This window comes from Hydrogenovibrio crunogenus (assembly GCF_004786015.1).
Classification (GTDB): domain Bacteria; phylum Pseudomonadota; class Gammaproteobacteria; order Thiomicrospirales; family Thiomicrospiraceae; genus Hydrogenovibrio; species Hydrogenovibrio crunogenus.
Genome location: NZ_CP032096.1, coordinates 2361689 through 2453259, shown reverse-complemented (window position 1 = coordinate 2453259; position 91571 = coordinate 2361689). Strand labels below are relative to the sequence as shown.

The window sequence follows — 91571 nt, the reverse complement described above, 5'->3', positions numbered from 1 at the left end:
AATGAGTACCCAGTCGTTGCGCCGATATTGTTTTAAGTTATGTGTGGCGCGTCGATTATTTAATTGAATTAAGTTACAGCTTGTTTTTGTTTGTGGCGCTTTCTTAGATGAGCGGCTGACAAACTCGTGTTATGTGTCGTCGAGATTCCAGCATTGAAATGCCTAGACAAAAGGGAAAACGACCCCTTCACATCGAATAAAAGGATTATACCTGTGAATAACTTTAAAAAACAGGTGGGGTCTGTGGATAAGTTGTTGAAAAAGGGTGTGGATAAACTGGGTTAAGATGCAGGTAAGTGGTTGAACTTGAATTTAATTTTCTGGTTTTTAAAATTAATTATTTTTTTAAAACCAAAACATTTTAATCGCCAAAATAATCAGCAAAATCGCAAAAATTCTTTTCAGGGTTTTGACCGGCAGCTTATGTGTCATTGCCGCCCCGATCGGTGCGGTAAAAAAGCTGGCGATGACAATACCTAAAAAAGCCGGCCAGTATATATAGCCAATGGCATGATCCGGTAAATTCGGAATGTTCCAACCACCGATTAAAAACCCTAAGGTTCCGGCCGCGGCGATCGGTAAGCTGCAAGCCGCTGAAGTGGCAATGGCCTGACGCATGGAAACATTATGCCACACCATATAAGGGGTATTGAGCGCGCCACCGCCAATGCCGACCAAAGCAGAGATGCTGCCGATTATGGTGCCCGCGACTGAACGTCCGGCAATCCCGGGCATTTCCCGATGGGGGTTGGGTTGCAGATCTAATAACATTTTAAGAGCAATGCCGAATTCAATCACAGCGAAAATTTTTGCCAGCATCGGTGCGCTGATATATTGTGAAATCCATCCACCTAGGATCCCACCAATAAAAATACCGGGGGTGAGGGTTTTGACGATATCCCATCGAACCGCATCATGTCTGTGATGGGCTTTGACGGACGCTAGTGATGTAATCAATATGGTCGCCATGGAGGTTCCGATGGCCAAGTGAACCAGGTGTGGGCCTTCTATAAAGTAGAGGAACACACTGGTAAGCACGGGTACAATAATCAGTCCGCCACCAATGCCGAGCAGCCCGGCAAAGAAGCCGGCGATGATACCGGTGAGGATATAAATGCTGAATTCGATAAACATGGCGGAACTATAGCACAATTGTGGCAAAACTGCGGCTATAAAGGTATGATTAAACCATGGATAAACTCTGACAAAATCCTGCTTTGGCGCGGGTGGAAGAGGTGGATGAGATGACCGCTTTATCGTTCAATGAACAATGTTATGCATTATTGGAACAGGTGCCCGCTGGTAAAGTGACCACGTATAAAGCCTTGGCGGAAGCGTTGGGTACTCGGGCTTATCAAGCCGTTGGGCGTGCCATGAATCAAAACCCTAATCCAGTGGTGGTGCCATGTCATCGAGTGGTGAATCACAATGGTGAATTAGGGGGGTATGCGTTTGGCATGGCACGTAAAATAGAATTGCTCACGCAGGAAGGCATCGAGATTGAAGAGAATAAAGTAGTGGATCTTGAAAACAAAATGATCACATGGCAGCCACCAGCGCCGCCTTAACCGATAAAGAATCGCCAGGCCTGGTAAAAAATTGAATTATAGTATTGTTATTTAAACAAGTTTCTATTACAATGCGCGATTCTTTCGAAAGAAGTAATTTTCTAATAGGATTGATATCATGAAACGTACATTTCAACCAAGTGTTATCAAGCGCGCTCGTACCCATGGTTTCCGTGCTCGCATGGCAACTAAAAATGGTCGCAAAGTATTAGCGGCTCGTCGTGCAAAAGGACGTAAGCGTTTGGCAGTGTAATCATTTTGAATGATTAACAACACGCACCAAAATTCTGATGGGGAGTTATCGAGCTTGAGTCTAGACGAGCTTGAGTTACCCCATCAAGATTTCTCCCGAAATCATTTCCCTAAATCTCTACGCCTTCTCTCTCCACAAGATTTCCAATTTGTATTTGCGCAAGCTGAAAAGTTTTCTAATCGGCATTGGACTTTTATTGTCCGCCCGAATGACAAGCCATATCCCAGATTAGGTCTTGCGATTGCTAAGAAACAATTGGCAAAATCCGTTTGGCGTAATCGAGTAAAAAGATTGGCAAGAGAGACATTTCGTCAACATAAACAAGCATTAAGCGGGTATGATATTGTGGTTTTGGGGCGACGAGGCATGCAAGACGTTGATAATGAAACCTTGATTAAAAGTTTTGAACATTTAATCCGTAAAATACAAAAAAGTGGATTAAAAGATGGGAAGCCGATGACAAACACAAAAAAGTCACCGACTAAACGATCAAAATAAGGTTTAATAGAGAGTCTTTGGCTTAATTTTTGAGTCGAAATGATTCGAGATTTGGAATACAAAATTTATCTTCGGCTTTTTGACAAGTCGGACTATTGAGAAGTTAGGAACAGTATTGATGAATATGAGATCTTTCTGGTGGTTAGCACTGGCATTTACATTACTCTGGATTTGGATGCAATGGACACAGTTTCAGCATAAAGCGTCATTGCCCCCTCAAACAGCCGCTGTGACACAAAAAACTGATAAAGGAATGGACACCTCTGAGATTAACCCGGATGTGCCAACGGCCCATCAGGCTATGGAAGATGTTCCGACCGCCAAAGCACAAATTAAACAGGCACAGCGTATTTCAGTGAAAACCGATGTGCTGGATATCGTTATTGATACGCAAGGCGGTGATATCCGAGATGTGAAGCTATTGAAGTATGCAGCAACGAATGATCGTGCTCAACCGTTCCATTTGATGGGTGACACCGGACAAATGATGTATGTGGCGCAAAACGGGATCGCGTTGCAATCCAAGGCCGTTTTGCCAGCGCCTACCCATAAATCGTTATATCAAACTCCTCAAACCCATTATGAAATGACCGGCGATACGCTGACGGTTCCACTGACGTGGGAACAAGATGGTGTGAAAGTCACGAAGACCTATGTCTTTACCAAGGGCAAATACGTTATCGGTTTAAACTATCAAATTGATAACACCACACAGAAAGAATGGGCCGGTGGTCTTTATTCTCAGTTAGTCCGCAATACTTATGATCCGGATCATAATGCCATGATGTATACCTACACAGGACCGGTTCTGTATGATGGCCACGCTGAAAGCAAATACAACAAACATTCTTTTGATGACTTGAGCAAACAGCCGATTCAAGGTGTTCAAACCACGGGTGGCTGGGCCGCGATGATTCAGCACTATTTCATGTCAGCTGTGATTCCGGATCAAGAGAGTCAGAACCGTTATTATGCGAAGCCATTAAATGATGGTGAGTATGTTGCGGGTGTGGTTGAACCAATGGAGACGGTTGCTGCGGGTCAATCACAAACCTTGTCATCGGAATTATATATTGGCCCGATTATTCAGGATAACCTGGAAAAAATTGCGCCAGGTCTTGAGTTGACTGTTGACTATGGTGTTTTAACGATTATCGCCGAACCTATCTTCTGGGTGTTGGAAAAAATTCATGCATTGGTGGGCAACTGGGGTTGGTCAATCATTTTATTAACGGTATTGATCAAACTGTTGTTCTATAAACTGTCTGAAACGTCTTACCGTTCCATGGCGCGTTTGAAGAAGTTCCAGCCAAAGCTCAAACAGTTGAAAGAAAACTATGGCGACGACAAAGTCATCTTCCAGCAAAAAATGATGAAGCTGTATAAAGAAGAAAAGATTAATCCGTTGGGCGGGTGTTTACCGATTTTGGTTCAAATGCCGGTTTTCATCGCACTTTACTGGGTACTGCTTTATTCTGCTGAAATGCGCCAAGCACCTTGGATTTTATGGATCGATGATTTATCGGTTAAAGATCCCTATTTCATCTTGCCAATCCTGATGGGGATTTCAATGTGGGTACAGCAGAAGTTGAACCCTTCAGCGATGATGGATGAAATGCAACAAAAGGTCATGAAAGCACTGCCTTTTATTTTCACAATCTTCTTCATGTTCTTCCCGGCCGGTTTGGTACTTTACTGGGTAGTGAACAACATTCTATCGGTGTCACAGCAATGGTACATCACCAGAAAAATTGAAGCCGGCGAAGAGAAATAATTGAAAGAAAAGGAAAACACATGCAATTAACTTATCAAAAACTGGGTAAAGATCATCCAATGTTCGGTAAGGTCACGTTTTTAGTTGCAGACGGTACCACACCGATTTGCTATAAAACTGAAAACGGTTATATTCCGCTGGAAGAAGGTGCGGCTTCCGCGGCCACGGCGCCTACTAAGGAATCAATAGACACGCAGCCGCTTTATGTTTTGTCATTTAAAGTGAATGATGAGGCGGAAGAAATGACATTCAAATCAAAGAAGAAGTTGGATAAAACCGTCGAAAGACTGAATCAAAAACCTTTTGTAACGGATTTGAAAACAACGACTTATAACGTGGTTTCTTAGTTGCTCTGAACAAGGGGTTGATTTGACAAAACGCCCTTTTCAGGGCGTTTTGCGTTTTCATCAGGTATTTAAATTCACCGAAAGGATTCTGGAAATTGGATTTCTCAACAAACGACACCATTGCAGCAATTGCCACCGCACCTGGCCGCGGAGGTGTGGGGATCGTCCGTGTTTCAGGAAATAAAGCCGCCAAGATTGCGGAACAGGTTTTGGGGATATGCCCCAAACCGCGTTATGCACATTATGGTTCGTTTTTGGGCGCGGAAGGCCAGGTTTTGGATCAGGGGATTGCGCTGTTTTTCCCGAATCCGCATTCCTTTACGGGTGAAGATGTGTTGGAACTGCAAGGGCATGGTGGGCCGGTTATTTTGCAATGGCTGTTAGAGCGCGTGGTACAGTTAGGCGCACGTTTAGCTGAGCCCGGTGAGTTTTCAAAACAAGCGTTTTTGAATGATAAGCTCGATTTGGCACAAGCCGAAGCCATTGCGGATTTAATTGATGCCAGCTCTCAGCAAGCCGCCAGATCAGCCCTGAAGTCATTACAAGGGGATTTCTCAAACCAGGTGAATGAACTGGTCGAACAGCTCATACAATTACGAATTTATGTAGAAGCCGCAATCGATTTTCCGGAAGAAGAAATCGATTTTTTATCAGACGGTAAGGTCGCAGGCCAGCTTCAGCATATTTTAGAGCAGTTACATCGGGTCTTAGCTGCGGCACAGCAAGGCGTGTTGTTACGAGAGGGCATGTCTGTTGTCATCTTAGGGCGGCCGAATGCGGGGAAGTCGAGTTTGCTGAACGCGTTATCGGGTCGAGAATCGGCTATCGTCACCGATATTGCCGGCACTACGCGCGACATTGTTAAAGAAGAGATTCAAATTGATGGGATGCCGCTACATGTATTGGATACCGCAGGGTTGAGAGAGGCAACGGATGCGGTGGAACAAATCGGTATCCAACGCGCCTGGGCAGCCATTGAAGAAGCCGATCGTATTTTGGTGATGGTTCAGGCGAATGAAGCCATTCATCCAGAAGACCAAGCCATTTTAGAAAAAATGCCATCCCATATACCTGTGACACTGATTCATAATAAAATTGATTTAATGGAAAAATCACCAGGCCTGGTAGAAAATGAAGGAGAAACCGAAATTTGGTTATCCGCAAAACATCATTTAGGACTGGATTTACTGAAGCAGCATCTTAAAACGGAAATGGGGTATGCTCAGACCGAGGAAGGTGTTTTTATGGCACGAAAACGCCACTTGGAAGCGTTGGAAACGGCTTTACATTTCGTTGAAACCGGCCAACAACAGTTAGAGCATTTCGCGGCTGGGGAATTGTTGGCAGAAGATTTACGCCAAGCACAGCAAGCATTGTCTGAAATTACCGGACAATTTACGTCCGACGATTTGTTGGGGCGCATCTTTACCTCGTTTTGTATCGGTAAATAATGCAAGGTCCAGACGTTTTTAACTTGTAAACTAAAAAAGAAAATAAATGAAAACAGTGACAGTTAAGATTGAAACGTTATCTCATGATGGTCGTGGTGTTGGCCGTTTGAATGGTAAAGCGATTTTCGTTGAAGAAGCCGTGCCGGGTGATGTGGTGGAGGTTCGAATCACGGATCGACAGCCAAGCTATGAAGAAGCCGAAATCGTGCGTTTAATGGAACCCTCTGAAGAGCGGGTTGAGGCTTTTTGTCCTCACTATGACACCTGTGGTGGATGCCAATTACAGCATTTATCCATTGACGGTCAGCGAAAATGGAAAGCTTCTCACTTCTATACTGCTTTATCGAAAGCTTTAAATATGAAAGCCTGCCAGATTGACCCTCCTTTGACGGGGCAAGATTACGCTTATCGTCGTCGGGCGAGATTGGTGTTAGGGAAGAATAAAACCGATAAAGAGGCACGCTTTGGTTTTCGAGCAAAAGGCTCCAATGACATTGTGGATATTGAGCAGTGCCCTTTATTAACGCCAGCATTGAACGAAGCGTTAAAGCAAAAGCGTATGACCGTGTTACCAGATGCCAGTCGATCGCTTAAAGAAATCAGTGTGGTGGAAGCGGATAACGGCATCTTTTGGTCTGACCAATCCACTACGGGTTCGACATCGCCTTGTTACCATATAAACGGTTTGAAGCTTGATTTTCCAGCACAGGGGTTTGTTCAGGTAAATGCGGAAATCAATGAGCAGATGGTTAACAAGGCACTGGAGTGGTTGGATTTAAATAAGGACCAGCGTGTATTAGATTTATTTTGCGGAGTGGGGAACTTTACGTTACCAATTGCCCAGCAGGTAAAAGAGGTCATCGGTATTGAAGGCGAGGCGGATTTAGTGCAGATGGCGCAACGCAATGCAACCAATATGTATTGTGAGCAGGCTACTTTTTATCAAGCCGATCTGTTTAAAGATGTGAGCCCGCAAAACTGGTTTAGAAAACAGAAATATGATCGCGTTTTGCTTGACCCGGGCCGTCAAGGTGCTTACCAGCTTTGCAAAGGATTGGGGCACTTGAAAGCCGACAAAATTGTTTATGTTTCATGTAACGCATCAACGTTGATTCGAGACATCAAGGAACTGGAAAAACAAGGCTACCAGCTGAAAAAAGCGATTATGGTAGATATGTTTCCTCATACCTCGCACACCGAAGTAATGGTTCAGTTAACCAACACTGGTAAAAAACCCAAAAAACGAGGGCCGGGTATTTTTAAATTGTAAACCGGTGACAGCATTATCTGTGACACGGTACTTTTAGTCTTGAAAAGAGTTAGAAAAATGGCAGAGGTTAAAGTTCCTTTAGAACAAAAAATTGCGACAGAAAAAAGCGCTATCAAACTGGTGATGTTTGGTGATGTCATTATGGCTGTGCTTGGGTTGGTGTTCTTTTATTTAACCAACTCTCAAGCCATTCTGATGGATGGGGTTTACCCCTTCATTGATTTGGTGGCCGGGTTATTGACACTGCGTGTGGTTGGGTTGATGGCTAAACAGGCCAGCCAATCTCAACCGTTTGGCTATGCCATTTTCGAGCCGGTCTTGAACTTCATCAAAGGCATTTTAATTCTGCTGGTCATTTTGGTAGCTTTTTATGCTTCGGTAGAGGCCATTTTGCATGGCGGGCGCCACATTGATGCCAATATTGCGGTTTTCTATTCCATCATTGCGTCCATTCTCGGGTTTGGGTTGGCGGCGATCTTGTATCGTATGAATAAGACGGCAGAATCGTCTTTGATCGATGTCGACTTACAAGGCTGGTTGGTCGGGGGGATTCTCAGTATTGCGGTTGGCCTGTCTTTTGCGGTCGCAATTTGGATGGAATCGATCGGCCACAGTGAATGGGTGCCTTATACCGATCCAGTCGTGATTCTGGTCTTGATTATGATGATGTTGCCGATGCCTTTGAAAATCTTGAAAGACAACGGGCTTCAAATTATCGGCCGCACTGATAACAGTGATCATATGTCGTTATTGCAAAAAGAAGTGGAAACGGTCTTTGCGACTGTACCGTATCTGGATATGAAAATCCGTTACTTACAAGCAGGCAGAATGATTTACGTGCAGGTCTATATTCAAATGGAATCCGATTTTCCGTTTGACCTCAATCAACAAGATGCTTTACGAGACCGTTTGTTTCAACATTTGAAACGCACCTATGATTATTTATCTTTGGATGTCATCTATACCGCACAACCGATCTGGGTGGCACGAAGTGTAGGTGAGGATACGGTGCAATCATCCTCTTAAACGCGAACGTTATCATTAAAAATGACCAGGCCTGGTCATTTTTTGTTTGAATCACCACACTTTCTGTTCAATTGAATTGTATAAGGGTTATGTCTTACTTTACGCCAACCGAATTAGCACAAGCTGAAATTGAAATCAAAAAAAGCCGTTTCCTCGCGTTCGCGAAAGGCATTCAAAGCCGTGCGGAAGGCATGGAATGGTTAGAAGACATGAAAGCTGCATACCCGGATGCCCGTCATCATTGCTGGGCCTATATTTTGGGAGACCCTGCCTGTGCGACCAATGCGGGCATGGGCGATGATGGAGAACCGTCTGGCACGGCTGGCAAACCGATCTTAAATGTTCTTCAACACAAAGGTGTGGGCGATGTGATGGTGATTGTGGTGCGCTATTTTGGCGGCATCAAATTAGGCGCGGGAGGGCTAACGCGTGCCTATAGTCAGTCCGCGCAAGCCGTAATGGAAATGTTGCCAACCCATAAACAAATCCCGCTTACTTCAGTCAAAATTGACTGTGATTTTTCACAAGAACAGCCGATCCGTCATTTATTATCGACACTAGACGGCCAAGTTGAATCGATTGACTATGGTCAACAGGTGGTGATTGAAGCTTGCCTACCTGTTTCTCATCTAGCATCTTTCAAGGACTCTTTAAATGCCATGGGTTGTCCGTTTAAATGTCTTTGACGCATGGTCGTAATTACGCCATCCAGTAAATGGTTAAAATGATGCCGATAAAATAAAATAAAAGGGACAGTTGTAACATGCGCTTATTGGCAGCACGGCTGTTGAGGTGTTCGAAACGTGGCAATCGTCGCAATAAGATAAAACCACCCCACAAGACACCTAGAGCGAGTGCGGTTAATAGCATGCCCGTGATCAAAGTAATTAACATTGAAGCTCCATTCAATTCAGTAGACGGTTCAACGTATAATACCCAAAGTTCCCATGATTTGTGTAGAGACATTTATGACAAACCCCAATTCCACAGCCGATAAGAGCCTTTTAGGGCAAACAACTCCCTATTGTCAGGCATATGATCCAACGATTTTATTTCCGATTCCTCGCCAGGAAAAACGAGATGAATTGGGGTTTGATTTAAATTCTTTGCCTTTCTCGGGCGAGGACATCTGGACAGGGTATGAAATCTCCTGGCTTAACCTTAAAGGGAAACCCCAAGTCGGATGGGCTGAGTTTGTGTTTTCAGCCGATGCGCCTAATTTGATTGAGTCGAAATCTTTCAAATTGTATTTGAATTCCTTTAATGGAACTCGATTTGAATCAGAAGACGAGGTGATTGCTTGTTGGCAGAAAGATTTATCCCAAGCGTGTGGTAAGGCTGTTGGTGTCAGGTTTTATCGTTTGAATGAATCGGTTGTTTTGCAGGGAAATCTACCTGGTCATTGTTTGGATGCTTTGGATATCGAAGTTGAAAATTATCAGGTTACCCCCGACTTGTTGCATACTGATTCTGATGAGATGGTTTCTGAAACTTTGAATAGCCATTTGTTGAAATCCAATTGTCTGGTGACCGGACAACCTGACTGGGGATCGATTGTGGTTCGGTATGAGGGTGCGCACATCAATCACGAAGGGTTGTTGAAATACCTGATTTCATTTAGAGAACATAATGAATTTCATGAACAATGCGTTGAGCGTGTCTTTACGGATATTATGCGCTTCTGTCAGCCTCAAAAACTGACTGTCTATGCACGGTATTTACGCCGAGGGGGATTGGACATCAATCCTTATCGATCCAATTATGAGCAGACGTTTGATTGTGCAAGACTGGTACGACAATGATACGTTCTTGTAACGGTTGTTGCAGATGATAATAGTTATTGATATTATTCTTGTCTAAGTGCTTGGGATTGTGTATGGTGGCGGTAAAAAACTTAGTGTAGAATGACGAACATGAAACATCACCCCGACCCGGAAACTCAAACGATCCAAGAAAAGCAGCCTCTTGTGGTCTCACAATTCATGCACATCGGGTTAGAAACCTGTACGCCAGACACCTGTATTAAAGAGGTCATCGGGCAATTAAGCGAAAAAAACATCGGGTCGATTTTAATTGAAGAATCGAGCGAAATTATTGGCATCTGGACACGAACGGATCTGTTAAAACTCGATTTCTCTTCAGCAGACATTTTAAATTCACCGATTCGGTCGGTTATGAACTCGCCGGTTTGTCGAATTCATAAAGACGAACTGATTTCTTCGGCAACCTATTTATTCCATAAAAAACAGTTTCACCATTTATTGGTGGTCGATTGTGATGAAAATCCTATCGGGGTTTTGGCAGAGTCGGATTTGGTTCAGGCACAAAGCTGCGAAACCTTTTTAGATGGTATTTCTATTCAAGAGTTGCTGGCGGGGCACTTATACTTCATTCAGGCAGAGAGTGGCATGGATGAAGTATTGACGGTGATGTCGGAACACAAGGTGGATGCGCTGGTCGTCAAAGACGGGGATCAGTTGGGCATTGTCTCAATGCGTGACCTTCTGAAATGTTTCGCACAACAAATCGATTACAGCACGCTTAAGGTCAAAGACATCGCTTCCTGGCCATTGATTTCAGTCTCACAATCTCAAAGCCTCTCCTATGTCAGGCAATTCATGATTCAGCATAAATTCCATCACATTGGGGTGGAAGATGAAAATGGCAATTTACTTGATTTAATCAGTTTTTCCGAGCTATTGCACCGCATTGAAGAAAACTTTTATTACCAAGCCAGTCTTAGCATCAAAGAAAAAGAACAGCGCATATTAGAAGCCGAGACGCTTTATCGTGATTTATTGAGCATGTCGCTCAATGGGGTCATTATTTATCAAGACGACAAGATTGCTTTTGCAAACCATGCCGCTCATCAACTATTGGGCTATGAGGATAATGCGTTATTGGAAAGCTGTCTTTTAAACCTCATTCCTGATGTCGAGCATGACCGCTTCTTGCAGCGTCTGCAAAAAATTGACCAACATCATCCTGACTTTATTGAACAGACCATCTTATGTAAAGACGGCTCTGAGGTGATGGTGGAAATGACCCATAAACCCATTACCTACCATGCTGAACCCGCGCATTTGATTGTGGTGAATGATTTGAGTTTTCGTCAGGAAAGTGAACGTTTTCAAATGTTGACACGCTCCGTTTTCGATAATGCCGGGGAAGGGATTTTGGTCACCGACATTCACAATCGTTTTGTGGTGGTGAATAAGAAATTTGAAGAAATTACCGGTTACAGCCAAGAAGAAGTGCTTGGAAAAAACCCGTCGATTCTGAGTTCGGGTCAGCAATCAACCTTGTTTTATCAGGCAATGTGGCAAGAGTTAATCGAAAAAGATACCTGGCAGGGAGAAATTTGGAACCGGAAAAAAGATGGCACAATGTATCCGGAATGGCTCACAGTCAATGCGGTTAAAAACAAACAAGGCCAATTGCTACACTATGTTGGGTTGATGAAAGACCTGAGCCAACAAAAGGCCACCGAGCAGGAAATCACGCGGCTCTCTTTTTATGATATTTTGACTGGGTTGCCTAATATCTCTTTATTTAAGAATCGTTTGCAGCAATCGATTCAAATGTCGGTCCATGAATCTAATCAAGTGGCGTTGCTCATCGTTGATATTGCGCGTTTTAAAATGATTAACGATGCCATAGGGTATGAACATGGAGATCAATTGCTAAAAGGCGTTGCTCAACGTTTAACCCAATTATTGGATGCGGAAGATTCAGTGGCTCGTTTAGGAGCAGATAACTTTTTGATTTTGATGGAATCCTTCCAAAATAAGCAGGATGTGTCGTATTTTGCTGAAGAGATTATGGAAGCCTTTTCATCACCTTTCGAAGTGGAAGGTCATGAACACATTCTGGATATCAAGATCGGTGTCGCGCTTTCTTCGATTGATGGGGACACGGCGTTAGATTTAATGAAGTCAGCGGATGAAGCCCTGTTTGAAGCAAAAAAGTTGCCTCACAGTGGGTATGTTTATCATTCCTCAGAATTAGCCGCGACCACATCGGAATACTTCTTCTATGAAAAAGCCTTACGTCAGGCGATTGAGAATCAGGAATTGGTTGCCTATTACCAACCACAGATTGTTTTAGAGACCAACCAGGTGGTGGGGGCAGAAGCATTGGTCCGTTGGATTCATCCTGAAATGGGGGTCATCTCGCCAGTTAAGTTTATCGGGATTGCCGAGTCAACCGGGTTGATTATCCCGCTGGGTCGGGAAATTTTGTTGCAGGCTTGCCAACAATGGTTAACCTGGCAACGTCAAGGTCTGACGCTGGAACGTATTTCGGTCAATGTGTCGACAGTACAATTGATGCACAGCGGTTTTGTTCAATCTGTTGCGCAAGTACTGGAAGAAACAGGGCTCGATCCGAAATATCTTGAACTGGAAGTGACCGAAAGCTTTTTATTGCAGAATGAGCAAGAGGGGATTGCTGTGTTACATGCCCTAAAAGCCCTAGGACTGTCTTTATCGATGGATGATTTTGGAACAGGCTTCTCTTCCCTGTCTTATTTAAAGAAGCTACCGCTCGATCAGCTTAAAATCGATCAGTCTTTCATCCGATCCTTACCCCATGATAAAGAAGACTTGGCGATTGTCGATGCGATAATCGCTGTTGGTCTGGCCGTCGGTGTTGAAGTTATTGCTGAGGGGGTTGAGACTGAAGCGCAGATGGAATATCTGCACAAAAAAGGCTGTCAGTTAGGTCAAGGCTATGGGTTTAGTCCACCGGTTAAACAGGAAGAATTTTTACAATGGTGCCAAACCTTCCACAAATAAAGCCGGACTTGAACAGTCTAGTAAGAGGCTTCTCATGTCTAGCTTTTTATCACGATTAAAGCCTCTTTTCCATCAAGTGAACTTGCCATGGGTGGGGTCTCTTTATCAATGGATGCTCGCCAGTTTTATGCTTGTCAGCGTGCCATTGATTTTTGCCATTGTGTACGCCTTGATGGCGATGGACAACTACTCCAAACAAGCTCATAAAAGTGTCTTCCAAACCATAGTGGTGACCGAAAACAGTCGATTAGTCTTGGAACGACTGGTTTCGATGGAACGCAGTATCCGTCAATACCAGGTTTTAAAAGAGGCTTCGTTATTAAAGGCGTTTTCAACCCATCATCAAAAGCTGGTGGATCTGATCAATGAATCACAGTCAGAACATTTACCCGCTCATCTGAACAACCAATTGCAGCAATTAAAGCAACACGAAACAGCGTTATTTCAATTGATTAGCGCAAAAGAAAACGGTAAAGCCCTGTCTGAAAAGGTGCTCAGTCAGTTTGCGGACTTGGCTCAACAAGCTCGGAAGATTATAGAACTGGGATCAAAGCAACAATCTTTGGAAGTCATCGCCTTATCGGAATATGAAAGTCAGGTACGACAGCGATTGTTTTTTATCGTCTTGGCCAGCGCATTACTTGCTCTCGGGCTTAGTATCTTTTTTGTACACTACATTACCCGCCCTATTAAGAAAACGCGGATGCAGATTCAGCGGCTTGTCAAAGAGGATTTCGAAACCCCTATTGTGATCAAAGGCCCTAAGGATTTGCAGGAACTTGGAGAGAATTTAGAAGGACTCAGGCAAGAGCTTAAACATCTTGAAAATGAAAAACAGCAGTTCATCCGTAATATCTCCCATGAATTGAAAACGCCCTTGGCCACTTTGAAGGAAGGCACCGACCTGTTGTCGGAGGAATTGATTGGTTCGCTGAATGCGGAACAGAAAGAAATTGTGGAATTGATGCAGGTCGGTAACTTCAACATCATGAATTTGGTGGCCAACTTGTTGGAATATCAAAAGGCAGTGTCAATGCAATCGACTTTGGACAGCCGATTTTTCTCCTTATCGGATTTAGTGGCGTCGTTACAGCAGGAGTATCAACTGCTGTTACAAAGTAAACAATTAGATTTAAACGTGTCGTTGCCTGAGACTACGCTGTATGCCGATTATGAGAAATTAAAAGTGGTGTTAAGCAACTTTATCTCGAATGCCATTAAGTTTTCTCCACAAGGCGGTCGTGTTTCCATTTCAGCTGAAGTCAGCGATAATACGCTTCAATTAAGCGTTGAAGATCAAGGGCCGGGTATTTCTGAGGAAATCCATCAACTCATCTTTAAAGATTTTTTTCAAGGCCAACTACAGCCGGCTTCAACAATGAAAGGGACTGGGTTGGGGTTGGCAATTGTGGGATATTATGTCGAACAGCATCATGGAGAAGTGTTACTCTTACCTCCGAATGAGACATTTCCCGGCGCGCGATTTGTATTGGTTTTACCTTTGGAGCAGAGAGAATGAAATGGTTTTGGGGCTTGAGCATGGCGTTTTTTTTGTCCGGCTGTGCAAGCTTAAATAATCAATCGGTGCAAGAATCATCGGCGGTTTCGTTGCCATTAGCCGCGCCAGAAGACGCAAAAAAACTGACACAGCCTTTGTTTTGTGGTCAGCAGGATCGAGCTGTGGCGCATTTGCTGACACAAGGCAGTTATTATGCGAGCCTGACAGGCAAGCATCGTCAAACCGTGTGTCATAAGTTACGGAAACTGTACCAGCAAGACCAAGGTTCTTGGCAAGCCGGTTGGTTACTGGCTTACAGCTTTACCGATAAAAAAAGCTGTATCTCGCATGAGCAACGTCGTGCCATTCTTCAATCGTTGCAAGCACAATCTGTTCTGAACCACCAGTTGAACTGGCTGAATGCTTCCTATATTCAAACACTGGATACCATTGATACGCTCAAAGCGCGTAATGCATCGTTATCAGAAAAGATAGCTGAAAAAGAGGCTTTGCAGCATGATTTGCAACAGGAGAATGCGTTGTTAAAATCTCAAATACAAGCACTGAAAGCCATTGAAAAAACGCTCAATAAAAGGATCGGTGATGACCGTCAGCCAAGATAATTCGGCAACTACATTCGAAGGCCAGAAGATATTACTGGTCGACGATGACACCAGTTTGTTGAAACTGCTGTCGATCCGTTTACGCTCATTCGGGCTGACGGTTGAAACGGTGGAAAGTGCGGCTGAAGCACTGGCCAAACTCCCCACATTTCAACCTCATTTGGTGTTGACCGATTTGCGTATGTCGGAAATGGATGGCTTGGCATTGTATGAACAAATTCATCAACAATCTCTAACCTTGCCTGTCATCATCATGACCGCGCACGGCACAATCAAAGAAGCGGTTGAAGCCACCAGTTTAGGGGTTTTCGGGTTTATCACCAAACCAATTAATCATGCTGAGCTTACCCAAAAAATTCAACAGGCACTGACTGTCCATAAGCCAGTGATGGCGACCGAAAAGCAAGCCAAATGGCGGCATAATATTATTGGTCAAAGTCAAGTCATGGAAGCGCTGTTGCAAGACTTGTATCATGTTGCACAAAGCGATATCAGTGTCTACATCCAAGGTGAAAGTGGCACGGGAAAAGAGCTGATTGCCCAAGCCATCCATGCGGCCAGCCCGCGACACAAAAAACCGTTCATCGCCGTTAACTGCAGTGCGATTCCCGAGGACTTATTAGAGTCGGAATTATTTGGTCACAAGCGTGGTGCCTTCTCTGGTGCGGTTGAAAATCGTAAAGGCTTGTTTGAACTGGCCGATGGCGGTGTTTTGTTTTTGGATGAAATTGGAGATATGTCTCCGGCCTTTCAGGTGAAGTTACTTCGAGCGTTGCAAGAAAATGAAATTCGTCCTGTCGGTGCCGATAAAACTGTTTCAATTGATGTCCGTGTGGTGTCGGCCAGTCATAAAGACCTGAAGCAACTGGTGGAAGAAAAAGCCTTCCGTCTGGATTTATATTATCGGCTGAACATTGTGACTTTAAAGTTACCGACTTTAAGACAGCGGCCTGAAGATATTCCTTTATTGGCCAGCCACTTTATCTCGCAACAACGTGGTAAAGCTAAAAAACTATCAAATGATGCCATGGAATTATTGTTAGGTTATGACTGGCCGGGAAATATTCGTGAGTTAAAAAATGTTATTGAGCAGGTCTGTACCTTTGCAACGGCATCGCTGATTCCCGCAAGCTTAATTGAAAAAGCCTTGCAGCAAGAAAACCTCACCATGGTGTCGTTGCAAGAAGCCAAATCGAATTTTGAGCGTGATTACCTCATTCGAGTGTTGAAGCTGGTCGGAGGAAATGTCTCTCATGCGGCACGCATTGCGCAACGTAATCGTACCGAGTTTTATCGTCTGCTGGATCGTCACCAATTGAAACCCTCCGAGTTCAAACAAAAATCAGAATAATCTTCTTGTCGCTCTCAGGCGACAGGTTGGGTTTTAGCCTAACTTCTTGATCCATCGCTCGTTCTCGATTGTATTATTTTATTATTCAATATAAGTGTCGTGATATAGCGACAATCCAGTCGCATTCTGTTTTTATTTTGTTAAAAACATATATTTATTTTTCCTTTAAAAATCAATTGCTTTCAACACATCCTGATTTATTTATTAGTTTTGGTTTTATTTACGGCGCTATTTTCGAAATGAAACAGGTTTTTTATAAAAAAGTGTCGTGATTTGGAAACACAAAAAGGCGATTTTTTAGGAAATTAAACTCAGTTCGGCTTGAAATGAATTTTTAAGACTCAAAAATAGAATTATTTTCTTGTTAAACAACAGGTTACATAGATGATGTAAAGTTGGCACTGCCGTTGCTGTAAGAGCAGGGTAAAGTGAATTACCCACTTGTTTTGTCGGTCTGTGCTGTTGTTCAGTCAGGCTAAAATTAACCATAACATTCAATCGTTAACAGGAAAAAAATGATGAAGAAAATTCGTTTAATTTCAATGTTTATTATTTCATTAGGTGCTGCTGGAGCAGCAATGGGAGAATCTTCTCTTGATATGCTCTGGAAATCATTAAATGAGAATAAAGATGATGTTATCAGCGCCACTGAAGCGATCCATTCTATTAAGGTTCAAGAGCAGTGGAGTTTGTTAGACATTAATCAAGATGGGGTTTTAAGCTATAAAGAATTCGCTTTACTCGATTTAACGAAATAATCTCAGATATTGTTAATATTTTCGTTTTATATTTTTGTCTCTCCAAGATGTATTAAAAGTTGTTTTTACTAAGTTTCCTTAGTTAGTTCCTCAGGGTTGGGAGTCTTTCGACTCCCTTTTTTATGCCTTTCTGTTTCCTCTTCCCTCTTAAAAATGCCCAGGCCTGGCGGATTCTGATGCCCCCGGATTCTTATTAAGTCATTCTCTGTTTGACTCGTTCTATAAAGTTATTGAGGTATGCCTTGTTTTCTGAATTCCTATGAATCGCGGCGTAGAGGTTTGCCCATAACCCTTGTGCGCCAATTCGTATTCTTGGTAAATGTTGAAAATCTGGAAGGGTTTCCAGTAACCATTTGGGTAAAACGCAAACCCCTTTATGACCTTCCACCAGTTGTAACATCATCAGCGTCATTTCCGAGTGTCGTTCAGCGGCGGGTTGAATGCCTGCGGGGTTTAGAAAACGCTTAAAAATATCCAATTTTTCTCTTGGCACCGGGTAATGAATCAACGTTTGCTGACGAAAATCCTCCGGGCTGACCCATGACAATTCCGACAACGCATGTCCCACCGGAACCACCAATACCAACTCATAACTGAACAAGTCTTTAAACACAAGCTCAGGCATTGGAACGGGGTCCGACGTGACCACCAAATCCAGTTTCTGATGTTTCAGGTTCTGTAAGGCCGAATGATTGGCTGAGTTCGCCAGACTGTTGATGATGTCTAAATCCACGCCTTGCCATTCTTGTTGATAGGCACGCATCACCGGCAGTAACCACTCAAAACAGGTGTGACATTCCACCCCAATGAATAATCGCCCTTGTTCGCCTTTTTCCAGACTTCTTAAGGTGGTTTCCGCCTGATCCAGTTTCGGTAAGACATCTTGTGCGGTTTTTAATAAGATTTTGCCCGCAGACGTCCAAATCAATGGTGAGCTTTTTCGTTCGAACAGTTTTAAGTTTAAGCTCTGTTCCAGTTGTTTGATTTGATGAGAAAGGGCCGATTGGGTCATAAAAAGAGACGTGGCGGCTTTATTGACACTGCCTTCCTGTTGCAAAGCCTGTAGGGTTTTTAAATGTTTAAGTTCTATCATTATGAAATATGTTCATGTTAGGTTGAATATTATTCGTTTGTTTTCATATTGTCATCATTCTATCATCTTTTCTGTTTAAAGCATTGGATAAAAGAAAAGGACACAGCATGACAACGCATATCTTAGGTTACCCCCGTATCGGCGCCAAACGTGAACTCAAATTTGCTCTAGAAGCTTACTGGAAAGGTGAATCCAGCGAACAACGCTTATATGAGGTGGCCCAACACCTTCGCCAAACGCATTGGCAAACTCAGCTAGATGCGGGAATGGATTTATTACCGGTCAATGACTTTGCCTATTACGATCAGGTGCTGAATATGAGTACGCTGTTAGGAGTCATTCCAAAACGGTTTCGTCAAACGCCATATACGTTGGACGTGGCGTTTCGAATGGCACGTGGTCGTGCACCTTCGGATGATATGGTTAATTGCTGCGCAGGTCATGCCGACCCTTCGAGCGAACAGGCATCGAAAGCGGATTACGCTGGTGCAATGAAAAAATGGTTCGACACCAATTACCATTACATCGTGCCGGAGCTGGATGAAGATACAGAGTTCAAAATCACCGATACACGGCTGTTTGAAGAGGTGACCGAAGCCATTCAACTTACAGGCAAAGCAAAAAACATCAAACCGGTTTTGGTTGGTCCGGTAACGTATTTGTATTTGGCCGAAAACAAAGGCACTGCCATTCCTAAATTAAACCGTTTGCCAGCGTTGCTGGAGGTTTATTCCCAAATTTTGCAAAGACTGGCGGAACAAGGCATTGAATGGGTTCAAATTGACGAACCGATTCTAGTGTTGGATCTAAGCGATGATTGGCAAACAGCCTTTAAAGATGCCTATGAAAGCTTGACAGAAACACCGGTGAACATTTTGCTGGCGACCTACTTTGAAACCTTAGGCAACAACCTTGATCTGACTTGCCACCTTCCAGTGGCCGGGTTGCATTACGATGGGCTACGAGGAGCCCATCAATTAAAGGATGTGATTGCAAATTACCCTGCAGATAAGGTTCTATCACTTGGGGTGGTGGATGGCCGTAATATATGGAAAACCGATTTAACCGATGCGGCCCGACAATTAGAACCCGCCAAAACCAAATTCGGCGATCGGTTGTGGCTGGCACCCAGTTGTTCGTTACTGCATGTGCCGGTCAATCTGGAAGCGGAGGTCAATCTCAATCCCGAGTTGAAGAACTATTTGGCATTTGCCAAGCAAAAATTGGCAGAAATCAAATTGCTGGCCGATGCGGTGGACGGAAAAGCCAATGAAGAGGCGTTACAGATCAATCGCCAAGCGATTGAAGAAAAAGCGGCCTCCACGTTAATTCATGATGCTAAGGTACAAGCGCGAATCGCAACACTGGACAGTATCGCGTTGGATCGAGCGACAGCCTATGCCGAGCGTACGAAAGGACAAAAAGCCAAGTTCCAGTTGCCGCTTTTCCCGACCACCACCATTGGCTCTTTCCCGCAAACCCAGGCCATTCGTCAGGCAAGACGCCAATTCAAGCAGGGTGAGCTGTCTGAAACGCATTATATTGCCGCGATGCAAGCCGAAATTCATGAAGTGATTGAGCGACAGGAACGGATCGGGTTGGATGTGTTTGTGCACGGCGAGCCGGAACGCAATGACATGGTCGAATATTTCGGTGAACAGTTGGATGGCTATGCCTTCACTCAGTTCGGCTGGGTGCAGTCTTATGGATCGCGTTGTGTGAAACCGCCGATTATTTACGGCGATGTGTCTCGCCCGAAAGCGATGACCGTAAGTTGGTCGCAATATGCACAAAGCCAAACCGACAAAATCATGAAAGGGATGTTGACCGGTGCGGTCACTATGTTGCAATGGTCGTTTGTGCGTAATGATCAACCACGTGAAACCACCTGTAACCAAATCGCCTTGGCGCTGCGAGACGAAGTGCTGGATTTGGAAGCCGCTGGCATTGAGATGATTCAAATTGATGAGGCCGCTTTGCGAGAAGGCCTGCCATTAAAACAATCGGATTGGGCCGACTATCTACGTTGGGCGGTGAACAGCTTTAGGCTGACCACGTCAGGTGTGAAAGACACCACCCAAATCCACACCCACATGTGTTATTCCGAGTTTAATGACATTATCGACGCGGTGGCGAAGATGGATGCCGATGTCATTACCATCGAAACATCCAAATCGCAGATGAAGCTGTTGGATGCGTTTGTGGATTTTGATTATCCGAATGAAATCGGGCCGGGCGTGTATGACATTCACTCACCGAATATTCCCACGGTGGAGCAGATGGTGAACTTGATTCAAAAAGCGGCTGAAAACATTCCGGTGGAGCGTTTGTGGGTGAACCCGGATTGCGGGTTAAAAACCCGGGGCTGGTCAGAAACCGAACCGGCGCTAACCCATATGGTGGACGCCGCTAAGGTGCTCAGAAAGCAATTTGAAAAACAAATTAAACGTGCATGATAGCTTTAATAGCTTTTTAACACGCTTAATAAAAAACCACCAGGCCTGGTCTTTTTTAGAGTAGAATTAAAACATTCATTTGAAAAGAATCTTTAAGCTCTATTCAGGCAAGGAGGTCTGTGTGTTCTTTTTTGATCGTGCTTTTCGTTCGTTCTTCCTTGGCGGAAGCCTTTTTGCAGTCGTGGCCATGCTGGTTTGGTGGTTAAATTATCCACAGTCTTCGTCTTCTTTTTCCGGGGTGTCGCCGATGTTGTGGCACGCGCATGAAATGGTGTTTGGGTATGCCTTGGCGACGGTGACCGGGTTTTTATTGACCGCCGTGATGAATTGGACGCGATCGGACTCGGCATCCGGTGTGTCGTTGATGGGGGTGTTTTTACTGTGGTTGAGTGCGCGCATCGGGTTTCTTTGGGGAGCGCCGTTGGAGGCAATCATGGCATTGGATATGCTGTTTAACCTGGGCTTGTTTGTGCATTTTGCGTGGCCGGTTTATCGTCGAAAATTATGGGCACAAGCGGGCTTGGCGGCCAAATTCTTGTTGTTGATCTTCGCGAATGGTGTCTTTTACGCTGGGGCATTAGGTTGGCTCGACCATGCGGCTTTATGTGGCGTGGTGCTGGGTCTGTTTTTGGTGTTGGCTATTAATCTCACTATGATGCGTCGTTTAATTCCTTTTTTTACAGAAAAAGCTTTGGGGCTGGCAGAGCGCCCAAACAGCAATCTTTTGGATCAATTGGCATTGGTCGGGTTCTTGGCGTTGATGGTTGCGGCGACATTTTTCCCGACACATTGGTTTACGACGGTGATTGCATGGCCACTGGCTGCGGTGCATCTGCTTCGATTTAAAGCTTGGTATCATCCTAAAGTATGGTCGGTTGTTTTGCTGTGGCCGTTGCATTTTTCCTATGGGTTTATGATTTTCGGCATGGTGCTTTACGGGTTTGCAGGATTGGACTGGCTGGCGCCTTCTCTTGCCTTGCATGCACTGGCTGCGGGTGGAATTGGGCTGTTATGTTCTTCGATGATGGCTCGCATTTCATTAGGCCATACCAACCGTAATGTGTTTGATCCGCCGAAAGCCGTGTTTTGGGTCTTTGGTATTTTAGCGGTGGCCGCTATTGTGCGAGTTGTGTTACCTATAGTGGATATGAGTCATTATGTTTTATGGATGCATTTCAGTCAGCTGGGTTGGGTGGTCGCGTTTGGGTTATTGACGGTTTTATATGTACCGATTCTGGCGCGTCCAAGCCCAGAAAAAGATACGGGCATTCGATTGTAAAACAGTCAGGCCTGGTCGTTTTTACGGTGAAATAGCTTCGTTTAAAAGTTTGTCTAGCTTGGTTTCTAATGTGTCGTAATACTTTAACAGTTGTTGCATGGCTTTGATGTCAAAGCTTTCCGAGGCTTCAAGCAGTTGGGTGGCGTAAGCTTTTAAGGTTTTGGAGTCGTATTGGTCGGCAATCGCATCGCAAGTTTGAGCAAACTGTTGAATCTCTTCAATGTTATTGGTTTTTAAAATGGTTTTTTGGGTGGGCGACAGTTTGTCCTGAATGACTTGTAAAAATTGCGGCGCGTTTGCTCTGGCTTTGTCAGACAAAACTTCACTGGGTTCAGAGAACTCCGGTGTCGGGGTTAAGGTTTCGTATGGCAGATATTTTTTCAAAATATTGAATAAATCTGCTTTAAAAACCGGCTTACGTAAGTAATCATCAAAGTGTTGCCGTTTAGTTTTATCAGGCGTTTCTGTCATCACGGAGGCCGTTAATGCCACAATGGGCGTATTGGGCGATTGTTTTTTGATGATTTCTGCTGCTTGGTAGCCGTTCATTACTGGCATTCTCAAATCCATCAAAATTAATGAGATGGATTTTTCTGCATTGAAACAATTTAGGGCTTCTTCACCATTTTCAGCTTCATAGACCGTTACATCCTTATCAGCAAAGTTTTGTTTGATTAAGGCACGGTTGTCCTCGACATCATCCACCACAAGAATGGTGGACGGATGGAATTCAATCAACTGGGGTGGTTGAGTTTTCGTCTGGGACGGTTCACTTTGGTTGGTGGCTGAGATATCTACATGATGGATTAAAAGGTTGAAGGTTGTCCCTTCTCCAAGAGTACTTTCCACCCAGATTTCCCCGCCCATCATGTCCACTAGACGTTGGGTGATCGCCAACCCAAGACCGGTGCCACCAAACTTTTGTACGTCTTGATTTTCACGCTGTTCAAATACATTAAAAATGCGGGTTTGTTGGTCTTGTGGAATGCCGATACCGGTGTCGGAAACTTGAATCAAAATATCCGTCTTGCTGTGATGTTCGTCCACATTACAGGCCGAAACCTTGAGTTTGACATACCCTTGTTCGGTAAATTTAACGGCATTTCCCAGTAGATTGAACAGTATTTGACGCAGACGAACGCCATCTAATAACAGGGCTTCAGGAAGGGCCTCATCGATATCAATTAAAAAATCGAGACCTTTCCTTTGGATGTTAATCATGAAAATCTGTCCAATTTCTTCAAATAAGCTGTGTGGGTTGACGGCTTTTTTATCTAGATCCATTTTGCCAGCCTCAATTTTAGACAAGTCGAGGATGTCGTTGATTAAGGTTAACAGGGTTTTTCCAGCGGCTTGTATGGTACGTATATAGCGTTTTAATCGAGGCTCGGTCACCTGTTCATTCAGTAATTCGGTAAAGCCGATAATGGCGTTCATCGGGGTGCGGATTTCATGGCTCATATTCGCTAAAAACTGTGACTTGGTTTGGCTAGCCGATTCGGCTTGTTCTTTAGCTTCCTGGAGTTGGTTTTCAAATGCAATCCGTTCGGTTAGGTCAATGGCAAGACTGAGGTAAGCCGGTTGTTGGTTGAAGTGTATCGGTAGGACCGACAACATCATTTTACGTGGAACACCGTTGGCATCTTTCATTGAAATGATTTTCTGGTGAATTTGTTTGCCAGCTTTCAGCGCTTTGAGTATTTGTTGGCGTTCTTCTGGGTCAGAATAAAAATGGCTAGAGTTTAATGCAGATAAATCCTCAAAATTGAGTTGGTAATTCTGCAATGTTTGTCTGTTGGCCGATAAGAATTTTCCTTGGTGGTTGGTCACCATAATCATTAGTGGGATGCTATCAATCAGATCTTGTAATTGGGTTTCATTTTCTTTGAGGCGTTTTTCTGCTTGCAAGCGTTGTTTGACTTCTTTTGTGAGACGCCGATTCCAAAAGAAGATGAGCCCGATGACAACCAGCAAGAAACTGAAAACCTGGAAGAATAAAGCGTAATCAAATTTACTGGCAAATTCGATTTTAGTCCATTGATTTAAAATACCAGAGCCGTGCTCTTCTGTAATCGCTGGCATGGATTTTTGCAAGATGGAGAAGAGTTCCGGATGGCGTTTATTGACGAATAAGGTGAATTGCTTTTCGATGTCGGTTTTCCCGACGATTTTCAAAGCTGTGTAGTGGTTCTTTTTGATTAAATAACTGGCCTTTGCGAGCGAGACCACGGCGGCTTCGGCTTTATTGAACGCCACGGCTTCTAGAGCACTTTTGGCATCCGGCCAGACTTTAAAGTGTTGTTTGGGGTATTGTTTAAAAAACTGTTTTGAGGTGGCATCGTTATTCGCTAAAGCGATGGTCTCTACCTGCAATTGATGTAATGTATTGACAAAGGTATCATGATTTTTCATCACAATCACCATGGGGGTTGTTAGGTAGGGGGGAATAGGACGGTATTGTGATAAGAGTTCGGTGGTATTGATTTCAGCAGAGATGATGTCAACAGGGTTTTGATGGATAGCCGCCAAGGTGTCAGGCCAGCTTTTGTAAGCTTTAGGAATGACGTGTAAGGGCAGGTGAGATTCGAGAGAACGGATAAAGTCCGACACAATACCTTGATGTTGAAGTGTTTGATTACTTTTTTTGAAGGCTTCATAAGGCAGGTTATTTGGGTAGCCGGTAAAGCTAACTTGTGTATGTTGGTTCAGCCAGGTTTTTTCGGTGTGCGTCAAAGAGATACTGGTTTGGTCTGGGGTAATGGTGAGCCATTTTTGTTCGATGGTTTTACGTTCTTGTGGCGTGATGCTGGATAAAGCTTTATTGATGATGCTGGTAAGCTCAGGAGCGGTATCACGTATCATAAAATGAAGTGACTGATTCGTTTGCTTGGCTGGCGCTAAGGGTTCAATTGTGTTGATACCCGATTTGGCCAAAATGTAGGAGACAACAGCATAGTTTTCATATAAGACTTGTGCTTTATTTTGAATAACGGCATTGATGGCATCATTCAGGGTTTCGGTTTGCAGTATCGTTATGTTAGGAAACCGTTGTTTGATGAAATCAATATGAAGATACCCTTTCGGCATTGCGAGGGTCACGTTCTTAAGGTCATCAAGAGATGACGCTTTTAGGTCATGTCGAACAAAGAAGTAGGTTAAAGGGTTGTAATAGGGAGTGCTGAATTTGGCATATGAAGTTCTTTCTGCAGAAAAATAGGCCGCGGGTAGCATGTCAACTTGCTGTTTTTTCAGCAAGGTCAGGTTTTGTTCCCAAGGGTGAATTTCAATATGAAAATTTAAGCCGGTTTTTTGTGTAATCAGCTTGAGATAGTCGTTGGCAATCCCTTGGTACGTGTTATTGGTGACAAAATCAAAAGGCGCCCAATCCGGTTCTCCTGCCACTTTGACAATCGGGTGGGCTTTTATCCAGGCAATTTCTGGTTTGGACAAATCAATGTAGTTGGTTGTTGATTTGAGGAACCATTTTTCAAGAATCGCGTTGCGCTCTTTTTGTGAAATTTCTTTGAGTGCCTTTTCGATGATGCTGAATAAGATAGGTTGATCTTTAGGAATGGCAATGGCGGTTTGGGTTTTGAAATCGTTGATTTTAGCGATGGCTTGGATATTGGTGAGATAGTTCTTTTTAATCAGATAAGTCGCTACCGCCATATTACCGATGTAAACGTCGGCTTTTCCGAAAGACACCGCTTCAAGGGCTTCAGCATTCGAATTGACCAGATACAGTGTCAGGTTGGGGTAGTTTTTCTTTAGCCATTCATGTACATAAGAGTCGCGATTGATGGTCACTTTTTGTGTGGTTATATCCTTGATGGTTTTTATGGATGTCACCGTGTTTTTGTTTTGCATGAAAATGCCTAGAGGCATGCTGGTATAAGGGGGTGAGAAGTATAGATATCGAGCTCTTTCAGGCGTTTTAACCGCACAGGCCAATCCATCTAGGGCACCATTTTTGGCTTGTTCTAAAATGGTTGACCAGACCCCGCTTTTTACCTTTATCTTTAACCCGGTGATTTCACGAATGCGTTCCAAAATATCCGCAGAAATGCCATTATGCCTTCCGGTGCTGTCTTCAAAATCATAAGGAGGCCAGTTATAGTCTGAACCTAGGGTGATTTGGGGATGATCTTCAATCCATTTTTGTTCAGTTGCGTTCAGCGTGAGAGCTTGCGCAGAGAAAGGCAATAAAGCGCTTAAAAGACAAAAAGCCGAGAGCTTATGTTTTAGCAATCGCCACAAATTCATCAAGATGCTCTGTGAAAATATCAATAAGTTGAGGGTCGAACTGCGTACCATTGTGTTCCAATATGTATTCTGTCGCAGCTTCGATTGGCCAAGCATCTTTATATTCACGCTTATGAGTTAAAGCATCAAACACATCAGCAATGGCGACGATTCGGGCATAAATATGGATATCTTCGCCTTTTAGGCCATTTGGATAACCACTGCCATTCCATTTTTCATGATGTTGTAGAGAAATAATAGCGGCGGATTTTATAAACTTTCGTTTCGAGAATCGAAGCATCTCGTAAGCCGATGTCGTATGTGTTTTGATGATATTAAATTCTTCGTCGGTTAACTTCCCAGGTTTGTGAAGAATGTCTAAAGGGATGGTGATTTTGCCAATATCATGCATTGGCGCGGCATGGTAAATGATGGTTTCGTCGTCAATAGACAAGCCTGGGTGATAGTGCGCTAGAAGCTTCGAATATTCCGCAACGCGACGAATGTGTTGACCTGTTTCATCTGAAGTGGCTTCCATCAGCTCTGTCAGGACAAAAATCATTTCTTTTTGGTTTTCTTCAAGCTCGGTTGTGTAGCGTTTTTCCCTGTGAGTCAGGTTTTCTTGTAAGGTTAGATTGTTTTGCTTTAACAGTTGTCTGCTGGCGTAAAGTTCCAAGTGGGTTTTCACTCGGGCAATCAGTTCTTCACCGTGGAAAGGTTTGGTGATGTAGTCGACCGCACCCAGTTTGAATCCCTTGCTGATGGCATCAATATCGATTTTGGCGGTTAAGAATATGACGGGAATGTCTTGTGTGCGAGCATTGGCTTTCAACCGACGGCAGGTTTCATAGCCATCCATTCTCGGCATCATGATGTCGAGCAGAATTAAATCAAACTCATTTTCATCAACCAGCCGGAGAGCCTCTTCGCCATCTGTGGCAAAGGAAAACTGATAGCCTTCTTCCCGCAGAATGCTCATGGCAACTTGAATGTTTTCTGAGATATCGTCAACAATTAGAATGTGGAAGCTCAAGTGCATTTTTCCCTCAGTCGGGTTATTCTTAGTTATTCTAGAATATCAAAAACTTAACGTTCCTGAAAGGAAAAATGTATGTATTTTTACTCAATGTTTATGGTGAGGTCGAAACGTGACCGTAAGCGCCTAAAATAGTGTTGATTTGGGTTTTTTGGGGGCGATAGCTTCTGGGGGCGTCTAGAGGGTCTCCAGTGCTCAGAGCCCCTGCACAAGTTAACCGCAGAATATCAGGTTGCTTTTTAGAGGATAGATATAAATGAACCACATCCATTGTTTCCGGAGGTTCGCTATCACCACCCAGCGACAACCTTACCCAGCTTGAATTGGCTAGAGTGGAACCGGTGTTTGGGAAGTAATCGGCATCATTCAATGCATAATAGACAGGATTGTTTTGTGCTGGAGCTTGAGAAGCAATTTCTTCCACATCGATTCGAACCTGAGTGATTTCGAAAGTGTCTGGCTGGATCGTTTGCGATTGGCTTTTAAGCGTTTTAATTTCCAAACGACAATGTTGATCATACTTTTCATAAGTGGATTGGCGTGTTGGCTTGCCATATTGAAAAAATACACGGGCATGATCAGGCGCAACCGTCACAGGTTTATGGAGTGTAAAGGTATCCCCGGCTTTTATGTCCATTCTGTTTCCAGAAGGGATTGAGGAACAAGAAGAAATCATGGTAACTGACAGGATCATCGCTGTCAGCATGAAGAATTTTTTGCGCATAACACCCTCCTTTTATGTGTCTTTTCAACATTATAGAAGAAATTAGCTGTTGAAATGTGAAATATAACAGCGGGTAACTATGTTATAATTATTGGCTTTTTAAAATGAATAGAATTTTTAAGAAGTTCAAGCAGTTAGCGGTTGAATGGATTAAATATCGGGATAGCGAATGGATAGCAAGATTACCAATTTTGATGTGATTGTTGTTGGTGGAGGCCATGCCGGCACTGAAGCGGCTTTGGCGGCGGCTCGAATGGGGGTTAGAACCCTATTGTTGACCGATAACATTGATACACTGGGGCAAATGTCTTGTAACCCTGCCATTGGTGGGATTGGTAAGGGGCATCTGGTAAAAGAGATTGATGCCTTAGGTGGTGCCATGGCAATGGCAATCGACGAATCCGGTATTCAATTCAGAACGTTAAATGCCTCTAAGGGCCCAGCAGTTCGAGCTACCCGAGCCCAAGCAGACCGGGTGTTATATCGTCAGGCGATTCGTATGCGTCTGGAAAATCAGGTGAATTTGACGATTTTCCAACAATCGGTAGAAGACTTGATTTTAGAAGGCGAGAAGGTTGTGGGCGCGGAAACCAAAATGGGGCTAAAATTCTATGCTCATCAGGTCGTGCTGACTGCTGGGACCTTTTTAGCCGGCCGTATTCATATCGGTTTACAAAATTATGAAGGCGGAAGAGCGGGTGATGCGCCTTCAAACCGGTTGGCGGCTAAACTCAGAGAATTGGCGTTGCCCGTTGGCCGTTTAAAAACTGGAACGCCTCCACGCATTGATGCAAGAACCGTCGATTTTGAAGCGATGCAGATTCAACCGGGTGATGACCCGATGCCGGTATTTTCTTATATGGGGAAAGTATCGATGCATCCGGAGCAAATGCCGTGTTATATCACCTATACCAATGAACAAACACATGACTTCATTCGAAGTTCATTAGATCAGTCCCCGATGTATTCCGATGCCGGTGAAATTGACAGTGTCGGGCCACGTTACTGTCCGTCGATTGAAGATAAGGTGATGCGTTTTTCAGAAAGAAATCAGCATCAGGTATTTATTGAACCGGAAGGCCTTACTTCGAACGAACTGTATCCGAATGGCATCTCGACCAGCTTACCTTTTGAAACCCAGATTCAAATCGTTCAGTCTATGAAGGGGTTGGAGAATGCCCGTATCATGCGTCCTGGCTATGCGATTGAGTATGATTATTTTGACCCGAGAGGGTTGAAGCCCACGTTGGAAACCCAAGCAATTCACGGGTTGTATTTTGCCGGGCAGATTAACGGTACCACCGGGTATGAAGAAGCGGCTGCGCAAGGTTTGTTGGCGGGGATGAATGCCGCCCGCCGTGCTCAGATGAAAGAACAGTGGTATCCACGCCGGGATGAAGCTTATATCGGTGTATTGGTGGATGATTTGATTACATTGGGAACCAGTGAGCCTTATCGGATGTTTACCTCTCGAGCAGAATATCGATTGATGTTACGTGAAGACAATGCAGACCAGCGTTTAACTGCCATTGGGCGTGAGTTCGGCTTGGTGGATGATGCAAGGTGGTTGTCGTTCGAAAGTAAGATGGAAACCATGGAAGCCGAGTTGGCCCGTCTCAAACAGACTTGGATCCACCCGAAACACGCGGAAGCGAAAAAAGCCGAAGCATTAATGGATTTACCGTTGAGCAAAGAGCAAACGTTATTCGATTTATTAAAGCGTCCGAAAGTCAGTTATGATGCATTAGCTACCATGGAGATGTTTGGCAATGCGGTGACCGATCCAACCCTTGTGGAGCAGATTGAAATCGAAGCCAAATATGCCGGTTACATTGCGCGTCAGCAAGAGGATATTGATAAATTGCGTCGTGCTGAAAATGTCGAAATTCCCGAAGCATTAGATTTGGATAAGATTTCAGGTTTATCGAATGAGGTGAAACAAAAATTACGCGACCATAAACCGGCTACGCTGGGGATGGCTTCGCGTATTTCGGGTGTCACGCCAGCCGCCGTTTCCTTGTTATTAATTTATATTAAAAAATTGCGCAAAACGTCGCAATCAGTTGGTTAGAGAACGTTGTGACAGAGAACGAAAAACACCTATATTTGACGCGACTTGAGGCAGCATCCGAGGGTTTCGGTTTACCTAAAAATGACCAGGCCTGGGTAAAATTACTCGATTACTTGGCATTATTGCAGAAGTGGAATAAAACCTATAATTTAACCGCTATCCGTGACGTGGATGAAATGTTTATCAAACATATTCTCGACAGTCTGAGCGTGGCGCCGCATATTGACAGCGAGCGTTTGATTGATGTCGGCACAGGAGGTGGCTTGCCGGGGATTCCGTTGGCGATTTTGTTTCCAGAGCGTCAAGTCGATTTATTAGATAGTAATAGTAAGAAAACCCGTTTTTTGGTTCAGGCCAAAGCCGAATTGGGATTGGAAAATGTAGAAGTGATTCATCATCGAGTAGAGGCGTATCACCCGGAGACTTTGTATGATGGTGTGGTTTCAAGAGCCTTTGCTTCCCTGGATGATATGCTCAACTGGACGCATCATCTTTTAAAGCCGCAAGGGTACTGGTGGGCAATGAAAGCACAAAAAACGCAAGATGAAGTCGCACAATTACCTAATTTTGCTAAAATGTCGCAAGTTTTTGAATTACACGTTCCCAGCTTAGACGCAGAGAGAACATTGATTAAAATCGAAAAGTGCCAGGAAACATAAATGGGTAGAATCATTGCAGTTGCGAATCAAAAAGGCGGCGTAGGCAAGACGACTTCAAGTGTTAATTTGTCCGCTGCTTTCGCACGTATGAATAAAAAAGTCCTAATGATTGATTTGGATCCGCAAGGCAATGCCACGGTTGCAATTGGTGTGGAAAAAGATGATTTGGATGTCTCCGCGTATGATGTATTAGTTGGGGAAACGAAGGCTCGAGATGCGGTTTTGGCAACGACTGTTGAAAACCTAGATTTAATTGCCGCTAATGGTGACTTGACTGCAGCTGAGGTGGAGTTGATTGAAGAGTCTAAAGGCCCTAAAAAGCTCCGTAAAGCGCTCAAAAAACTACGTGACAATTATGATGTGGTGCTGATTGACTGTCCGCCGACTTTGAATATGTTGACGTTGAACGCCTTGACCGCAGCCGATGGAATTTTAGTGCCGGTTCAGTGTGAATATTTTGCATTGGAGGGTCTGTCTGCATTGATGGATACGATTGAGGCAGTGCAGTCAGAATTGAATCCGGATTTGAGTATCGATGGCTTATTGAGAACCATGTATGACCGTCGTAATAATCTGGCGAATGATGTTTCAAGTGAACTGGTGGCCCATTTCGGGATGAAAGTCTTGCAGACGATAGTGCCTAGAAATGTTCGCTTGGCAGAGGCGCCAAGTTATGGTGAGTCGATTTTAGACTATGATTTAGGCTCAAACGGAGCGGTCGCCTACCTCGCTTTGGCAAATGAATTAATCAGAAAAACAAAAATGTAATTGGAATTAAAAATGGCAAAAAAACGATCTGGCATGGGAAAAAGAGGGGTGAATGCCTTAATTGGTGGAAAGCAGAAAGCGGATAGCAGTACTGCAGACTTGCGGGTCGATAAAGTCTCGATCAATCGTTTGGTGCCAGGGGAGTACCAACCTCGTCAGCAGTTTGGAGAAGAAGCTTTGCAGGAGCTGGCCGATTCCATACGCATTCAAGGCATTGTTCAGCCGATTGTGGTCAAAGCCATTGGCAATGATCAGTATGAAATCATTGCCGGTGAACGACGTTGGCGTGCCGCTCAAAAGGCTGGGCTGGAATTAGTACCTGTCGTGATTCGTAAAGCCGATAATCAAACAACTTTGGCAATGGCGTTGATTGAAAATATTCAGCGTGAAGATTTAAACCCGATTGAGACAGCATTAGGTTTGAAGCGATTGATGCAAGAGTTTGATTTGACCCAGCAAGCTGTTGCCGATGCGGTTGGGCGTTCTCGTGCTGCGGTGACAAATTTACTTCGGTTGTTGAAGCTGCCGGAAAGTATTCAGAATTGGCTGCATGATGGGAAATTGTCGATGGGACACGCACGCGCCATTATTACCTTGCCAGAAACCATTCAACTTGAAATGGCGGAGCAGGCGATTCTGAAAAACTGGACAGTCAGAGAGATTGAAGAAGCCGTGCAAAAAGTACTCATTCCTGCAGCGCAAAAACAGAAAAATAAACGTCCTGAATTGTCTGACCAGCTTCAAAAACATCAACAGTTTTTAGCTGAAAAAGTAGCGGCCAATGTTAAAATCTCTCAGAGTTCAAAAGGGCGTGGAAAAATTGAAATTGCCTATAAGTCTGAAGCTGAATTGAATCGAATTCTAGAAGAGTTAAGTAAATAGACGAACACCTTTTTTTTCAGCGAGTTTAGACATTATGAAACCGCATGGAATGCAAAAAAGAGGCAGGGTATATATAGTGGTCAATTTTTAATTGTATTCTATATGTTGTAGTTAAAAAAAATTTATTTGAATATCACTAGATTTTAAGGCAAGAAGCCGCTATTATTCCTGACCGTTTAACTTGAACCAATAATGTGTTCAAAGTAAGAATTCTGGAGCAATAGATTCGCGTGATGAATACTGAAAAAAAACCGGTTGAAAAATCATCGCGCAAACAGAAACCCGCGTTGAACTTTTTACTATTAAGTGCGGGTTCAATGTTTACTAGCATGATCGTCGCTGGTTTCCTGGTGGGGTATGTTTTTGATCTATTGTTCGGTACCATGCCGTTATTTTTATTGAGCTTTGGTGTGCTTGGCTTTATCGGTGGCATGATGAAAGTTCATAAGCTTTTGGGAAAGATGGATTTGTTGGATACGTCATCAAAAACAGAAGATACCCAAGTGAAGAGTAACGAAAAAAATGCAAGTGAATAACATGTCTCAAGCACTGAAAATACAAGGTGCTATTGGTTTAATTGCCATCGTGTTGTTTGCTATTCAAGGATCATTGTTGGCAGCGGTATACGGATTTATGATTGGTATAGTGAATGTTGTCATGCTTGGAAGCGCTTTTAATAAAGCGAACCTAAAAGCCAAAGATGATCCTAAGAGTGGAATACAGGTTTTATATTTGAGTGCAGTTATCAGATTCGTTCTGTTAGCTGTGTTATTTGTTTTGGGGCTGCAAGCTTTTGGATTAGAGCCAATGCCAGTTGTACTCACCTTTGTGGCGATGCAAATTGGACAGGTTTTTAATTTGAAGGGGAAACAGCGTTTGACTGACTAAGGAGAAGACCCTTGAGTGCTGAAAAAATGGGAACTGTCGAGTATATTCAACATCACTTGACAAACAACCACATTGGCGAAGGTTTTTGGACATTTAACCTCGATACCATCGTGGTGAGTTTTTTATTAGGTGCATTAATCGTTTTTGTTGCTGCGCGTTTAGGAAGACAATTAGAGTCTGGAACGCCTGGTGGCTTTCAAAATTTTGTTGAAAGTATTTTAGATTTCGTTTCAACGAATGTAAGAGATGCATTTCCTGGACACAATCCAATTATTGCCCCACTTGCATTGACTATCTTCCTATGGGTATGGTTGATGAACTTCATGGATTTAATCCCGGTTGATTTACTACCTTACTTGTATCAATTAGTTACCGGTGATCCACATGCGCATTTAAAAGTTGTTCCGACAACGGACCTAAATACAACTTTGGCGATGGCTTTCACGGTATTCGCATTGATTTTGTACTACAACATTAAAATTAAAGGTGTTGTTGGTTTCATTAAAATGTTTTTATTCCACCCTTTCGGTAAGTTCTTCATTCCTGTGAACGTTGTGATGACGCTTATCGAAGAGGTGTCAAAACCGCTTTCACTTGCTTTGCGTTTGTTCGGTAACATGTTCGCAGGTGAGTTGGTATTCCTACTAATCGCATTGATTGGTGGAACTTTGGCAGTGGGTGCCGCTGCCTTATTCTGGGCGCCACTACAAGCCGTACTGGATCTGGGATGGTTGATTTTCCACTTGTTGGTTATCACGCTTCAGGCCTTTATCTTTATGGTGTTAACAATTGTTTATCTTGGAATGGCTCATGAAGATGACGCCGAGATGGGTCACTGATCCGCTAGATAGATAATAAAAGGAATAGGGAGGGTCTTCGGACTCTTTCAAAAGGTTTAAGCGCACCTACCTACTTAGTTTCATTAGTCGAGACGACATTAGGTAAAAAGCTTTTTTAACTTTAACTTTAAACTTTAAGGAGTAATCTAAATGGAAGCTCAATTTATTGCGGACATTTACGCTGCTACAGCAATTGGTGTTGGTGTGATCTTGGCTGCTGCCGGTCTTGGTTCAGCTATCGGTTGGGGTCTAATTTGTTCTAAGACTCTAGAAGGTATTGCACGTCAACCAGAAATGCGTCCTGCATTAATGACTAACATGTTCATTTTCGCGGGTCTAATGGAATCTTTCCCATTCATTATCTTGGCATTTGCTATGTGGTTCCTATTTGCTAACCCATTCGTTGGAGCAATGCAAGCTGCTCTAGGTGCATAATCTAAGCGGTTTTCATAACCCCAAGAATTATTTTTAATAAACGAATGGCGAGGTAACCACTGTGAGTATTAACGCAACGCTTCTCATCCAGATCATTGCTTTTGTGCTATTGATTTGGTTTGTGAATAAAGTGCTGTGGGGGCCGCTTTCAAAGTTAATGGAAGACCGTCAAAAGAAAATCGCTGACGGACTTTCTGCCGCTGAGAAAGGTAAGCATGAACTTGAATTAGCTGAACAACGTGCTAAAGAAGTACTGAAAGAAGCTAAAGCTCAAGCTCAAAATGTGTTGAGTCAAGCAGAAAAAAGAGGTTCTGAGATCGTAGAAGATGCGAAAATCAAAGCCACTGAAGAAGCTGACCGCATTAAAGCTGCCGCCCAAGCAGAATTAGAGCAAGAAGTGAGTCGTGCAAGAGAAGATCTTCGTAAAGAAGTTTCAACTCTAGTTGTTTCTGGTGCAGAAAAAATTCTTAATAAAGAAGTTGATGCAGCAGCACATAACGACATGCTTGAAACCTTAGTAAAATCAATCTAAGGATAACTCTATGGCAGAATTAATAACAATTGCAAGACCGTACGCTGAAGCTGCTTTTGAAGTGGCTAAGGAAGAAGGTAAACTTGCAGAATGGTCAGAGCAGTTAGCTAACTTATCTGCCATTGCTTCGGATGAATCAATGACAGCATATATGGTTAACCCTTCTGTAACATCAGAAGACGTATTAAAACTTCTAGTTGATGTTATGGATTCAAATCTGAATTCTGAAGTTAAAAACCTTTTGACTGTTATGGCGGAAAACAAGCGTTTAGATGCATTATCAGAAGTTGCAGAAGTTTTCGAAGAATTGAAAGCAGCGGAAGATAAACGTGTTAGAGCGACTGTTATTTCAGCTAGAAAAGCGACAGTTGAGCAGAAGAAGAAATTAAGTGCTGCTTTAAATGCTAAGTTTGACGCTGAAGTTGAGATCACTTATGAAGAAGATGCAAGCTTGATCTCAGGCATTAAGATTAAAGTAGGTGACTGGGTCGTTGACGGTTCAGCACTTTCACAACTTAACAAACTTGGCGCAGCAATCGCCCAATAATGGAGAGGAACACACATGCAATTGAATGCCTCTGAAATCAGCAACCTAATCAAAGACCGTATTAAAGGGTTTGACGGTGCTGCAGAGTCTGGCAGTGAAGGAACGGTTGTCAGTATCGCTGACGGTATCGCTCTTATTCATGGCGTGTCAGATGTAATGTATGGTGAGATGGTTCAATTCGACGAAGCCACTTTCGGTATGGCGCTTAACCTTGAGCGTGATTCTGTAGGGGTTGTTGTACTAGGTGAATATGAGCACATCTCTGAAGGTGACAAGGTAACTTGTACCGGACGTATTTTAGAAGTACCAGTAGGTCCAGAACTGAATGGTCGTGTTGTTGACGGTTTAGGTCGTCCAATCGACGGTAAAGGTTCAATTGACGCGAAAGTCACTTCACCAATCGAACGTATCGCACCGGGTGTTATCGAGCGTCAATCAGTTGATGAGCCAATGATGACAGGTATCAAGTCAATTGACTCGATGATTCCTGTTGGGCGTGGTCAGCGTGAGTTGATTATCGGTGACCGTCAAACGGGTAAAACTGCGATTGCAATCGATGCGATCATTTCACAGAAAAATACTGGCGTGAAATGTATCTACGTTGCAATGGGCCAAAAAGCATCAACAGTTAACAATGTTGCACGTAAGCTTGAAGAGTATGGTGCGATGGATAACACGGTTATCGTTGCGGCAAATGCTTCAGATCCAGCTGCTCTGCAATATTTAGCTGCTTATGCGGGTTGTGCGATGGGTGAATACTATCGTGACCGCGGTGAAGATGCGTTAATCATCTATGATGACTTAACTAAGCAAGCTCAAGCATATCGTCAAATTTCATTGTTACTTCGTCGTCCACCAGGACGTGAAGCATTCCCTGGTGATGTATTCTATCTACATTCACGTCTACTAGAGCGTGCTGCTCGTGTAAACGCTGACTATGTTGAGAAGTTTACGAACGGTGAAGTCAAAGGTAAAACTGGTTCATTAACAGCCTTACCGATTATTGAAACACAAGCGGGTGACGTATCTGCATTCGTACCGACTAACGTAATTTCGATTACAGATGGTCAGATCTTCCTTGAAACAGGTTTGTTCTCTCAAGGTATCCGTCCTGCTGTTAATGCGGGTCTATCAGTATCACGTGTTGGTGGTTCTGCACAGACTAAAGCAATCAAGAAATTAGGTGGTGGTATCCGTCTAGATTTGGCTCAGTATCGTGAATTAGCAGCATTTGCTCAGTTCGCATCTGATCTTGATCCTGCGACAAAAGCACAGTTAGAGCGTGGTAAGCGCGTAACTGAGTTAATGAAGCAGATGCAGTATTCACCTTTATCTATCGCTGAGATGGCTGTATCTTTATACGCTGCAAACGAAGGGTACCTAGACGATGTTGAAGTCGAAAAAGTACTAGATTTCGAAGCGGCTTTACATGCCTATCTAAATTCTAACAATGCTGACTTGGCTGCGAAGATTAATGCTAAAGGTGACTGGAATGATGAAATCATTTCAGAAGTTAAAGCAATGATCGATGCTTTTAAAGCAAACGGCGTTTATTAAGAAGGGGTAGGCCATGGCAGGCGGTAGTAAAGAAATACGAGCCAAAATTGGTTCCGTAACAAATACCAAAAAAATCACCAAAGCCATGGAAATGGTGGCGGCTTCCAAAATGCGTAAAGCGCAAGCGCGCATGGAAGCTACCCGCCCATATGTCGAAAAAGTGAAGAGAGTAATTGATCATGTTTCAAGTGCTCACCCTGAATATAAGCATCCTTATACTCAGGTTAGAGAGTCCGTGAAACGTGTTGCATTGATTATGGTTTCTTCTGATCGAGGCTTATGTGGTGGTTTAAATTCAAACTTATTCCGCAAAGCATTGCCATTACTTAAAAAGTGGCAGGAACAAGGTGTACAAGTTGAACTTGCATTGGTTGGTAGCAAAGCACAAACATTCTTCAAAAGCTACGGCGGGAATGTAGTTGCAACCGTAACTGACCTAGGTGATACACCTCATATTGAAGATTTAGTGGGAACTATCAAAGTTGTTCTAGATCGTTTTGACGCAGGCGAAGTAGATGAAGTTCATCTTGCTTCAAATGAGTTCGTTAATACGATGACACAAGATCCAACAATTAAGCAGCTTGTTCCTCTGCAATCTGATGAAAAAGCAAGCGAAACGCATTGGGATTATTTATATGAGCCTGATGCTAAAACAGCATTGAATCTTTTAATGCGTCGCTATGTTGAAAGTACCGTTTATGGTGCTGTTGTTGAAAACGCAGCCTGTGAGCAAGGTGCTCGAATGATTGCAATGAAGAATGCGACAGATAATGCAGGTGAGATGATTAAAGAGCTTAAACTGTCTTATAACAAGGCACGACAAGCAGCAATCACAGCCGAACTTTCTGAAATTGTGGCTGGTTCATCAGCTGTTTAAGTTTGAAGTATTTCAATAAAAGGTTAAAGATTATGAATGGAAAAATAGTACAAATCATCGGCCCGGTAATCGACGTCGAGTTTAAAGGTGCTGATTTACCAAAAATCTATGACGCGTTAAAAGTTGATGAACTGGATCTTACTTTAGAAGTTCAACAACAAGTCGGTGATAACGTTGTACGTGCAATCGCAATGGGTTCATCTGACGGTTTAAAACGTGGCATGGCTGTTTCTAACACGGGCGAAGCGATTTCGGTTCCGGTTGGTAAACCAACACTTGGTCGTATCTTTGATGTTCTAGGGAACCCGATTGATAATGCGGGTCCTGTAGAATCAGAAGAGAAAATGACAATTCACCGTCCTGCTCCAGCATTTGATGAGCTAGCAGCTTCTCAAGAACTACTGGAAACAGGGGTTAAAGTTATCGATCTTATCTGTCCATTCGCTAAGGGTGGTAAAGTTGGTCTATTCGGTGGTGCCGGTGTTGGTAAAACCGTAAACATGATGGAATTGATCCGTAACATCGCGATTGAGCACTCTGGTTACTCAGTATTTGCTGGTGTAGGTGAGCGTACTCGTGAAGGGAACGATTTCTATTATGAAATGGAAGAGTCTGGAGTATTGGATAAAGTTGCTCTAGTTTATGGTCAGATGAATGAGCCACCAGGTAACCGTCTACGTGTTGCTTTGACTGGTCTAACAATGGCTGAGTACTTCCGTGACGAAGGTCGTGATATCCTATTCTTCGTAGATAACATCTACCGTTATACTCTTGCCGGTACAGAAGTATCAGCATTGTTGGGTCGTATGCCATCTGCGGTAGGTTATCAGCCAACTTTGTCTCAAGAAATGGGACAGATTCAAGAGCGTATCACGTCAACTAAAACTGGTTCGATCACTTCGATTCAGGCAGTATACGTTCCGGCAGATGACTTGACAGATCCAGCACCAGCAACAACATTTGCTCACTTGGATGCGACAGTTGTATTGAACCGTTCGATCGCTGAAACAGGTATTTACCCTGCAATCGATCCTCTGGATTCAACATCACGTCAATTAGATCCTCTTGTCGTTGGTTCTGAACACTATGAGACTGCTCGTGGCGTTCAAGAAACATTACAGCGTTATAAAGAGTTGAAAGATATCATCGCTATCCTTGGGATGGACGAGTTATCTGAAGAAGATCGTTCATTGGTTGCCCGTGCACGTAAAATGCAACGTTTCTTCTCTCAACCATATTTCGTAGCAAAAGTTTTCACAGGTGAAGACGGACGTTATGTCCCATTAAAAGAAACTCTTCGTGGTTTCAAAATGATTATTTCAGGTGAACTTGATGATATTCCAGAGCAAGCATTTATGTATGCCGGTGATATCGATGAAGTGCTTGAAAAAGCTAAGAAATATAAGGATTAATTGATTATGGCAGTCTCAATGCAAGTCGATATTGTAAGTGCTGAAGGATCTTTGTTCTCTGGTAAAGCGGATATGGTCTTTGCACAGGCTGCCGATGGTGAAGTCGGCATCCTGCCAAAACATACCCAGTTGTTAACGCAGTTAAAGCCTGGTCAAGTACGAGTTGTCAGTGGTGATGAAGAAGATAACTTCTTTATCAACAGTGGTGTGCTAGAAGTTCAACCAAGTGTTGTCACCATTCTAGCGGACACGGCAATTCGTGCAGAAGATCTGGATCAAGCTGCGGCTGAAGAAGCGAAACGTCGTGCTGAAGATGCGATGCAGCAAGCCAAAACCGATACGGATATTGCGCGTGCTCAAATCGAATTGGCAGAAGCCGTTGCGCAAATTCAGACGATTACTAAGTTACGTGATCGTTTACACAAGACAGGATTGTCTTAAATCAATTTTTCTATTAAAGAAAAGCACCTTCGGGTGCTTTTTTTTTAGAACCGCTGGCAAAATTATTTTATACAATAAGATAACTTTGTTAGCTGTTTTAAAGGTTTTCTAGGAGCCCTACATGTCTTTAAAAGTCATTATTTTAGCTGCAGGAAAGGGTACGCGTATGCGCTCTAACTTGCCTAAAGTGTTACAACCGTTGGCGCAGAAGCCTTTATTGTCTCACGTCATTACGACGGCTCAAAAATTAACCAATGAACCGATTATCACCGTTATTGGGCATGGCGCCAACCAAGTCGTTGAAACCATCGGTCAGGAAGGGATTTGTTATGCTGAGCAATTAGAACAGTTGGGTACAGGGCATGCTGTGGTTCAGGGGAATGCACATTATGATGATAACGATACAGTTTTAATTCTTTATGGTGATGTGCCGTTAACACAGCAAAATACCTTAACGGATTTATTGAATTTGGTAGATGAGACCCACCCATTAGCATTGTTGACGATTAATTTAGACAACCCGAGTGGTTATGGTCGCATTGTTCGCAACCAACATCATCTTGTGCAAGCCATCGTAGAAGAAAAAGATGCGTCATTTGAACAAAAAGCCATTCAGGAAGTGAATACCGGCATCATGGCTGTTAAAGGTCATTATCTGAAAAAATGGTTAGGCCAGCTCTCAAATAGTAATGCACAAGGTGAGTATTACCTGACGGATATTATCGAGATGTGTGTTCAGGATGGATTTGAAGTGCATACCACGCAACCTGCGTCTGAAATAGAAGTGCTAGGTGTCAATAATAAATCTCAGCTCCAATCTTTAGAAAGACAATATCAAACTTTATTAGCGGAAGACTTGATGGAAAAGGGCGTGACATTATTAGACGCCTCACGTCTGGATATTCGAGGAGAATTGACAGTTGGACAGGATGTCACCATTGATGCGAATGTCATCTTTGAAGGCTCTGTCATTTTAGAAGACCATGTATCCATTGGACCGAACTGCGTAATTAAAAACGCAGTCATTCAATCAGGCACCCAAGTTAAGTCTTTTTCTCATATAGAAGATGCACAGATTGGTCAGAGGTGTGAAATTGGCCCTTATGCCCGTCTTCGACCAGGGACTGAATTGAGTTCAGAAGTGAAAATTGGTAATTTTGTTGAAACCAAAAAAGCCCAAATCGGTTCAAGCTCTAAAGTGAATCACCTCTCTTATATTGGCGACACGAAAATGGGAGCTGGAGTGAATATTGGCGCGGGTACGATCACCTGCAATTACGATGGTGTGAATAAGCACCAGACCGTGATTGGCGATAATGTGTTTATTGGTTCAGATTCACAATTGGTTGCTCCTGTGACAATTGAATCAGATGCCACAATCGGTGCTGGGTCGACCATTACCAAAAATGCACCAGCAGATACACTTACATTATCACGAAGCAAACAGTTGACTATCAAAGGTTGGCAGAAACCGACAAAACAGTAAATATCAGCCAGGCCTGGTTGTTTTTAGCATTAACAAACTACTCACTAAAAGAGGTCAGTATGATTTATCTGACAATTTCTCCTTCACAAGCAGAGCCATTTCAAAAACAAATGCAGCACCATGAATGGGAAATGGTGTCTCAAGAAGGTGGACAAAGCCAGTTTATCGGTTGGGCTTATGTAATGCATTGGCAGAAACAAGTGGATGATAAGATGGCGAAAGTCTGGTTACATTACTCCGATAATCAAGGTCAGTTGGAAGCGTACCTTGAGATGAATCCAGCTGCCAAGCCTTTGATTGACTCTGTCGTAGCTGAGATAACGGACGAATGATCCACAAACAGCAATTGCAAGCCTATCTTCAACTGACCCGCATCGATCGCCCAGTTGGTATTTACTTGGTATTGTGGCCAGCTTTATGGGCGTTGTGGTTGGCTGCAGACGGTATGCCGCCACTTTCTATTTTGATTATCTTTATACTGGGCGCCGTCATTATGCGTTCAGCTGGGTGTGTCATTAATGATTATGCCGATCGTCATTTTGATGGTTATGTCGCCCGAACGTGTGCTCGACCACTGGCGACAGGACAGTTAACGGAACGACAAGCGCTAAGATTTTTTTTCATGCTCTGCTTGCTAGCCTTTGGGCTGGTTTTGTTTTTGAATCCTTTTACAATCCTATTATCACTCGGTGCGGTGGGGTTGGCGATTCTCTATCCTTTTATGAAGCGCCATACGTTTTGGCCACAGGCTTTTTTAGGAGCTGCGTTTGCATGGGCCATTCCGATGGCATTTGCCGCCATCCAAAATCAAGTGCCTTGGCAGGCCTGGGTAATTTTCGGAGTGACGTTAGTCTGGGCGCTGGTGTACGATACGGCATATGCCGTTGCGGATAAAGAAGATGATGTAAAGCTGGGAATTAAATCGACAGCGATTTTATTTGGTGATCGCGTTCAAGAAATCATCGGTTTGTTTCAGGCGATTATGCTGTTGGGGTTTCTTTGGATCGGTGATTTGTTTGGGTTGTCATGGCCTTATTATGGCTCGGTTTTGATTGCGGCAGGGTTCTTTGTTTATCATCAATATCTATTGAGTTTTGACCAGCCACAAAAAGCCTTTAAAGCGTTCTTAAATAATCACTGGGTCGGTCTGGTGATTTTGATTGGGATTATGCTCGATACGTTGTAATGGTTCATTGTTCGTATTGAAATGGTTTAATGTATCCAATGCTTAATTCAGTTCTTCTTGTAGAGTGATACGGAATCCCTTAATATAAGAAAAGCCCTTTCTGAATAAGTAGAATTAAGAATAAAATGCGCTTATTTAAGCAAGGTTTTGATGAGAAAGCTGGGGCATACTTTTGCAAACGATGATCAAGACTCTTCCATGGATAATGCTGTGTTTATTACAGCCTTCTTTGCTACTCGCCCAGACGCCTCAGCCTTCTTCGGACGATTCTTCTAAATCGCTTGAAGAACCTTCCCAAAAAAATCCTTCATCAGAATCAACTTCCCAGCCGGACGAAAAAGATTATTTTTTGGAAGATCATAAAGGCCCGCTCATTAATTCCACTTTAAATTATCTCGACAGTGTGCACTCATGGTTAGGAGGGTATGTTGATGACTTAGGAGAAGAAGCCGACGATTTTTTCGGAACCGATGATTCCTTTGATCGCACAAGAGGTAGTCGATTGGATATTATGTTTCCAATTCGGTTTCATGCGGATGGGGGGATCGATACGCAAGTAAAATTTCGTGCGAAGGTGGTCTTGCCACGTACTAATAAACGCTGGCATTTAATGGTTTCTTCGGCCGAGGATACCTTGCAAGAGTTAGCCAATGATGAGCAGGGTAGCTCATCCAGTGCGATTAATAATAACACCTCAGCGACCTCAACCAATCAAGATGGTACGACCGCCGTTGGGTTTCGTTTTTTGCTAGAGACAAAAGACTTTACCGAGTCGTATTTTGATTTTGGATTGAACTTCCGCAATATTGTTGAGCCAGATCCTTATGTTAGGGTGAAAGGAAGTTATAAATGGCAATTGACGAAGAAATGGTACAGTCGAATGTACCAGGATTTATTTTGGGAAAATTACGATGGGGTCGGACTGAACTCTCGTCAAATATTTGATTACCAGGTTAATAACCGTTATTTGTGGCGCTCTGAAACGAATGGGACTTGGTGGGATAAAGATCAGTACTATGATTTATCTCACAACTTTATTTTCTATGACCGTGTCAATGTGCATCGTGGGTTGGCTTACCATTTAGGGTGGAACTGGAATACGCAAACGCCTGGGTTTCATCTTTCCGCCTATCATACCGGTGTTAACTGGCGAGAACGCATTTATAAAAAATGGTTATTTTTTGAAATAGAACCACGAGTGGATTTCAGAGAAGATACGAATTTTCAGACAGCTGATCCCAGTATTTTATTGATGTTGGAAGCGCAGTTTTATGATGACAGTAAGCAGGTGAGGTAAAAAACCCTGCTATAAAACATTTATAGCAGGTAATTCACTTTAGAAAAGCAACGAAAAATAATGTAATGATGAACATTACAGATTTTTACCGATGCGGATATTAAACATACCCGCATCGGCAAAGAAGGTTATAAAAAGTAGGGTCGGTTTAGAAAACAACAGAAAGTTGAAGGGCTAAACGATTATCCAGGCTTTTTAAAATATCATGTACCGGTGCACCTGATGGCGCTTTGGGTGCTTTGATATCCCGAATTTCATAGTTCGCTCTGATAACAGTCTTTTTATTAACAAAATACTGTGCCCCGAGCGTTGTGGTTCTGAACTCACGATATTTGTCAGCATTCGTACCTGTTGCAGAGTCTTTTTCAGTCGCGCTGTCCAAGGCATCATAACGCAGGTTAAGCTCTAGTTTTGGAATGATGCGATAGCCAAAGTCTAAGTAGTAACCATCGGCTTTTTGGTCAGTGAAGACATTAAATGTTCCGCCATTAGCCGGTGTTCTTCCCCCTGTTGTTCCACCAAAAATCATCCCGTCGGCTTGTACATATTCGGCGGCGAAACGGTATTTACTGTTTAAGAAGGTAGTCCCTAACCCTGAACGTGTGCGGTTTTTCTCGACACCATTATCGATGGTGCGCTTACCATCCTGATTCCAAACATAGAATTTCAACCCGTTTTTGCGGCCTTTTTTACCACCTTTGATGTCCATTTCGGTTGAAAGATAAAGGTAGGTATCTCGAGCTTCATTATTATCGATTCGGCCAATGCCGTTACCATTCCCAACCATTACGGCATAACTGGTGTCCCAGCCTTTGTATTTAAAGGAGTCAAATACCTCAATCCCTTGGTCACGGAAAGCACCAACCGGCCCGTTTCTTGACGAATTTCCTGTCGATTTATCAAAGTGGCGTTCCAGTAATAAACGGTCCGTCATATTGGTGAAATTGATATAGTTAAAGACCGCGACGCCCTGAAACCCTTCTTCTGAGCCCGGTGTCTTAAATTGACCGACTCGAACACGAGCGCCAGGGATATGGTTTAAAGTCACACTTGCGTCTGTTAATTGACCTTGTGAAGCATTTTGTCCCGTGGTAATCCCATTATTTCCAAATTCCGCTAAGAAAAAATAATTAACTTTGTTATCAAGTGGTAAATTTGCACCGCGCACACCGATACGAGCACGGCGAATATTAAAGCTGCTGGCAGTACTATTCTGAGGCTTGATTTGGTTAAAGGCTGCGCTTTCTCCTTTTCCTGGACCAGCCTTGAGCTTGGTATTATCTGTTTGTTGATATTCTGCTTGAATAAAGCCCCATACTTTTGCACGAGCTGCTTGGTGGTCTGCTTCCGTTCCTTGTAGCATTAACCAGTTAGCTGCTTGGGCAGGTGTTGTCATGGTTGCTGCAATGATTGCAGCAGGAAGTAATTTGACTAAAAATTGTTTTTTCATAAGCCTCTTCTCTAATATATTTTAAGTGTTTATGCGTTAGTATCGTATTAAAGCTAAAAAGTTACGGTCTTAAATAGACAAAACCTTGCTGCTGTAAATGAGCCAGTTCCGCCACACCACTCGGCACGACATCTTTATTGCCCACATCATATAAATCATGCTTGATATCTACTTTGCGTCCCTTAACGGTATTGGCACAAACATTGAAGTGAACGCCCTGCATTTTCAAGCTGTCGACTTTTTGTTGCATTGCCGTTGTTGAATTGGCAGCTTTAAACTTCGGTACGTTTTTCAAAGCATCAGGTTTTAAGAGCAACGAAAGTCCATTTCCATGCAGTACGACTCGGACATCAAGATTGTCCGCACCGACGGCATTGATATGGTTTTGAATGTTACGTAATGTGCCAGACTGCTTTTTCGCATTATCATAATTAATGTGGTACACCACTTTTTGATGACCATAGCTGTGGTTGTCAGCCTGTGCTGCTTGAGTGATGCCAAAAAAGCTGATGAAGCCGATTAAACTGGAGATCAATAGGTTTTTCGTTTTCATGTTTCAATCCTTCTCTATTTTTGAAAATAGTTTTTATTATGGTTTTAATGTTTTGTAGCCGGCTTCATTAAGCTGAATAATGCGAGCGGCTCCGGCTGGAACAATATCAATCCCTTCAATTAATTTAGGTTTCTTGCCCAAAATTTTTGCAAAGTTTGTCAAAGTGTTTTCGCAAGCACTGAAGCGGACGCCGGTGGCCATAAGTGCCTTAATGCGCGGCGTGTTGACATTGCCTTCCAGCATCAAGCGGACACCCGGTCCAAAAGCGACAATTTCCAAGTCCATATTGGTTGAACCGTAGTACTTAACCAGGTTTCCCGCTACATTCAAGACCAGCGTTTGTTTGAAAGGGTTGGGGTCACTGATTTGCATAACAATTTTATGTTCAGCAAAAGTGTCAGGTAAAGGCGGTTCTTGTGCAGCCAGCACGTTTAAAGAAACGAGCATGGACATCATCCAGCTAAAAATAAATAAGTTGGTTTTTTTATTAATCACGATTTAATTCCTCCGGTTTCGTGAGTCTTTAATAAGTACTCACCCCTAGTAACGTAAAAACCTTCCACTTTATTCCGACTGGTTGAGATGGTTATTTCTATGGGTAAATAACCGAATCTTATTTAATGAAATGGTTATATTCTTATTGATATAAATCAAGCTTGTCTTTGACGTGACTTTTATCTATGATGAAAAAAAGGGAATTTTTTTATGATTGGTAATTGGGTCAAATTAAAAACAAATCAGGTAAAGCTAAATGCGGTGCTGGAATCGCATTATGCTAATTTGTATCGTATCGCTTACGCTTGGAGTCAGGATGAATCGCTTGCCCAAGATTTGGTGCAGGAGACGATGCTAAAGTCTTTACAAAAAGCGGATCAGATCACCAGCTTTGAAAATATAGATCGTTGGCTGTGTAAGATTATGCATAACCTTTTTTATGATAACTGTCGACAAAATGCACGCTGGCAACCGGTAAATGTAGATGAGTGTGATGAACAGTTACGAACAGAGTCAATCGAAACACTTTATATTCAAAAACTAACAATTCGAAATATACATGCCGCCATTGGTAGTCTGCCGATTAACCAGAGAGAAGCGATTGTGTTAGTCGATTTGCAAGGGTATTCTTATCAGGAAGTTGCAGAGATTGCTGAAGTGCCCGTCGGAACGGTGATGAGCCGATTGTCACGAGGCCGTGAAAAGCTCAAAAAACTGGTCACGAGTGAAAAGTATATTCCAAATTATGCAAACAATGTCGTTGACCTGAAAAAGAGTAATTCAAAATGAATCACAGTCAAAGAGCTGCTCATCCAGATATTCATGCCTACATTGATGGTGAATTGACCGGAGTAGAGCGTGCCGAGTTTGAAAGAATTCTGCAGCAAGATAAAGCACTGCAAGACGAAGTGTGCGAGTTAAGAAAAATTAAGCAACAAATGCTGGAGCATTATCAAAAAGTGCCCGTGCCGAAAATACCTAAGTCACCATCTAGATCTTTTAATTCAAGCTGGGCTGTAGCGGCCTCTTTTGTTGCGGCTTTTGGGCTTGGATTTTTTGCTTCGTCCGATTCATTATTAGGCCCATCGCATGAGTCTAAGGTCCTATCGATAGCGCAAAACGCTCCCCAAAAGTTATTGTTGCATATTGATTCTAACCGACCTGAAAGAACGCAGGCATTACTGCAGAAAACCAGTGCGTTATTGCAGGCTCAGTCAACGGATTCGGGAATGCCTAAAATGCAGATTGAAATTGTGGCAAATGATCATGGTATCGAGCTTTTTGAAGAGAATAACCCAAGCCGACAAGCCATTGTGAATTTATTGGCCCAATATGATAACTTGAAGCTGATTGCTTGCCAGAAAGCGTTAAAGCGACGTGCAGATGAAGGCAAGCCTGTCTCGGTGATTAAAGGTGTGCAAACCAATACAACCGCCATTGATGAAATTGTCAATAAAATGCAAAAAGGTTGGGGGTATTACAAGTTTTAATCCGTTTAAAGCGAAGTTTCTATGAAAGCTTCTGTTAGTAAAAGTGGGTATTTGCCTTGAAAAAAGGTTGATTTGCGTGCAAAAGTGTTGCTTTGTTGAGAAGATCTCAAGTCTAGGTGTGGCCAATTCTGGGCGTGGGTTTGTGTGATTTGAAACGGTGTGCGTTTTAAGTTGGGAAGTTGGAATAAAACCTCTCCAAGGGGGCGGCTTCCCAAGTGTTTCAAGGCGTACCAAGGATTGCCTGTTTGCCAGTGTGGTATGACCGTTCTGGCATAGACAATGGGGTGTCCGTCGCACATTAAGAAGACACAGCGTATCCAAGCTTTTTGGGACAAAGGTATTTTGAGCTGACGCGCCTCTGAAATAAGAGGCTTTTCATACGTTTCAGATAAGATGTGTATCGTCATTTCAGGGCAGCCTACCCGGATTTTTGCTGTCAAAGAGCCAGGGTCTAATAACCAGTCATGCAGTTGCTTAGAGCTTTTTAAGCGGTAAATCAGTCCTGCAGGGAACCACTTAGGATCATGTTTGAGTTTAGGGTGTGCTTTGGAAGGTTTAAGCATGTTTATAATCCATTTTTTCTCCCAGCCATCTTGTATTCAGGGCGTCCGCAACGTCTATGTGCTGACTGGCTAAAATTTCAGCATAATATTTGACCTCTGGAATCATGGTTTGGTCGCGTTTTAAGTCCGCAATTCTAAAATGTAATCCTCCTGTTTGTCGAGTCCCTAATATTTCTCCTGGACCGCGAATTTTTAAGTCTTCTTCTGCAATTTTAAACCCATCATTGGACTCTCGCATAATGTTTAAGCGTGCCTTACTGGTTTCTCCCATTGGAGATTGGTAGAGTAAGACACAATGACTTTTTTTGCTGCCTCGCCCGACACGGCCGCGTAATTGATGCAGTTGGGCGAGTCCAAGACGCTCGGCATTTTCAATAATCATTAAGCTGGCGTTGGGTACATTCACGCCGACCTCAATGACGGTCGTTGCCACCAGAAGATCCAATTCATGGTTTTTGAACGCTTTCATGCGTTCCGTCTTTTCTTCCGCTTTTAGCCGACCGTGAATCAGTCCAACGCGTAAGTCGGGCCAGTGATCCATGAATTGTTGTGCCGTTACTTCGGCTGCCTGAGCATGCAGTAATTCGGATTCTTCAATTAATGGACACACCCAGTAGGCTTGAACCCCCTGTTTGCATTGCGCCTGTAAGTGTTGCATGACTTCAAACCGTTTGGTGTTATTCAAAACAGCGGTCTCAATCGGTTGCCTGCCGGGGGGAAGCTCATCAATGATGGATAAGTCCAAGTCGCCATAAGCGGTCATGGCTAAGGTTCTGGGAATGGGAGTGGCCGTCATGATGAGTTGGTGGGGGTGGCAGTCATTTTGGGTTCCCTTGTCATGTAATGCGAGCCGCTGGTGCACGCCGAAGCGATGCTGCTCGTCGATAATCACAAGACCTAAATGATCAAAGGTAACGCTGTCTTGAAAAAGTGCGTGGGTACCAATAATGACTTTGGCTTTGCCCGATTCAATTTTTTGGAGCGCTTCCCGCTTTTCAGCGGCTTTCATTCGACCGTTCAACCAAGCAACAGGAATACCCAGAGGATCAAGCCATTCAAGGAAGTGGTTCTTATGTTGCTCTGCCAGAATTTCAGTGGGTGCCATAACCGCGACTTGATACCCGGCATCGGCTACTTGCAAGGCGGCAAGAGCAGCGATAATGGTTTTTCCAGACCCAACATCTCCCTGAATCAAGCGTTGCATGGGGTGGGGCTGGTTAAAATCTTGTTGAATGTCATTTAAGACACCGCTTTGTGCGCCGGTCAGTTTGAACGGGAGGTTTTTTAATAAGCGTGAAGCCGTCTCGCTGGCCGGAATTTTAGGGGCGATTCGTTGTTTTTCGTGTTGACGTAAGAGTTGTAAGCTTAGCTGATGGGTTAACAGTTCTTCGAAAATCAAGCGTCTTTGCGCGGGGTGTTCAAACCGTTTGATTTGCAGCAAGTCGTCTTCCGGTTGCGGCTCATGTAAGGTTTGTAATGACTGGTTGATTGGCGGAAGCCCCAGTTCTTCCAGTAGGGAGTGTGGTAAGGCTTCTTCAAGCGGGTATTGTTTTAACAGCTGAAGTGTTTGTTGCATCAGTTTGAGTAACGTGGTTTGCCCTAGACCTTCGGTGACTGGATAAATAGGGGTGAGAGTCTCCTCTAAAGGCGGCGGACTTTCTGGGTTAAACAGTTGGTAGGTTGGGTGCACAATCTCTAACCCGCTTGGACCGGAGCGTACTTCACCGTAAGCACGTAATTTAAGCCCCCGTTTGAATTGCTGGGCTTGGCGATAATGAAAGTGAAAAAATCGGCAGCTAATCGGCAGGTTTGAATGGTCTATCAGTTTGACGATGAGGCTGCTGTTACGGCTTTGGGTCATATGCTGGCCGATGATTTCGCCTTCAATTAAGGCTTCTTGACCAATCAGTAATTGGCTGATGGGAGTCAGTTTGGTTTTATCTTGATAACGTAATGGCAAGTGAAAGAGCAAATCTTGAACATGAAATAGTCCTAAGCGATTCAGTTTTTCTACCAGTTTGTCACCAACGCCTTTTAAGGTCGTCAGTTTGAGTTGTGCCAGCATAACGTTTGGATCCGACTTAGTCGTAGAGTTAAAGGGAATAGAATGGCTAAAAATAGCCAGGCCTGGTCGTTTTAATGATCAATAACCATTTTAGATCAAGAGGTTCGGCGCATCGTATTCTTCGGGCTCATCGGTGTAAATGCAAACATTCCAGTCTTGCGCTAATCCAGTTTTTGCCAAGCAATAGGTGTTGAAAAAATTGACGATTTCATCGCGTTGGCAATGTGCTTCAAACGCATCAAGGTCTGACCAGATTTCATTAAAAACGATGGGAAAGCTTTGGCCGTCTGCGTAGGGGTTAGGGAGTTGGCGCGTCACACGATACTGTAAGCAGCCATCTTCTCTTAAGGTGTTGGGTTCTAAGCTTTGCAGGACATGAAACAGCTCAGCTTCTTTCCCAGGTTTGGGGAGGAACTGAGCCAAGCAGTATACTTTTTTCGACATGGGTTTCTCATTAGATAAAGGCGTGGCTTTATTTTATCGAAATTCCTCTGCCGGATTGGAGGAATTTATAAAATGGATTGTCTGCCGTTAGGCTAATACCCACTGCCCTTTACCACGTCGTTTTGCTTCGTACATGGCCTTGTCGGCCTGGTTGAGAATGTCATCGATATGCTGTTTGCCGGAGGCATTAAATATTTTAAGACCAATGGATGCGCTTATTTGTCCTTCGGAATTGTTAGAAAGCAGGATGGGAGATCGCAATGCAGCGATTATTTTGTCAGCTACTTGAGCCGCAAAACTTTCATTCTGAATGTTTTCCAAGAGTACCACAAATTCATCGCCACCAAATCGCGCCGCTAGATCCGTTTTTCGAATAATTTTTTGAATACGCGCGGCCGCTTCTTTCAGTAAAGCGTCTCCGGCATTGTGACCATGTTGATCATTGATTGATTTAAACCCATCTAAATCGATAAATAAAATTGCATTGGATTGGGGGTGTCTATCAAGCCTTGCAATAGAGCGACCCAGTTCGTTGACGAGTAGTCGTCTTTTGGCCAGTCCTGTTAATTGGTCGTAATTGGCCATTTGATAACTTTCTTCAATCAGAGCTTCTTTTTCATCATTGAGTTGATTGAATGCTTGGGTCACATGGTTGTAGTAGGTTGCAATTAAAGAGGCATCAGAATAGGGTTCAACCATTATTTTTTTAGAAAAATCTTGTTGTTGCGCTTGGTTGTTCATGGCTTGTGCCAGATCAAACATGGATGTTGATGCTTGGTGTTCGCTGATATTCAGCCCCAATATTTCTTTCGATTCACTCACTCTCAATGGATAAAAGCGATTAATAACGCTTAAAAAGGTATAGCTGATTAAAAAGGTCAGCAATCCAACGACAATGATGCCAAGTAGTTGAATTTTAAACTGTTGCCAAAAACTTACTTCATCCACTAAAAAAGCCACGAGTAATGTGCCGGCAACGCCAGCGAATAAATGGACGGGCACGGCTTCAAGCGCATCATCAATTTTCCATTTAACCAGTAGTATTTTTCCAGACAAGTAAGCAAGATAGCCTAACATGCCGACTAGGATGGCAGCAGCTGGAGATGCAAGGTGGGCAGATGCCGTAATGGCCACTAAGCCGGCCAAGATACCATTAATGATGTCGATGACTTGGTAATAACCTGTATAAAAACGACTGATAATTAAGCCTGTAATGCCTCCAATCGCGCCTGCAATAAGGGTGTTTAAAATCACCTTTCCCGTTTCATAGTTTAGGGCGAGAACGCTTCCTCCGTTGAAGCCTATCCATCCCAGCCAAATGAGAAATACGCCTAGTGCGCTATAAGCTAAGTTCGCTTGTTCGAATGGATTTTCTTTGGTTTCAAACCGTCCTAAACGAGGGCCGATGATTAAAATGGCGGCTAAGGCAGCCCAGCCACCGACCGAATGCACAACTGTTGAACCTGCAAAATCAATAAAACCGAGCTGAGCTAACCAGCCGTCGCTATTCCAGATCCAATGTGCTTGCACAGGGTAAATAAACAGGGAAACAATCACTGCAATGATTAAATAGGAAGTGTATTTTGTCCGTTCTGCGATAGAGCCTGAAATGATGGTAACGGCGGTCGAAACAAACATGGCATGAAACAACGTGAGTATGAGTTCAGGCAGTGAGGTTTCATAGAAAAAGATCGGACTCCAGCCAAAGACTCCATGGTGGCTTGTGCCAAGCATGATGCTGGCCCCCACCACGACAAAAATCATAAAGGCAATTAAAAAATCGCTGACATTTTTGATAGCGGTTGAAATGGAATTTTTTGTTCGGGTGGCCCCTGCTTCAAGCGCAGTAAACCCTGGTTGCATAAGCGCTACCAAAACGGCACTGATTAAAACCCACAGAATATCAATTAATTGCTCACTCATCGCCGGATGCTCTCTTTACGATGTTTTTAAACAACAAGCAAGAAAAGAGCCTAAATTAATAAAAGCTTATATATCTAAGGGAAGTGATGATCAAGGTGTGTGTTAGTGAGATAGTGCGGGGGTTATTGTTCTATTATGATTCTTTTTTGGAAGATAGGGGTGCAATTGAGAGGAGGGTGCTTCGCTTTCTGAGTGAAAACGAAGCTGACAACGAACGGACTAGTATGATGAAAGCTCTAATACGCCATCCATTTCAACATCCGTACCTTTAGGCAGTTCTTTGACACCAACTGCAGCGCGAGCTGGGTATGGCTGTTGGAAGTATTGCGCCATTATTTCATTCACAGTAGCGAAATGACTTAAATCCGTTAAAAAGATGTTAAGTTTAACGATATCTTGCAAGGTACCACCTGCCGCTTCACACACGGCACTTAAATTATTAAACACTTGATGGATGCGCTCTGATATATCACCTTCTTTGACTTCCATGGTTTCCGGAATAAGGGCGATTTGACCAGATAGATAAACCGTACTCCCCACTTTGACCGCTTGAGAATAGGTACCAATGGCTTGTGGAGCTTTATCGGTTGAAATGATTTCACGCATGAGTAGTTTCCTTTTGATTAAATCTTTTTCGGCATGAATTTTAGCATAAATGAAACGCAAAGCGCTTTTGCCCTCATAAAATCTGATTGCTTAAATAAAAAATGGAGTTATTTAATTAAGTTAGGTGCTTTTTTCAAATAATTAACTGTGATAAGATTTTTAATTATTAGTCATGGCTAATTTTTTACTTAGGTTTATTTATTTTTTAAGGGTATTCGGGCTTTATGCACAATTTATGGAAGAAAAGTTGGTTAATCGGGTTGGTGTATATTCTAGGCTGGCAATCTTATGCTTTTGCGAAACCTTTAAATGTGGTGACAACGACCGGCATGATCGGAGATTTGGTCTTGAATATTGGTCAAGAGCATGTCGAGATGACAGCATTAATGGGAGTGGGGGTTGATCCACATTTATATAAGGCCACCCATGGAGATTTAAGACGATTACAGCAAGCGGATGTGATTTTCTATAATGGGTTACATTTAGAAGGCAAAATGCAAGAGGTGTTTGAAAAGTTGGCGCGTAAAAAACCTGTCTATGCGGTGACTCAGAATATCGACGAACATCGATTGCATCGCTTTGGAAAAGCGCATGATCCTCATGTTTGGTTTGACGTGGCTTTATGGCATACTGCAGGTCTGTTTGTGTTAGAGAAGTTGATTCAACATGACCCTCAGAATGAAACGTTTTATCGCCAAAATGCTGCACAATATTTAAAACGGTTATCTGAACTGGATCATTGGGTAAAGCGACAAGTCAGTCAAATTCCAAAGCAGCAACGGGTTTTGATTACGGCACATGATGCGTTCGGTTATTTTGGTACCGCCTATGATATGGAAGTGAGAGGCTTGCAAGGAATCAGTACGGCAACAGAATTCGGGTTGCATGATATTAAGGCATTAAAAGAACTGATTTTATCGCGAAAAATAAAAGCCGTTTTTGTTGAGTCCAGTGTCCCTAAACGGTTTTTAAAGTCCTTGGTAGCTGGAGTGAATGAAGTCGGTCAGCCGCTCAACATTGGCGGAGAGCTTTATTCTGATGCCATGGGGCTGTCAGGAACGCCAGAAGGCACTTATATTGGTATGGTTAAGCATAATGTCAATGTAATTGTTCAGGCACTGAAGTAAGGACATTAAATGAAAACAATTCAAAATTCCCCTCTGATTGTAAGTCAGCTGAGTATGCGCTACCACTATAAGCCTGTTCTGACAGATGTCAGTTTTCAGATTCCGGAAGGAAAAACGATTGCGGTGGTCGGGCCGAATGGCGCTGGAAAGTCTACCTTGTTAAAAGGGATTATGGGACTTGAACCGACAATGAGCGGTGAGGTTCAATTTTTTGGGCAGCCGCTCGAACAGAAGCGCTTAGCGGTTGCCTATGTACCACAAAGAGAAGAATCTGATTGGGATTTTCCTATTAATGTGATGGATGTTGTGTTGATGGGACGACATGGTCAGCTCAAATTTTGGCAACGGCCGTCTGCACAAGATGTGCTGATTGCCGAGCAAGCGTTAGAACAAGTGAGTATGTTGGACTTTAAAGACCGTCAAATCAATCAACTTTCTGGTGGGCAGCAACAACGTGTTTTCTTAGCAAGAGCATTGGCACAAAAAGCGAGTCTTTATTTAATGGATGAGCCATTTTCTGGCGTCGATGTGACGACGGAAAAGGCCATCATTGAGTTGTTTCGAAGTTTAAAAGCTGAAAATAAAACCATTGTATGCGTACATCATGACTTGAATACGGTGGGAGAATACTTTGATTGGGTCATATTAGTCAATGCCCGTCTGATCGCAGCCGGACCTGCCAATGAGGTTTTAACGCCGGAGAATTTGAATAAAACCTATGGCGGAAGATTATCGTTACTTAATGAGATGACCGAAAAACTTTACCGTTCGAATATTGACCGGGTGCATGATGATGGGTGATTTCAGTCCATATAATCCTTCTTATTGGGCGTTATTTGTTGAATTTTGGCAATTGAACGACCCGAATGCCGTTTGGGTGCTCATCGGATCAGCCTTGTTGGGCGTGAGTGCTTCTGTCATTGGCGGGTTTGCTTTTTTAAGAAAACGTTCTTTGATGGGCGATGCATTGGCACATGCCGCACTTCCCGGCGTGATGACGGCGTTTATTTTGTTTCACGCCAACACCCCCATTCTAATGTTTTTAGGTGCGGTAACGAGCAGTTTTCTAGGGTTGTTTTTGATGGACTGGTTACCTAAAAACACCAAAATAAAACCGGATGCGGCGATGGCGATTACGTTGTCATTTTTCTTTGCACTGGGGTTGATGGAGTTGTCCTATATTCAGGGACTGGAAGTGGCTGGAAAGTCAGGCCTGGACAAAATTTTATTCGGCCAAGCTGCCGCCATGCTGCCGCATGACATTTATTTACTATCCATTGTCGCTCTCGTCGTATTGGCTATGGTGGCGCTGTTTTTTCAAAAATTTCGTTTGATTGCATTTAATCGCTCTTATGCGAAATCAATTGGACTGAACATTCCTTTTTATGAAGTGTTATTGGCGCTTTTAATTGTGATGTCGGTGGTGATTGGGTTGCAGATTGTTGGCGTTGTATTAATGGCGGCGGTGTTGTTAACCCCGGTTGCGGCGGCCAAGTTTTGGAATCAGAATTTGTCAGCGATGTTGATGACAGCAGGCGTGATCGGCGCCATCAGTGGAGTGTTGAGCGCCAATATTTCTTATATGGCACCCGCGATGCCAACAGGGCCATGGATGGTGGTGGTTTTGTTTATATTGTTCTTAGTGTCCTTTTTGTTTGCCCCGCAAAAAGGATTGCTTTCCAACCTGGCTCAACAAAGACAATTACGCCGTCAAGTGTGTGAAGAAAATGTTTTGAGAACTTTTTATGTGTTAAATGAGCGTCACCCTGTTAACCAAGATAAAGCACAATCTAACATTGACTTGGGGTTGGCCTTTAGTGAAGAGGCGATTTTGGCTGCACGAGGTATGGCTATTAGTAAGTTAAAGAAAACCGTGCAACGATTAGAGCAAAAAGGGTTTTTGAAGCGAACAGATGATGTTGATGGGCTGCGTTTAACGGAAATGGGAGCTTTTCTGGCGATGACTTTAACACGCCGACACCGGTTATGGGAGAGCTATTTAACAGAACAGCTAGATATGGATACGGATAAAGTGCACCACTACGCTGAGCAGATTGAACATTTGTTGACGGATGAGGAAACCAAACAGCTAGAACAGGCGTTGGCTCAACAGGGCAAACGACAAGATCCGCATGGGCGAGAGATTCCTGAAAACCATGGCATGATTGCTAATAATGAGGGAACAAAATGATCAGCGATGTATGGATTATAGCGACTGCCAGTTTAGTGGCCATCAGTTGTTCTATGGTTGGGGTGTTCTTAGTGTTGCGCCGGATGAGTTTGTTGGGAGATGCCATCAGTCACTCTGTATTATTGGGAATCGTCTTGGCGTATTTGATTGCAGGCAGCCGGTCAGTGGTCGCGATGATGATAGGCGCGACGTTGATCGGATTGTTGACGGCTTGGCTTTCCAATGCATTGCACCGAGTCAGCAAAATACAAACAGATGCGAGTATTGGGATTATTTTTACCTGGTTTTTTGCCTTGGGGGTGATTTTAATTTCGGTTTATGCCGGCCAAGTCGATTTGGATCAGGAGTGTGTTTTATATGGTGAAATCGCCTTTGTTCCGTTTGATACGGTTATCTGGGGAGAGCAAGAGCTTGGGCCGCGCGCATTATGGATTATTGGTGGGGTCTTTCTAGTCAATCTCATTTTGATTGTATTGGCATTTGAACGCTTTAAGTTGGTGGCTTTTCATCCGGCTTTGGCACTCTCTCTGGGCGTCAGCGTTTCGTTTTGGCATTACCTTTTGATGACCATGGTGTCATTAACAACGGTCGCTTCATTTGATGCGGTGGGGGCGATTTTAGTGGTGGCCTTGCTGGTGATTCCGGCCAGCAGTGCCTATTTGTTGGCCAGCTCTTTAAAATCGATGTTATGGATGGCCGCAGGGTATGCTCAGGTGTCAGTTTTATTAGGGTATGCTATGGCGGTGTGGCTGGATAGTTCTATTGCGGCTTCCATTGCGGTCATGGCTGGCGTGTTATTGATTGTGACGGTTTTGTTGTTGCAATGGAAAAAACAATGGCGAGGTAGTCAAGTAAAAGAAGCGATGCTGGACGGGAAACTTCAATAAAAAATGCCCAGGCCTGGGCATTTTTTAATCTATTTTAGAAGCCTGTGAAGACAAGTGATAAGACGTTATTCTCATAGCCATCGCCATTTTTATATTCACGATACCCCTCGCTCATTTTGTAGCCTAAGATAAAGCGCTGATCTTTAATATGCCAGTTCATGGAGCCTGCATCGCCATTCTGGCAATGCTTCACCTTATCCGGAAGGTCTATGAAGTCGCCAATTTGGTACTGATCGGAAGTGCTGGCGATGATTTCACCCTCAACAGTCGTAAAGAGACTGAAAGTTGATTCATCCACCTCTTTGTTGACATAAGTCGGTTTGGTGTCTTCCAGCATGGCTTGGAATTCAGGCTTACTGTCAAACACCAGAGCAATACCACCGACGTTCTTATGCTCGCTATGCCAGTGTTTTACTGCGGCATGATAGATATAGGTGTATTGCCCATCATATAGCTCGGTTTTATGGAAATTGGAAACCACATAAGCTTGTGTATCTTGTATGGATAGGCAAGAAGAGGTGTCTTGTGGTTGAGGTAAAATCGTATCGACTAAATGCCCTTCTGCGGGGTTGGAAACGGCAATGATCTTTCCTTTTCTGTCATACAACATGATATTGGTGTAAACGGTGTACAGCTGGTTGATGTATTGCAGGATATCTGTCAGAACCTCGGTTTCTTCTTCGCCAACAGGCGCTTTGTCTTGATGGTCACTCAGAATCTTTCTGAAGGTGCTGTTGAGTGCCCACCAGCGGCAATCATTCGCGCGTTCGTATAGATTTCGATCCATGATTTCGACTGCCAAAGTCGCACTGAAGCTGACTTTATTCTGGATGGTTTCTACTAACACTGTATGAATATGGTGAATAAAGTCACTGAAAATGGTTTGAATGTCTTTACTGATGTCTTGAAAGCTGTCTAACACCGGTAAAAATGATTTCACATCTTTTTTTAGAGAGGTGATTTTGCCATTCAGAATAACGATTAGCAGCAGGGTGCTGACTTTTAAATTGGTTTCATCCAAGTCTTTTAGATAAATTGGGGAATCTTGTTCTATCACCACGCCTAAGTCATCGCTTGATTCGCTGCCGGAAAAAGCAACATTATGCGAAGCATGGGTGTGGCAAAACCATGGCAGTCCTTTAAAACCTTGGTAACCATGTGTTTGCGTGGTGTAATTTAAGCCTTGATCATTCCCTTGAGGGGTGTGCATTTGCGTTGGCGGTGGCATTTTTTTGCCCAATGGATGTTGTGATGGCGTATTACTGGCGATAACAGTGCCTTTATCATCCAATAACATGATTTCATAACCTTCTTCCGCACTGCTTAGTTTTGGAAAAATGGACGCCATTTCTTCTTCAAATTCGAAGCTTAAACAAAGTACGCCAACCACTTTGGATTCGCCATTTTGAGTGGATTCAATTCGTTTGGCATAAATTAAGCTGTTAGGCTTGTTCGGAAATAAGTCTGAGGGTCTATAAACTTCTAAATAAGGTTCGTTGGTGGTCAACGCTTCCTGAATGATCGGGTCGTTGCTGCGGGTCACCGGGTTGTTTGGGTTCAGTTTTGCTTTCACTTCACCTGAGGGAGTGAGTAATAGAATGTCGTCATAAACACTGTATTTAGCAACATACTCTTCAATGCGACGATGAATAAACTCTTGATCCTGTTCAGTGGTTTCAGGTTGTGCTAAGTATTCAACCAAGTCATCATCGGTGGCTAGAAAACCAACATCGGCGGTTCTTTCAAATAAATTACGAATTAAAATATCAATGGTAGCTTGGGATTTTAGGATAATTTCACTATTGGCTCGGTTGAGGTAACGCCCGACAAGCTCATCGATCATTAAGTTACGAAGACTCTGAAATTCTTTTTGAGTGTCGACAATGGATTCAAGTAACTGTGGGTCAATGTTTTCATTGTTGATTTTTCCGACCATTGCGACGGTTGTCCACCAAAGGTCCTGGTGCTCGAGCTCCCCTAAGTAACGTTTTACTTCCGGTAAGTATTGCGTATAGTTTTTTAGATTTTGTGAAGCGTTCAATTCCATTTCATCTTCGCTATTTAAGTGTCAAACTTGTAACTTTTTCCACATTTTCTTAGTGGGTGAAAAATCATATTAGTAAACACTTAAGCATATTGAGTGCCAGTATGGGGTTTTTAAAAAGAATCAAAGCAATGGGGCTACATTAAAGCTTTTTAAAGACAATAAAAGCGAATCAATTTAATGCAGGATTGCTGGGAGGGGGTGGAAATGATTTATTTTGGTGCGCGGATTATAAGCGTTGAATTTTCTCGACAATCGGAAGTCGCTTTAACTTTCTCATGACATCCGCTAAATGTTTTCGGGTATGCACGCGAACGACAATGTTCATTAAGCTATAGGTTTCGTCTTTGTCTTCTGAGCGCACTCGGTCGATATCGGTTTTCATCTCTGCAATGTTGCTGGCAACCGTTGCTAATGCCCCACGCCGGTTTAAAATTTCAAGCTGAAGTTCCACATCAAAGGTTTGGGTGATGTTTTCTTCCCAGTTCACATCCAGCCATTTTTCAGGGTGGTTTTTGAACTGTTTAACGTTTTTACATTCTTGTCGATGGATCACTAATCCTTTTTCAGCACTGATGAAGCCGATGATTTCATCTCCTGGAATTGGGTGGCAACAGCCTGCATAATTGACTGCCATGCCTTCGGTTCCAGAGATGACCAAAGGTTGAGAGGGGTCTTCAACTGCGTGTGACTTTAATATAGAATCCTCTGAGCCAAGAACCACATCATGGATTTGTTTGGCAACGAGGTTTGCTAGGCGTTTGCCCAGGCCGATTTCTTCTAACAAGTGATCCCAGCTTTCCAGCTTAAACTCGACCACGATGCCTTCTCGGATGACATCTGTTAAACCGGTATAAGACATATTGAAGTTACGTAACCCTTTTTCAAGGAGTCTTTTTCCAAGTGCTTGGGCAGAGGCAGATTGTTGATTTTTTAAGAATGCTCGGATTTGTGAACGTGCTTTGGCCGTGGTAACAAATTGTAACCAAGAAGGGTTGGGTTGTAATTCTTTGCTGCGAATGATTTCAACAGTCTGTCCGCTTTCCAAATGGGTTCTAAGGGGAATTAGCTTCTTATCAACGCGACAACCAACGGTTCCATGTCCTACATTGGTGTGGACGGCATAGGCGAAGTCAACAGCCGTCGCGCCTGCGGGTAAGGTAATGATATCGCCTTTCGGGGTAAAAACATAAATGACATTTGGGAAAAGGTCTATTTTGACATTTTCCAAGAAGTCTAAAGAATTACCTGCACCCTGCTGAATTTCGAGCAGATTTTTTACCCATTCTTGAGCTCGGATTTCAACCGCAGAAAGCGGTTGTTCTATCGGGCGTCCTTCTTCGGTGGCATCTTGTTTGTAAACCCAGTGTGCTGCGATTCCGTGTTCAGACACTTCATGCATTTCATTTGTACGAATCTGAATTTCAATGTAGGCTCCAAATGGGCCGAAGAGTACGGTATGTAAAGATTGATAACCATTCGATTTAGGGATGGCGATATAGTCTTTAAAGCGACCAGGAAAGGGTTTGTAAAGTGAATGAACCGACCCCAGTACGCGATAGCATTCATCGGCTGTATTGACCACAACTCGGAAGGCAAAAATATCGAGAATCTCATCAAAGCTGAGATGCTTGTATTTCATTTTTTTATAAAGGCTATATAAATGTTTTTCACGACCAATGACATTGGCGGGAATATTTTCGTCATGAAGTCGATTGGTAATGGCTTCATTAATCTGTTCTACAATTTCCGCTCGGTTACCACGTGCTTTTTTAACGGCGCGCTCTAGTACGGCAAATCGAAACGGGTGCATGGCCTTAAAGCCAAGATCTTCAAGTTCGATACGAATGGCATTGATCCCTAAGCGAGCTGCGATAGGAGCATAAATTTCAAGCGTTTCGCGTGCAATTCGACGTTGTTTATCTGGACGCATTACGCCTAATGTACGCATATTATGAAGTCGGTCGGCCAGCTTGATTAAAATGACGCGAATATCTCGCGACATAGCCAGTACCATTTTACGGAAATTTTCTGCTTGTGCTTCTTGAGGGTTATCGAATTCAAGTTTACCAAGCTTGGTAACACCATCAACAATCTCGGCCACATTTTCGCCGAATCGATCAATGATATCTTCTTTGGTATAAGGAGTGTCCTCAACCACGTCATGCAAGATTGCAGCAATCAAGCTTTCATGGTCAAGTTGGATGTCGGCCAGAATTTCGGCTACAGCAACAGGGTGCCAGATATAGGCGCCTCCTGTTTTGCGCATTTGCCCTTTGTGTGCCTCTGCCCCGAATTCAAAAGCGGCTTTTATTTGCTTAAGGTGTCTTTTCTTAAGATAGACCGATGCTTTTTCGATTAAGTCATCAAGGGAGGTTGGGGTGGGCATAAAAAGGGTCTGGACTCCTGTTAATTATCCGAAAAAAGGAGGGGTATCAGGGTCGGACATGACGACTTCTTTGTTAATCGTGTTTTCCGCTAGTTCACGTAATGCCATTACAGTCGGCTTGTCTTTATCCCAGTCTAATGTTGGTTCTGCGCCATTTGATAGTTGACGAGCTCGTTTAGAGCTTAAAATAACCAGTTCAAAACGATTTTCAACTTGATCTAAACAATCTTCTACAGTTACGCGTGCCATTTATAATTAGTCCTTAAAATTCAGTAAATTACTATTTTACCGAATTATAGGCGGGAGTTTCAATTTAATAATGACTATTTCAACAGAAAAACATGGAATATGTTTAGAGTTTGCGAGAACTTATTTGACACCTAGTGCTTTTAAATAATCCTTTAAGATGTGTGATTGGGAGGTGATGACTTGATAAGCCGCTTCTCCCATTACTTGTCGTTGAATTTCGTCATTCAGTAAGGAAGGTAGGATTTTTTCCATCTCTTCAATGTGATTAACTTGAATAAGTGCATTTTGTTTTAATAATAATTTCGTTTCAGCTTCAAAATCAGACATATCTGGCCCTGTGATGATAGGGGCTTTGACGGCTGCGGGTTCCAGAACATTATGCCCGCCTTTTGGTACAAAAGCCCCCCCCATTATCACCAGCTTGGCATGTGCATATAAGGGCATCAAGGCGCCGATTTGATCATCTAAATATATTTGGATTTCATCGGTGATGGGTTCATTGAGACTGAAAACTGCAATCTGTTTTCGATAAGGCGAAAGTGCTTTTAAGATTTGGTCTCGGCGTTTCGGGTGTCTGGGAACGATAACAAGTAGCTCCGGCCGGTTAAGTGTTAACCACATCGCAACCAGTTGTTGCTCTTCATTGTGGTGAGTTGATGCGGCTAATACATAGTCTTTTTTAATGATTGCAGGATAATGGGGTTGATCCATCAAGCCGGCATATTTTAAATTATCCAACACTTTTATTTTGTCGCTAGGACAACCTAATGCCATGAAACGGTCAGCTTCAGTTTGACTGCGTGCTAAAACTTGGCTGACAAATTGAAGCGTTTTACGATAAGTCGTTTTGAGCCATGCAGGGCTAGTTAAAGTTTTTCGCGAGAGTCGGGCATTGATCAGGGTGATCGAAACGCCTTTTTTGTTTGTCAGTCGGTAGAGGTTTGGCCAAATCTCCGTTTCAACCACCCAAAGTGATTTTGGAGTATAGGTCTTTAAAAAATTTTGGATGGCATAAGGCCAGTCAAAAGGCAAGTAGCAGTGGTGGACCGAGTCTGAAAAGAGGTTTTGAACCAAATCAGCGCCGGTCGGGGTGCTGGTTGTGATTAAGATTTCTTCCAACGGAATCAAGTGTTTGATAAGCGGTTCAGAGGCCTTCACCTCTCCCACTGAAGCACAATGAATCCACAGTGGAGAGGGTGGTTCTTTTTTTGGCTCCTTTGAAAACCCAAATCCCAATCGCTGTAAAAGAAATCGTTTGCCACCTCTTCGTTTAAAAGCTTCAACGGTAATGATTAAGATAATCACAGGGCTGAGTAAGCGAATCAGGGATTGATAAATCATCTAGGCCTTCGCATATTTAATAGAACGGGTTAATGACCCGCGTTCAAAAGTGCTTCCATCATTTCGATATCGCCCGGTAAATCGACTTCAGGTGAGTCCCATTCACTTTCAACCACTTTGATTTTATGGCCATATTCGAGTGCACGAAGTTGTTCAAGTTTTTCGATGTCTTCCAGTTGACCCATCGGCAGGGTATTAAAAAGATCCACAAAGCGCTTGGTATAGGCATAGACCCCTAAATGTTTAAAGGAATCATGATCCCAATAGTCGCGACCATGAGGAATGGTTGCACGAGAGAAGTAAAGTGCAAATCCATTGGTGTCTGTGACCAGCTTAACGTCTTTCGGGCTGGTAATTTCCGCTTCATTAACGATTTTAAAAGAAAGGGTGCTCATTTCAAACGAACCATCGTAATCGGCTGCTTTGAAAGGGGCGATAACCGCTTCAATCGAACCTTGATTGACAAGCGGCTGGTCGCCTTGAACATTGACAATCAGGTCGTCTTCTTTTAAATCCAACGCCTGCGCGGCTTGAGCAATTCGGTCTGTACCCGATTCCGCTTCAGGAGGGGTCATGACAACGTTGCCACCGAATTTTTCAACCACTTCTTTAATGCGGTCGTCATCGGTCGCGACGTAGACGGCTTCAATGCCCGTTGCTTTTGAAATGCGCTCAAAAACATGTTGGATCATCGGTTTGCCATTAATTAATTTAAGCGGTTTACCAGGTAATCTTGAAGAGCCATAACGAGCAGGAATAAAGACGTAAGTGTTCATAAAAATCCTTAAAAGAAGCGAACGTACCTTACAGTCTTAGGTTGAAAGACTGTAAGTGACAGAATGGACGAAATTACATTTTTAGATAAAGCGAACGCAACAATTCTGGGGTGACTTTTTCTTTCCAGTCAGGGCCGTATACATTATCCCAAAGCGGTGCCATGCCAGACGAAACCTGAATCATTTTATCCATTTCCGCATCTGTTAAATCTTTACAAACGTTTTTCGGCAAGGTGATATTGTGCTTATCCAGCATTTTTCTAAAGGTCTTAACACCTTCTGGGTAAAAGTCATCTAGGGCATTAAACGCAATACAGTTACCGATGCCGTGGTGATACCCCATGACATAAGATAAACCATAAGATAAAGCATGACAGGCACCCACTTGGCTATACGCAATAGATTGGCCGCCCATATAAGATGCCATCATTAATTTTTCATCTGAATCCGGATGGTCTTCTAAAAAGACTTGGTGACAAAGCTCAGAAGATTTTTCACCAAATGCACGAGCAAACTCATTGATGTAAGTACCATTCAGGGCTTCCACATTATGAATATAGCAGTCCATTCCTGTATAGAACCATTGATCTTTTGGCACACCGGCAATCAAGTCAGGGTCCATGATGATTTGATCGAATACCGTATGGTCGGAGTTCATGCCCAATTTCTTATCCGGTCCGGTTAAAACCGTTGTTCTTGACGCTTCGGCACCTGTTCCAGAAATGGTTGGAATGCCAACGTGATGAACCGCTGGATTTTTGATTAAATCCCAACCTTGGTATGAAGCGGCGCCACCTGGATTTGTAAGTAGCAATGCCACGGCTTTACCGATGTCGAGAGAAGATCCACCGCCGATGCCGACTACGCTGACAGGATTTTTGCCTTTGCCAAACGCTTGAACCTGTTCGGTTAAAGCATCCACATAGGTGGTTTTAGGTTCATCGGTAACATCCAGCCAGATAACGAGGTCTTGTGCTTGATTGGGTAGGCGTTCTTTTAAAGGTTTGTCCTTATGAACTTCGTCTACCAAAAAGACAACAAAATCGTCTGGCTTTTGACGCTCTTCGGTTAAAACATCATCGAGTTGATCAAAAGAGCCTCGGCCAAAAATCATTCTCGGAACGGTTTTAAAATTACGATGTTTCATTGTGGAATTCCTTTAAAAATCTTATTTAAATACTTTTGCAAATGCATCAATACGCTGCTGAATATCCGCTTCCGACCAAGATAAATTAATCAGCATTGAAAACGTTCGGCTCATAATATCATCTGATTTAGGTGTTTTCACTTGCGTATAGTCAGGTCGATCAGCAATGAGTTCGATCGGCAATTTAGCTGGCCCTTTCATATTCTGAATATGCGTCCAGTTTTTCAGGTAATGCCAGTTGTTTGCATACCAATAGAAAACCGCAGGAATGTTTTCTTCTGCTAATGCTTTCACGACTTCTTTTGCACGTGCTTCTGTGGGCATAATCACGCTTAAAAATCCGGCATTGTCTCCTGCTTCATCAGGGATGACGCGGAAAGCCACTTCTTCATACTGTGATAACGCTTCTTTCAGTGCTTTTTTGTTTTTACGTTGAATCTCAAGAATGCGGTCTAACTTTTTCCATTGTGCGACCCCGACTGCAGCGTTCATTTCGGAGATGCGATAGTTGCTTCCCATGATAGGGTGGCTTTCTGCGCCTCGATCCATACCAATGTGATCATGCCCATGGTCAGAATATTGGTGAGCGTGGTTGTAGATTGTTTCGTCGTTGGTCAGTACGGCACCCCCTTCCCCGCAAGAAATGGTTTTAACCGAGTCGAATGAAAGGGTTCCAACTTGGCCTAGGGTTCCGAGAGCCTTGCCTTTATAGGTTCCACCTGTTGCTTGACACGCATCTTCCAGTAAGACAAGATTGTGTTTGTCACAGACAGCTTTGACGTCATCCATGTGCCCCATCGAACCGCACATGTGAACAAAGTTGACCGCTTTGGTTCGAGGGGTGATAACCGCTTCAATGCCTTCTGCAGAAAGGGTTAAGGTTTCATCGATTTCTGCAAAAACAGGAATCGCGCCAGCCAATACAATGGCTTCTACTGACGCAACAAAGGTGAAAGGAGGAACAATGACTTCATCTCCCGCGCCAATGCCTGCTGAAGCAAGTGCCGTTGAGAGAGCTGTTGTGCCACTGGAGACAAGATGTGCGTGGTTGACTTGAAGCGTGTCGCAAATCATTGATTCTAATTCGCGTGCTTTCCAGACATCATTTCTCATGCCATCAAAGTTGTAGCGGAAAGTGAAGCCCTTTTCCATGACTTCATTTACTTGTTGTTTTTCCGTCTCGTCAAAGAGTTCAAAGCCAGGCATTGAATAGGTTCCTTTTAATGTTGTTGGGTGAGTTCATTAATCATCACGTTATGCTTTTCATATTGTTTCGCACACGCTTGGCGATTGGCCAAAAAAATACTGTGTAATTCTGCAAGAGCGGTATCAAAATGATTATTGATGACCAGATAATCAAATTCATTGAAATGTTTCATTTCGTTAACGGCGTCAGACATTCGGCGTTCAATGACTTCTTCGCTGTCCGTTCCTCGGCCTTTTAATCGTTTTTCAAGTTCTTTAAGGCTAGGCGGTAAAATAAAAATGCTGACGGCGTCTGGAATTAATTTTCTTACTTGTTGTGCGCCTTGCCAGTCTATTTCTAAGATGACGTCTTTGTCTTCTGCCAGTTTGCTTTCGACAACGCTTTTAGAGGTGCCGTAATAATTATCAAACACTTGCGCATGCTCTAAAAAATCATTTTCCGCCACTTTTTGTTTGAAAGCGTCGACTGAAAGAAAGACGTAATTGATGCCATCTTCTTCACCAGGTCGTTTTGGGCGAGTGGTGCTTGAAATAGATACTTGGATTCGACTGTCTTTCTCGGTCAACTTGCTTACGAGTGACGTTTTACCAGCCCCTGAGGGTGCAGAGATAATATAAAGAGAACCCGCCATTTTAATTCCTTACGTCTGTCTTCTTATCTTTTTAAAGAGGCGAAAGCGTTCTTGCTTGGCGCTCTAACGGAGAGGCAGATACCTTGCCCATTTCGGCACAACATTTTAACAGAGTTTACCTAAAATTGTTGTGATTAGGCTACAATAGTGTCTATGCATAGAGAAAGTATTTTTTTAGTAGGACCCATGGGGGCTGGTAAGTCGACTGTCGGCCGTTTTTTAGCTGATAAGCTGCATTATCAGTTTTTAGACAGCGATCACGTAATAGAAGATAAAACGGGCGCGACGATTCCAATGATTTTCGATATTGAAGGGGAATCAGGGTTTCGTGCGCGCGAAAAGGTCGCGATTGATGACTTGACGCAACGGTCAGAAATTGTGCTTGCCACAGGCGGGGGGGCTATCTTAAACCCTGAAAACCGTAAAAATTTGCGCTCGAGAGGGTTCGTGGTCTACTTGAAATCCTCGGTGGATGCTTTGGTCCAACGAACCCGACATGATCGTAACCGTCCGTTGTTACAAACGGAAAACCCGGAACAGGTTTTAAGAAAGCTGATTGAAGAACGTGGTCCCTTGTATGAAGAAGTGGCCGATCTGGTAATTCAAACCGAACAGGTTTCCGTTCACCGTGTGGTTAAGCAGATTCTGGATAAGTTGGCAGAGCAGAAAATCATTTAAGGAAAAGAGATTGAAGACACTAACAGTTGAACTGGGGGAAAGAAGTTACCCTATTTTTATTGGACAGGGTTTGTTAGGGCAAGCCGAACTGGTGAAACCCTATGTGACCGGAACGCAGGTTCTTATTGTCTCTAATACCACCGTTGCCCCTTTGTACTTGGAGAAAGCGAAGCAAGCCTTTTCAGAGTATGACGTTAAAACCGTTATTTTGCCGGATGGAGAACAGTATAAAAACCTAGACGTTTTGAATCAGATTTTTGATGTGGCAATTGAAAACCGTTTTGACCGAAAATGCACTTTCGTGGCATTAGGTGGTGGGGTTATCGGTGATATGACTGGATTTGCGGCCGCCTCTTATCAACGAGGGGTGAATTTTATTCAAATCCCGACCACCCTGCTGTCACAAGTTGACTCTTCTGTGGGCGGCAAGACCGGCGTAAATCACCCGAAAGGCAAAAACATGATCGGCGCTTTTCACCAACCGGAATGCGTTGTTATTGACACCGATACCTTGAATACCCTGGAAGACAGAGAGTTGTCGGCGGGGCTTGCCGAGGTTATTAAGTATGGCTTGATTGTTGATTATCCATTTTTTGAATGGTTAGAACAAAATCTACCAGGCCTGATGGCAAGAGATCCTGTGATTTTAGCTGAAGCGATCGAGCGTTCTTGTCAGAATAAAGCGACGATTGTGGCAAAAGATGAAAAAGAAGCGGGTTTGCGTGCGCTATTTAATCTGGGGCACACCTTTGGTCATGCCATTGAAGCTGGAATGGGATACGGTAATTGGTTGCATGGTGAAGGAGTCAGTGCCGGCATGATGCAAGCAGTTTATCTGTCAAAGTTAATGGGAGATTTAACGCAAACAGACCAGGAACGAATTGCTGCCATTTTGCAATCAGCTCATTTGCCGGTTATGCCGCCTAAAGAAATGAGTGTTCAGCAATTTCTAGATTTAATGGCCGGTGATAAAAAAGTACAGGCGGGTCAAATTCGGTTGGTTTTATTGAAAGCGATTGGACAGGCCTATGTGACTGGAGAGTATCCTTCGGAGTTATTGGAACGCACCTTGATTGAGTATCGTTAACTCTTGATTAAGAGGTGGAAAGAGGAGTGTTAGCAGAAATGATTCAGCAATTTGAAGCCACAGGTGTTCATCTTTCCATGCGAGAGCAGTTAATGATGATTGAGGTCGAAAACGATTTCGCTAAGGCCACAATTACGCCACATGGGGCATCTGTTCTAAGTTTTATACCGAAGAGCGGCAATACATCTGGGCAGGATCTGTTGTGGGTATCCGATACGGCTGTGTATACGGGAGAAAAACCGGTTCGCGGCGGCATTCCTGTTTGTTGGCCTTGGTTTGGTGTGTCACAAGAAGCAGGGCTTCCTGCGCATGGGTTTGTCCGTAATCGAGTTTGGCATTTAGACAGCGTGCGAAACTTGGATGCGGGCGTGACGGAAGTCGTCTTAATGCTTGAGTCGGATGACGCTTCTTTGGCTATCTGGCCACATGCTTTTCGATTGGAGCTAAAAATAGAAATCGGAACCGAGCTGGTAATGACGCTGATAACGCATAACCTGAATGATCATGATATTGAAGTGACCGAGGCTTTTCATTCTTATTTTACGGTTTCAGATGTTGAATCAATTGAGGTAGAAGGGTTGGCACCTAGTTTCTGTTATGACAAATTAACCAATGCCGATCCTGTTGAGCAGACAGATGTTTTAAAGATTGCTCCTCCTATCGATTCCGTTTTTATTGACCAGGTGGGCCTAGTTAAAATCAAAGACGCCCAGCTCCGAAGAGCCATTTGTATAGAAAAGGGTAATGGTCGTTCTTCGGTGGTGTGGAATCCTGGGCCGGAAATTATCAAGGGATTTGCTGACATGCCGAATGATGCTTGGCCAAGTATGTTATGCGTTGAGGCCGGTAATGTATTGCAAAATGCGGTCTGGATTCCAAGTGGCGAGAAGCATAAATTTATTATGAAGCTTTATGTGGAAGACGTTTAATAAAAACAAATGTTGGATATAAAAAAACAGCGCCAATGGCGCTGTTTTTATTTAAGCAATTGCAATTAAGTTAAGCCGTCATGCTGGCATGTAATGTTTTGATGGCTTGTTGTTCAATTTGACGAATACGCTCCATCGAAACGCCATATTTTTCAGACAAAGCCTTTAAGCCCGTTTTATTTTCACTGAGCCAACGTTGTTGCAAAATATCTCGACTACGTTGATCTAGTTGTTTTAAGGCTTGGTGCATTCTGCCTAGCTCATGGTCAGATTGTGAGTCATTTGCCAGCTGTGTTTCAGGATCTAGTTCCTGGCTCACCAGTACAGGGTATGTCTTAGAAGTGTTTTCTTCTTCATCGGGTGTTAAATCGACAGACATATCTTGACCATACAGACGCGTTTCCATTTCAAGGACGTCTTTTCGGGTCACTCCGAGCTCTTTTGCAATCGTGTCAGCATCTTTATCCCCTAACCATTCAAGAGATTTTTTAGTGCTACGCAGTTTAAAAAAGAGCTTGCGCTGTGCTTTGGTGGTCGCCGTTTTGACAATACGCCAATTTTTAATCACGTACTCATTGATTTCGGCACGAACCCAATGAACCGCAAAAGTCATTAACCGTACTTTTTCAGCCGGATTAAATCGTTTAACGGCTTTCATCAAACCGATATTACCTTCCTGGATGAGGTCATTTAATGGCAACCCATACCCATTGTAAGAGCGTGCAATCGGAACCACATAACGCAAAGAAGACAAAATAAGCTGTCTGGCAGCATTTAAATCTTTATGATGATAAAGTTTTTCCGCCAACTCTCTTTCTTCGTCAGCTGAAAGTTGAGGTAGGGTTTGAACCGTTCTCAAATAGCTTTCAATGTTCTGTCCAGGAGTAAGATTGTTTGCAAATGGAATCAATTGATTTGTCATATTGATCTCTCTCCTAATAAAATTAATATCATCATATTACACTTTTTTTGGCACTCAAGTCAATAGAGTGCTAATGTTTTTTTAATTAAACTTATTGTGTTTTATTTCAATGCCTTAAGAGTATTTTGTAATGTAGTTTATAATTATGTTAAGGCTTAAGTCAGGAATAAGGTCGAGAAGAGATATGTTAGGAAATGAAAAAATAAAAAGAGCCGGAAAAAGGAGGAGAAACCGGCTCTAATTAAGGCGGATAATTAACCGTTTTCGGCTAACTGGCCTGTTTGGTGCATCATTTCTAACCAGGCATCACGCACTTCGGTTAGGATTTCAATGGCGCTGTCTAAATAGAAGGAATCCTTTTCAAAAACGGCTTCTTGAATGGATTTATCGGCGTAACGATATAATTCATCTAAATCATATGCCAAAGGCGTATTTTCTGACATGGATAAACGATCACGTAAAGCGTCTAAAATCGTTGTCATTCGGCCTAAGTGGAAGCCTTTTTCGACCAAAGCATTACTTTGATGACAGACTTTTGCTAAGTTTCCTTTATCTACCACGCCTTGTAGTAGTAAAAGAATGGTCTTGCTTGGATTGTCAGCCAATTTTGACTCTGTATCTGGGTTACGGTTGTATTCTTGAAGAATAGGGGCTTTTACATCTGATGTCATTGTTTGATTCGTTGTCATAATCATGCTCCTGTGCGGTCATCTGATTTATTGAACATTTAAAAAATTCTTTCTGTCTTTTACAGAATCATAGAAAGTTCTAAAGTTATTCTGCTAAGGGTCGAGTAGCAGACAGCATGCCATATCAATAAAGTTGTTGTTAAGTTATTGATATTTATTGTTTATTTGTGTTTGTCTTGAGTGGCGTTGTTTGAATAAAGAAAAGAATTGGCTGGAGGTGATAAAGATTGTCAGTTATTTGGCAATGACGTTTTGAAAGGGTCACTTTTAATACGTGTTTGAGTTAAGCACGGCATAAAAGTGACAACTAAAGGCGTTTAGAATTCCACCTTTACTGCTTGAGCTGATGCTTTGGCTTTTTCAATGGCTTTTTCAATCGTGATATCGCGCGCGAGCGCAACCCCCATCCTACGACGACCGGCAATTTCTGGTTTACCGAATAATCGGATTTGAGTGTCCGGTTCTTTTAATGCCTCTTCAAGTCCACTAAATTGAGTTGTTGTTGAGTGGCCTGTTGGAAGGATAACGCTGGAAGCAGAAGGGCCATGCTGTGTAATGTTTGGAATCGGTAACCCTAAAATCGCTCTTAGATGCAGTGCAAATTCAGATAAATCTTGAGAGATTAAAGTAACCAAACCTGTATCATGAGGGCGCGGCGAAACTTCACTGAAGATGACTTGATCATCTTTAATGAATAATTCAACGCCAAATAACCCCCAGCCGCCAAGAGCATCGGTAATTTTGATGGCAATTTTTTCCGCTGACTGAATAGCTATATCAGACATTGGGTGCGGCTGCCAGGACTGACGATAATCACCGTCTTCTTGAATATGGCCTATTGGCGCGCAAAAGCTGGTGCCATTTTTATGACGGATCGTCAATAAGGTGATTTCATAGTCAAAATCAACAAACCCTTCGATAATCACTTTTCCTTTACCGGCACGTCCGCCTTCTTGTGCATAGTGCCAGGCTGACTCTATGTCAGCTGTCGACTTTATGACGCTTTGCCCTTTTCCTGATGAACTCATGATTGGTTTGACTACACAGGGCATGCCAATGGTTTCTACGGCTGCGATAAAGTCTTTTTTATTGTCTGCAAACGCATAAGGGCTGGTTGGAATGTCAAGATCTTCTGCAGCTAAGCGACGGATGCCTTCTCGATTCATAGTGAGTTGAGTGGCTTTGGCAGATGGAATAATGTTAAAGCCTTCCTGTTCCAACTCAGCGAGGGTGTCGGTTGCGATGGCTTCGATTTCCGGCACAATATAGTCAGGCTTTTCTTTTTCGATGATTTGTCGAAGAGCCTTTCCGTCCAACATGCTTAAGGTGTAGCTGCGATCTGACACTTGCATCGCCGGTGCATTTTCATATCGATCTAAGGCAATCACCTCGAGTCCAAGTCGCTGCGCTTCAATCGCTACTTCCTTTCCCAGTTCGCCTGCACCACACAATAAAATTTTAGTAGCGGTCTTTGAAAACGTGGTACCGATTTGCAACATGGCATTCCCCTTGCTTATTGAATCCGTAAAAAGAAACAGCCAAATTTATCGGCCGACAATATGAAAACTTGAAGGCAATTATAGTGGATTTTATCCATTTCTGAAAAATAACAATGAATGTCAGCAAAATTTTTAACAGACATTTCAATTTGCTTTTCAGGTAAGGCAAGGGATGTAAGGAATAATAATATGATTGAGTTCGCACAAAACACGACTTTGGAACCGCTTCTAGATCACTTGAAGTTTGATCGTCGTATGACATCGCCTCAAAAATTTGAGTCGTTTCCAGATATCGCTGCGAATGAAAAGTCCAGTGTAAAAAGATTACTGTCCGAATTACAGCACAAGTTTTCAGACTCGGTTGATGTTGCTTATTTAATTGAATCCGAAGTCAGTTCGCGGACGGCGGACTTATACCGTAGAGCAAATTACGATTCTTTAACACACTTGCCTAACCGTGCCCATCTTCATGATATTTTAGAGAATATGATTCAAGGAACGGAACATAAAGGAAGTGTGTTTTCATTATTGTTCTTAGATTTAGATGGTTTTAAAGCTGTTAATGACACTCAAGGTCATCATATTGGAGATGAATTATTACGACATGTCAGTGGACGACTGATCTCATCTGTTCGAGAAGGCGACATTGTGAGCCGATTAGGCGGTGATGAGTTTGTGGTTTTACTGGCTGAAACAGAAAACCGAACTGAAGTGGAAGACGTTTGTCAGCGTATTATCAATGAGGTGTCTCGACCATATTGGTTTGAAGGGCAAGAGGTTAGAACCTCTACCAGTATTGGTGTTTCCATGTTTCCGCAAGATTCGAAGCTTGCATCCGAGCTGATTGAAACGGCAGATGAAGCTTTGTATGTGTCTAAATCTAAAGGGAAAAGAACATTTCGTTTTTATAATGATGTAAAGCAAGAAGTACCTGCGCATAAACATATTATTCAAGCAAGGTTCGATGCCGCTGTTTTAAATTCAGAATTTGCTACTTATGTTGAACCACAAATTGATTTGAAAGAAAACCGAGTGGTTGGTGGTCATCTCAGTATTGAATGGCAAACAGCCGATGAAAATCAACAATCACTTGAATCATGGCAGCATTTACTGGCAGGAAACCCTGCGGAATCTTCGATCAGTTTATGGTTATTGGATAGTGCTTGTTTTTATTTAAAGCAATGGTTAAAGGTCGATGCTGAATTTGTGGTAACGGTTCCAATCATGGAAGGGCTATGGCGCCAAGAAGATTTTGCAGAGCTTTTAAATCAGAGAGTTAAGCAATATGGCATTCCATCCAGTCAATTGCAATTGGCGTTTTCGTTGAAGAGTTTTGACGTTTTTGATCAGGGTTTAAGGGATTGTTTACAACAGTTATCCGATCAAGGGTATCAACTGACTTTAACCGGGCTAGGAGGGCAATCCTTTAATTTTTCGATGCTGGTTGGGTTAAATATTCAAGAGTTTAAGTTTGATGAAGTGTGGTTGCATGAGCAACTTGAAACGCGTTCTGGGCAACAATGGGTTAAAGCATTGATTCAAATGGCGAAAAGTTTAGATGCGTGTATGATTGCGACCGGGATTATCTCTGAAAGTCAGGTACAAAATTTGACTGAGTGGGGATGTACCCTTGGTCAAGGTGCTTATTGGTCTGCTCCGATAGAGGCCGCTGAATTTAAGCAATTAATGATTTAAAGATGAAAAATGGCTTTGTTACTTTTAGTAACAAGGCCAATCTTGAGACAGAACCGTTTAAGGTTTTAAGTGGTTTAACATTTCCAGTATAAGGCGTGCCGAATGAGTGGCAGCCTTATCCAGATACTGTTCAAACGTCACGGCATTTTCTTTGCCTGCAATATCCGATAAAGAACGAATGATCACAAAAGGCGTTTCAAATGCATGGCAGGTCTGCGCAACGGCAGCAGCCTCCATTTCGCAAGCAATCATGTCGGGAAAGTTTTCTCGGGTGGTGGCGACATCTTCAGGCAGGTGCATAAAGCGATCACCGGTGGCAATCAGACCATGCATATGCGTGACTTCCTGCAAGGCATCTATGCTGCGTTTAGCAATGTCAATCAAGCTGCTATCGGCAAGGTAGCACTCGGGATGTCCTGGAACTTGTCCTCGTGCATAGCCGAATGGAGTGACATCGACATCATGATGACAAACCGATTGGCTGATGACGATATCCCCCACGTTTAAATCAGTATGGAACCCACCTGCAGAGCCAGTATTGATCACATAGTCCGGCTGGTAAAGTTTGATGAGTAACGCTGTTCCAATTGCAGCATTCACCTTTCCTATGCCGGAGCGTAATAGAATGACCTCAATGTCATTAATCTGCCCCAGATAGTATTCAAACCCACCGTGAATTTCTGTGTTCAAGTTTTGGATTTGGTTACGCAATAAGGCAACTTCTTCTTCCATGGCACCAATGATGGCAACTTTCATAGAACGTCCTTTTATCTGTCTTTTAAACTTCGTTGCCTAGTGCTTTCAGAGTTTCTTTATCTAGAGCAATATTTTCATTTTTATTCACGCCAATGCCATGATCAAGAATGTTTTGGGCAATGGATTTTGCCTCTTCTAAAGAATGCATTTTGTAGGTGCCACATTGATATTCATTTAATTCAGGAATGTCTTGCATTTTTTCAACGTTCAGCACGTCTTGCATGGCTTTCATCCAAGCGTCGGCCACACGTTTTTCATCCGGTGTACCTATGACGCTCATGTAAAACCCAGTGCGGCAGCCCATTGGTGACACATCAATGATTTCTACATCATCAGCATTTAGGTGAGTGCGAATAAATCCGGCAAATAAATGCTCTAAGGTATGAATGCCCTTTTCGCCCATCATGTCGACATTTGGTTTGTTAAAACGTAAATCGAAAACAGTGATGGTATCACCACCGGGTGTTTTCATGGTTTTAGCAACTCGGACGGCCGGCGCATTCATGATTTTATGATCAACGGTAAAACTATCGAGTAATGGCATGGTCAATCCTTTGTAAGTTATGATTTCTGGTTGTATTGTGTAAGTTTATTGTAACGAATCATGCTTTGTAATTCCTCAACATATTCATGTTTTCGAGCGGAGTAATTCACCAATCCTTCTGTCATTTTCAGTCCGGTTAAAGGTTGCTTCTTTTGACGAAGCTGAGCACGAATCTTTCTCAATTGGGCATAGGTGCGATGGCTATTCAAGTTATGAATATAGCTTTTGACAGAGTAGTAAGGGTGGTCAAACGCTCTAACTTCATGAATGGCTCCCTTGCTTCGTTGCTTTGGAACCAATCCGCATCCTTTTGAAAAACACCACTGTCCAAAATAGTTGTTGGCTTGTCGAGCAAAGCGAGATGTGCCCCAGGCACTTTCATTTGCTGCTTGGGCAAGTGCCAGCGAGGTCGGAACGACATCGATTCGGGTAAGCAATGCTTTCAAATCCGACGTTTGAGTCGGGTTTAAATCTTCCAATCCATATAAATCCCCTTCCTTTTTCAGCCAGGCCTGGTCGGTTTTTGAAAGCGTTTGTGCGGCGATTAATGATTTGAGATGGTCACGCTTTTTCATGACTTGTTGATTCGCTTGGTGAATTAAAGGCGTCATAAACTCGAAAAAAGCTTGTTTTCTAGGGGGGCCCGCAGCGAACGCTTTAAATTTTGGTGGAGTTTCCAGCTTTAAGGAAGGTTTTTGAGGCTCAACTGGAGCGGAAGAGGGAACTGAAGCCTTTTGGGGGACGGCTGTCGTCATTTTATCGGTTGTTTGGGATTTTGATTCAGCAGTAGCAGGAGTCTTTTTGTCGGCTGAACGAGTTGAAGAAGCGTCATCACAGCCTGTCAATAAAAAGAGGCCACTGATTAAACCGACCAAAGAACGGGTTAGGACGATTTTTTTCATTACAAATCCTTGCTAAAGTGGTTAAAACAATGGCTATATGATAACGGATTGCAGCCGTCAGTTGTAAATAACCTAGTCTTCTTCTCGGGTATGAGGGAATCATAAGGGAGCTGATAAGCTTTGTCTTTTTCGATAAAACCTTAATCTTGCTATTTTTTTATTAAGATAACTCCGCTAGAATGAATTCACTTGAAATGGGATGCATGGTTATGAAAGATACGAAATTACGTTATGGCACCTTGTTGCAACTGGTAGAAAATGCGCAGGATGGCATAGTGGTGGCAGAAAAAGAAGATCATGATACGATCTTAATTTATGTGAACCCCGCTTTTGAAAAACTCACAGGCTATAACGCAGATGAAATTTTGTATCAGGATTGTCGTTTTTTACAGGGCAATGATACAGAACCGGACGCGGTTAAAACCATTCGTTCTGCGATTGATACGGCAAAACCGGTTCGAACCGTTTTAAAAAACTATCGGAAAGATGGTACAAGCTTCTGGAATGAACTGAGTGTGACGCCGTTTTATGATGAAGTCGATCAGTTGACCTACTATATTGGCATTCAAAAAGATGTGACCGAAGAGGTTGAATTAAAGAATCAGCTGGATGCGGCTCAAGCAAAAATTGCCGAATTGGAAAAGCAACTTGAAGCGGGAAAAGTTTAAACTTTTCCTTTTATTTTTTATTGAGTCAATAAAGTATTACTGAGTGGGCGGTAAGTCACTTGTATGTGATGAGATAAGTCGCATGATTTTTGATTCAAAAACAGAAAAAGCTCAAAGCTTGGATGGGTTTCAATCCAATGCTGCCAATCGTTATTGTTGAAATTTCCCGTCTCATCGACCACTGCAATTCCCATACATTGAAGGGCTTGAAGCTCGGCTAGTAGCGTCTCAAAAACGATGTTTCCGGGCGGTTGCCATAAAGGGTAAAACCCTTTTGAGACCATATATAGCGCCGCCAAAGCGCCTTGAACACTGCTGGTTTCTGGCGAGGTTTGAACCCATACTCGTTTCAGAGGCTGAGTCAGCTGGCGTGTTGATAAGTGAAGTCGTGAATATAATCGGGGCAATAACAGGCTTTGCCAAAGACGGTAAGACGGTGCTTCCGGGGCCTGTGACAGTTCCAGAGTCAACTGTGAAAACAGGTCTCGCCAGAATTCACTAGGATAATCCGCCAAAACGGTATCAAGCAAGGCATTGAGTTCAACAATATTTTGGTTCTTCAAAAGTTTTGTCAGTTGCGGCGCAAGCTCTTTTTCCAGTTTGGGTTCAATCGTCTCTGGCTTGGCGGCATCAACTAGGTTTTTGATTTGACTGATAGGGATGCCCTGCTGTGTGAGCTGCACCACCTCTCTCAGCGTGTCAATGTTGTTCTGAGTATAAAGACGATGCCCTGAGTCGGTTCTCACCGGTTCAATTAAACCATAACGGCGCTCCCAGGCACGAAGAGTGATTGGGTTGACGCCAGTTAATTTGGCCACTTCCCGAATGGGAAAAAGTGCATCGCTGGTTGGTTGAGAGTTTTTCATAGCTGACATCTTATACAGTAGTTATACATTCGTCAATGAATCTGGTTTAAAGATTTAAGGGTCGCCACTTTTTCTAAATGGCGTTGGCGTGATTCCGTTAAATCAATGATTGGACGAACACGTTTTTCGTTTGGGGTGGTTTGCCAAGGTGCGTGAATCTGTTTGCTGGAATAGGGGGTTAATTCAGGCAGCCATTGGCGTAAATAATGGCCTTCTGCGTCGAATTTTTCACTTTGTCGAACAGGATTGAAAAGGCGATAGTAAGGGGCAGCATCAACACCGCAACCAGCGACCCACTGCCAGCCTAAGGTGTTATTGGCTGGATCCGCATCAACCAGAGTATTATTAAACCAATGCGCCCCGGCGCGCCAATCAATATCGGCATTTTTGGTGAGCCAAGAAGCCACCAGCATACGAACACGATTGTGCATCCAACCTGTTTCCCAGAGCTGTTTCATGCCCGCATCAATAATTGGCACGCCCGTGTGTCCCGCGCACCAGGCCTGGTAGTTTTTTACTTGTTCAGGGTCTGCTTCCGATAAAGGGCGAAAGAAAGTTTCGAATTTGGCTTGAAAAGGGTGGGTCTCAGTGTGAGGGAAATGCCACAAGATACTGCGGGCAAACTCTCTCCAAGCCAATTGTCTCAACCAGACATGAATGGCCTGGTTGGCAATGCCGGGTTCTGTTTCTAATGTTAATAATTCAAATACAATGGCTCGGCTGTGAATTTCGCCAAAATGTAAATGTGGTGACAATTGACTGGTGCCTTCAACCGCTGGAAAGTCACGATTTTGTTCGTAGTGCGCCAGCCCTTCGTTGAGAAAGCGTTCAAATTTTTCCCAGGCCTGGCGTTCGCCTGTTTGCCAGTGTTGCATGACCTTTCGGGCCCAGGGGCGGGTTGAAAGGTGAGTTAAGCTTTGAGGAAGGGTTTGATCCTGTCCGGATTGGCAAATGGTTCTGGCGGTTTTCTCCAAGGAGTTTATCGCATGAGAGAAGGGAAGTAATTCTGACAGCTTCTGGCTTAACGTGTTGTAAAAAGGGGTGAAAACTTTATAGGGTCGTCCAGATTGATTGAGTAACTGGTCATAAGGAAGCCAGTTTTCGGTGTCAAAGGCACGTAATGCTACCTGGTAGCGTTGACATACATTGAGCGCTTGCTGTTGCATGGTTTTAAATGGATGTCCGAGCTGAAACGTGTAGAAAACTTGTTCAATCTGGTAGGTTTGAATCATGTGGTCTAATTGCTGCTCAAAGTTGCCTTCAAGACACCATAGTCGGCCATCGTGTGCCTTAAAGTCCTGCTGGAGTTGCTGTAAGCTGTTAGCAAGCCAAGCAGTATTGGCGTCACCGATGGTTTGTTCAGGGTCGTGAAAATACGCCACAATAATATCGTCTGACTCCGCCAACGCCGCTTCTAAGGCAGGGTGGTGTTGAATTCTGAGTTCACGTTGTAACCAAACCAGTGTTTTCATACTATAACCCTTTTAAAAGATTGTTTTTAACCGTATCTGAAAGCGGCGTTTTTCCTAACCAAAGACCGAAGTATAGCGCTTTGAAACCAGGCGTGTTATTTTCAAACTTCAGTTGATTATTTAGCCATAACTGAGTGCCGTTGGTCCTATCGTAGGACAGGCGATAGCAATCGTTTGGCGAAACGCTTTCATAAGATAAGTGTAGCGCATTCACCGCTTGTGAATGAAGTGGAGACAGTGGTGTCGGTAACCCTGTTTCCGCTGCTTCGACAAAATCTTTTTGACTTAGCGGGACGTGATAACACAATTTTAGATTGAGAGCGGTCTGGTCTGTAAGCAGATTTTCCAAAGTCACTTCGTCTGAGACCCACAGTTGTGCATCATAGACAGGGATTACCCCCGCCCAATAGGCGGTTGTTTGCCCTGTCTTTTTGAGAGTGGGAATTGCTTCTGCCAAGATGGGCATGGGGCGTCCCACCATAGCAAGAAAAAGAATAAAAAGGGCAACCCTGCGAACGGGTTGCCAACCATGGAGATTCTTTAAAGGACCCATCTTTTAACGTTTCCTAAGGTGTTTTTTGAAAAAACAAGATCACTTCCCCGACTTTGAAGCCCCATAAAGAGTCGAGACAACATAATGGCATCCTTAGCCCTAAAAGCGCTTTTCTAAAGTGATTTGGTAAACAGAGATATGTTGTTGTTCGAATCCGACACGACAATAGTCTAGATAATAACGCCAAAGTCGCTGGAATGATGCGTCATATCCCATTTTTTCCAAAGTTTCTGATGAAGCGTTGAATTGTTTCATCCAGTGCGAAAGAGTGGTGGCGTAGTCTTGACCGAATTCAAACTGGTCCACGATTTCGAATTGATGCTCTATCGCCAATTGATGGAGTTGTTCCAAGCTTGGAAGGAGCCCTCCCGGAAAAATGTACGACTGGATAAAGTCGACGCCATTTTGATAAGTTTCCGCTTCTTCATCATCAATGGTGATAATTTGCAACACGGCTTTACCATGGCTTTTTAAATTCCGTTGAAGCTGTTCAAAATAACGGTGCCAATACTCCTTTCCAACGGCTTCAAACATCTCAATGCTGACGATGTAGTCATATTGACCGGTTTCATGTCGGTAATCCTGAAGGGTAATATCCGCTTTGTTGTTGAGTTGGAGGGCTTTCAAACGGTTTGAAGCGTAGTTTTGTTGTTCGATTGAAAGCGTGAGTCCTTTATAGTCGATACCTTTTTGGGTCGCGATTTCAGCAAACCCACCCCATCCGCAGCCGATTTCAAGCACACTTTCTTGTCCATGCAAAGGTAATTGATCCAGAATACGTTGGTATTTTTGTTGTTGAGCTTGCTCTAACGACTCGCCTTTTTTCAAAAAGAGTCCACTGGAATAGCTCATGCTGTCATCAAGCCAGAGTTCATAAAAATCATTACCGAGGTCATAGTGGGCGGCAATATTCCGTCGACTATTGGAAACAGAATTATGGCGTCTGCGATGACGCCACAAATGCCAGATGCCTAGCGGTTTTTTATGATGCAGAAGCTGAGTAAACTCAGCGCGGTTTTGGTGTGCCAAAGTCATGAGCTGATGTAAGGATGCCGTTCGAATAGAATGTTCAATATACGCTTGAGCAAACCCTAGTTCACCCTGTGTTTTCAGTAAATACCCGAATCGCAATATAGATAGAATTTCTAAGTCAGCATGACTGCCGGGGAGCGGGCCTTCAAAGCGATAGGATTGTCCCAAATACTGCACCGTGAGACTGCCCTTTTGAATATGTTTGAAGGGCAAGGTTTGGATGAACTTCTGCAATAGGTGAGAAGGCATCATCCATTCGATTGGCGTGGTAATAAGTTTCAACATAATGTCATCTCCGAGTGACTGTGTTGGGTCTGAGATAAGTGTTTCGGGGTTGGATGAAATTTTCCCCCTTTGACCCAAATTTTGAGCGCCCACCAATGAATCAATAAAAGAACCTTGAGTGAATTCATTGGAAAATGAAGTGTTGCTTTTAATAAAAGTGCGTTCGTAAGGGGATGTTGTTTGCCGATTTGAGTGGCGATTAAAGTTGGTTTATTTTGTTCATATTGCCTGATCCACAGTTTGTAATGTTGGCCAGGGATGTAAAAACGAAATTGATAAAATGCATTCATACTGATAAAAGGGGAGACATGAAAATCTTTGTTGGCGCGAGCTTTCAATGTCTGATTTGGAAGAACTAATGGCTTTCCTTGCCGAGTGAGCACGTAATGATGCCATTGACCAAATGTATTGCTGACTTCACCGATGATGCCGATGAGTTCATTATTTTGGTTGTAGGCATACCAAACGGCCAAAGGATTAAAGATCACTCCTAGCATTCTTGGAGAACACACCAGTTCGATTCGATCCGCTGGAGAAGGTAATCCGTAGTCTGCTAACAGGGTGTTGGCCCATTCCCGCCAAGAAATATTTGGATCACGTGCGCCATAGTCTTTGGTGAATAAGCTGATTAAGTTGAATCGATTTAGTGATAGCCACTTTAATTGCTCGGACTCTGTTTCGATGCGATCGATATCGACCTTTAAGTTAAAGACTTTGTAGTTAAATCGATATTGAAACGGGCGTAAACGCTGATGCATCACGTCACAGAGGTATCCTTGGCTAGGCATGATTGGGTTCCTCATCCATCGGTGTGTCTTTTTGCCACGGAAGCGTTACGCCAAAGTATTTTGCAATGGCAACGGCGCTGCGCAAACCATCTTCATGAAAACCATATCCGGTATAGGCGCCGGCGAAATAGAGCCCATGTTTTCCTTGAAGATCGATTAAGTGCTTTTGTGCTGAAATGGCGGCCTGGTTAAAGACCGGGTGATCATACTCAAACACTTTGAATGTCTTGTCTGGGTCAGGTTGTTTAATCGGGTTCAAGGTCACAAAAACCGGGGTCTCGGTTTTAAGGGATTGGAGCCTATTCATCCAATAAGTGACGGCAACCCGCTTCTCTTCGTGTTGCATTTCTCTGAGATAGTTCCATGCGGCCCAGGTGTTTTTGCGGCAAGGCATTAACTGAGTATCGGAGTGAAGGTAAGCGGTATTTTTTTGATACTGGAAAGCCTGAAGTAGACAAAAATCGGGTTGATAATCCTCGGCAATCATTTGATAACTTTCATCAGCATGGCTGGCTAGTACCACTTGGTCGAAATAAGAAGCTTTGCCAGATTCAGTGGTTACTTTGACTTGGTTCGCACCAGGATCTGGTGTCACTTGTGTGACTTTATTGTGTTTCAGGTGTGTAAAGGTTTCTTGTCGCAAAATAGCCTTTAAATATTCAATGCTGCCATTTGCAACCGTTTGCCATTGTGGTCGATTTTCTATATTTAATAATCCATGATTTTCAAAAAATTGTAAGAAGCTCAAAACCGGAAATTTGAGCATGGTATGCGTTGGGCAGGACCAGATAGCTGCCGCCATCGGCAATAGATAATAGTCGCGCATCGCAGGCGACATCTTATGTTTTTCTAAATAATGCCCTAATGTCATCTCGACCAAGTTTTTAGAACGAGCGGCTAGGTCCTGTTTTGCTCTTCGGTTGAAGCGAACAATATCGCTGATCATATTCCAATGCGTTACAGAAAAAAGATTACGTCTTTGTGCAAAGAGTGTGTTGAGGTTATTGCCAGAATATTCAATTTTTCCATTGTCGATGGATACCGCAAAACTCATTTCTGTAAGGATTGTCTCGATATTCAAGTGTTGGAACATTGCGGTTAATAACGGGTAATTGGGTTCGTTATACACAATGAATCCGGTGTCCACAGGTAAGGTCTGATTTTGATCGTCCTGGATTTCAACCGTATGAGTATGACCGCCAATATAGTCATTTTTTTCAAACAGGGTAACGTCATGGTTTTGGCTTAAAAACCAAGCGCTTGCAATGCCGCTGATGCCGCTACCAACCACAGCGATTTTCTGTTTTTCTGGCATTATTTTGGTGGTTTCTGTATTCATGACGCTTCACCTTGTATAACTAATATGCTATTATTTATACATAAGTTATACAGTTATGCAATACTTGATTGAAAAATTTATGGATTTAAGTATTTGATGGAGTATAAAAATGAGAAGAATATGGATTGTGGGAGCCTCTTCGGGTATTGGGTTGTCTTTGACGCAATCGCTGTTACAGGAAGGGTATTTGGTGGTAGCTTCTTCTCGAACGGCAGAGCAATCAGATGAATTAACATCGTTAAAAAAACAGTTCGGTAATCAATTGCAGAGACTGAATATTGATGTGACACAAACCGATGGGTTGGCTGCAAAAATTGACCAGGCCTGGGCATTTTTTGGGGGGCTGGATATATGGTTTTACAATGCTGGAACTTACCAGCCTATGTCTTTTGATGCATTTGATTATGCGTCATTTAATTCCATGAATGCGGTGAATTATCTAGGGTGTGTTGCGTTAATGGTGGCTATGAAAAATCGCGTGATTCAAACACCAGAGATTAAGATGCGCTGGCTTTGGAATATCAGTATTGCCAGTCAAGTTGGCTTGCCTTATGGTGGTGCTTATTCTGCACCCAAGGCGGCTTTGTTAAACCTTGCAGAATCTATCCAGCCGGAATTAGAAGCTTATGGCGTGACCTTGCAAGTCATTAATCATGGCTTTGTGAAAACACGTTTGACTGACAAAAATCAATTTGAAATGCCCGGATTGATGATGCCGGATGAAGCGGCAAACAAGATTGTTCAAATGATTCATCATAAAGGTAAATCATTTGAAGTCACTTTTCCCAAGAAGGTAACTGTGTTTTTAAAACTTCTTAAAATATTGCCCTATCGTTGGGTGTTTTTCATCACTAGAGGACTGCTGAAATGAGTCAAATCTATAAGAAAAAATTGTTGTCCTATATTCATGCTTATGAAAATTTGACGGAAGGAAACTTGAGCAGTTTGTTAATGCCCCTGTTTTCTGAAAATGCTTATTTTGAAGACCCATTTAATCAAGTGGTGGGAAAAAAGCAAATTCAAAAGATTTTCCAGCACATGTTTGACCACACGATATCGCCAAGATTTGTTGTGATGAACTATCTTTTGGAAGAGCAAATGGCCTTTTTGCGATGGGAGTTTTGTTTTTTAGATCGACAGTTTAAAGAACACCGAATAGTCGGTGTGTCAAAAGTGGTCTTTGACCAGAAAGGCGACGTGTTATCTCATATTGATTATTGGGATACGGGAAAATATATTTATCAAAAAATTCCAGTATTAAGGTCGATCATTCGATGGGTTAATCGTTTCTTTAGGCCATGATTTCAATGGTACTTAAATGACTAGGTATCCGCTTGATTTATCAACTGGAGTCAATAGGATGAGAACTTATCCAATGGCATGTTTATTTTGGCATGAGATGATCAATAAAAAAGATGGTCAGCAATAAGATGATGCTAGCCAGTATCGGCAATCCGTAACGATATTTGATGATCACTTTGGTTTTAGGGGCGCTTTTTTTCGGAAAAGGAATTTCCCCTTTATGCATTCTAACCGTGCGAATGAATTCTTTTTCTGTTGAAGGTGAGAGTGCTTTGGCCATTTGATTGACTTTGCTGGAATGAAACGTCGACATGGCTTTGGCCAGCGAGTTCAAATCGCACTGCTTTAACTCTTTGGCACGTTGTGCCATTGGGAGTTGCAACATCCAATCAATCTTTTCGATATCAAGCTCGGTTTTAAATGTTCTTTTAGCCATGTCTGCATTTCCGATAAAAACAGGATTATCAGTCAGTTAATCGACTTATCTTACGATAACTTTATCACAAACTGCTTTTGGGAATACTTGAATGAGTCTGAAAAAGGTTGAGTTGGCGTGTTAAAACCATGAGAATAGAAATAAAAAAGCCCAGGTGAAAACCTGGGCTTAATAATGTGGTGCGGAAGGAGAGACTCGAACTCTCACACCAAAGGCACCAGAACCTAAATCTGGCGTGTCTACCAATTCCACCACTCCCGCGTATAAGATGTTTTAAAGAAAAACACCTTAAAAAATGTGGTGGCCACACCTGGAATCGAACCAGGGACACAAGGATTTTCAATCCTTTGCTCTACCGACTGAGCTATGTGGCCTAAATTTGAATTTGCGTATTGTATAGAGAGGCGCTGAGGCTGTCAAATTTAATTTTAAAATTATTGGAATTTTTTAAGTGCCCAGATCGTGCCCAATCAGAGCCCAGATTATTAAATAATTGTTAAAAAAGACAACAAGACTGAAATCTATACGTAAATAGACCTTATTCAATCTTTACTTGTCATTTCTTGAAACTTTTCATCTGAAATATATTCAACTAAATCTGCTATTTCGCAGTCAAAGTATTTGCATAGTTTGTTGAGCGTTTCAGTTGATGTGCTATACCCATGCTGAGTATTAATTTTGGTAAGCGTCATTCTATTGATTCCTGTTGCTTCAGCAATTTGTTTTAGAGTAACTCTTCGCCCATCTAGAAATTCTTTTTTTGCAATTAATTCTTTTAATTTAAATCTTATCATCGCCTATTCCAGTAATAAAAAGATACATATATATATCTAATAATGCTTGACGCGCGCATTAATGTGTTTATAATGATTCTTAAAAGATATATATATTTATCTTTTATATCTTTTTGTTTATCTTTTAATAATGGAGAATGATAGCATGAATATTACCTATTTAACCACTGAAGAATTATCTCAGCGTATTAAGTACAACGCCAGAACAATTCGTAATGATCTTAAAGATAGCGTGTTGCTAGAGGGGCGCCATTACATTAGACCATTTGGTCAACGTAAAATTTTGTTTATTTGGGAAAATATTGAAGAGGATATGTATAACGCTTCAAATAACTCAGTTTACTCTGTTCCTATGGCAAACGGAGGTGTTTGTTATGGCAAGCATTAGAGCCCGTTCAGGAAAATTATTTTTTGATTTTCGTATTTTAAATGAAAGGTGCCGAGAGCAGACCGCCTTACCCGATACTAAGTCAAACCGTAAAAAGTTAACCAAGATATTGGATAGGATTGAAGCTGAGATTACGTTAGGTACTTTTGAATACGAAAAGTATTTTCCAAAAAGTCCAATGGTAGAAAAAATCCGCAAGATCCAAGCAGAGATGATGACAGGTTATACCAAAACACCATTGTTTAAAGATTTTGTTGAGGAGTGGTTTTCAGAAATGGAACCAACATGGCGAAAAGCCACTGCGGATGGTTATCGAAGTTATCTAGATAAGCGTTTAATTCCGCATTTCGGAGAAATGGAGGTCAGCAGTATCACCAAAGCAGAGATCTTAAAGTACCGAGCACACGTCGCCAAACAGTCCGCCGGTAAGTTAAAGTCTAAGACGATTAATAAATTTATTAAGTGTCTAAATATGGTTATGAATGAAGCCGCTGACCGATATGATTTTACGCCACCACATCTCAATATCAAGCCTTTGAAAGAAGAAAAGGTACATATCGATCCTTTTTCTATTGAAGAGGTTAATCAAATTCTTGCACAAGTGCGCTCTGATTGGCGAGACTATTTATTAGTTCGTTTCTTTACAGGGATGCGTACAGGAGAAATTGACGGTCTTAAGTGGGAGCATGTTGATTTTTCTCGTCGAGAAATTCTTGTTCGCGAGACTTATTCTGCAGGTCGATGGGAGTACACCAAAAATGATGGGTCTCAACGAGAAATAGAAATGTCCACATTAGTCTATAACACCTTATCAAAAAGGTTTAAAGAACGAGACCCAGAATCTGAGTTGGTGTTTTGTACTGGAAATGGTGCGCCTGTTCATACACCTAACTTCTTAAGAAGGGTTTGGAAGCCACTACTTTCTTATCTTAAGCTCAAGTACCGTAAACCTTATCAAACGCGTCACACTGCCGCTACGATTTGGTTAGCGGCAGGAGAAAATCCAAACTGGATTGCCAAACAGATGGGGCATTCAACTACTTCGATGCTTTTTACTGTCTACGCTCGTTACGTTCCCAACCTAACCCGTAAGGATGGTTCAGCGATGGAACGTTTGTTGGCGTCGAACATTGATGGTTTTCATGTAGCGGCTAATAAAGAGGAAAGCGTTGATGAAGATAAGCCAGAAAATTCTGAGGTACTTGAACAACAAAACGAAATGGCATTCTGGGATCAGATCTTGCAGAACACACAAGACTATCGTTCAGGAGGTGGTCAATGAGTATTGTTTACTTGATGCCATTTATTAATTCACAACATCCATAATGATGGAGCTTCAAGTTTAAATCTCGGTGTAGACATAATGTTTAAAAACTCACTTGATTTCAAGTGAGTTTTTTATGTATGAAACCTGTAATAAAAGGTTTTTAGAATATTGTTACAATTTTCAAATGGCTTTCTTGATCTTGATTAGTCCAAATAAAATTATGTCACAATGCTATGCAAAATTTTTATACGTGTAAATGCTGAATTTGGCCAAAAAAGAAGGGAGTTACTGTATCATCAGCCTTACTTCAGTAAACTCCTGACAAAAGAGAATTATCTTGGAATAAAGACGTTTAGTGGTGGTAGTCTTAAAAGTACATAAGTCAATGGGTATATTGAGTTCATCAAGCTGATTTTTAAAAGGAATTAAATCTTGTTATCTAAGTCTCAATATATTCGAGGTCTCCAATGTCATAAATCCTTATGGCTATACAAAAATCAACCTGAACTCAGAACGCTTCCTGATGCACAACAACAAGCCAAATTTGATACAGGGCATACTGTCGGAAGCTTGGCTTGCCAATTATTCCCTGGTGGGATAGAAATTGAGTTTGATTCAAAAGACTTTGAAGGGATGGTTCAGCGCACACAAGAACTCATCGATCAGGGCGTTTCGATTATTTATGAAGCCACCTTTAAAGAAAATGGCGTCTTTGCTATGGCGGATATCCTGGTAAAGAATGATGATAAGTGGGATGTTTATGAAGTAAAAGCATCCACGAGTGTTAAAGACTATTACCAAGATGATGCCGCAGTTCAATGGTACGCCTTTTCGAAAGTTTTAGATTTAAACCGAATCGCGATCGTACACATTAACAATCAGTACATAAGGCAAGGCGATCTCGACATTGATCAGCTATTTACAGTTGTTGATATCACTGACATTGTTTTAACTAAGCAAGCGGAAATTCCTATTCGCTTAAATGCAATGGAAGAAATGATAAAGGCTGAAGAGCCTCAAGTTGAATTAGGCGCTCACTGTACCAATCCTCATGAATGTGACTTTAAAGCTCATTGTTGGAAAGATATTCCATCTCCATCTGTTTTTAATCTATACCGAATGAATGTCAATAAAAAGTTTGATTTATACCGTCAAGGCATCGTTGAATTTGAGCAAATACCATCAGGTCAAAATCTCTCAGATGTTCAACAAGTACAAGTTCAAAGCTCGATTAACCAGCAACCCCTTATCAATAAAGATGTTCTAAGAAGCTTTGTTGATTCCGTGCAATTTCCCATTCATTTTTTTGATTTTGAGACTTTTCAAGATGCCATTCCAAGGTTTGATGGTCAAAAACCCTACATGAAAATTCCTTTTCAATATTCCCTTCATGTTCTTCATGAAGATGGAGCGCTGGAACATAAAGAATTTTTGGGCGATGAAAATGCAGATCCAAGAGAGGATATCGTACGACAGATGATCAAAGACATTGAGCCTGTAGGGAGCATTATGGCCTTTAATAAAAGTTTTGAACAAGGTGTCATTAGAGAGCTCGCAAAAACGGTGAGTGGCTATCAAGCAGAGCTGATGCAAATGCATGAACGGTTTATAGATCTTATGGATCCTTTTAAGCAACTCGGCTATTACCATCCAGACTTTAATGGCAGCTTCTCAATCAAGTCAGTTTTACCGGCTATGTTTCCAGACGACCCAGAACTAGATTACAAAAAACTCGAAATTCAAAACGGTGGTATGGCGATGGATATTTTTGCCAAGTTACATTTGTTAAATGATCAGAATCAGCGACAAAAGATTAGACATGATTTACTCGCCTATTGTCACTTGGATACTTTGGCAATGGTTAAAATTTACCAAAAATTGGTTTCATTAGTTGCTTAAATTTATAGCTTGTTAGAGTGTTAACCAGGGAAATAATAAATGGATTATATTGCATTAAAACAAAAACATAAGTCTCTATTCGAGTCCCTTTCAGAACCAAACAATATTCGTATTCACCGCGCATTAAAATGGCTGGAACGCTCCGAACAAGAAACTGAAGATGACGATGCTAAATTCATCTTTCTCTGGATCGCCTTCAATGCCGCTTATGCTGAAGAACTAGGGTCAAGACGATCTGAAAGAGAGTCACTCGGTCTTTTTTTCCAAAAAATGATCGAAGTCGATTCAAAACAACAGCTTCATCCGTTATTATTTCAAGCCTTTAGTGGTGAAATACGCACTCTGATCGAGAATAAATTTGTATTTGAACCCTTCTGGAAGGCATTACGTGAACACGACAGCAGTGAAGAGTGGAAACGCAAGTTTGAAGCCAGTAAAAAAGCGGCTATCGGCAAGTTGATGCAGAATCATACAGCCGAGGTGTTATCCATTGTCTTTGATCGCTTGTATGTATTACGCAACCAATTGATTCACGGCGGTGCCACTTGGAACTCTTATGTCAATCGCCAACAGGTGCAAGACGGAAGACGCATCATGGAAAAAATAGTCCCCGTGATGATTGATATCATGATGGAATCTGGCGATACCGAATTCGGACAACTCACTTTTCCCGTTATTAAATAACCAACATTAAAAAGAAAATAAAACTCAACATGGCCATTAAAAAAACCGAACTTTATTCCTCTCTTTGGGCAAGCTGCGATGCATTACGTGGCGGCATGGATGCCAGTCAGTACAAGGATTATGTATTGACGCTGCTGTTTATGAAGTATGTCTCTGATAAATACAAAGGCGATCCTTACGGCATGATTGTGGTACCGGATGGCGGCAGCTTTGAGGATATGCTCAAGCTCAAAGGCGATAAAGAAATTGGTGACAAATTCAATAAAATCATTGCCGCGCTGGCTGAAGAAAATGACCTCAAAGGCGTCATTGATGTGGCCGACTTCAATGATGAAGAAAAGCTCGGCAAGGGCAAGGACATGGTGGACCGACTCAGTAAGTTGGTCGGTATTTTTGATGGTTTAAACCTATCCGCCAACCGAGCTGAAGGCGATGATCTGCTCGGCGATGCCTACGAATACCTAATGCGCCACTTTGCGACGGAGTCCGGCAAATCCAAAGGACAATTCTACACGCCCGCGGAAGTCTCTCGCATTCTCGCCAAAGTGATTGGTATTAACAATCAAACGTCGCAAGATACCACTGTTTACGATCCCACC

The 91571-nt window shown here is 42.9% G+C and carries 89 protein-coding genes and 2 tRNA genes (1 of these 91 cut by a window edge); 53 read left to right on the top strand and 38 right to left on the bottom strand.

The window, feature by feature from the left end:
- Positions 1 to 345 precede the first annotated feature (345 nt).
- Positions 346 to 1161 (bottom strand): sulfite exporter TauE/SafE family protein, encoded by an 816-nt coding sequence (locus tag GHNINEIG_RS11645; RefSeq protein ID WP_223260898.1) that lies wholly within the window; start codon positions 1159 to 1161, stop codon positions 346 to 348.
- 83 nt (positions 1162 to 1244) lie between these two features.
- Here GHNINEIG_RS11645 and GHNINEIG_RS11640 point away from each other — a divergent pair, with 83 nt between their 5' ends.
- The 9 genes from GHNINEIG_RS11640 (at position 1245) to GHNINEIG_RS11600 (ending at position 8873) form a co-directional block, all read left to right on the top strand.
- Entirely contained in the window at positions 1245 to 1568 is a 324-nt protein-coding gene (locus GHNINEIG_RS11640; protein ID WP_135796790.1) for an MGMT family protein, read from the top strand.
- A gap of 118 nt (positions 1569 to 1686) precedes the next feature.
- Positions 1687 to 1821 (top strand): 50S ribosomal protein L34, encoded by a 135-nt coding sequence (gene rpmH / locus GHNINEIG_RS11635; RefSeq protein WP_011371608.1) that lies wholly within the window; start codon positions 1687 to 1689, stop codon positions 1819 to 1821.
- 9 nt (positions 1822 to 1830) lie between these two features.
- Positions 1831 to 2319: a ribonuclease P protein component gene (gene rnpA, locus GHNINEIG_RS11630; RefSeq protein ID WP_135796789.1), complete on the top strand. Its 489-nt coding sequence runs from the start codon at positions 1831 to 1833 to the stop codon at positions 2317 to 2319.
- A 118-nt stretch (positions 2320 to 2437) separates the two neighbouring features.
- Positions 2438 to 4093: a membrane protein insertase YidC gene (gene yidC, locus GHNINEIG_RS11625; RefSeq protein ID WP_135796788.1), complete on the top strand. Its 1656-nt coding sequence runs from the start codon at positions 2438 to 2440 to the stop codon at positions 4091 to 4093.
- A 20-nt stretch (positions 4094 to 4113) separates the two neighbouring features.
- The gene (locus tag GHNINEIG_RS11620; protein WP_135796787.1) at positions 4114 to 4440 is read left to right on the top strand and encodes a hypothetical protein; all 327 of its coding nucleotides are present in this window, start codon (positions 4114 to 4116) and stop codon (positions 4438 to 4440) included.
- A 95-nt stretch (positions 4441 to 4535) separates the two neighbouring features.
- Positions 4536 to 5891 carry a tRNA uridine-5-carboxymethylaminomethyl(34) synthesis GTPase MnmE gene (mnmE, locus tag GHNINEIG_RS11615; protein WP_135796786.1) on the top strand — a complete coding sequence of 452 codons (1356 nt, stop codon included), beginning with the start codon at positions 4536 to 4538 and terminating at the stop codon, positions 5889 to 5891.
- A gap of 46 nt (positions 5892 to 5937) precedes the next feature.
- Positions 5938 to 7161, top strand: coding sequence for a 23S rRNA (uracil(1939)-C(5))-methyltransferase RlmD (gene rlmD / locus GHNINEIG_RS11610; protein WP_135796785.1), 1224 nt, complete (start codon positions 5938 to 5940; stop codon positions 7159 to 7161).
- A gap of 57 nt (positions 7162 to 7218) precedes the next feature.
- Positions 7219 to 8187: a cation diffusion facilitator family transporter gene (locus GHNINEIG_RS11605; RefSeq protein ID WP_135796784.1), complete on the top strand. Its 969-nt coding sequence runs from the start codon at positions 7219 to 7221 to the stop codon at positions 8185 to 8187.
- Positions 8188 to 8276: 89 nt separating this feature from the next.
- Entirely contained in the window at positions 8277 to 8873 is a 597-nt protein-coding gene (locus GHNINEIG_RS11600; RefSeq protein ID WP_135796783.1) for a YigZ family protein, read from the top strand.
- A gap of 13 nt (positions 8874 to 8886) precedes the next feature.
- On the opposite strand, the gene GHNINEIG_RS11595 is transcribed toward GHNINEIG_RS11600, so the two are convergent.
- On the bottom strand, positions 8887 to 9081 hold the full coding sequence (locus GHNINEIG_RS11595; protein WP_135796782.1) for a hypothetical protein: 195 nt from the start codon (positions 9079 to 9081) through the stop codon (positions 8887 to 8889).
- 74 nt (positions 9082 to 9155) lie between these two features.
- On the opposite strand from GHNINEIG_RS11595, the gene queF reads away from it, so the two are divergent.
- The 6 genes from queF (at position 9156) to GHNINEIG_RS11565 (ending at position 17213) form a co-directional block, all read left to right on the top strand.
- Positions 9156 to 9989, top strand: a complete 834-nt coding sequence (gene queF / locus GHNINEIG_RS11590) for an NADPH-dependent 7-cyano-7-deazaguanine reductase QueF (RefSeq protein ID WP_135796781.1) — start codon at positions 9156 to 9158, stop codon at positions 9987 to 9989.
- Between the two features lie 102 nt (positions 9990 to 10091).
- Positions 10092 to 12983 (top strand): EAL domain-containing protein, encoded by a 2892-nt coding sequence (locus GHNINEIG_RS11585; RefSeq protein ID WP_135796780.1) that lies wholly within the window; start codon positions 10092 to 10094, stop codon positions 12981 to 12983.
- 34 nt (positions 12984 to 13017) lie between these two features.
- On the top strand, positions 13018 to 14502 hold the full coding sequence (locus GHNINEIG_RS11580; RefSeq protein WP_189636891.1) for a HAMP domain-containing sensor histidine kinase: 1485 nt from the start codon (positions 13018 to 13020) through the stop codon (positions 14500 to 14502).
- The gene (locus GHNINEIG_RS11575; RefSeq protein ID WP_135796778.1) at positions 14499 to 15104 is read left to right on the top strand and encodes a coiled-coil domain-containing protein; all 606 of its coding nucleotides are present in this window, start codon (positions 14499 to 14501) and stop codon (positions 15102 to 15104) included. The genes GHNINEIG_RS11580 and GHNINEIG_RS11575 overlap by 4 nt, the downstream gene beginning before the upstream one ends.
- On the top strand, positions 15085 to 16455 hold the full coding sequence (locus GHNINEIG_RS11570; RefSeq protein WP_135796777.1) for a sigma-54-dependent transcriptional regulator: 1371 nt from the start codon (positions 15085 to 15087) through the stop codon (positions 16453 to 16455). Before GHNINEIG_RS11575 ends, GHNINEIG_RS11570 begins: the two co-directional genes overlap by 20 nt.
- A gap of 515 nt (positions 16456 to 16970) precedes the next feature.
- Complete coding sequence (locus GHNINEIG_RS11565) at positions 16971 to 17213, top strand: hypothetical protein (protein ID WP_011371595.1); 243 nt, start codon at positions 16971 to 16973, stop codon at positions 17211 to 17213.
- A gap of 193 nt (positions 17214 to 17406) precedes the next feature.
- On the opposite strand, the gene GHNINEIG_RS11560 is transcribed toward GHNINEIG_RS11565, so the two are convergent.
- Positions 17407 to 18306 (bottom strand): LysR family transcriptional regulator, encoded by a 900-nt coding sequence (locus GHNINEIG_RS11560; RefSeq protein ID WP_135796776.1) that lies wholly within the window; start codon positions 18304 to 18306, stop codon positions 17407 to 17409.
- 107 nt (positions 18307 to 18413) lie between these two features.
- On the opposite strand from GHNINEIG_RS11560, the gene metE reads away from it, so the two are divergent.
- On the top strand, positions 18414 to 20762 hold the full coding sequence (gene metE, locus GHNINEIG_RS11555; protein WP_135796775.1) for a 5-methyltetrahydropteroyltriglutamate--homocysteine S-methyltransferase: 2349 nt from the start codon (positions 18414 to 18416) through the stop codon (positions 20760 to 20762).
- Between the two features lie 121 nt (positions 20763 to 20883).
- Positions 20884 to 22041, top strand: a complete 1158-nt coding sequence (locus GHNINEIG_RS11550) for an NnrS family protein (RefSeq protein WP_189636890.1) — start codon at positions 20884 to 20886, stop codon at positions 22039 to 22041.
- A gap of 21 nt (positions 22042 to 22062) precedes the next feature.
- Here the strand turns inward: GHNINEIG_RS11550 and GHNINEIG_RS11545 are convergent, their stop codons facing one another.
- From GHNINEIG_RS11545 to GHNINEIG_RS11535, 3 genes are all read right to left on the bottom strand, one after another.
- Positions 22063 to 26304, bottom strand: a complete 4242-nt coding sequence (locus GHNINEIG_RS11545) for a transporter substrate-binding domain-containing protein (RefSeq protein ID WP_223260969.1) — start codon at positions 26302 to 26304, stop codon at positions 22063 to 22065.
- Positions 26276 to 27322: an HD domain-containing phosphohydrolase gene (locus GHNINEIG_RS11540; RefSeq protein WP_135796772.1), complete on the bottom strand. Its 1047-nt coding sequence runs from the start codon at positions 27320 to 27322 to the stop codon at positions 26276 to 26278. Before GHNINEIG_RS11540 ends, GHNINEIG_RS11545 begins: the two co-directional genes overlap by 29 nt.
- A gap of 91 nt (positions 27323 to 27413) precedes the next feature.
- Positions 27414 to 28043 carry a hypothetical protein gene (locus GHNINEIG_RS11535; RefSeq protein WP_135796771.1) on the bottom strand — a complete coding sequence of 210 codons (630 nt, stop codon included), beginning with the start codon at positions 28041 to 28043 and terminating at the stop codon, positions 27414 to 27416.
- Between the two features lie 169 nt (positions 28044 to 28212).
- Between GHNINEIG_RS11535 and mnmG the strand changes: the two genes are divergently transcribed.
- From mnmG to GHNINEIG_RS11445, 18 genes are all read left to right on the top strand, one after another.
- Positions 28213 to 30114 (top strand): tRNA uridine-5-carboxymethylaminomethyl(34) synthesis enzyme MnmG, encoded by a 1902-nt coding sequence (gene mnmG / locus GHNINEIG_RS11530; protein ID WP_135796770.1) that lies wholly within the window; start codon positions 28213 to 28215, stop codon positions 30112 to 30114.
- Between the two features lie 8 nt (positions 30115 to 30122).
- Complete coding sequence (gene rsmG, locus GHNINEIG_RS11525) at positions 30123 to 30773, top strand: 16S rRNA (guanine(527)-N(7))-methyltransferase RsmG (RefSeq protein ID WP_135796769.1); 651 nt, start codon at positions 30123 to 30125, stop codon at positions 30771 to 30773.
- On the top strand, positions 30774 to 31541 hold the full coding sequence (locus GHNINEIG_RS11520; protein WP_135796768.1) for a ParA family protein: 768 nt from the start codon (positions 30774 to 30776) through the stop codon (positions 31539 to 31541). It begins immediately after the preceding gene.
- A 12-nt stretch (positions 31542 to 31553) separates the two neighbouring features.
- On the top strand, positions 31554 to 32423 hold the full coding sequence (locus GHNINEIG_RS11515) for a ParB/RepB/Spo0J family partition protein (RefSeq protein WP_135796767.1): 870 nt from the start codon (positions 31554 to 31556) through the stop codon (positions 32421 to 32423).
- A gap of 233 nt (positions 32424 to 32656) precedes the next feature.
- Positions 32657 to 32959, top strand: a complete 303-nt coding sequence (locus tag GHNINEIG_RS11510; protein WP_135796766.1) for an AtpZ/AtpI family protein — start codon at positions 32657 to 32659, stop codon at positions 32957 to 32959.
- Position 32960: 1 nt separating this feature from the next.
- On the top strand, positions 32961 to 33311 hold the full coding sequence (locus tag GHNINEIG_RS11505; protein WP_135796765.1) for an ATP synthase subunit I: 351 nt from the start codon (positions 32961 to 32963) through the stop codon (positions 33309 to 33311).
- A gap of 11 nt (positions 33312 to 33322) precedes the next feature.
- Entirely contained in the window at positions 33323 to 34150 is an 828-nt protein-coding gene (gene atpB, locus GHNINEIG_RS11500) for a F0F1 ATP synthase subunit A (RefSeq protein WP_135796764.1), read from the top strand.
- Positions 34151 to 34300: 150 nt separating this feature from the next.
- On the top strand, positions 34301 to 34585 hold the full coding sequence (gene atpE / locus GHNINEIG_RS11495) for a F0F1 ATP synthase subunit C (RefSeq protein ID WP_011371579.1): 285 nt from the start codon (positions 34301 to 34303) through the stop codon (positions 34583 to 34585).
- A gap of 61 nt (positions 34586 to 34646) precedes the next feature.
- Complete coding sequence (locus GHNINEIG_RS11490) at positions 34647 to 35117, top strand: F0F1 ATP synthase subunit B (protein ID WP_011371578.1); 471 nt, start codon at positions 34647 to 34649, stop codon at positions 35115 to 35117.
- A 10-nt stretch (positions 35118 to 35127) separates the two neighbouring features.
- Positions 35128 to 35664 carry a F0F1 ATP synthase subunit delta gene (locus GHNINEIG_RS11485; RefSeq protein ID WP_135796763.1) on the top strand — a complete coding sequence of 179 codons (537 nt, stop codon included), beginning with the start codon at positions 35128 to 35130 and terminating at the stop codon, positions 35662 to 35664.
- Positions 35665 to 35679: 15 nt separating this feature from the next.
- Positions 35680 to 37221: a F0F1 ATP synthase subunit alpha gene (atpA, locus tag GHNINEIG_RS11480; protein WP_135796762.1), complete on the top strand. Its 1542-nt coding sequence runs from the start codon at positions 35680 to 35682 to the stop codon at positions 37219 to 37221.
- Between the two features lie 13 nt (positions 37222 to 37234).
- Positions 37235 to 38098: a F0F1 ATP synthase subunit gamma gene (atpG, locus tag GHNINEIG_RS11475; RefSeq protein WP_135796761.1), complete on the top strand. Its 864-nt coding sequence runs from the start codon at positions 37235 to 37237 to the stop codon at positions 38096 to 38098.
- Between the two features lie 29 nt (positions 38099 to 38127).
- Complete coding sequence (gene atpD / locus GHNINEIG_RS11470; RefSeq protein ID WP_189636959.1) at positions 38128 to 39510, top strand: F0F1 ATP synthase subunit beta; 1383 nt, start codon at positions 38128 to 38130, stop codon at positions 39508 to 39510.
- A 6-nt stretch (positions 39511 to 39516) separates the two neighbouring features.
- Entirely contained in the window at positions 39517 to 39951 is a 435-nt protein-coding gene (locus tag GHNINEIG_RS11465) for a F0F1 ATP synthase subunit epsilon (RefSeq protein WP_135796759.1), read from the top strand.
- 121 nt (positions 39952 to 40072) lie between these two features.
- Complete coding sequence (gene glmU, locus GHNINEIG_RS11460) at positions 40073 to 41437, top strand: bifunctional UDP-N-acetylglucosamine diphosphorylase/glucosamine-1-phosphate N-acetyltransferase GlmU (RefSeq protein ID WP_135796758.1); 1365 nt, start codon at positions 40073 to 40075, stop codon at positions 41435 to 41437.
- 59 nt (positions 41438 to 41496) lie between these two features.
- Positions 41497 to 41769 (top strand): hypothetical protein, encoded by a 273-nt coding sequence (locus GHNINEIG_RS11455; RefSeq protein ID WP_135796757.1) that lies wholly within the window; start codon positions 41497 to 41499, stop codon positions 41767 to 41769.
- Positions 41766 to 42623, top strand: coding sequence for a 4-hydroxybenzoate octaprenyltransferase (gene ubiA / locus GHNINEIG_RS11450; RefSeq protein WP_135796756.1), 858 nt, complete (start codon positions 41766 to 41768; stop codon positions 42621 to 42623). The genes GHNINEIG_RS11455 and ubiA overlap by 4 nt, the downstream gene beginning before the upstream one ends.
- Positions 42624 to 42828: 205 nt before the next feature.
- Positions 42829 to 43920 (top strand): hypothetical protein, encoded by a 1092-nt coding sequence (locus GHNINEIG_RS11445; protein WP_135796755.1) that lies wholly within the window; start codon positions 42829 to 42831, stop codon positions 43918 to 43920.
- Between the two features lie 148 nt (positions 43921 to 44068).
- On the opposite strand, the gene GHNINEIG_RS11440 is transcribed toward GHNINEIG_RS11445, so the two are convergent.
- From GHNINEIG_RS11440 to GHNINEIG_RS11430, 3 genes are all read right to left on the bottom strand, one after another.
- Positions 44069 to 45370 (bottom strand): porin, encoded by a 1302-nt coding sequence (locus tag GHNINEIG_RS11440; RefSeq protein ID WP_135796754.1) that lies wholly within the window; start codon positions 45368 to 45370, stop codon positions 44069 to 44071.
- 61 nt (positions 45371 to 45431) lie between these two features.
- A complete protein-coding gene (locus tag GHNINEIG_RS11435) occupies positions 45432 to 45923 on the bottom strand; it encodes a DsrE family protein (RefSeq protein WP_135796753.1) in 492 nt (163 codons plus the stop codon).
- Between the two features lie 36 nt (positions 45924 to 45959).
- Positions 45960 to 46418, bottom strand: coding sequence for a DsrE family protein (locus GHNINEIG_RS11430; RefSeq protein ID WP_135796752.1), 459 nt, complete (start codon positions 46416 to 46418; stop codon positions 45960 to 45962).
- Positions 46419 to 46628: 210 nt separating this feature from the next.
- Here GHNINEIG_RS11430 and GHNINEIG_RS11425 point away from each other — a divergent pair, with 210 nt between their 5' ends.
- The gene (locus GHNINEIG_RS11425; RefSeq protein WP_135796751.1) at positions 46629 to 47207 is read left to right on the top strand and encodes an RNA polymerase sigma factor; all 579 of its coding nucleotides are present in this window, start codon (positions 46629 to 46631) and stop codon (positions 47205 to 47207) included.
- On the top strand, positions 47204 to 47908 hold the full coding sequence (locus GHNINEIG_RS11420) for a hypothetical protein (RefSeq protein WP_135796750.1): 705 nt from the start codon (positions 47204 to 47206) through the stop codon (positions 47906 to 47908). Before GHNINEIG_RS11425 ends, GHNINEIG_RS11420 begins: the two co-directional genes overlap by 4 nt.
- 5 nt (positions 47909 to 47913) lie before the next feature.
- Here GHNINEIG_RS11420 and GHNINEIG_RS11415 read toward each other — a convergent pair whose 3' ends face one another.
- The 5 genes from GHNINEIG_RS11415 to GHNINEIG_RS11395 all read right to left on the bottom strand — a co-directional run bounded on the left by GHNINEIG_RS11415 (position 47914) and on the right by GHNINEIG_RS11395 (position 53509).
- Positions 47914 to 48471 carry a chorismate--pyruvate lyase family protein gene (locus tag GHNINEIG_RS11415; RefSeq protein ID WP_135796749.1) on the bottom strand — a complete coding sequence of 186 codons (558 nt, stop codon included), beginning with the start codon at positions 48469 to 48471 and terminating at the stop codon, positions 47914 to 47916.
- Positions 48464 to 50536: an ATP-dependent DNA helicase RecG gene (recG, locus tag GHNINEIG_RS11410; RefSeq protein ID WP_135796748.1), complete on the bottom strand. Its 2073-nt coding sequence runs from the start codon at positions 50534 to 50536 to the stop codon at positions 48464 to 48466. Before recG ends, GHNINEIG_RS11415 begins: the two co-directional genes overlap by 8 nt.
- Positions 50537 to 50626: 90 nt before the next feature.
- Positions 50627 to 50980 (bottom strand): putative quinol monooxygenase, encoded by a 354-nt coding sequence (locus GHNINEIG_RS11405; RefSeq protein WP_135796747.1) that lies wholly within the window; start codon positions 50978 to 50980, stop codon positions 50627 to 50629.
- A gap of 87 nt (positions 50981 to 51067) precedes the next feature.
- Complete coding sequence (amt, locus tag GHNINEIG_RS11400; RefSeq protein ID WP_135796746.1) at positions 51068 to 52903, bottom strand: ammonium transporter; 1836 nt, start codon at positions 52901 to 52903, stop codon at positions 51068 to 51070.
- Positions 52904 to 53122: 219 nt separating this feature from the next.
- Positions 53123 to 53509, bottom strand: coding sequence for a RidA family protein (locus GHNINEIG_RS11395; protein ID WP_011371559.1), 387 nt, complete (start codon positions 53507 to 53509; stop codon positions 53123 to 53125).
- 224 nt (positions 53510 to 53733) lie between these two features.
- Between GHNINEIG_RS11395 and GHNINEIG_RS11390 the strand changes: the two genes are divergently transcribed.
- The 4 genes from GHNINEIG_RS11390 to GHNINEIG_RS11375 are packed head-to-tail and all read left to right on the top strand — an operon-like array spanning position 53734 to position 57714.
- The gene (locus tag GHNINEIG_RS11390) at positions 53734 to 54636 is read left to right on the top strand and encodes a metal ABC transporter solute-binding protein, Zn/Mn family (RefSeq protein ID WP_135796745.1); all 903 of its coding nucleotides are present in this window, start codon (positions 53734 to 53736) and stop codon (positions 54634 to 54636) included.
- A 9-nt stretch (positions 54637 to 54645) separates the two neighbouring features.
- Positions 54646 to 55437 (top strand): metal ABC transporter ATP-binding protein, encoded by a 792-nt coding sequence (locus tag GHNINEIG_RS11385; RefSeq protein WP_135796744.1) that lies wholly within the window; start codon positions 54646 to 54648, stop codon positions 55435 to 55437.
- Entirely contained in the window at positions 55424 to 56827 is a 1404-nt protein-coding gene (locus GHNINEIG_RS11380) for a metal ABC transporter permease (protein WP_223260897.1), read from the top strand. Before GHNINEIG_RS11385 ends, GHNINEIG_RS11380 begins: the two co-directional genes overlap by 14 nt.
- Positions 56824 to 57714 (top strand): metal ABC transporter permease, encoded by an 891-nt coding sequence (locus GHNINEIG_RS11375; protein ID WP_135796743.1) that lies wholly within the window; start codon positions 56824 to 56826, stop codon positions 57712 to 57714. Before GHNINEIG_RS11380 ends, GHNINEIG_RS11375 begins: the two co-directional genes overlap by 4 nt.
- 34 nt (positions 57715 to 57748) lie before the next feature.
- Here the strand turns inward: GHNINEIG_RS11375 and GHNINEIG_RS11370 are convergent, their stop codons facing one another.
- The 8 genes from GHNINEIG_RS11370 to gmk all read right to left on the bottom strand — a co-directional run bounded on the left by GHNINEIG_RS11370 (position 57749) and on the right by gmk (position 67498).
- Positions 57749 to 59761, bottom strand: coding sequence for a cache domain-containing protein (locus GHNINEIG_RS11370; protein ID WP_135796742.1), 2013 nt, complete (start codon positions 59759 to 59761; stop codon positions 57749 to 57751).
- 226 nt (positions 59762 to 59987) lie between these two features.
- Entirely contained in the window at positions 59988 to 62147 is a 2160-nt protein-coding gene (locus GHNINEIG_RS11365; RefSeq protein ID WP_135796741.1) for a RelA/SpoT family protein, read from the bottom strand.
- A 24-nt stretch (positions 62148 to 62171) separates the two neighbouring features.
- A complete protein-coding gene (rpoZ, locus tag GHNINEIG_RS11360) occupies positions 62172 to 62396 on the bottom strand; it encodes a DNA-directed RNA polymerase subunit omega (RefSeq protein WP_011371552.1) in 225 nt (74 codons plus the stop codon).
- Between the two features lie 120 nt (positions 62397 to 62516).
- Positions 62517 to 63737: a 3-deoxy-D-manno-octulosonic acid transferase gene (locus GHNINEIG_RS11355; protein WP_135796740.1), complete on the bottom strand. Its 1221-nt coding sequence runs from the start codon at positions 63735 to 63737 to the stop codon at positions 62517 to 62519.
- 29 nt (positions 63738 to 63766) lie between these two features.
- Positions 63767 to 64513, bottom strand: a complete 747-nt coding sequence (gene kdsB, locus GHNINEIG_RS11350; protein ID WP_135796739.1) for a 3-deoxy-manno-octulosonate cytidylyltransferase — start codon at positions 64511 to 64513, stop codon at positions 63767 to 63769.
- A gap of 73 nt (positions 64514 to 64586) precedes the next feature.
- Positions 64587 to 65660: an iron-containing alcohol dehydrogenase family protein gene (locus GHNINEIG_RS11345; protein ID WP_135796738.1), complete on the bottom strand. Its 1074-nt coding sequence runs from the start codon at positions 65658 to 65660 to the stop codon at positions 64587 to 64589.
- Positions 65661 to 65681: 21 nt separating this feature from the next.
- Positions 65682 to 66866, bottom strand: a complete 1185-nt coding sequence (locus GHNINEIG_RS11340; RefSeq protein WP_135796737.1) for a DegT/DnrJ/EryC1/StrS family aminotransferase — start codon at positions 66864 to 66866, stop codon at positions 65682 to 65684.
- 14 nt (positions 66867 to 66880) lie between these two features.
- Positions 66881 to 67498, bottom strand: coding sequence for a guanylate kinase (gene gmk / locus GHNINEIG_RS11335; protein WP_135796736.1), 618 nt, complete (start codon positions 67496 to 67498; stop codon positions 66881 to 66883).
- 153 nt (positions 67499 to 67651) lie between these two features.
- Between gmk and aroK the strand changes: the two genes are divergently transcribed.
- Genes aroK through GHNINEIG_RS11320 form a run of 3 tightly spaced genes read left to right on the top strand, consistent with a single transcriptional unit; the run spans position 67652 to position 70192 of the window.
- Positions 67652 to 68176, top strand: a complete 525-nt coding sequence (aroK, locus tag GHNINEIG_RS11330; protein WP_135796883.1) for a shikimate kinase AroK — start codon at positions 67652 to 67654, stop codon at positions 68174 to 68176.
- A gap of 10 nt (positions 68177 to 68186) precedes the next feature.
- Positions 68187 to 69263, top strand: coding sequence for a 3-dehydroquinate synthase (gene aroB / locus GHNINEIG_RS11325; RefSeq protein WP_135796735.1), 1077 nt, complete (start codon positions 68187 to 68189; stop codon positions 69261 to 69263).
- Between the two features lie 38 nt (positions 69264 to 69301).
- Positions 69302 to 70192, top strand: a complete 891-nt coding sequence (locus GHNINEIG_RS11320; protein WP_223260896.1) for a D-hexose-6-phosphate mutarotase — start codon at positions 69302 to 69304, stop codon at positions 70190 to 70192.
- Between the two features lie 70 nt (positions 70193 to 70262).
- Here GHNINEIG_RS11320 and rpoH read toward each other — a convergent pair whose 3' ends face one another.
- The 3 genes from rpoH to purT all read right to left on the bottom strand — a co-directional run bounded on the left by rpoH (position 70263) and on the right by purT (position 73302).
- Positions 70263 to 71114, bottom strand: a complete 852-nt coding sequence (gene rpoH / locus GHNINEIG_RS11315) for an RNA polymerase sigma factor RpoH (RefSeq protein ID WP_135796733.1) — start codon at positions 71112 to 71114, stop codon at positions 70263 to 70265.
- A 254-nt stretch (positions 71115 to 71368) separates the two neighbouring features.
- On the bottom strand, positions 71369 to 71803 hold the full coding sequence (locus GHNINEIG_RS11310; RefSeq protein ID WP_135796732.1) for a flagellar export chaperone FliS: 435 nt from the start codon (positions 71801 to 71803) through the stop codon (positions 71369 to 71371).
- Positions 71804 to 72120: 317 nt separating this feature from the next.
- The gene (purT, locus tag GHNINEIG_RS11305) at positions 72121 to 73302 is read right to left on the bottom strand and encodes a formate-dependent phosphoribosylglycinamide formyltransferase (protein ID WP_135796731.1); all 1182 of its coding nucleotides are present in this window, start codon (positions 73300 to 73302) and stop codon (positions 72121 to 72123) included.
- Positions 73303 to 73491: 189 nt separating this feature from the next.
- On the opposite strand from purT, the gene GHNINEIG_RS11300 reads away from it, so the two are divergent.
- Positions 73492 to 74997, top strand: a complete 1506-nt coding sequence (locus GHNINEIG_RS11300; protein ID WP_189636887.1) for a putative bifunctional diguanylate cyclase/phosphodiesterase — start codon at positions 73492 to 73494, stop codon at positions 74995 to 74997.
- Positions 74998 to 75054: 57 nt separating this feature from the next.
- Here GHNINEIG_RS11300 and mtnN read toward each other — a convergent pair whose 3' ends face one another.
- The 3 genes from mtnN to GHNINEIG_RS11285 are packed head-to-tail and all read right to left on the bottom strand — an operon-like array spanning position 75055 to position 77199.
- Positions 75055 to 75753 (bottom strand): 5'-methylthioadenosine/S-adenosylhomocysteine nucleosidase, encoded by a 699-nt coding sequence (mtnN, locus tag GHNINEIG_RS11295; protein ID WP_135796729.1) that lies wholly within the window; start codon positions 75751 to 75753, stop codon positions 75055 to 75057.
- A 22-nt stretch (positions 75754 to 75775) separates the two neighbouring features.
- Positions 75776 to 76297, bottom strand: a complete 522-nt coding sequence (gene luxS / locus GHNINEIG_RS11290; RefSeq protein WP_135796728.1) for an S-ribosylhomocysteine lyase — start codon at positions 76295 to 76297, stop codon at positions 75776 to 75778.
- Positions 76298 to 76314: 17 nt separating this feature from the next.
- Positions 76315 to 77199 (bottom strand): glucosaminidase domain-containing protein, encoded by an 885-nt coding sequence (locus GHNINEIG_RS11285; protein ID WP_135796727.1) that lies wholly within the window; start codon positions 77197 to 77199, stop codon positions 76315 to 76317.
- Between the two features lie 209 nt (positions 77200 to 77408).
- Here GHNINEIG_RS11285 and GHNINEIG_RS11280 point away from each other — a divergent pair, with 209 nt between their 5' ends.
- Entirely contained in the window at positions 77409 to 77867 is a 459-nt protein-coding gene (locus GHNINEIG_RS11280) for a PAS domain-containing protein (protein WP_135796726.1), read from the top strand.
- A gap of 17 nt (positions 77868 to 77884) precedes the next feature.
- Here the strand turns inward: GHNINEIG_RS11280 and GHNINEIG_RS11275 are convergent, their stop codons facing one another.
- The 6 genes from GHNINEIG_RS11275 to GHNINEIG_RS11250 form a co-directional block, all read right to left on the bottom strand.
- A complete protein-coding gene (locus GHNINEIG_RS11275; protein ID WP_189636886.1) occupies positions 77885 to 78733 on the bottom strand; it encodes a MerR family transcriptional regulator in 849 nt (282 codons plus the stop codon).
- Positions 78734 to 78765: 32 nt separating this feature from the next.
- Positions 78766 to 80205 carry a cryptochrome/photolyase family protein gene (locus GHNINEIG_RS11270; protein WP_135796724.1) on the bottom strand — a complete coding sequence of 480 codons (1440 nt, stop codon included), beginning with the start codon at positions 80203 to 80205 and terminating at the stop codon, positions 78766 to 78768.
- A 1-nt stretch (position 80206) separates the two neighbouring features.
- On the bottom strand, positions 80207 to 80758 hold the full coding sequence (locus tag GHNINEIG_RS11265) for a chalcone isomerase family protein (RefSeq protein WP_135796723.1): 552 nt from the start codon (positions 80756 to 80758) through the stop codon (positions 80207 to 80209).
- 99 nt (positions 80759 to 80857) lie between these two features.
- Complete coding sequence (locus GHNINEIG_RS11260) at positions 80858 to 82075, bottom strand: SAM-dependent methyltransferase (protein WP_223260895.1); 1218 nt, start codon at positions 82073 to 82075, stop codon at positions 80858 to 80860.
- Positions 82069 to 82863, bottom strand: a complete 795-nt coding sequence (locus GHNINEIG_RS11255; RefSeq protein WP_135796722.1) for a DUF1365 domain-containing protein — start codon at positions 82861 to 82863, stop codon at positions 82069 to 82071. The genes GHNINEIG_RS11260 and GHNINEIG_RS11255 overlap by 7 nt, the downstream gene beginning before the upstream one ends.
- Positions 82856 to 84202 carry an NAD(P)/FAD-dependent oxidoreductase gene (locus tag GHNINEIG_RS11250; RefSeq protein WP_223260894.1) on the bottom strand — a complete coding sequence of 449 codons (1347 nt, stop codon included), beginning with the start codon at positions 84200 to 84202 and terminating at the stop codon, positions 82856 to 82858. Before GHNINEIG_RS11250 ends, GHNINEIG_RS11255 begins: the two co-directional genes overlap by 8 nt.
- 109 nt (positions 84203 to 84311) lie before the next feature.
- Here GHNINEIG_RS11250 and GHNINEIG_RS11245 point away from each other — a divergent pair, with 109 nt between their 5' ends.
- Together GHNINEIG_RS11245 and GHNINEIG_RS11240 are read left to right on the top strand one after the other, a co-directional pair.
- Positions 84312 to 85073: an SDR family NAD(P)-dependent oxidoreductase gene (locus tag GHNINEIG_RS11245; RefSeq protein ID WP_135796721.1), complete on the top strand. Its 762-nt coding sequence runs from the start codon at positions 84312 to 84314 to the stop codon at positions 85071 to 85073.
- Complete coding sequence (locus GHNINEIG_RS11240; protein WP_135796720.1) at positions 85070 to 85504, top strand: nuclear transport factor 2 family protein; 435 nt, start codon at positions 85070 to 85072, stop codon at positions 85502 to 85504. The genes GHNINEIG_RS11245 and GHNINEIG_RS11240 overlap by 4 nt, the downstream gene beginning before the upstream one ends.
- Before the next feature lie 82 nt (positions 85505 to 85586).
- On the opposite strand, the gene GHNINEIG_RS11235 is transcribed toward GHNINEIG_RS11240, so the two are convergent.
- From GHNINEIG_RS11235 to GHNINEIG_RS11220, 4 genes are all read right to left on the bottom strand, one after another.
- Positions 85587 to 85940 (bottom strand): hypothetical protein, encoded by a 354-nt coding sequence (locus GHNINEIG_RS11235; RefSeq protein ID WP_135796719.1) that lies wholly within the window; start codon positions 85938 to 85940, stop codon positions 85587 to 85589.
- 177 nt (positions 85941 to 86117) lie between these two features.
- Positions 86118 to 86201, bottom strand: a tRNA-Leu gene (locus GHNINEIG_RS11230).
- A gap of 37 nt (positions 86202 to 86238) precedes the next feature.
- Positions 86239 to 86314, bottom strand: a tRNA-Phe gene (locus GHNINEIG_RS11225).
- A gap of 168 nt (positions 86315 to 86482) precedes the next feature.
- Positions 86483 to 86734: a helix-turn-helix domain-containing protein gene (locus GHNINEIG_RS11220; protein ID WP_128385499.1), complete on the bottom strand. Its 252-nt coding sequence runs from the start codon at positions 86732 to 86734 to the stop codon at positions 86483 to 86485.
- Positions 86735 to 86879: 145 nt separating this feature from the next.
- Between GHNINEIG_RS11220 and GHNINEIG_RS11215 the strand changes: the two genes are divergently transcribed.
- The 5 genes from GHNINEIG_RS11215 to GHNINEIG_RS11195 all read left to right on the top strand — a co-directional run.
- Complete coding sequence (locus tag GHNINEIG_RS11215; protein ID WP_135796718.1) at positions 86880 to 87122, top strand: hypothetical protein; 243 nt, start codon at positions 86880 to 86882, stop codon at positions 87120 to 87122.
- Complete coding sequence (locus GHNINEIG_RS11210) at positions 87109 to 88404, top strand: site-specific integrase (protein ID WP_135796717.1); 1296 nt, start codon at positions 87109 to 87111, stop codon at positions 88402 to 88404. The genes GHNINEIG_RS11215 and GHNINEIG_RS11210 overlap by 14 nt, the downstream gene beginning before the upstream one ends.
- Before the next feature lie 417 nt (positions 88405 to 88821).
- A complete protein-coding gene (locus GHNINEIG_RS11205; RefSeq protein WP_135796716.1) occupies positions 88822 to 90288 on the top strand; it encodes a DUF2779 domain-containing protein in 1467 nt (488 codons plus the stop codon).
- Positions 90289 to 90327: 39 nt separating this feature from the next.
- Positions 90328 to 90972, top strand: coding sequence for a HEPN domain-containing protein (locus GHNINEIG_RS11200; RefSeq protein WP_135796715.1), 645 nt, complete (start codon positions 90328 to 90330; stop codon positions 90970 to 90972).
- Between the two features lie 29 nt (positions 90973 to 91001).
- Positions 91002 to 91571: the 5' end (the start) of a type I restriction-modification system subunit M gene (locus GHNINEIG_RS11195; RefSeq protein WP_135796714.1), read on the top strand. It continues 1845 nt past the right edge of the window; the window shows 570 of its 2415 coding nt (coding positions 1-570); the start codon lies at positions 91002 to 91004; the stop codon falls past the right edge of the window.

What these genes read in the sequence shown, in the direction of transcription:
- GHNINEIG_RS11440 (WP_135796754.1), bottom strand. Translation starts at nt 45,370, where the DNA reads ATGAAAAAACAATTTTTAGTCAAATTACTTCCTGCTGCAATCATTGCA.
- GHNINEIG_RS11390 (WP_135796745.1), top strand. Translation starts at nt 53,734, where the DNA reads ATGCACAATTTATGGAAGAAAAGTTGGTTAATCGGGTTGGTGTATATT.
- GHNINEIG_RS11435 (WP_135796753.1), bottom strand. Translation starts at nt 45,923, where the DNA reads ATGAAAACGAAAAACCTATTGATCTCCAGTTTAATCGGCTTCATCAGC.
- ubiA (WP_135796756.1), top strand. Translation starts at nt 41,766, where the DNA reads ATGATCCACAAACAGCAATTGCAAGCCTATCTTCAACTGACCCGCATC.
- GHNINEIG_RS11505 (WP_135796765.1), top strand. Translation starts at nt 32,961, where the DNA reads ATGTCTCAAGCACTGAAAATACAAGGTGCTATTGGTTTAATTGCCATC.
- luxS (WP_135796728.1), bottom strand. Translation starts at nt 76,297, where the DNA reads ATGCCATTACTCGATAGTTTTACCGTTGATCATAAAATCATGAATGCG.
- GHNINEIG_RS11275 (WP_189636886.1), bottom strand. Translation starts at nt 78,733, where the DNA reads ATGAAAAACTCTCAACCAACCAGCGATGCACTTTTTCCCATTCGGGAA.
- purT (WP_135796731.1), bottom strand. Translation starts at nt 73,302, where the DNA reads ATGTTGCAAATCGGTACCACGTTTTCAAAGACCGCTACTAAAATTTTA.
- GHNINEIG_RS11620 (WP_135796787.1), top strand. Translation starts at nt 4,114, where the DNA reads ATGCAATTAACTTATCAAAAACTGGGTAAAGATCATCCAATGTTCGGT.
- mnmG (WP_135796770.1), top strand. Translation starts at nt 28,213, where the DNA reads ATGGATAGCAAGATTACCAATTTTGATGTGATTGTTGTTGGTGGAGGC.
- GHNINEIG_RS11380 (WP_223260897.1), top strand. Translation starts at nt 55,424, where the DNA reads ATGATGATGGGTGATTTCAGTCCATATAATCCTTCTTATTGGGCGTTA.
- GHNINEIG_RS11420 (WP_135796750.1), top strand. Translation starts at nt 47,204, where the DNA reads ATGAATCACAGTCAAAGAGCTGCTCATCCAGATATTCATGCCTACATT.
- GHNINEIG_RS11535 (WP_135796771.1), bottom strand. Translation starts at nt 28,043, where the DNA reads ATGCGCAAAAAATTCTTCATGCTGACAGCGATGATCCTGTCAGTTACC.
- GHNINEIG_RS11425 (WP_135796751.1), top strand. Translation starts at nt 46,629, where the DNA reads ATGATTGGTAATTGGGTCAAATTAAAAACAAATCAGGTAAAGCTAAAT.
- GHNINEIG_RS11280 (WP_135796726.1), top strand. Translation starts at nt 77,409, where the DNA reads ATGAAAGATACGAAATTACGTTATGGCACCTTGTTGCAACTGGTAGAA.
- GHNINEIG_RS11565 (WP_011371595.1), top strand. Translation starts at nt 16,971, where the DNA reads ATGATGAAGAAAATTCGTTTAATTTCAATGTTTATTATTTCATTAGGT.
- GHNINEIG_RS11540 (WP_135796772.1), bottom strand. Translation starts at nt 27,322, where the DNA reads ATGCACTTGAGCTTCCACATTCTAATTGTTGACGATATCTCAGAAAAC.
- GHNINEIG_RS11585 (WP_135796780.1), top strand. Translation starts at nt 10,092, where the DNA reads ATGACGAACATGAAACATCACCCCGACCCGGAAACTCAAACGATCCAA.
- GHNINEIG_RS11575 (WP_135796778.1), top strand. Translation starts at nt 14,499, where the DNA reads ATGAAATGGTTTTGGGGCTTGAGCATGGCGTTTTTTTTGTCCGGCTGT.
- GHNINEIG_RS11600 (WP_135796783.1), top strand. Translation starts at nt 8,277, where the DNA reads ATGTCTTACTTTACGCCAACCGAATTAGCACAAGCTGAAATTGAAATC.
- GHNINEIG_RS11415 (WP_135796749.1), bottom strand. Translation starts at nt 48,471, where the DNA reads ATGCTTAAACCTTCCAAAGCACACCCTAAACTCAAACATGATCCTAAG.
- yidC (WP_135796788.1), top strand. Translation starts at nt 2,438, where the DNA reads ATGAATATGAGATCTTTCTGGTGGTTAGCACTGGCATTTACATTACTC.
- GHNINEIG_RS11255 (WP_135796722.1), bottom strand. Translation starts at nt 82,863, where the DNA reads ATGCCTAGCCAAGGATACCTCTGTGACGTGATGCATCAGCGTTTACGC.
- GHNINEIG_RS11395 (WP_011371559.1), bottom strand. Translation starts at nt 53,509, where the DNA reads ATGCGTGAAATCATTTCAACCGATAAAGCTCCACAAGCCATTGGTACC.
- rpmH (WP_011371608.1), top strand. Translation starts at nt 1,687, where the DNA reads ATGAAACGTACATTTCAACCAAGTGTTATCAAGCGCGCTCGTACCCAT.
- GHNINEIG_RS11265 (WP_135796723.1), bottom strand. Translation starts at nt 80,758, where the DNA reads ATGGGTCCTTTAAAGAATCTCCATGGTTGGCAACCCGTTCGCAGGGTT.
- GHNINEIG_RS11285 (WP_135796727.1), bottom strand. Translation starts at nt 77,199, where the DNA reads ATGAAAAAAATCGTCCTAACCCGTTCTTTGGTCGGTTTAATCAGTGGC.
- GHNINEIG_RS11200 (WP_135796715.1), top strand. Translation starts at nt 90,328, where the DNA reads ATGGATTATATTGCATTAAAACAAAAACATAAGTCTCTATTCGAGTCC.
- GHNINEIG_RS11220 (WP_128385499.1), bottom strand. Translation starts at nt 86,734, where the DNA reads ATGATAAGATTTAAATTAAAAGAATTAATTGCAAAAAAAGAATTTCTA.
- GHNINEIG_RS11465 (WP_135796759.1), top strand. Translation starts at nt 39,517, where the DNA reads ATGGCAGTCTCAATGCAAGTCGATATTGTAAGTGCTGAAGGATCTTTG.
- metE (WP_135796775.1), top strand. Translation starts at nt 18,414, where the DNA reads ATGACAACGCATATCTTAGGTTACCCCCGTATCGGCGCCAAACGTGAA.
- atpA (WP_135796762.1), top strand. Translation starts at nt 35,680, where the DNA reads ATGCAATTGAATGCCTCTGAAATCAGCAACCTAATCAAAGACCGTATT.
- kdsB (WP_135796739.1), bottom strand. Translation starts at nt 64,513, where the DNA reads ATGAACACTTACGTCTTTATTCCTGCTCGTTATGGCTCTTCAAGATTA.
- GHNINEIG_RS11560 (WP_135796776.1), bottom strand. Translation starts at nt 18,306, where the DNA reads ATGATAGAACTTAAACATTTAAAAACCCTACAGGCTTTGCAACAGGAA.
- mtnN (WP_135796729.1), bottom strand. Translation starts at nt 75,753, where the DNA reads ATGAAAGTTGCCATCATTGGTGCCATGGAAGAAGAAGTTGCCTTATTG.
- aroK (WP_135796883.1), top strand. Translation starts at nt 67,652, where the DNA reads ATGCATAGAGAAAGTATTTTTTTAGTAGGACCCATGGGGGCTGGTAAG.
- GHNINEIG_RS11320 (WP_223260896.1), top strand. Translation starts at nt 69,302, where the DNA reads ATGATTCAGCAATTTGAAGCCACAGGTGTTCATCTTTCCATGCGAGAG.
- GHNINEIG_RS11375 (WP_135796743.1), top strand. Translation starts at nt 56,824, where the DNA reads ATGATCAGCGATGTATGGATTATAGCGACTGCCAGTTTAGTGGCCATC.
- GHNINEIG_RS11580 (WP_189636891.1), top strand. Translation starts at nt 13,018, where the DNA reads ATGTCTAGCTTTTTATCACGATTAAAGCCTCTTTTCCATCAAGTGAAC.
- GHNINEIG_RS11355 (WP_135796740.1), bottom strand. Translation starts at nt 63,737, where the DNA reads ATGATTTATCAATCCCTGATTCGCTTACTCAGCCCTGTGATTATCTTA.
- amt (WP_135796746.1), bottom strand. Translation starts at nt 52,903, where the DNA reads ATGAGTGAGCAATTAATTGATATTCTGTGGGTTTTAATCAGTGCCGTT.
- GHNINEIG_RS11405 (WP_135796747.1), bottom strand. Translation starts at nt 50,980, where the DNA reads ATGTCGAAAAAAGTATACTGCTTGGCTCAGTTCCTCCCCAAACCTGGG.
- rpoZ (WP_011371552.1), bottom strand. Translation starts at nt 62,396, where the DNA reads ATGGCACGCGTAACTGTAGAAGATTGTTTAGATCAAGTTGAAAATCGT.
- rlmD (WP_135796785.1), top strand. Translation starts at nt 5,938, where the DNA reads ATGAAAACAGTGACAGTTAAGATTGAAACGTTATCTCATGATGGTCGT.
- GHNINEIG_RS11365 (WP_135796741.1), bottom strand. Translation starts at nt 62,147, where the DNA reads ATGCCCACCCCAACCTCCCTTGATGACTTAATCGAAAAAGCATCGGTC.
- GHNINEIG_RS11515 (WP_135796767.1), top strand. Translation starts at nt 31,554, where the DNA reads ATGGCAAAAAAACGATCTGGCATGGGAAAAAGAGGGGTGAATGCCTTA.
- recG (WP_135796748.1), bottom strand. Translation starts at nt 50,536, where the DNA reads ATGCTGGCACAACTCAAACTGACGACCTTAAAAGGCGTTGGTGACAAA.
- GHNINEIG_RS11245 (WP_135796721.1), top strand. Translation starts at nt 84,312, where the DNA reads ATGAGAAGAATATGGATTGTGGGAGCCTCTTCGGGTATTGGGTTGTCT.
- GHNINEIG_RS11270 (WP_135796724.1), bottom strand. Translation starts at nt 80,205, where the DNA reads ATGAAAACACTGGTTTGGTTACAACGTGAACTCAGAATTCAACACCAC.
- GHNINEIG_RS11570 (WP_135796777.1), top strand. Translation starts at nt 15,085, where the DNA reads ATGACCGTCAGCCAAGATAATTCGGCAACTACATTCGAAGGCCAGAAG.
- GHNINEIG_RS11545 (WP_223260969.1), bottom strand. Translation starts at nt 26,304, where the DNA reads ATGAATTTGTGGCGATTGCTAAAACATAAGCTCTCGGCTTTTTGTCTT.
- GHNINEIG_RS11300 (WP_189636887.1), top strand. Translation starts at nt 73,492, where the DNA reads ATGATTGAGTTCGCACAAAACACGACTTTGGAACCGCTTCTAGATCAC.
- rpoH (WP_135796733.1), bottom strand. Translation starts at nt 71,114, where the DNA reads ATGACAAATCAATTGATTCCATTTGCAAACAATCTTACTCCTGGACAG.
- GHNINEIG_RS11370 (WP_135796742.1), bottom strand. Translation starts at nt 59,761, where the DNA reads ATGGAATTGAACGCTTCACAAAATCTAAAAAACTATACGCAATACTTA.
- GHNINEIG_RS11520 (WP_135796768.1), top strand. Translation starts at nt 30,774, where the DNA reads ATGGGTAGAATCATTGCAGTTGCGAATCAAAAAGGCGGCGTAGGCAAG.
- GHNINEIG_RS11445 (WP_135796755.1), top strand. Translation starts at nt 42,829, where the DNA reads ATGCTGTGTTTATTACAGCCTTCTTTGCTACTCGCCCAGACGCCTCAG.
- GHNINEIG_RS11260 (WP_223260895.1), bottom strand. Translation starts at nt 82,075, where the DNA reads ATGTTGAAACTTATTACCACGCCAATCGAATGGATGATGCCTTCTCAC.
- GHNINEIG_RS11455 (WP_135796757.1), top strand. Translation starts at nt 41,497, where the DNA reads ATGATTTATCTGACAATTTCTCCTTCACAAGCAGAGCCATTTCAAAAA.
- rnpA (WP_135796789.1), top strand. Translation starts at nt 1,831, where the DNA reads ATGATTAACAACACGCACCAAAATTCTGATGGGGAGTTATCGAGCTTG.
- GHNINEIG_RS11310 (WP_135796732.1), bottom strand. Translation starts at nt 71,803, where the DNA reads ATGACAACGAATCAAACAATGACATCAGATGTAAAAGCCCCTATTCTT.
- gmk (WP_135796736.1), bottom strand. Translation starts at nt 67,498, where the DNA reads ATGGCGGGTTCTCTTTATATTATCTCTGCACCCTCAGGGGCTGGTAAA.
- GHNINEIG_RS11605 (WP_135796784.1), top strand. Translation starts at nt 7,219, where the DNA reads ATGGCAGAGGTTAAAGTTCCTTTAGAACAAAAAATTGCGACAGAAAAA.
- GHNINEIG_RS11235 (WP_135796719.1), bottom strand. Translation starts at nt 85,940, where the DNA reads ATGGCTAAAAGAACATTTAAAACCGAGCTTGATATCGAAAAGATTGAT.
- GHNINEIG_RS11250 (WP_223260894.1), bottom strand. Translation starts at nt 84,202, where the DNA reads ATGAATACAGAAACCACCAAAATAATGCCAGAAAAACAGAAAATCGCT.
- GHNINEIG_RS11215 (WP_135796718.1), top strand. Translation starts at nt 86,880, where the DNA reads ATGAATATTACCTATTTAACCACTGAAGAATTATCTCAGCGTATTAAG.
- atpE (WP_011371579.1), top strand. Translation starts at nt 34,301, where the DNA reads ATGGAAGCTCAATTTATTGCGGACATTTACGCTGCTACAGCAATTGGT.
- GHNINEIG_RS11240 (WP_135796720.1), top strand. Translation starts at nt 85,070, where the DNA reads ATGAGTCAAATCTATAAGAAAAAATTGTTGTCCTATATTCATGCTTAT.
- glmU (WP_135796758.1), top strand. Translation starts at nt 40,073, where the DNA reads ATGTCTTTAAAAGTCATTATTTTAGCTGCAGGAAAGGGTACGCGTATG.
- GHNINEIG_RS11345 (WP_135796738.1), bottom strand. Translation starts at nt 65,660, where the DNA reads ATGAAACATCGTAATTTTAAAACCGTTCCGAGAATGATTTTTGGCCGA.
- GHNINEIG_RS11640 (WP_135796790.1), top strand. Translation starts at nt 1,245, where the DNA reads ATGACCGCTTTATCGTTCAATGAACAATGTTATGCATTATTGGAACAG.
- atpG (WP_135796761.1), top strand. Translation starts at nt 37,235, where the DNA reads ATGGCAGGCGGTAGTAAAGAAATACGAGCCAAAATTGGTTCCGTAACA.
- GHNINEIG_RS11340 (WP_135796737.1), bottom strand. Translation starts at nt 66,866, where the DNA reads ATGCCTGGCTTTGAACTCTTTGACGAGACGGAAAAACAACAAGTAAAT.
- GHNINEIG_RS11510 (WP_135796766.1), top strand. Translation starts at nt 32,657, where the DNA reads ATGAATACTGAAAAAAAACCGGTTGAAAAATCATCGCGCAAACAGAAA.
- queF (WP_135796781.1), top strand. Translation starts at nt 9,156, where the DNA reads ATGACAAACCCCAATTCCACAGCCGATAAGAGCCTTTTAGGGCAAACA.
- GHNINEIG_RS11210 (WP_135796717.1), top strand. Translation starts at nt 87,109, where the DNA reads ATGGCAAGCATTAGAGCCCGTTCAGGAAAATTATTTTTTGATTTTCGT.
- GHNINEIG_RS11485 (WP_135796763.1), top strand. Translation starts at nt 35,128, where the DNA reads ATGGCAGAATTAATAACAATTGCAAGACCGTACGCTGAAGCTGCTTTT.
- GHNINEIG_RS11385 (WP_135796744.1), top strand. Translation starts at nt 54,646, where the DNA reads ATGAAAACAATTCAAAATTCCCCTCTGATTGTAAGTCAGCTGAGTATG.
- GHNINEIG_RS11595 (WP_135796782.1), bottom strand. Translation starts at nt 9,081, where the DNA reads ATGTTAATTACTTTGATCACGGGCATGCTATTAACCGCACTCGCTCTA.